Source organism: Gardnerella swidsinskii (assembly GCF_003397705.1).
Classification (GTDB): Bacteria; Actinomycetota; Actinomycetes; order Actinomycetales; family Bifidobacteriaceae; genus Bifidobacterium; species Bifidobacterium swidsinskii.
This window is the reverse complement of record NZ_QJVB01000002.1, coordinates 1-115,343: the sequence shown is the minus strand read 5'-3', so window position 1 is coordinate 115,343 and position 115,343 is coordinate 1. Positions and strand designations below refer to the sequence as shown.

At 39.3% G+C, this 115,343-nt stretch carries 88 protein-coding genes, 5 tRNA genes, 3 pseudogenes, 1 CRISPR repeat array and 2 riboswitches (1 of these 99 running past the window's edge); of the genes and pseudogenes, 43 read left to right on the top strand and 53 right to left on the bottom strand.

Going from position 1 to position 115,343, the window contains the following annotated elements:
- The 12 genes from D0T18_RS02780 to D0T18_RS02725 form a co-directional block, all read left to right on the top strand.
- Positions 1 to 688 carry the 3' portion of a metal ABC transporter permease gene (locus tag D0T18_RS02780; protein ID WP_004108805.1) on the top strand. 206 nt of this gene lie to the left of the window's left edge, so 688 of the gene's 894 nt are visible here — the last part of the coding sequence; its start codon lies beyond the left edge, outside the window; its stop codon occupies positions 686 to 688.
- A 182-nt stretch (positions 689 to 870) separates the two neighbouring features.
- Positions 871 to 2,901 (top strand): threonine--tRNA ligase, encoded by a 2,031-nt coding sequence (gene thrS / locus D0T18_RS02775; RefSeq protein WP_102703141.1) that lies wholly within the window; start codon positions 871 to 873, stop codon positions 2,899 to 2,901.
- Between the two features lie 215 nt (positions 2,902 to 3,116).
- Positions 3,117 to 3,773, top strand: a complete 657-nt coding sequence (locus tag D0T18_RS02770) for a CDP-alcohol phosphatidyltransferase family protein (RefSeq protein ID WP_004108811.1) — start codon at positions 3,117 to 3,119, stop codon at positions 3,771 to 3,773.
- Between the two features lie 62 nt (positions 3,774 to 3,835).
- Positions 3,836 to 4,594 carry a YebC/PmpR family DNA-binding transcriptional regulator gene (locus D0T18_RS02765; protein ID WP_004108813.1) on the top strand — a complete coding sequence of 253 codons (759 nt, stop codon included), beginning with the start codon at positions 3,836 to 3,838 and terminating at the stop codon, positions 4,592 to 4,594.
- A 6-nt stretch (positions 4,595 to 4,600) separates the two neighbouring features.
- A complete protein-coding gene (ruvC, locus tag D0T18_RS02760; RefSeq protein WP_012914216.1) occupies positions 4,601 to 5,182 on the top strand; it encodes a crossover junction endodeoxyribonuclease RuvC in 582 nt (193 codons plus the stop codon).
- An 87-nt stretch (positions 5,183 to 5,269) separates the two neighbouring features.
- Positions 5,270 to 5,899, top strand: a complete 630-nt coding sequence (gene ruvA / locus D0T18_RS02755) for a Holliday junction branch migration protein RuvA (RefSeq protein WP_004108817.1) — start codon at positions 5,270 to 5,272, stop codon at positions 5,897 to 5,899.
- A 94-nt stretch (positions 5,900 to 5,993) separates the two neighbouring features.
- Positions 5,994 to 6,998 carry a Holliday junction branch migration DNA helicase RuvB gene (ruvB, locus tag D0T18_RS02750; RefSeq protein ID WP_217431467.1) on the top strand — a complete coding sequence of 335 codons (1,005 nt, stop codon included), beginning with the start codon at positions 5,994 to 5,996 and terminating at the stop codon, positions 6,996 to 6,998.
- A 59-nt stretch (positions 6,999 to 7,057) separates the two neighbouring features.
- A complete protein-coding gene (gene yajC / locus D0T18_RS02745) occupies positions 7,058 to 7,459 on the top strand; it encodes a preprotein translocase subunit YajC (RefSeq protein WP_116440439.1) in 402 nt (133 codons plus the stop codon).
- 140 nt (positions 7,460 to 7,599) lie between these two features.
- On the top strand, positions 7,600 to 8,181 hold the full coding sequence (locus tag D0T18_RS02740) for an adenine phosphoribosyltransferase (RefSeq protein ID WP_012914213.1): 582 nt from the start codon (positions 7,600 to 7,602) through the stop codon (positions 8,179 to 8,181).
- A gap of 89 nt (positions 8,182 to 8,270) precedes the next feature.
- Positions 8,271 to 9,644, top strand: coding sequence for a cell division protein PerM (locus tag D0T18_RS02735; protein WP_102703138.1), 1,374 nt, complete (start codon positions 8,271 to 8,273; stop codon positions 9,642 to 9,644).
- 33 nt (positions 9,645 to 9,677) lie between these two features.
- Positions 9,678 to 11,348: a bifunctional phosphoribosylaminoimidazolecarboxamide formyltransferase/IMP cyclohydrolase gene (gene purH, locus D0T18_RS02730; RefSeq protein WP_116440438.1), complete on the top strand. Its 1,671-nt coding sequence runs from the start codon at positions 9,678 to 9,680 to the stop codon at positions 11,346 to 11,348.
- Positions 11,349 to 11,489: 141 nt separating this feature from the next.
- Complete coding sequence (locus D0T18_RS02725) at positions 11,490 to 11,807, top strand: hypothetical protein (RefSeq protein ID WP_012914210.1); 318 nt, start codon at positions 11,490 to 11,492, stop codon at positions 11,805 to 11,807.
- An 8-nt stretch (positions 11,808 to 11,815) separates the two neighbouring features.
- Here the strand turns inward: D0T18_RS02725 and D0T18_RS02720 are convergent, their stop codons facing one another.
- The gene (locus D0T18_RS02720; protein WP_004108851.1) at positions 11,816 to 12,787 is read right to left on the bottom strand and encodes an MIP/aquaporin family protein; all 972 of its coding nucleotides are present in this window, start codon (positions 12,785 to 12,787) and stop codon (positions 11,816 to 11,818) included.
- 247 nt (positions 12,788 to 13,034) lie between these two features.
- On the opposite strand from D0T18_RS02720, the gene D0T18_RS02715 reads away from it, so the two are divergent.
- The 4 genes from D0T18_RS02715 (at position 13,035) to D0T18_RS02700 (ending at position 20,064) form a co-directional block, all read left to right on the top strand.
- Positions 13,035 to 13,808 carry a pseudouridine synthase gene (locus tag D0T18_RS02715; RefSeq protein ID WP_064621404.1) on the top strand — a complete coding sequence of 258 codons (774 nt, stop codon included), beginning with the start codon at positions 13,035 to 13,037 and terminating at the stop codon, positions 13,806 to 13,808.
- On the top strand, positions 13,805 to 16,009 hold the full coding sequence (gene der, locus D0T18_RS02710) for a bifunctional cytidylate kinase/GTPase Der (RefSeq protein WP_116440437.1): 2,205 nt from the start codon (positions 13,805 to 13,807) through the stop codon (positions 16,007 to 16,009). Before D0T18_RS02715 ends, der begins: the two co-directional genes overlap by 4 nt.
- Before the next feature lie 50 nt (positions 16,010 to 16,059).
- On the top strand, positions 16,060 to 18,588 hold the full coding sequence (locus tag D0T18_RS02705; RefSeq protein ID WP_116440436.1) for a DEAD/DEAH box helicase: 2,529 nt from the start codon (positions 16,060 to 16,062) through the stop codon (positions 18,586 to 18,588).
- An 87-nt stretch (positions 18,589 to 18,675) separates the two neighbouring features.
- Complete coding sequence (locus tag D0T18_RS02700; protein ID WP_116440435.1) at positions 18,676 to 20,064, top strand: replication-associated recombination protein A; 1,389 nt, start codon at positions 18,676 to 18,678, stop codon at positions 20,062 to 20,064.
- Positions 20,065 to 20,077: 13 nt separating this feature from the next.
- Here the strand turns inward: D0T18_RS02700 and D0T18_RS02695 are convergent, their stop codons facing one another.
- From D0T18_RS02695 to D0T18_RS02685, 3 genes are all read right to left on the bottom strand, one after another.
- Positions 20,078 to 20,383: a YhbY family RNA-binding protein gene (locus D0T18_RS02695; RefSeq protein WP_004108863.1), complete on the bottom strand. Its 306-nt coding sequence runs from the start codon at positions 20,381 to 20,383 to the stop codon at positions 20,078 to 20,080.
- A gap of 190 nt (positions 20,384 to 20,573) precedes the next feature.
- Positions 20,574 to 22,898, bottom strand: coding sequence for an energy-coupling factor transporter ATPase (locus tag D0T18_RS02690; RefSeq protein ID WP_004108869.1), 2,325 nt, complete (start codon positions 22,896 to 22,898; stop codon positions 20,574 to 20,576).
- 47 nt (positions 22,899 to 22,945) lie between these two features.
- Positions 22,946 to 23,515: an ECF transporter S component gene (locus D0T18_RS02685; protein ID WP_004108872.1), complete on the bottom strand. Its 570-nt coding sequence runs from the start codon at positions 23,513 to 23,515 to the stop codon at positions 22,946 to 22,948.
- 6 nt (positions 23,516 to 23,521) lie between these two features.
- A riboswitch (FMN riboswitch) is annotated at positions 23,522 to 23,668 on the bottom strand.
- 72 nt (positions 23,669 to 23,740) lie between these two features.
- Between D0T18_RS02685 and D0T18_RS02680 the strand changes: the two genes are divergently transcribed.
- From D0T18_RS02680 to D0T18_RS02670, 3 genes are all read left to right on the top strand, one after another.
- Complete coding sequence (locus D0T18_RS02680) at positions 23,741 to 24,775, top strand: glycosyltransferase family 2 protein (RefSeq protein WP_116440434.1); 1,035 nt, start codon at positions 23,741 to 23,743, stop codon at positions 24,773 to 24,775.
- Between the two features lie 93 nt (positions 24,776 to 24,868).
- Entirely contained in the window at positions 24,869 to 25,642 is a 774-nt protein-coding gene (gene ppgK / locus D0T18_RS02675; RefSeq protein WP_004108876.1) for a polyphosphate--glucose phosphotransferase, read from the top strand.
- A gap of 93 nt (positions 25,643 to 25,735) precedes the next feature.
- A complete protein-coding gene (locus tag D0T18_RS02670; protein WP_064621655.1) occupies positions 25,736 to 26,923 on the top strand; it encodes a pyridoxal phosphate-dependent aminotransferase in 1,188 nt (395 codons plus the stop codon).
- A gap of 19 nt (positions 26,924 to 26,942) precedes the next feature.
- On the opposite strand, the gene D0T18_RS02665 is transcribed toward D0T18_RS02670, so the two are convergent.
- Both D0T18_RS02665 and D0T18_RS02660 read right to left on the bottom strand, forming a co-directional pair.
- Entirely contained in the window at positions 26,943 to 29,159 is a 2,217-nt protein-coding gene (locus D0T18_RS02665; protein WP_116440433.1) for a beta-carotene 15,15'-monooxygenase, read from the bottom strand.
- Positions 29,160 to 29,210: 51 nt separating this feature from the next.
- Positions 29,211 to 30,812 carry an ABC-F family ATP-binding cassette domain-containing protein gene (locus D0T18_RS02660; protein WP_012914200.1) on the bottom strand — a complete coding sequence of 534 codons (1,602 nt, stop codon included), beginning with the start codon at positions 30,810 to 30,812 and terminating at the stop codon, positions 29,211 to 29,213.
- Positions 30,813 to 31,095: 283 nt separating this feature from the next.
- Here D0T18_RS02660 and uvrA point away from each other — a divergent pair, with 283 nt between their 5' ends.
- The 19 genes from uvrA (at position 31,096) to D0T18_RS02560 (ending at position 51,822) form a co-directional block, all read left to right on the top strand.
- Positions 31,096 to 33,987: an excinuclease ABC subunit UvrA gene (gene uvrA / locus D0T18_RS02655; RefSeq protein ID WP_240318283.1), complete on the top strand. Its 2,892-nt coding sequence runs from the start codon at positions 31,096 to 31,098 to the stop codon at positions 33,985 to 33,987.
- 102 nt (positions 33,988 to 34,089) lie between these two features.
- A complete protein-coding gene (gene uvrC, locus D0T18_RS02650) occupies positions 34,090 to 36,429 on the top strand; it encodes an excinuclease ABC subunit UvrC (protein WP_004108885.1) in 2,340 nt (779 codons plus the stop codon).
- 67 nt (positions 36,430 to 36,496) lie between these two features.
- Positions 36,497 to 37,627 (top strand): GuaB3 family IMP dehydrogenase-related protein, encoded by a 1,131-nt coding sequence (locus D0T18_RS02645; RefSeq protein WP_004108887.1) that lies wholly within the window; start codon positions 36,497 to 36,499, stop codon positions 37,625 to 37,627.
- A gap of 363 nt (positions 37,628 to 37,990) precedes the next feature.
- Positions 37,991 to 38,581 carry a hypothetical protein gene (locus D0T18_RS02640; RefSeq protein ID WP_004108888.1) on the top strand — a complete coding sequence of 197 codons (591 nt, stop codon included), beginning with the start codon at positions 37,991 to 37,993 and terminating at the stop codon, positions 38,579 to 38,581.
- A 287-nt stretch (positions 38,582 to 38,868) separates the two neighbouring features.
- Positions 38,869 to 40,908: an AMP-dependent synthetase/ligase gene (locus D0T18_RS02635; RefSeq protein ID WP_076002885.1), complete on the top strand. Its 2,040-nt coding sequence runs from the start codon at positions 38,869 to 38,871 to the stop codon at positions 40,906 to 40,908.
- 63 nt (positions 40,909 to 40,971) lie between these two features.
- Positions 40,972 to 41,460, top strand: coding sequence for a peptide deformylase (locus D0T18_RS02630; protein WP_004108893.1), 489 nt, complete (start codon positions 40,972 to 40,974; stop codon positions 41,458 to 41,460).
- 309 nt (positions 41,461 to 41,769) lie between these two features.
- The gene (gene rpsB, locus D0T18_RS02620) at positions 41,770 to 42,588 is read left to right on the top strand and encodes a 30S ribosomal protein S2 (RefSeq protein ID WP_032842488.1); all 819 of its coding nucleotides are present in this window, start codon (positions 41,770 to 41,772) and stop codon (positions 42,586 to 42,588) included.
- A 100-nt stretch (positions 42,589 to 42,688) separates the two neighbouring features.
- The gene (gene tsf / locus D0T18_RS02615) at positions 42,689 to 43,540 is read left to right on the top strand and encodes a translation elongation factor Ts (RefSeq protein WP_004106601.1); all 852 of its coding nucleotides are present in this window, start codon (positions 42,689 to 42,691) and stop codon (positions 43,538 to 43,540) included.
- A gap of 174 nt (positions 43,541 to 43,714) precedes the next feature.
- Positions 43,715 to 44,464: a UMP kinase gene (gene pyrH / locus D0T18_RS02610; RefSeq protein WP_004108906.1), complete on the top strand. Its 750-nt coding sequence runs from the start codon at positions 43,715 to 43,717 to the stop codon at positions 44,462 to 44,464.
- Positions 44,465 to 44,483: 19 nt separating this feature from the next.
- Complete coding sequence (frr, locus tag D0T18_RS02605) at positions 44,484 to 45,038, top strand: ribosome recycling factor (protein ID WP_116440431.1); 555 nt, start codon at positions 44,484 to 44,486, stop codon at positions 45,036 to 45,038.
- A 33-nt stretch (positions 45,039 to 45,071) separates the two neighbouring features.
- Positions 45,072 to 46,103 (top strand): phosphatidate cytidylyltransferase, encoded by a 1,032-nt coding sequence (locus D0T18_RS02600; RefSeq protein ID WP_116440430.1) that lies wholly within the window; start codon positions 45,072 to 45,074, stop codon positions 46,101 to 46,103.
- Positions 46,104 to 46,145: 42 nt separating this feature from the next.
- Positions 46,146 to 47,063: a prolipoprotein diacylglyceryl transferase gene (gene lgt, locus D0T18_RS02595; protein ID WP_004108913.1), complete on the top strand. Its 918-nt coding sequence runs from the start codon at positions 46,146 to 46,148 to the stop codon at positions 47,061 to 47,063.
- 79 nt (positions 47,064 to 47,142) lie between these two features.
- Complete coding sequence (gene rpe / locus D0T18_RS02590; protein ID WP_116440429.1) at positions 47,143 to 47,808, top strand: ribulose-phosphate 3-epimerase; 666 nt, start codon at positions 47,143 to 47,145, stop codon at positions 47,806 to 47,808.
- Between the two features lie 123 nt (positions 47,809 to 47,931).
- A complete protein-coding gene (locus D0T18_RS02585; RefSeq protein ID WP_064621630.1) occupies positions 47,932 to 48,540 on the top strand; it encodes a CDP-alcohol phosphatidyltransferase family protein in 609 nt (202 codons plus the stop codon).
- A gap of 15 nt (positions 48,541 to 48,555) precedes the next feature.
- Positions 48,556 to 49,605: a DUF881 domain-containing protein gene (locus tag D0T18_RS02580; RefSeq protein WP_081378935.1), complete on the top strand. Its 1,050-nt coding sequence runs from the start codon at positions 48,556 to 48,558 to the stop codon at positions 49,603 to 49,605.
- A 2-nt stretch (positions 49,606 to 49,607) separates the two neighbouring features.
- A complete protein-coding gene (locus D0T18_RS02575; RefSeq protein ID WP_004106615.1) occupies positions 49,608 to 49,940 on the top strand; it encodes a small basic family protein in 333 nt (110 codons plus the stop codon).
- Positions 49,941 to 49,943: 3 nt separating this feature from the next.
- Complete coding sequence (locus D0T18_RS02570; protein WP_082915458.1) at positions 49,944 to 50,780, top strand: DUF881 domain-containing protein; 837 nt, start codon at positions 49,944 to 49,946, stop codon at positions 50,778 to 50,780.
- A gap of 18 nt (positions 50,781 to 50,798) precedes the next feature.
- Positions 50,799 to 51,239 carry an FHA domain-containing protein gene (locus D0T18_RS02565; RefSeq protein ID WP_004108920.1) on the top strand — a complete coding sequence of 147 codons (441 nt, stop codon included), beginning with the start codon at positions 50,799 to 50,801 and terminating at the stop codon, positions 51,237 to 51,239.
- Positions 51,217 to 51,822: a MerR family transcriptional regulator gene (locus D0T18_RS02560; protein WP_033888435.1), complete on the top strand. Its 606-nt coding sequence runs from the start codon at positions 51,217 to 51,219 to the stop codon at positions 51,820 to 51,822. Before D0T18_RS02565 ends, D0T18_RS02560 begins: the two co-directional genes overlap by 23 nt.
- A gap of 632 nt (positions 51,823 to 52,454) precedes the next feature.
- Here the strand turns inward: D0T18_RS02560 and D0T18_RS02550 are convergent.
- The 12 genes from D0T18_RS02550 to hisS form a co-directional block, all read right to left on the bottom strand.
- Positions 52,455 to 53,189, bottom strand: a complete 735-nt coding sequence (locus D0T18_RS02550; protein WP_116431669.1) for an HAD hydrolase-like protein — start codon at positions 53,187 to 53,189, stop codon at positions 52,455 to 52,457.
- Entirely contained in the window at positions 53,182 to 53,529 is a 348-nt protein-coding gene (locus tag D0T18_RS02545) for an RNA polymerase-binding protein RbpA (RefSeq protein ID WP_004106625.1), read from the bottom strand. Before D0T18_RS02545 ends, D0T18_RS02550 begins: the two co-directional genes overlap by 8 nt.
- Before the next feature lie 109 nt (positions 53,530 to 53,638).
- A complete protein-coding gene (locus tag D0T18_RS02540) occupies positions 53,639 to 56,272 on the bottom strand; it encodes a DEAD/DEAH box helicase (RefSeq protein WP_116440428.1) in 2,634 nt (877 codons plus the stop codon).
- 27 nt (positions 56,273 to 56,299) lie between these two features.
- A complete protein-coding gene (locus D0T18_RS02535) occupies positions 56,300 to 56,641 on the bottom strand; it encodes a hypothetical protein (protein ID WP_102155146.1) in 342 nt (113 codons plus the stop codon).
- A 2-nt stretch (positions 56,642 to 56,643) separates the two neighbouring features.
- Positions 56,644 to 58,563, bottom strand: a complete 1,920-nt coding sequence (locus D0T18_RS02530; RefSeq protein ID WP_004108930.1) for a helix-turn-helix transcriptional regulator — start codon at positions 58,561 to 58,563, stop codon at positions 56,644 to 56,646.
- Positions 58,564 to 58,855: 292 nt separating this feature from the next.
- The gene (locus tag D0T18_RS02525; protein ID WP_064621583.1) at positions 58,856 to 60,295 is read right to left on the bottom strand and encodes a UTP--glucose-1-phosphate uridylyltransferase; all 1,440 of its coding nucleotides are present in this window, start codon (positions 60,293 to 60,295) and stop codon (positions 58,856 to 58,858) included.
- A 209-nt stretch (positions 60,296 to 60,504) separates the two neighbouring features.
- Positions 60,505 to 61,590: an amino acid ABC transporter permease gene (locus tag D0T18_RS02520; RefSeq protein WP_064621584.1), complete on the bottom strand. Its 1,086-nt coding sequence runs from the start codon at positions 61,588 to 61,590 to the stop codon at positions 60,505 to 60,507.
- Between the two features lie 5 nt (positions 61,591 to 61,595).
- On the bottom strand, positions 61,596 to 62,273 hold the full coding sequence (locus tag D0T18_RS02515) for an ABC transporter permease subunit (protein ID WP_004108938.1): 678 nt from the start codon (positions 62,271 to 62,273) through the stop codon (positions 61,596 to 61,598).
- 1 nt (position 62,274) lies between these two features.
- Complete coding sequence (locus D0T18_RS02510; RefSeq protein ID WP_012914190.1) at positions 62,275 to 63,108, bottom strand: glutamate ABC transporter substrate-binding protein; 834 nt, start codon at positions 63,106 to 63,108, stop codon at positions 62,275 to 62,277.
- 70 nt (positions 63,109 to 63,178) lie between these two features.
- Positions 63,179 to 63,991 carry an amino acid ABC transporter ATP-binding protein gene (locus tag D0T18_RS02505; protein WP_012914189.1) on the bottom strand — a complete coding sequence of 271 codons (813 nt, stop codon included), beginning with the start codon at positions 63,989 to 63,991 and terminating at the stop codon, positions 63,179 to 63,181.
- Between the two features lie 146 nt (positions 63,992 to 64,137).
- Entirely contained in the window at positions 64,138 to 65,934 is a 1,797-nt protein-coding gene (gene aspS / locus D0T18_RS02500) for an aspartate--tRNA ligase (RefSeq protein ID WP_116440427.1), read from the bottom strand.
- An 88-nt stretch (positions 65,935 to 66,022) separates the two neighbouring features.
- Positions 66,023 to 67,423 carry a histidine--tRNA ligase gene (gene hisS, locus D0T18_RS02495; RefSeq protein WP_004108947.1) on the bottom strand — a complete coding sequence of 467 codons (1,401 nt, stop codon included), beginning with the start codon at positions 67,421 to 67,423 and terminating at the stop codon, positions 66,023 to 66,025.
- Between the two features lie 96 nt (positions 67,424 to 67,519).
- Here hisS and D0T18_RS02490 point away from each other — a divergent pair, with 96 nt between their 5' ends.
- Positions 67,520 to 68,890, top strand: a complete 1,371-nt coding sequence (locus D0T18_RS02490; protein WP_064621586.1) for a DUF349 domain-containing protein — start codon at positions 67,520 to 67,522, stop codon at positions 68,888 to 68,890.
- A 93-nt stretch (positions 68,891 to 68,983) separates the two neighbouring features.
- On the opposite strand, the gene D0T18_RS02485 is transcribed toward D0T18_RS02490, so the two are convergent.
- The 25 genes from D0T18_RS02485 to D0T18_RS02365 all read right to left on the bottom strand — a co-directional run bounded on the left by D0T18_RS02485 (position 68,984) and on the right by D0T18_RS02365 (position 100,283).
- Positions 68,984 to 70,111, bottom strand: a complete 1,128-nt coding sequence (locus D0T18_RS02485; RefSeq protein ID WP_004108951.1) for an Mrp/NBP35 family ATP-binding protein — start codon at positions 70,109 to 70,111, stop codon at positions 68,984 to 68,986.
- A gap of 3 nt (positions 70,112 to 70,114) precedes the next feature.
- Positions 70,115 to 73,003, bottom strand: coding sequence for an NAD-dependent DNA ligase LigA (gene ligA, locus D0T18_RS02480; protein WP_116440426.1), 2,889 nt, complete (start codon positions 73,001 to 73,003; stop codon positions 70,115 to 70,117).
- A gap of 133 nt (positions 73,004 to 73,136) precedes the next feature.
- Positions 73,137 to 76,580, bottom strand: coding sequence for a tetratricopeptide repeat protein (locus tag D0T18_RS02475; RefSeq protein WP_116440425.1), 3,444 nt, complete (start codon positions 76,578 to 76,580; stop codon positions 73,137 to 73,139).
- A gap of 202 nt (positions 76,581 to 76,782) precedes the next feature.
- A tRNA-Gly gene (locus tag D0T18_RS02470) sits at positions 76,783 to 76,858 on the bottom strand.
- 143 nt (positions 76,859 to 77,001) lie between these two features.
- Positions 77,002 to 77,769, bottom strand: a complete 768-nt coding sequence (locus D0T18_RS02465; RefSeq protein WP_004108959.1) for a thiazole synthase — start codon at positions 77,767 to 77,769, stop codon at positions 77,002 to 77,004.
- On the bottom strand, positions 77,759 to 78,382 hold the full coding sequence (thiF, locus tag D0T18_RS02460) for a sulfur carrier protein ThiS adenylyltransferase ThiF (RefSeq protein ID WP_116440424.1): 624 nt from the start codon (positions 78,380 to 78,382) through the stop codon (positions 77,759 to 77,761). The genes D0T18_RS02465 and thiF overlap by 11 nt, the downstream gene beginning before the upstream one ends.
- Entirely contained in the window at positions 78,383 to 78,580 is a 198-nt protein-coding gene (thiS, locus tag D0T18_RS02455) for a sulfur carrier protein ThiS (RefSeq protein ID WP_004106666.1), read from the bottom strand.
- A 60-nt stretch (positions 78,581 to 78,640) separates the two neighbouring features.
- Positions 78,641 to 80,017 carry an allantoinase AllB gene (allB, locus tag D0T18_RS02450; protein ID WP_116440423.1) on the bottom strand — a complete coding sequence of 459 codons (1,377 nt, stop codon included), beginning with the start codon at positions 80,015 to 80,017 and terminating at the stop codon, positions 78,641 to 78,643.
- Between the two features lies 1 nt (position 80,018).
- On the bottom strand, positions 80,019 to 81,503 hold the full coding sequence (allW, locus tag D0T18_RS02445; protein WP_116440422.1) for an allantoin permease: 1,485 nt from the start codon (positions 81,501 to 81,503) through the stop codon (positions 80,019 to 80,021).
- Between the two features lie 342 nt (positions 81,504 to 81,845).
- Entirely contained in the window at positions 81,846 to 83,087 is a 1,242-nt protein-coding gene (locus tag D0T18_RS02440; RefSeq protein WP_116440421.1) for a hydantoinase/carbamoylase family amidase, read from the bottom strand.
- A gap of 145 nt (positions 83,088 to 83,232) precedes the next feature.
- Positions 83,233 to 83,322, bottom strand: a riboswitch (TPP riboswitch).
- Positions 83,323 to 83,568: 246 nt separating this feature from the next.
- A tRNA-Val gene (locus D0T18_RS02435) sits at positions 83,569 to 83,641 on the bottom strand.
- A 39-nt stretch (positions 83,642 to 83,680) separates the two neighbouring features.
- A tRNA-Val gene (locus D0T18_RS02430) sits at positions 83,681 to 83,752 on the bottom strand.
- Positions 83,753 to 83,782: 30 nt separating this feature from the next.
- Positions 83,783 to 83,853: transfer RNA gene (locus D0T18_RS02425), tRNA-Cys, on the bottom strand.
- Positions 83,854 to 83,881: 28 nt separating this feature from the next.
- A tRNA-Gly gene (locus D0T18_RS02420) sits at positions 83,882 to 83,954 on the bottom strand.
- Positions 83,955 to 84,217: 263 nt separating this feature from the next.
- Positions 84,218 to 84,961, bottom strand: a complete 744-nt coding sequence (locus D0T18_RS02415; protein WP_116440420.1) for a DUF3800 domain-containing protein — start codon at positions 84,959 to 84,961, stop codon at positions 84,218 to 84,220.
- Between the two features lie 400 nt (positions 84,962 to 85,361).
- Positions 85,362 to 85,649, bottom strand: a complete 288-nt coding sequence (locus D0T18_RS06800; protein WP_162861132.1) for a hypothetical protein — start codon at positions 85,647 to 85,649, stop codon at positions 85,362 to 85,364.
- A gap of 146 nt (positions 85,650 to 85,795) precedes the next feature.
- Positions 85,796 to 87,409: direct repeats of the CRISPR family, unit length 28 nt; unit sequence GGATCACCCCCGCGTATGCGGGAAAGAC.
- Positions 87,410 to 87,516: 107 nt separating this feature from the next.
- A complete protein-coding gene (gene cas2e, locus D0T18_RS02405; protein ID WP_116440419.1) occupies positions 87,517 to 88,596 on the bottom strand; it encodes a type I-E CRISPR-associated endoribonuclease Cas2e in 1,080 nt (359 codons plus the stop codon).
- 1 nt (position 88,597) lies between these two features.
- Complete coding sequence (gene cas1e / locus D0T18_RS02400; protein WP_116440418.1) at positions 88,598 to 89,539, bottom strand: type I-E CRISPR-associated endonuclease Cas1e; 942 nt, start codon at positions 89,537 to 89,539, stop codon at positions 88,598 to 88,600.
- Between the two features lie 35 nt (positions 89,540 to 89,574).
- Entirely contained in the window at positions 89,575 to 90,222 is a 648-nt protein-coding gene (cas6e, locus tag D0T18_RS02395; protein ID WP_116440417.1) for a type I-E CRISPR-associated protein Cas6/Cse3/CasE, read from the bottom strand.
- Positions 90,223 to 91,098: a type I-E CRISPR-associated protein Cas5/CasD gene (gene cas5e / locus D0T18_RS02390; protein WP_116440416.1), complete on the bottom strand. Its 876-nt coding sequence runs from the start codon at positions 91,096 to 91,098 to the stop codon at positions 90,223 to 90,225.
- 58 nt (positions 91,099 to 91,156) lie between these two features.
- Entirely contained in the window at positions 91,157 to 92,245 is a 1,089-nt protein-coding gene (gene cas7e, locus D0T18_RS02385) for a type I-E CRISPR-associated protein Cas7/Cse4/CasC (protein WP_116440415.1), read from the bottom strand.
- An 84-nt stretch (positions 92,246 to 92,329) separates the two neighbouring features.
- On the bottom strand, positions 92,330 to 92,941 hold the full coding sequence (gene casB, locus D0T18_RS02380) for a type I-E CRISPR-associated protein Cse2/CasB (RefSeq protein WP_116440414.1): 612 nt from the start codon (positions 92,939 to 92,941) through the stop codon (positions 92,330 to 92,332).
- A 21-nt stretch (positions 92,942 to 92,962) separates the two neighbouring features.
- Positions 92,963 to 94,633: a type I-E CRISPR-associated protein Cse1/CasA gene (gene casA / locus D0T18_RS02375; protein ID WP_116440413.1), complete on the bottom strand. Its 1,671-nt coding sequence runs from the start codon at positions 94,631 to 94,633 to the stop codon at positions 92,963 to 92,965.
- A 3-nt stretch (positions 94,634 to 94,636) separates the two neighbouring features.
- Positions 94,637 to 97,474: a CRISPR-associated helicase Cas3' gene (cas3, locus tag D0T18_RS02370; RefSeq protein ID WP_116440412.1), complete on the bottom strand. Its 2,838-nt coding sequence runs from the start codon at positions 97,472 to 97,474 to the stop codon at positions 94,637 to 94,639.
- 547 nt (positions 97,475 to 98,021) lie between these two features.
- Positions 98,022 to 100,283 carry a KAP family P-loop NTPase fold protein gene (locus D0T18_RS02365; protein ID WP_116440411.1) on the bottom strand — a complete coding sequence of 754 codons (2,262 nt, stop codon included), beginning with the start codon at positions 100,281 to 100,283 and terminating at the stop codon, positions 98,022 to 98,024.
- A 534-nt stretch (positions 100,284 to 100,817) separates the two neighbouring features.
- Between D0T18_RS02365 and D0T18_RS06925 the strand changes: the two genes are divergently transcribed.
- Positions 100,818 to 103,616, top strand: coding sequence for a DNA methyltransferase (locus D0T18_RS06925; RefSeq protein WP_410310442.1), 2,799 nt, complete (start codon positions 100,818 to 100,820; stop codon positions 103,614 to 103,616).
- Positions 103,617 to 103,907: 291 nt separating this feature from the next.
- On the opposite strand, the gene D0T18_RS02350 is transcribed toward D0T18_RS06925, so the two are convergent.
- Positions 103,908 to 104,666, bottom strand: a complete 759-nt coding sequence (locus D0T18_RS02350; RefSeq protein ID WP_116440409.1) for a hypothetical protein — start codon at positions 104,664 to 104,666, stop codon at positions 103,908 to 103,910.
- A gap of 463 nt (positions 104,667 to 105,129) precedes the next feature.
- On the opposite strand from D0T18_RS02350, the gene D0T18_RS02345 reads away from it, so the two are divergent.
- Entirely contained in the window at positions 105,130 to 105,444 is a 315-nt protein-coding gene (locus D0T18_RS02345; protein ID WP_102703100.1) for a type II toxin-antitoxin system RelB/DinJ family antitoxin, read from the top strand.
- Positions 105,441 to 105,772, top strand: a pseudogene (locus D0T18_RS06995) (type II toxin-antitoxin system RelE/ParE family toxin). The gene D0T18_RS02345 and the pseudogene D0T18_RS06995 overlap by 4 nt, the downstream one beginning before the upstream one ends.
- A gap of 265 nt (positions 105,773 to 106,037) precedes the next feature.
- On the opposite strand, the gene D0T18_RS02335 reads toward D0T18_RS06995, so the two are convergent.
- Both D0T18_RS02335 and D0T18_RS02330 read right to left on the bottom strand, forming a co-directional pair.
- Positions 106,038 to 107,375 (bottom strand): ATP-binding protein, encoded by a 1,338-nt coding sequence (locus D0T18_RS02335; protein ID WP_102703099.1) that lies wholly within the window; start codon positions 107,373 to 107,375, stop codon positions 106,038 to 106,040.
- A gap of 172 nt (positions 107,376 to 107,547) precedes the next feature.
- Entirely contained in the window at positions 107,548 to 107,721 is a 174-nt protein-coding gene (locus D0T18_RS02330; RefSeq protein ID WP_240318289.1) for a hypothetical protein, read from the bottom strand.
- Positions 107,722 to 107,964: 243 nt separating this feature from the next.
- On the opposite strand from D0T18_RS02330, the gene D0T18_RS02325 reads away from it, so the two are divergent.
- Positions 107,965 to 108,264, top strand: a complete 300-nt coding sequence (locus tag D0T18_RS02325; RefSeq protein ID WP_116440407.1) for a hypothetical protein — start codon at positions 107,965 to 107,967, stop codon at positions 108,262 to 108,264.
- Positions 108,265 to 108,430: 166 nt separating this feature from the next.
- Here the strand turns inward: D0T18_RS02325 and D0T18_RS02320 are convergent, their stop codons facing one another.
- The 7 genes and pseudogenes from D0T18_RS02320 to D0T18_RS06990 form a co-directional block, all read right to left on the bottom strand.
- Positions 108,431 to 109,150: a hypothetical protein gene (locus D0T18_RS02320; RefSeq protein ID WP_116440406.1), complete on the bottom strand. Its 720-nt coding sequence runs from the start codon at positions 109,148 to 109,150 to the stop codon at positions 108,431 to 108,433.
- Positions 109,151 to 109,406: 256 nt separating this feature from the next.
- Positions 109,407 to 110,807 (bottom strand): hypothetical protein, encoded by a 1,401-nt coding sequence (locus tag D0T18_RS02315; RefSeq protein ID WP_116440405.1) that lies wholly within the window; start codon positions 110,805 to 110,807, stop codon positions 109,407 to 109,409.
- A 197-nt stretch (positions 110,808 to 111,004) separates the two neighbouring features.
- Positions 111,005 to 111,232 (bottom strand): recombinase family protein, encoded by a 228-nt coding sequence (locus D0T18_RS02310; protein ID WP_275895783.1) that lies wholly within the window; start codon positions 111,230 to 111,232, stop codon positions 111,005 to 111,007.
- 407 nt (positions 111,233 to 111,639) lie between these two features.
- A pseudogene (locus D0T18_RS06915) lies at positions 111,640 to 112,598 on the bottom strand (hypothetical protein).
- 9 nt (positions 112,599 to 112,607) lie between these two features.
- Complete coding sequence (locus tag D0T18_RS02300) at positions 112,608 to 113,171, bottom strand: hypothetical protein (RefSeq protein ID WP_116440402.1); 564 nt, start codon at positions 113,169 to 113,171, stop codon at positions 112,608 to 112,610.
- A gap of 596 nt (positions 113,172 to 113,767) precedes the next feature.
- On the bottom strand, positions 113,768 to 114,682 hold the full coding sequence (locus D0T18_RS02295; protein WP_240318274.1) for a Fic family protein: 915 nt from the start codon (positions 114,680 to 114,682) through the stop codon (positions 113,768 to 113,770).
- Between the two features lie 128 nt (positions 114,683 to 114,810).
- A pseudogene (locus D0T18_RS06990) lies at positions 114,811 to 115,008 on the bottom strand (cytidine deaminase); the annotation flags it as partial.
- Positions 115,009 to 115,343: the final 335 nt, after the last annotated feature.

The following is a 115,343-nucleotide window of genomic DNA, read 5'->3' as shown; positions in this document are numbered from 1 at the left end:
GCTTTTTGTCGGTGCTGCTGTTGCGTGCGTTGTACTTTCCTTAGTAATGTATGCACTTTCGCATCTTAAGGGCATTTCTTCGCAAGCTGCAGCTGGTATTACTTTAACTGTTGGCTTTGCTAGTGGATACTTTTTAAATAAGTGGTTTGCTCCATTGCCATTGCGTATTGAGGGATTTTTAACTGGATCATTGCTTAATTGCACTCCTGCAGACGTGATTTCAGCATCTGTTGCTTTCTTGCTTGTTTTGGGATTATGGATTTTTAATTCTGCTAATCTTGTGCATTGCTCGTTTGATCCGATTAATTACCGTGCTGCAGGTGGAAGATCAGGTTTTATACAGGGCATGGTTCTTGCTTTGATTATTATTACTGTTTCCGTTATTATTCCAGCAGTTGGTACAGTTGTTTCAGTATCTCTTATTGCTGCTCCTGCTGCAGCATTAAAGGGAAGAATTGCTTCTATAAATAAATTCGTACTTGCATGCGTAATTACTGCTGTTTCAATTGCTTTAATTGGACTAGCTTTAGCTGTAATACTGAAGCTTTCTGCCGGTGGCACTATTGCTATTTGCGCTGGAGCTTTCTTCTTAATAGTCAAAATTGGCGAAAGCATTTTTATAAAAATTAATGATTTTTCATCAAGATTGCATGCAAGGCGAGAAAAAGTAGCCGAAAACGCTATTTAGCGAAAGAGTTTTAAAAGTCGCTCTATTGTCCTAAAATGTCAACGAATTGCGCGTGAAAAATGCGCGCGATTGACGTCGTTTTTGCGCGTTTTGTTGATTGTTTAATCGCGTAAGTTTATCGACGCCACACAAGTCCAGGTCTGCACATTAGTAACGCAAGACCCCGATAGAAAAGGACAATTATGGCTGAAAATACCATCTCCATCACCGTAAACGAGGAACGCAAGGAGGTGGATGCAAGCTTCACTGGCGCCCAACTTTTCGCGGAAGATAAGAATATTATTGCTGTGCGTTTAAATGGCGAGTTGCGTGATTTGTACACGTCTCTTCATGACGGCGATACCGTGGAATCAGTGGCCCTTGATAGTGAAGATGGCATCGCAATCATGCGTCATTCCGCTACTCACGTGATGGCTCAAGCTGTTCAAGAAATTCGACCAGACGCAAAGTTGGGCGTAGGTCCTGTAATTAAAGACGGCTTCTACTACGATTTCGATGTTGATACTCCATTTACGCCAGACGATTTGAAGCAAATCGAAAAGCATATGCAGCGCATTATTAAAGAGTCTCAAAGCTTCCGTCGTCGCGTTGTAACAGAGGACGAAGCGCGCGAAGAAGAAGCAAATCAACCTTATAAGTTGGAGTTGATTGGGGATAAGGAAGCAGCTCTTGATCCTGCTGCCTCTGGCGAAATCAGCAAGCATGAGCTTAGCATGTACGACAATGTAGATCGCGAAGGAAACAAGGTTTGGAGCGATTTGTGCCGCGGACCTCACCTTCCAAACACGCGTTACATTAAGGCTTTTAAGCTTGAGCGTGTGGCTGCAGCTTACTGGCGTGGCTCGGAGCAGAATCCTATGCTTCAGCGCATTTACGGCACTGCTTGGCCTAGCAAGGAAGAGCTTAAAGCTTACACAACTCGCATGGAAGAAGCTGCTAAGCGCGATCACCGCAAGCTTGGTCAAGAGATGGATTTGTTCTCCTTCCCAGACGAGATTGGCCCAGGCTTAGCCGTATTCCATCCAAAGGGTGCTGCAATTATTAACGCAATGGAAGATTATTCGCGCGAGCAGCACAGAAAGCATCACTACAGCTTCGTACAAACTCCGCACATTACTAAGGGTGGCTTATATGAGACTTCCGGCCACTTGCAGTGGTACAAGGATGGCATGTATCCTCCAATGAAGCTTGACGAAGAGCGCGACGAAAATGGTAACGTAACTCGCCAAGGTGCTGACTACTACTTGAAGCCAATGAATTGCCCAATGCATAACTTGATCTTCAAGTCTCGCCAGCGTTCTTATCGCGAGCTTCCTTTGCGCTTGTTTGAGTTTGGTACCGTGTATCGCTACGAAAAGTCTGGCGTTGTGCATGGTTTAACTCGTGTTCGTGGATTGACTCAGGATGATTCGCACATTTACTGCACTCGCGAGCAGATGCGCGATGAGTTGAAGAGCTTGCTTAACTTTGTGCTTGGTCTTCTTAAAGACTTCGGTTTGAACGACTTCTACTTGGAGCTTTCCACTAAGGATGAGCATAAGTTCGTCGGTTCCGACGAGATTTGGGAAGAAGCAACTAATACTTTGGCAGAGGTTGCTAAAGAGTCTGGTTTGGAACTCGTGGACGATCCAGGTGGAGCTGCATTCTACGGCCCGAAGATTTCCGTGCAAGCTCGAGACGCAATCGGTCGCACTTGGCAGGTTTCTACTATTCAGCTCGACTTCAACTTGCCTGAGCGCTTTAAGTTGGAGTACATTGCGGCTGACGGTAGCCACCAGCGTCCTGTGATGATTCACCGCGCACTCTTTGGCTCTATTGAGCGTTTCTTCGCTATTTTGCTCGAGCATTACGCGGGCGCGTTCCCAGCATGGTTGGCTCCAGTTCAGGTAACTGGCGTTCCTGTTGCAGACGAGTTCGCTCCACACTTGCAAAAATTGATTAGCGATTTGGAAGAGAATATGGTTCGTTGCGAAATGGACAACTCTGACGATCGCTTCGGCAAGAAGATTCGTAACGCTTCTAAGTCTAAGGTGCCATTCACTTTGATTGCTGGAGAAGAGGATGTGAACAACAATGCTGTGAGCTTCCGCTTCCGCGATGGCAGCCAATTGAATGGCGTTCCTGTTTCGCAAGCTAAAGAGTGGATTTTGTCCATCATTAAGCAGCGCGTTCAGGTCAATACTGCAGAAGATTTCGAGCGCTACACTAAGTAGCATAAGCTATTTAAGTTATGTAACTTAAATAACGTTACTTAAGCAGCACAGTTTCGCTTGAAAACTAAATTGCAATAAATAAACGAAATAAGCAAAAGTCCACACTTCTTAAAGTTGTGTGGGCTTTTGTGTGTATTACAGCCGATTGACTAATATGAGATTGTTTATTGAACCCAAGTTTTATTTGCTTGATTACGCTAGGAAGGTTGCATTCAATGTTGGAATCATTACGCAGCGGGTTTAAGCGCACTATTTCTCCAATTGCAAAATTGCTAGTCCGATTAGGCATAAGTGCTAACTGTGTAACAATTGTCGGCACAATAGCTGTAGTTATTATTGCTTTTGTTACTGCTTTTACTAAACAGTTTGTTGTTGGCACTATATTTTTAACTATTTTTGTGCTTGCAGACAGTTTAGATGGTTCTGTTGCTGCTTTGACAACAGGCGGCACAAAATTTGGTGCATTTCTTGACTCAACTCTCGATCGCATTGCAGACTGGTCATTATTTTCCTCTGTATGCATTTGTTTGTATGAAGCTCACGAAAAAGATATGTGCACTTGGATTTCAACTTTGAATGGCAATGCAATAAAGTGTGTAGGATTATTAAGCTGTTTGGTTGCTCTTATGGCAGCTTTCGTAACTTCATACACTCGCGCTCGCGGTCAGTCAATAAATGTAGATCCTAAAAAAGGTTTAATAACTCGTGCAGATAGAGTTGCTGTGATTCTTGTTGCTATGGGGCTTGTTGGTCTTACAAATCAACTTTTTTGGTTAAGTTTTGCTATGATTCTGCTTGCTATTGGCGGTATTATTACAGTTTTCCAGCGTATTTTTGAAGTAAAGCATGGGCTTGATATAAAAGATAAATAAAATTTGTCGCGAAAGCGCAATAAAATCGTTTCGTTTGATTAACTGTACGTTTTAGGAGTATCATGTCAGGTCATTCCAAGTGGGCGACTACAAAGCACAAGAAGGCCGCTATCGACGCAAAGCGTGGCAAGCTTTTTGCCAAGCTTATTAAGAACATTGAAATTGCTGCACGTTTGGGTGGTGGCGATCCTGATGGTAACCCTACGCTGTACGATGCCATCGTTAAAGCTAAGAAGGCTTCCATGCCTGCTGACAATATCAAGCGCGCTGTAAAGCGTGGTTCTGGTGAAGAAGCTGGCGGCGCAAACTATGAAGAGATTGTTTACGAAGGTTACGCTCCTGCAGGTGTTGGATTGATTATTGAATGCCTTACTGATAACCGTAATCGTGCTGCTGCTGATGTGCGTTCAACTCTTACTAAAGGCAACGGTTCTTTGGCAACAAGCGGTTCCGTGAGCTTCAACTTCGAACGTAAAGGTTTGATTGAAGTTCCATCCGAAGGTGTTGACTACGATAAGCTTTTCGAAGTTGCAGCTGAAGCTGGAGCTGAAGATGTTGCTGATGATGGCGATGTTTATTCTGTTTACACCAATTCCAGTGATTTGGTAACTGTGCGTAAGGCTTTGCAGGAAGCTGGTTTCGACTATGATTCTGCAGATATCATTATGCATCCAAATAATGAGGTTGAATTGAGCTTCGAAGATGCTCAAAAGGTTTCTCGCTTAATCGATAATCTCGATGACTTGGACGATGTTCAGAATATTTACAGCAACTGGACCGCTTCAGATGAAGTTATGGCTCAGCTTGAGGAAGCTGAATAGTCTCCTATGATGATTTTGGGCGTTGACCCCGGGCTTACTCGCTGCGGGGTCGGCGTGATTGAAGCCGGCGTCTCGCGTCGGCTTTCTTTTATTCACGTCGATGTGTTGAGGTCTGAGCCTGATCTTTCGCAAGATTTGCGACTTTTAAAGATTTATAATGGATTAGTTGAAAAAATTGAGCGTTTTTCGCCTGATACTGTGTCTATTGAACGTGTTTTTGCGCAAGAAAATCGAAATACTGTTCTTGGCACTGCACAGGTTGCAGGTATTGCAATGCTTGCTGCAGCTCAGCGCAATATTCCTGTTGCTTTACACACTCCTACTGAAGTTAAACTTGCTGTAGCTGGAAACGGAAAAGCTCAAAAACCTCAAGTAGAGCGCATGGTCGCGCGACTACTTGGACTTAATGTTTTGCCTACTCCTGCTGATGCTGCCGACGCTTTAGCTCAAGCTATTTGTCATGCTCTTCGTCCTTCTGGTGCTTTACAAGGTGGCGAGCGCGAGCAGCATCTAACTGCTGCGCAGAAACAGTGGGCTTTAGCTCAAGCTCAGGCGCGTAAATCTTCTTCTGTCGTTCGAGGCATGTAGGATATTAATAGAACAGATGTTCTATTATAATTGTATTTGACTTTATGTGCTTTAAGCTATGAGTTTTTGTTAAGTGGGAGTGAGTTTATGATTGGAATGCTTGTTGGACAAGTTGCGTCAATTGATGCTCGTTCTGCTCTTATTGTTGTTTCTGGAGTTGGCTATGAGACTTATATGCCTTCTCAAGATTTGTCTTCTTTGCATGAAGGCCAGGAAGTTCGCGTTTATACGTCGCTTCAAGTTTCGCAAGATGCTTTAACTCTTTATGGTTTTACAACTCAAGCTGCTAAACGAATGTTTTTGCAAGTGCAAAAAGTTAGTGGAATTGGTCCTAAAGTTGCTCTTTCTATGCTTTCAACTTTGAATGTTGATCGTCTTTTACAAGCTATTTCTGAGGGAGATGTAACTTCTCTTTCTTCTGCTCCTGGTTTAGGGAAAAAGGGTGCGCAGAAGATTATTTTGGAATTGAAGGGTTCTCTTGATTCTTCAATACTGGCAGATAGTTCTAATGATTCTACTCAATCTAATAAGCAGATTGTTGATTCTAGCGTGCAATGCGTAATAGAGGGTCTTGTTTCATTGGGTTGGAGACAAGTTGACGCTCAAAGAGCAGTTGAGCAAGTTTGTGCAGAGAATAATATTTCAATTCCTATATCTGATGCAGATTTGCCTAATGTTTTACGAATGGCATTAGCTTCACTTGATAGGGGTAGGTAATCATGTTTGTAAAGAATCTAGTATTGGGGGAGTTGAAGTGAGTGAAGAGTATACTTCTGCGCTAAATACTGGTGTTGCTGAAGAATCCTTACGCATGGTTTCTTCAACGCCTTTAGGAAATGAGCAACTCAGTGATGAGGAACTTCGTCCTCGCGCATTAGAAGGTTTTATTGGTCAACCAGTTTTAAAAGCGCAATTGCAACTGTTTTTAGATGCTGCTAAAAAGCGTGATGTTGCGCCTGACCATATGTTATTGGCTGGCCCTCCTGGATTGGGAAAAACTACATTAGCAATGATTGTTGCTAATGAATTGCAAGTTCCTATTCGAATTACTTCAGGTCCTGCTATCCAGCATGCTGGAGATTTAGCTTCTATACTAAGCGCGCTTGACGCAGGTGAGGTGTTGTTTATTGACGAAATCCATCGTTTGCCTCGTGCTGCAGAAGAGTTGCTTTATATTGCTATGGAAGATTTTCGCGTTGACGTTATGGTCGGCAAAGGTCCTGGTGCCTCATCAATACCGCTAACTCTTCCTCGTTTTACTGTAGTTGGAGCTACCACTAGGGAAGGAATGTTGCCTTCTCCATTGCGCGCTCGTTTTGGTTTTACTGCTCACCTTGATTTTTATCCTCACGAAGAGCTTGAAAAACTTATTGAGCGATCTGCTAAAGTCTTAGGAATTCGCCTTATAGATCAAGCTGCTAAAGAGCTATCGTTACGCTCTCGTGGCACTCCTCGTATAGCGAATCGCTTGTTGAGACGTGTCAGAGATTGGGCTATTGTGCATGATTTGTCAGAAGTAAATCATGAAGCTGTTGTTGAAGCGTTAGCTTTATACCAGATTGATACACAAGGTCTTGATCGACTTGATATTGCAGTTTTGAAGGCTATGGTTTGTCAGTTTAACGGTGGACCGGTTGGTCTTAATAATCTAGCTGCAATGGTTGGTGAAGAAGCTGAAACTGTTGAAACAGTATGTGAACCATATCTAGTGCGTGAAGGATTCTTAATTCGCACTCCTAAAGGTCGTGTTGCAACTAGTAAAGCTTGGAAACATTTGGGCTTTAAAGAGCCTAGTAATGTCAGTGAGCTAGCCTAAAATAATTAAATTGGACGGCATTTCGACCGTCTTAGGGTTGGATACTTAAGGAGTTTACTTTGCCTCAATTTTTCCAGCAGTATGGCATGCTTATTATTCTCGTTGTAGCAATGGTTTGCATGATGATGTTCCAGACTCGCAATGCTAAGAAGCGTCAAGCTGAAATGCGTTCCTTCCATGAATCTTTGGAACCAGGTACTGAAATTATTACAATCGGCGGCATTATCGGCAAGATTGTAAGCGTAGATACTCAATATGAAGAGATTGTTATCGATTCAGAAGGTAGCTTGATGCGAGTATCTTTCCGCGCTGTGAACAGATTGTATGTGCGTCCAGCATTTATTAGTGATGAAGAAGCAGAAGAAGCTGCACAAGCTGAAGAAGCTAAGCAAGATGATGCAAATAAATCTGTAAGCGAAGATAACGAGCCAGTATCAGAATCTGCAGCTTCTGAAAAGTAATAACTTTTATCTCATAAATTTATAATTTAATACTTAAGTCGTGATGTGTGAGTCAGCACATGTCTCACGCATCACGCGAATATGTGACATTCTTTCCATATTCCAATAACAAGTCTTGTGAAGAAAAGAACGTTAGGATTATGACAGCAACGGATATTACAGTGAAAACGTTGAAAACAGTAAGCAACGATGATGCCGCTTATCTTGCTTCTTTGATTCGTACCGTTCCAGGATTCCCCAATCCTAGTATTATATTCCGTGATTTTCTTCCTATATTTTCAAATGCGCGCTCTTCGCGAATTCTTATTGATTCTTTGATTGATGCCTTGCCTGTGCCAGCTGATTCAATTGATTTGATTGCTGGGCTTGAAGCTCGAGGCTTTCTTTTTGGACCATTATTGGCATCTCGGTTAGGCAAAGGTTTTCTTGCTATTCGTAAAGCTGGTAAGCTACCTCCTCCAGTTATTACTGAGTCATACATGCTTGAGTATGGTCAGGCAAGTATTGAAATTGAAAGCGACGCTATTAAGCCAGGTCAACGTGTGCTTATTGTTGACGATCTTATTGCAACTGGAGGCACTGCAAAAGCTGCTGCAAATATTGTCAAGCGCGCTCAAGGAATAGTTGCAGGTTTTAGTTTTGTTATTGAACTTACTGGTATTAGTGGAATGAGTGAATTATGCGATTATCCTTGCAGCAGTTTAATTACTATGCCAGCTTAAAAGTTTATTATTATCGCTTATTATTAAAGTAATATCCTATTTAAAACAATATATTGGTTTTGCACCTAAAAGAATTGAAAGGAAAAGGCATGGTTGAAAAGCTTAAGTCATCCTTAATAAACATGTCTAAAGGTGTAATAACTCCTGTTATTGTTATTCTTATTTTTTCTCTTACGATAGGTCTTTTCTTATCTCTCACACTTCTTGTGGTTTCTATCGAAGAAGGAACAGGTAATCTTTCTGAATCTGCAATGTCTATGACTTGGGCTGTGTTTATGTTTGCTCAAGGCGTGGGTCTTACTTTTGGAAATTGCATTCTTACGATTATTCCTTTAGGCCTTACTTTTCTACTTATTTCAACGCTTGTATGCTTAATTCGTCGTATTAAAGGTGGGAATATAGCATATTTTACTGGGCTTGTAGTCTGGGCTGCTATTAATGCGATACTTTCTCAAAATACGCATGTTACTTTACTTGATTCTACTTTTATTGTTGCTTGTAAATCTTCTTGTGTTTATTTAATTTCGTTACTTATAGCGGTTTTTCCAAGCAGCTCACTGTTTGTATCTGCTAAGCAGCGTTATAAGCAAATATGTCCTGAGTATATTCAAAAAAATATTCGTATTACTAAGCGAACTGCGGTAATTTTGTTTGGTTTATATGCTTTTGTTGCACTAATAACTGTTGTGGTTTGGGCTTGTACAAATTTTGGTTATGTTAATTCATATTTCAATAAACTAGGCATGCAAAATGGTTCGCGTATTCTTACAACTATTGCTTGCTTAGTTTGGTTGCCTAATGTTGCTATTTGGGCATTATCTTGGATTTGTGGATCTGGATTTAATATTGGATCTGTTGCACAATTTACTTTAACAGTTTCTCAACGTAAATCTTTGCCGCCTATTCCGGTTTTTGGAATATTTCCTGATGCTGTTATTGACGTTGTGCATCGCACTGTTTTTTACTCTATAGTTCCAACTTTATGCTTTATTGTAATGCTTGTAGCTTTATTGCATAAAAGCGGCTGTGGCTTGCGCATAAAAAATATTATTGATAAAACTGAGCGTGAGTCTTTTATGTTGAACGCTATAGAAGCTGCAACTGATAGTGTTGGCGTATCCGCTTTAATTACAATTATGTGGACTGTTGTTTTTTCAATAGCAAATGGTTCATTAGGGGAATGTCGACTTTCTTATATTGGAGTTGACATTATTGAAAGTACTAGAGCTGTTGGTCATCTTACTCTATACGCTTCTGCTGTAGCATTGGTTATTTCAATTTTTAGTATTCTACTTATTTGTGGTGCGAGATATTGCTTAAATCTTATTGCTGCTAGTAAGTCGAATAAACCTGTAAAATTTGCAGAATTAATCGAAAATAAGGCTAGTAATAAAAATAATCAACCTTTGCCTTTGAAAAAAGCCGCTCCTAGGACGGTTTCATCGAAGGCTAAAAGAAAATAATTCCTCACTACTATTTTGGGAAGGAAGGCCGCCGTGCAACAGACACAGAGCAAAGAATCAAACGCAAATGTGCTGATAACCACAGGTGAAAAGCAAATTCGTAGAGTTCTTGTTTCAGTTTTTCATAAAGAAGGACTTGAAATATTAGCTGAAGCATTTAGAAAGGCTGATACTGAAGTAGTTTCAACCGGCTCTACTGCTGCTAAATTGGCGGAACTTGGCGTTCATGTTATTGAAGTTTCTGACATTACTGGTTTCCCAGAAAGTCTTGATGGAAGAGTGAAGACTTTAGATCCGCATATTCACGCTGGAATTCTTGCAGATATGAGTAATGCTGATCATGTAAAGCAACTTGAAAAGCTAAACATAAAGCCGTTTGATGCTGTAGTAGTTAATTTGTATCCGTTCGTAGACACTGTAATGAGCGGTGCTGATAGTGACGCAATTATTGAAAAAATTGATATTGGTGGACCTTCTATGATTCGTGCTGCAGCAAAGAATCATAAGTCTGTTGCCGTTATTACAGATCCTGCAGATTACCAGCTTTTAGCTAATAGAATCGTTTCAGGTGAAGGCTTTAATTTGCAAGAGCGCGAATATTTGGCTGGTAAAGCATTTGCTCATACAGCAGCTTACGATGCTTCTATATTTGAGTGGACAAGTAAAGCATGGCAGAAGCCTGAAACTTTGAACACAAATGATGAAGAAGATAGTCAAAATGCTGTAGCTGTGGAGCTTCCTGCAAACTACACGCGCACTTGGAGTTTAGAGCATACGCTTCGATATGGTGAGAATCCTCATCAGCAAGCAGGATTGTATTTAGATCCTTTGCATAAGGGTGGTTTGGCTCAGGCTGAGCTTCTTGGCGGAAAACCTATGAGCTACAACAATTATGTGGATGCGGATGCTGCTTGGCGTGCGGTTTGGGATTTTGCTCCACAAATTGCAGTTGCTGTTTGCAAGCATAATAATCCTTGCGGCTTGGCAATAGGCGCAACTGCAGCAGAAGCGCACAAAAAAGCTCACGCTTGCGATCCTGTAAGTGCTTACGGCGGTGTGATTGCTGCAAACACTACAGTCACTTTGGAAATGGCAGAAAGCGTGCGCCCAATTTTCACGGAAGTTATTGTGGCTCCAGACTATGAGCCTGAAGCTTTGGAATTGCTTCGCACTAAGAAAAAGAATCTTCGTATTCTAAAGGTTGCAACTCCGCCAGTTTTGGATTTGCAAGTTCATCCTATTGACGGTGGTGCTTTAGTTCAATCTGCAGATAAGATTGATGCAGTTGGTGATAATCCTGAAAACTGGACGCTTGTTTCTGGAGATCCTGCTGATGCTGATACTTTGCGCGATTTGCAATTTGCCTGGCGTTCGCTTCGTTGTGTAAAGTCTAACGCAATTCTACTTGCGCATGATAATGCTACTGTTGGCATTGGTATGGGGCAGGTTAATCGCGTGGATTCGTGCCATTTGGCTGTTGAACGTGCGAATACTTTGGCTGATGGTGCTGAACGTGCTCGTGGAGCTGTTGCGGCTTCGGATGCTTTCTTCCCATTCGCTGACGGTCCGCAAATTTTGATTGAAGCTGGCGTTCGCGCAATCGTGCAGCCTGGTGGCTCTATTCGCGACGAAGAAGTGTTCGAAGCTGCGCGCAAAGCTGGTGTAACGATGTACACTACCGGTACTCGTCACTTCTTCCACTAAAATTGCTTTAGCTAAGATTCATAGACAAATAAATTAATCAATATTATGGATGCAGCGTTTGTGTACTTCAAGCGCTGCATCTTTGTGTTAGTGCCTAAAACAACTCATGTTTTCTTATCGCGGAGCAGGTATGATACAAGTATGACAGATAGTGAGCATCAGACTAGAAGCACTAAAACGGAACATCCGTACGTGTCGGAAAAACGTGAGGGTAAACCTTATGCTGAATGGATTGTAGCAATTATTATTGGACTTTGCGCATTATTGGCATTTATAGGATATGTAAAAGCCGCCACAGTTGTTATTTCTGTGACGGCTGTACTTCTAGGAGTTATGCGCTTAATTATGCGTCAGCGTAGCCCTTGGAAAGTTCGCTCAGTTGGCTTTGATTCTTTCATCAGTATTACGCTCGGCATAGGTTTGCTTATAACATACGCTTCAATTATATTTTTGCTATAATTTTATTCTTAAAGATTGTTCGCAACGTTATTGTCAGATACGTTTTGAACGTATTCATAGCTCATATCTGGTGCTACAGGAGCATCTGCTTTTGTGTCTGCAAAGTTTTGTATTGGTGCAGGATTTGTTTCATTTGATACAGCAGGTTTTTGTGCTGAGTTTGAAAGAAGCTTTGTTAATAGCAAAACTAGGCTAACAAGCGCTGCAGCAAAAATTGGAGCAATCCAGAATACCCACAATTGACTTAGTGGTTTAACTTCCAAATCATGAGAGTTTGCGAATAATGCAATGCCGGTAGAACGAGCAGGATTCAAACCAGCTCCTGTAATTTGATATGTAATGAAAGCGCCAGCTGCGTATGCAATACCGATGTGTGTTGCATAACCGCATTTAGTATTACCTTCATGGTCTGTGCTGCGCAATGCAGTGGCAACAATCAAAATAACAGCAATAACTTCAACTAATAACGCAGATACTATTCCGAAAGACAAGTTTATTTCTTTTAGTTGACGTGCAGAAAGAGATGCCTTTTCGAATCCGTTTACTATTGAAACAAACCAATACTTTTTGTCAAAACCTGAGCCTTGGCCAACTTGTGATGGATTAATGCTTGAATTCTGCTGAGGAATAATAAGAATGAACAATCCTGCAGCTGCAATAGCACCAAGAACTTGGGCAACAATGTAGCATAATCCTGCAGTGTATGAAGTGCGTCCAGTAAGCATCGAAGCAACTGTTACTGCAGGGTTAAGGTGGCCTCCAGAAACTTTAGATGCAATATATGTCGCTGCAGCATAAGCGATACCAGTGCCGGCAGCAATCATTAAAACGTTGATTCCGTACATTACGGTAGTAAGAGAATAAAAAGTGTAAACAACGAACATCGCTAAAGCTGTAGCAATAAATTCAGTACCAATACGAACAATAAGTGGCGCAGCAGTTTTAGTTGTGCTGCACGGTGTATCTGTAGTTTTAATCATAACTTTCCTTAATTTTAGTTGTGCCGCTTTGTTAATGATTGCAACACAATGAAACCTAGGCTATATTATCACGGCTATGCCATACGGTAACATAGGAAGATGTGGTGTTTTTTGATTTATTGCAAATTTAATAAATTGCCACATAAATTTAGTAAGTTAATGAGTAATGAATTGCTTATATTGCGTATTCTTAAGTAAATTCTGGCGCAAGTATGTATGTAATTCTTTAGGTCACGTTGGGAGAACGATGCCAAACGCATATTCCCGCGCCAATCAGGCGCATTCAGATGACAAGAACGCCATTCGACTGCAGAAGCTGCTTGCTGAAGCTGGATTTGGTTCAAGACGCAAGTGTGAAGAGATTATTCTTGACGGGCGTGTTGAAGTAGACGACGAATTGGTTACAACACTTGGTACTCGAGTAGATCCAAAACGTCAAAAAGTGCGCGTTGATGGATCTCGCGTAAAGTTCAACACAAAGCTAGTAACGCTCGCATTGCATAAGCCTAAGCGAGTTCTTAGCGCAATGGACGATCCAAAAGGTCGCTTTACTTTAAGAGATATTGTTGGAGACAAGTACGAGCGAATTTTCCACATGGGACGCTTGGATTACGATTCTGAAGGTCTTATTTTAATGACCAACGATGGCGAGCTAAGCCAGCACGTAATGCACCCAAAGTATGAGGTTGAGAAAACTTATATTGCAACTGTTGAAGGCAAAATCAACGGTATGGTTTGCCGCCGCTTGGTTTCGCAAGGCGTGAATCTTGAAGATGGTTGGATTAAGCTCGACCGCTGCGCAATAATCGACCAGAATCACGACACAACCATGGTAAAAGTTGTGTTGCATTCTGGCAAAAATCGTATTGTTCGCAGGATTTTTGGAGCCGTAGGATACCCTGTAAAGCGTCTTGTTCGTACGCAAATTGGCCCTATTAAATTGGGTGACTTAAAAGCTGGATCGTATCGCGTGCTTTCTCAAACAGAAGTGCGTTCGCTTTCTAAGGAGGTTGGCCTGTGATTTGTGTAGCAATTGATGGACCAGCAGGAGTAGGTAAGTCTTCTACTTCTCGTGCTTTAGCACAATACTACGGTTTTGCGTATTTAGATACGGGTGCAATGTATAGAGCTGCTGCTTGGTGGTGCTTGAAACAAGGTATTGACTTAAGCACGAAGCTTGAATTGGATGAAGAAGGAAATCCTGTAAATCCAGCGGATACTGAACGTTTTAATCAAATCATTGAAGCTGTTGGAGTCTTATTTACTGAAAGTGACGCTGACTTTAGTGTTGATCCTAAGAATCCTGTAGTGACTGTTGAAGGTGAGGATATTAGCGAAGAATTGCGTTCCAGCGAAGTTTCTTCGCATGTGTCTACTGTATCTTCGATTCCTGCAGTTCGCCGTATGCTTATTGCTGCTCAGCGTGCGTATATTGCTTCAGAGTCAGATGAAGATTCTTTCTCAGGCGGAGAGGGAATAGTTGCAGAAGGACGCGATATTACTACTGTTGTTGCTCCTAATGCTCAAGTTCGAGTGCTTCTTACTGCACGCGAAGAAGTGCGTCAAGCTCGCAGAAACAAGCAGAATATTGCGCAAGAAAATTTGCAAAATAATGAATCTAAAAATAATGAATCTGAAGAAGACGATATTCACGCTCGTGACGCTAAAGATGCTAAAGTTACGCATTTTCTTCAAGCAGCAGACGGTGTTACAACGCTAGATAATTCTGATTTGACTTTTGAGCAGACTCTCGATGCTCTTGTTGAAATGGTTGACGCTGCTATCGAGCAAGATGAGTACGACCGCTATGCTGCTAATCTTGAAGGCTACGATCTTGACGATGAAGACCGTGCGCTTCTTCGAGGCGACGAAGTAAGTCAAGACGATGCAAAAGACTCTAAAGCTGTTGGAGTAATCGCCATTATAGGTCGACCAAACGTTGGAAAATCAACGCTTGTCAATCGTATTTTGGGTCATCGTGTAGCTGTTGTAGAAGATACTCCAGGTGTTACGAGAGATCGCGTAAGCTACGACGCTGAGTGGGCTGGAACTAACTTTAAGCTGGTTGACACTGGCGGCTGGGAAGCAGATGTTGAAGGCATTGATTCTTCTATTGCTCAACAAGCGCAAGTAGCAGTGCGTTTAAGCGATGCTGTGATTTTCCTAGTAGATGGTCAAGTTGGTTTAACAGCTACAGACGAGCGTATTGTTTCAATGCTTCGCGCTGCAGGTAAGCCTATTACTCTGGCAGTTAACAAGGTTGACGATGCTAGAAGCGAGTATTTGACTGCAGAGTTTTGGAAGCTCGGAATGGGTGAGCCTTACGGAATTTCTGCAATGCACGGCAGAGGCGTTGGAGATTTGCTTGATGCAGCTCTCAATTCTTTGAAGAAAGCGAATAAAACTTCAGGATTCTTAACTCCAGAAGGACTTCGCAGAGTTGCTTTAGTAGGTCGTCCAAACGTTGGTAAGTCTTCGCTTTTGAATCATTTAGCTCATGAAGAGCGATCTGTTGTAAACGATTTGGCTGGAACTACTCGTGACCCTGTTGATGAGGTTGTGCGAGTTGACGGCGAGGATTGGCTGTTTATTGACACTGCTGGTATTAAGCGCAGGCAGCACAAGCTTACGGGTGCTGAATACTATTCTTCACTTCGTACGCAAGCTGCGATTGAACGCTCGGAACTTGCTTTGATTCTTTTCGATTCTTCCCAGCCTATTGCAGAGCAGGATTTGAAAGTTATGAGCCAGGCTGTGGATGCAGGTCGCGCAATCGTACTTGTGTTTAACAAGTGGGATTTGATGGACGAATTTTCCAGACAGCGCATGGAACGCTTATGGAAAACTGAGTTTGAGCGCGTAACTTGGGCTGAGCGCGTAAATCTTTCTGCAAAGACAGGATGGCATACGAATCGTCTTGCGCGCGCTATGCGAACAGCTTTAGACAGCTGGGATAAGCGTATTCCTACAGGCAAGCTCAACGCTTTCTTAGGTCGTATTCAGTCTGCTCATCCGCATCCTTTGCGAGGTGGAAAGCAAGCGCGAATTTTATTTGCTACGCAAGCTTCTACGCGTCCTCCGCGTTTCGTAATATTCACAACCGGCTTCTTAGAGCACGGATACCGTCGCTTTATTGAGCGATCACTTCGAGAAGAATTTGGATTCGAGGGAACTCCTATTCAAATCTCCGTAAAAGTACGAGATAAGAAGAAGCGCAAATAAAGCGCGATTAAGTCACAAGTAAGTTAGGGTTAAGTAAAGTAGGAGCGTATATGGCTGGTTTGAGCGAGTTAGCTTTCGATTTGCATCATGCTAGCGAAGATGAGATTTTTCAAGTATTTGTTGATTGGGTTAAAGATAACAAACATGTAGATTTGTGGCCGCATCAAGAAGAATCCATCATGGATTTGCTTGCAGGAGACCACGTTATTTTAAACACTCCAACAGGTTCTGGAAAATCTCTAGTAGCACTCGGCATGCATTTCACAGCACTCGCCACCGGCAGACGCTCCTACTATACTGCGCCAATTAAAGCTCTCGTATCCGAAAAATTCTTCGATTTAGTAGCTATTTTTGGGCGTGACAACGTTGGTATGATTACAGGCGACTCGCATATTAATGCGGATGCTCCAATAATCTGCTGCACGGCGGAAATCTTAGCAAATCAAGCTTTACGTGAAGGCGTAAATGCTGAAGTTGATTGCGTTGCAATGGACGAATTCCACTACTATGGTGATCCAGAGCGTGGATGGGCTTGGCAAGTTCCGCTGCTTACACTTCCAAATACGCAATTCTTACTTATGAGTGCAACTCTTGGAGACGTAACGGATATTGCGGAACGCTTAGAAAAATCAACAAAAAGAAACGTAGATATTATTGCAGACGCTCCAAGACCAATCCCGCTCGAATACGAGTACACAGATAAACCGCTTGCAACAACTGTAGAACTCTTATTTAACAAGGGTTTAACGCCAATTTACGTAGTTCATTTTTCGCAAGACGCGGCTCTTGAAACAGCGCAAGCGCTCGCAAGTACGGGAGTTTCAAGCAAAGAGCAGCGAGACAAAATTGCTCAAGCCATTAAAGGTACTAAATTTACTACAGGTTTCGGCAAAATTTTGCAAAGGCTACTGCGCACTGGTGTAGGCGTACATCATGCTGGCATGCTTCCGCGCTACCGTAGGCTTGTCGAACAGCTCGCTCAGCTTGGACTTCTACCAGTTATTTGCGGCACAGACACTCTCGGCGTTGGCATTAATGTGCCAATTCACTCGGTTGTGCTTACAGCTCTTACAAAATTTGATGGGAATCGTAGTCGTAAACTTCGCGCTCGCGAGTTTCATCAAATTGCAGGTCGTGCAGGCAGGATGGGGTTTGATACCGAAGGCTTAGTAGTTGCAGAGGCTCCAGAGTTTGAGATTGAAAACGCGCGAGCTATTGCAAAAGCTGGTAATGACCCTAAAAAGCTTAAAAAAGTTAAGCGTAAGAAGGCTCCAGAAGGCTTTGTAGTTTGGGGTGAGCCAACGTTTACTAAGCTTATTGAAAGCGCGCCTGAAACTTTGAATCCTCATATGGTTGTAACTCACTCAATGATTTTGAACGAAGTTACGCAAGGTGGAGATGCTAGAGCGCGCGTTGAAAAACTTATTGAAGATAGCGCGCAAAAGCCGCAAGATAAAGAAAAATTGCTTGAACGTTGCGACGATATTTTCCAAACTCTGCTCGATACTCAAGTCATTGAATGTAGAGAGCGCGCGGACGGTTCTTGCGATTATGAGCTTGATGTTGCAATGCCAGAGGGTTTTGCTCTAGATCAGCCGCTTTCTCCGTTCTTGCTTGCCGCTTTGGAACTTCTTGACCCAGAATCTGAAAGCTATGCACTTGACGTAATTTCTATGGTTGAAGCAACTCTGGATGATCCTAAGCCTGTGCTTCGTGCTCAAGAGCGCAAAGCTCGCGATGCTGCAATGGCTGGTATGAAAGACGATGGCATTGACTACGAGGAGCGCATGGAACGCTTAGCTGAAGTTAGCTATCCTAAGCCTCTTGAAGATTTGCTAGCTCCTGCTTTTGCGCAATATCGCAAGGACGTGCCGTGGGCAAACGACTACTGGATTAAGCCTAAATCTGTACTTCGAGACATGGTTGAAACAGCATCTGATTTTACTGGCTACATTTCTCGTTATGGCATTGCTAGAAGTGAGGGAACGCTTCTTCGCTACCTTTCGGACGCTTACCGTTCGCTTGCTCGCACTGTGCCAGAAGACATGCTTAACGAAGAATTGCGCGATATTATTTCGTGGCTTCGTCTTGTTGTACGCTCTATTGATTCAAGTCTTGTTGACGAGTGGGAGAGTGCAGGAGGTTCGGACGCTGAAGCTAATGCTGTAACTACAGCTGCGCCTGGAACTTCTGAGTCTGTAGTTGAAGATCGTCGTGGACTTATTGTGTTGATTAGAAACGCAATGTTTCGTCGCGTGCAGCTTATGGATTTGGAAGATGCGGATACTTTAGGAGAGCTTGACAAGGCTTGGGGTTACGGAGTTCACGAGTGGAATGATGTTCTTGACGATTACTACGACGAGCACGAGTATGTTGGAATAGATGCCAAGGCTCGAAGTGGCGACTTGTTTATTTTGGATGATTCACCTGAGAAGAGTGAACATTCGTGGAAAGTTCGGCAGATAATCGACGATTCAGACGGGGATCATAATTGGGCTATTACTGGCGTTGTCGATTTAGATACAACGCAAGATGAAGGTGAAGTTGTGTTCTTCGATTACCAAGTTTCGCACGTGTGATTTTTAAAAATGTGCTAACAGAATGCGAAATGCAAGACGCAAAATGCAATCGAACGTTTGTTCTATATGTAGTGTAAGCTGGTATTTATGGAGCAGGATTTATTTGCAGCAAGCAGCGCGCCGAGTAATGTAACTCGTCCGTTGGCAGTGCGTATGCGCCCGAGCAGTATTGAAGACGTGCTAGGGCAGTCGCATGCTCTAAAAGAAGGTTCGCCTTTGCGTAGGCTTGCAAATCCGCAATCTAAAGGTTCTCTTACCGCTCCAAGTTCTGTTGTGTTGTTTGGTCCTCCGGGAGTCGGTAAGACTACGCTCGCTTATATTGTTGCTCGTCAGTCTGGTCGAGTGTTTGAAGAGCTTTCTGCTGTAACGTCCGGAGTTAAAGACGTTCGTGCGGTACTTGATCGAGCGCATGAGCGTTTAGTGAGTAATGGTCAAGAAACAGTTTTGTTTATTGACGAAGTTCACCGTTTTTCTAAATCTCAACAGGATGCTTTGCTTCCAAGCGTTGAAAATCGTGACGTAACTTTTATTGGTGCTACTACCGAAAACCCAAGCTTTTCAATCATTAAGCCGTTACTTAGCAGATCAGTAGTTGTTAAACTTGCGTCGCTTAGCGTTGAAGATTTGCATACGCTTATTGAACGTGCGCTAACTAGCGAAAACGGTCTTAATAATCAGCTTAAAATCAACGATGACGCTATTGATTCTATTATTCGTTTAAGTGGGGGAGATGCTCGTAAAACTCTCACCATTTTAGAGGCGGCTGCAGGGGCAGTAACAGGAGATGTTGCGTTACAGCACGGCAAAAAGAAGCCTGTAATTACTGCTGATATTGTTTCTAACGTAATGGATACTACTACAGTTCGTTACGACAAAGATGGCGACGATCATTACGATGTGATTTCTGCTTTTATTAAATCGATGCGTGGAAGTGATGTTGACGCTTCTTTGCATTACTTAGCGCGAATGCTTAGAGCTGGGGAAGACCCGCGTTTTATTGCCAGGCGAATTATGATTGCTGCTGCAGAAGAAATTGGTATGGCAGCTCCGCAAATTTTGCAAGTAACTGTTGCTGCAGCTCAAGCTGTTGCTTTAATCGGCATGCCGGAAGCGCGCATTATTCTTTCTGAAGCTGTGATTGCTGTAGCAACTGCTCCTAAATCAAACGCAAGCTATAACGCTATTAATAAGGCTTTGCAAGACGTTGATGCTGGAAATATTGGTCAAGTGCCTCTTCATTTACGCAACGCCCCGACTGCTTTGATGAAAAGTTGGGGAAACCATGACGGGTACAAGTATGCTCACGATTATCCGGGTGCTGTGGCATCGCAACAGTATATGCCAGATGAGCTAGTTGGTCGCGAATACTATCAGCCGTCGAATCGTGGCTACGAGCATGAGCTTACTCAACGCTTATCTCAAATCCGTGCCATTCTTCACAATTCTGAAAATAAAAATAATAAAACTAATTCGTAAATGTTTTATTCATTTATTCACGCACAAGCATAATGTGTTCAACGCTGTCTAATGGGGATACGCGGAACAAAACAAAACGATTGCCGATTACTTGCACGACTTCGGCACCGAGCTTTTGAGCAAGTGCATCAGCAGCTTCTTTGGCGCTTAATCCGGAACCATCTTGCACAGCACACTTCATGAGCTCGTGGTACTGCATGGTTTCGTCTGCTTGCTTCACAGCTGCATCAGTAATATCGTTCTTGCCAACGTATAAAAGTGGGCTAAGCGTATTAGCGAGCGCGCGAAGCTGCTTAATCTGCTTCTTTGTCAATGCCATAAGGAGTCCTTTCAAATGCAAGTTTTATAACGCAAATATTACATAAATTACATAGTGCTTAACGGATTATACAGTATATTGCGAATTGTTGCATGTGATAATACAAATTTATTTATTGCGCATTTATTCCGTAGTTATTCCGTATTTATTGCGCTTGCTGCAAAAGGTGAAATATTTTCAAAATTTTTTATTACAAAGGTAGCATTTTGCACACAATAATCGCGCTTACAACACAAAGAGTAACTACTAATAGCAGTACATCTTTTATACGCATTTTCCATGAGTGCAAGTGAGTTCTTTCAGCTCCAGGCGCGTAGCAGCGTGCATCTAATGCGAGCGCAAGAATGTCAGCATGGCGAATTACTCCTGCAAAACCTGGCACAATTAAAGCTGTTATGGCGTGTACTCGTTGTTTAAAAGAACCATCTCGAATGCTACTTCCTCGAGCGATTTGCGCTAGTGCCACAGAGTGCGCTTCTGCACTAAGTGTTGGTAAGAACCGTAGCGCTAGGCTCATAATAAGTGCTATTTCTTGCGTTGGTATTCCAATATGTCGAAGTGGTGATAGTAATCGTGTGCAAGATTCGTTAAGTGTTGTCTGACTCATTGTTAATACTAGAACTGCTCCAATGATAATAACAAGCGAGAATCGTGTTGCAAAAAGTATTGCATAGTTAATTCCATTGGTTGTAATAGGAATAGTTGCAATATTTGCTAGCACTGTGCCGGTTCGCACTGCGAGAATGTTAAGTAGTCCGGAGAAAACAAATATTGCAATAATCATGTGCAGCGAAGCAATAAGTTTAACGAATGGTATTTTTGCAGCAACAGTTAGAGTAAATGTTACAAAAGCAAGAATAGCTAACTGTATGTAGTTAGTAATACTAAAAGCACTTAGCATAAGAATAAAGCATGATAGAAGCGTCGCGCGTGGGTCAAAAGATTTAAGTAGTGAAGTTGTTTTCGCTTTTGTGGAACTTTCTTTGTTTTTGGTATTTTCAATATTTTTTGCTGTGCTGCATTCTTTATTGCTTGCTTTATTCCTTGTTTTTAATGTTACTAGTCTTGCGCCTAAATTTTCTGCTTCTTGAAGATTATGCGTAATAAGTATTATGGTTACGCCTTGATTATGTAGCATTCCAAGAATTTTTCGGATACGTAACGCAGCTTCAAAATCTAATCCAGCTGTTGGCTCATCCAGTACGAGTACGCGTGGCTTGCAAGCTAAAACGCCAGCTATTGCAACAAGACGCTGCTGACCTCCAGAAAGCGCAAAAGGTGATTTTTCGGCCAAATTCTCAAGGTTCAGTAAGCGTAGTGTTTCATCCACACGTTCTTTAAGAGCACTGTCTTTTAGCCCAAAATTTTTTGGCCCATAAGCGACATCGTTCCGTACTGTATCAGCAAAAAGCTGTTGTTCTGGCAGTTGCATAACGTAGCCAATTGTTTGATGTAGTTTTTGTCGTATTATTCTAGATGTTTTACCTTTAACAGATATGCCATGTACTGTTATATTTCCTGAATTGGCTTCTAACAATCCACACATTGTTTTAGCAAGAGTTGATTTACCGCAGCCGTTTTCGCCCATTATTGCAACTGTTTCGCCGCTTTTAACAGTGAGTGAATAATCGTCAATAACAGCTGGAGAAGTTTTATCATATTGAACAGTTAGTCCGGAAATTTCTACAGCGATATCTGACTTATTTTCTTTGAATCTGCTATCTGTTAAGTTCTTGTTCTCGCTAATTTTAGTTACATGATTATTTGCTGATTCAATATTAGAAAAGTAAGTTTTTAAACCATTAAAGCTTATTTCTTTCAGGTTACCATTTTCTAGTAAAAGTATGCGATTTGCGCGTTTGCATTCCTCAAAATTATGTGTAATTTGAACGATAGTAGTGCCATTTTTGTGCAAATTATCAAATAAAGCATCAACGTCTTTACGTGCGAACGAGTCGAGCATAGAAGTAGGTTCGTCAAGAACAAGCAGTTTAGAATTCATAGCAATAGCACTTGCTAAAGCTACTCGTTGCTGCTGTCCGCCGCTCATAGTGCTAGGGTCAGCATAACGTTTATCTTCCATATGAACAGTTTTTAAAGCTTCACTGATACGCTTATACATTGCTTTTTGAGGGAATTGCAAATTTTCTAGTCCAAAAGCAACATCTTCTTCAGTAATTGTGGTAATAATCTGGTCTTCAGGACTTTGGAAAAGTGCACCAATATATTTTCGTGCATTTTTATATGATTCAGCACAAGCAGTAGTATTTTCAAAAACTTTTTCGCCGCACAATGTAACATAACCGCTATCTGGAGCTGTTAAACCTGCAATAATTTTTGCTAAGGTTGATTTACCAGAACCGTTTAATCCCACAATTGCCACGCGTTCGCCAGGATTAATTGTAAGACTTAAATTATTAAGCGTCCAAGTTTTTCCATCATCGTAGCTAAAGCAAATATTTCGCAACACTACTTGCGAATTGTTTTCAATCATGTGCTTCTTAGCTTCGTTCATGCTATTACTTGTGCTGATATTATGCATAACTATTCCGTTTGGGATAATTATTTATTTTCGTGTAGCAGGTTAGAAATTGGTTTGTAAATAAGCATAGTTACTACTACGTGCAAAGCAAGTTTAATAATATTAAATGGCAGTAATGCTGGAAGAATAAGAGCCGCAACCTGCGAAACAGTTATGTGAGCGTAAAGAGGAGTAATAACAAGATTTCCACCTATTGCAAGAGCAATAGCAACAATCGAGCCTGCCAAAAGTGCAATGATTGCGCCTTTTTTGGTATGCATTTTTTTGTATACGATTGCTGCTGTAACGCTAGCTCCTAAAGATACTAGCACTGCCATAACTGTGCCGAGTGGATTGGTAAATAAGTGTGGTGCAAAGCCGAGTATGCTTACGATTGCTGCAGCTGCAGGACCATACGCGAATCCTGCTACGAGACACACGATTCCAGAAGGATCGTATTTAAGATAGCTGAGGTCTGGAATAAGCGGGAATTCTATGAAACTTACCGCCATTGAAAGTGCCACGAATAGAGCGTATTTTGCTATTTTTTCACTAGACCAGTTAGAATTCTTTGCATAAGTTTGGTGATTATTTGTATTAGAAATGCCCATGATGGCTCTCCGTTTCTTTCATCCGGACTGTAACCGTTGGCTTCGGAATTTAACCGAATCAGCAGCTCGTAAGCCGCTCGCGGGCTTCAAAAACGCATGAAACACGTATTTTGTTACCGCCAGTAAGGATTTTCACCTTCCCTGAAACTAACTATTCTTTTGTATCTCATGCTAAGAACATTGTTGTGATAATTGTGTGGCGAGGGTAGGTGCGAGAATACAAGTATGAGCAATACGAGTACATCAAAAAAAATTAGTACTAATAACGCAACTAGCATTGATAAATTAGCTATTGTTGTTGTCACTTATAAGCGTCAAGAGCTTTTGGAGAATTTATTCCATTCGTTTGAATGTTTAAAAGAATGCCCTTGGCGTATTGTCGTTGTTGACAATGAGTGCAGTGACACAACCGGCGAAATGGTTGCTCGTCTTGAAGCTTCTTTAACTAATCGTTGGGGTAAAGCTCAAAAAGATTGTGAAGGCAATGAACTTCATGTTGTGTATGCTCCGCAAGATGAAAATCTTGGTGGTGCTGGCGGTTTTAGTGCTGGTGTTAAAAAAGCTTATGAACTTGGAGCTAAGTGGTTCTGGGTTATGGATGACGATGTTGAAACAGTGCCTGAATCTATTGAGCGTCTTGCTCCTTGGACTAAGCGTCACGCTGTTGTTCAAGGAAGTCGTTTAGATTACGACGGCGGTAATTTCTACTGGCAGTATGATTTTTTGGTTCCGCTTGGTATTCCAAATCCTATTGCTCCTGCTGCTTTCGGCAGAGCTGGATACAAAGTTATGAATACGATGTGTTTTGAGGGCGGCTTGATTCGTCGAGATATAGTTGAAAAAATCGGCTTCCCGGATTCGCGCTACTTTATTTACTGGGATGATACTACTTACGGGTATCTTGCGAGTAAGGTTACGAACCCTATTGTTGTTCCGGATATTATTCTTCGTCGCACTCGTGATATTCCTAATTGGGATATTGCAGGAGTGCGTCAGCTAAATTCAACATCTGACATGAATCGTTATCATATTATGCGAAATAGAGGCTTTATGGCTCGCTACTTTATGGTTCATGGCGATTTTCGTCCGTTTATGTTTGCGCTTGGAACTGCTTTAACAGCTGCTAAAGAGATTATTCGTTTGATTGCTGTCGATCGTGAGCATATTATTTCGGGTATTGGTAAATTGTTTACCGGCTGGATTGATTCTCGAAAAATTTTGCACGATCAAGACTGGAAACCTATGCCTTCGTTGAAGTAGAAGTTAGTAAACAGTAAGCGTGTCGTATCAAATATACGATAGAATACTGGTAATTGTCCATACAGCACACATTCAGAGGGGAGTGTTAGTGAAATGATTGACACTGCACAAGCATTTGGCGTCGATATTGGTGGATCCGGTATTAAGGCTGCTCCAGTAAATTTGGAAAAGGGAGAGTTCGCAGAACCTCGATACAAAATTCTCACTCCTGCGGTTTCTACGCCTCAAGCAGTTGCAGATATTGTTCGTCAGCAGCTTGAACATTTTGAAGTACCTGCAGATGTTCCTGTTGGAATTGCGTTCCCTGCTCCAATTAAGCCTGGTAAGAAGCTCGATTTTATGGCAAATCTTGACCAGTCTTGGATTGGTGTTGATGTTACTGAAGTCTTTAGTGAGGCGTGTGGTCGTCCTGTAACAGTAGTTAACGATGCTGATGCTGCTGGTTTAGCTGAGCAGCGTTTTGGTGCGGCAAAAGACAAGGATGGCTTGGTTATTGCTACTACTCTTGGCACTGGTATCGGCACGGCTTTGATTTACAACGGTGTGCTTATTCCAAACACTGAGCTTGGTCATATTCAGCTTGAAAAAGGTAAGGGCGATGCTGAAAAGTACGCTGCTTCTTCTGTTCGTGAAAAGTTGGATATGGGCTATAAGAAGTGGGCTAAGCGTTTGACTAAGTACTACGGCTTGATGGAAAAGTATTTCAACCCAGATTTGTTTGTTGTCGGTGGTGGCGTTAGCCGCGTAAGCGAAAAGTTCTTGCCGCATATCGATATTAAAACTCCTATTGTTGTTGCAACATTGCATAATGAGGCTGGAATTATTGGTGCAGCTTACTATGCAATGCAAAAAATGCAGCAAAACTAAAAAATAACTAAATATTATTTATTATCTATTGAGCTGGGTGAGCAGTTTATACTGCAGCCCAGCTTTTGTTATGCCAAGTGTTAGGGTATTTTCGTGCGATTTTCTTCTAGAGTAGATGTGAGTGAGCCAAATCCTATTATTTTAGCTCAGCGAAAAGCTATTTTTAATGGCGTAAAGCTTACTAAATTAAATGATTCCAATCCAACGTCTCACGGCTTAGCTCCTCAATGTTTAAGTGGACGTTACACAGCAGACCCTAGGGGTCCTAAGGAAATTCGCGATATTCTTTCAAACTTCATCAATAAGCGAGATAACCGCACTGAAAAGTCTGTTTCATCAAAGCTTAATCCAGATCAGCTTTATGTGCTTTCTTCAACTTCTCAAGCTTACGCATGGCTTATGATGCTTTTATGTGATGCAGGGGATGCCGTTATGGGACCAACTCCTGGATACCCTCTTATAGAGTCTATTGCTCGCTTGCAATGCGTGAATGCAATACCGTATCCTTTGCACTATGATGGTTCTTGGACTATTGATATTGCGCGTGTTAGAGAACTTTTAGAAGATGTGTCTTTGCGTATTAAAGCTCTTGTGCTTATTAATCCAAATAATCCTACAGGCTCATATGTCAAGCCTGAAGAACGTGAAATACTATTGCAATTATGTCGTGATAATGGTGTTGCGATTATTGCAGACGAAGTATTTTATGAATATTCACTTGAGCCTTTTGCTGGAAATGCTCGTCTTGCTGGAGAATCTTCCACTTTAGTTTTTGCGCTTGATGGATTCTCCAAAATGCTTGCTGCTCCTCACGCAAAAGTTGGTTGGATTGAAGTTTCAGGTCCTAAAGATGATGTTTATGAAGCACAAAAAAGACTTGACGTTATAGCGGATGATTTTTTGCCTATTGGTAATACTGTTTCTGAGCGAATACCAGAATTATTGCAATATGCATCTTCTCAAAGCGCTATTGTACGAAATCGTGTTATTAATAATCTGCATACGCTTCGAGAAACGTTGGCATCCACGCCTAAATGCTGTGTTAGCGCGTTGCGTGCAGAAGGCGGATGGAATATTTTATTGCGTGTACCATCTTGCATTGACGATGATGTATTAGCTTTGAGATTGATGAAAGATTACAATCTAGTTTCTCAACCTGGATATTATTTCGATATGCCAGTTAATGGGTATTTAGCATTGTCATTATTGCCAGAGCCGCAGCAGTTTATTAGCGGATTGCATGCGCTTCTTCGAACTGTAGATGCATTGTTAGAAGAATAGTAATTATATAAATAATTATTTAAAACAATGTCATCCAACTTCTAAACGCGAACCATAAGTTTGGATTAAAACGAAGCGTGCTGTCTTCACGTCCTGTAACAAACCAACTGAGTACAGCGATAGCAATAGAAGCAAATAGCAATACTGCTACAAGTAAGCGTATTGTGTAAGCAATAGTTTTTTTATGTAAAGAATTTTCTGATTGCAAGGTGGATGCATATTCTAAAAGCAAGCTAATTCCAATTGCGGCAGCTATAGCAAAAGACCACGCAAAATCAGCAATATATCTCCATCCGATACCAGCTTTTAAGCTGTCAAAAACAATAAGAACAAGCCCAACTATTATAGCTATTACGCTTGTGCGCCAAGCAATATGCGTGCGGCAGCGTTTTTTCATAATAAATACGCATATTATGCCAACTAATGCCAATGGTGAAAGTGTAAACATTCCGCCAATCATAGGCTCTGCGTATTGCCAACGGTCAAATGCGATAGGCTGAATACCAATCCAAGGAAAAGTTGGAATAAAACGCAAAGGTAGCGCAATATAGCTGAAAATAGACGGCAAAATATTTTGTGACGGCAAACGCATAGTCGTCATGTCAGTAATAGTTATTTGATACTCATTGCCAAAATTTAACGGTGAGCCAAAGCGCAAAAGATTATAAATGCCAAATGGAATTGCAGTAATTACGCATGGCAGTATCCAAGCTGCAAAATATTTAAAAGGCTTATGCCATGAAGAAACTTGTTTCCAGTTGCGCAAAATATTTGGTAAATCTTTTTCTATATGCGAATAAATTGCAGGAAGTGCAAAAAGAACGGCTATAGAAAAAGTAGGTCTACATCCTAGATTTAATGCGATAAAGAAAGAACCTAAAACAATATTTAGCAAAGAGTGTGTTTTATTAAAACCTAGGTAGCACCACAATCCAAGAGATGTGAAGAAAAGTGAGGCTGCCATAGGTACGGAATAAAATGACGTTCTAAACCACAAATACACTGTATTTGAAGTAATGAAGAATAAAGCAAGAACAATGGATGTCGTTCCTAAAGATACTTTTTTTGAAGTCTGCTCAATAATTCGAATAACCAATAGGGAGCCTGCGATAAGAAAACCAATTAAGAATATTATCGTAGCTACTGTTGTTGGAAGCATAGAGCCTTCAGGAGTCCATAGTCTTGAAATAATGCGATAAGGCAAAAATAGCAATATTGCTGGAAGAACTCCAAAGTAGGAGTACCAGTGACCTTTGTAGTATGCGTAATCCCAATACATATGCTGTACTGAGTGGTTTAACAAATTATTTCTAGCCGTAGGGTCGTAAGGATTTTGCAAGTGTTCTAACTCATTAGGAACAGGAAGATTTAAATGCACTTGACCTTTTAACAATGCGTCTGCAGTGTGGGCATATTGATCAAAATCATATGCATAATTACCGTTTGTGTAAAAATGCATAGGAGTTGCGTTTCGTAAATTCCAAAAAATAGTTATTAAACCAACAGCAATAAATGGAAGAAGAGAAGCAGCAAAGCAGCAACGTTGAATAAGACTATGAGTGTTGAGTTTAATTTTCCAAAGCTTGGACCAAGGATTCCAAAGCGTAACAAGAAATGCAAAAATAGCAAGTATTAATACGCGACCCCATGACCACCTAAAAGGCACTCGAACGTTTGCTCTTGAGTCTTCAATATTTAATATTGATCCTATTGGATGTTGCAGCCATACTCTTACAATGCAAGATTTTCCTACTGCTTGTTTTGGAAGTTTAAGCAAAGATGGGTCTAAAGAAGCAGTGTTTGTGCTTTGAGGTTTGCTTAAGTATTTGTTTGCTTCAACTAAAACATTGATGTTTGAAATAAGATTATTATTTTTGCTTTTCTTTTTAATAATTGCAGGCTCTAAGCGAATATAAGGCGAACTTCCGTCGGATGTTACTTCTAAATATGCTTCTGAAGGATCCGTTATAAGAATGCCGCCAGAATCTAAGCGTCTAATTCCAGAACCTATATCGTTGTGCGCAGAAATGCTATCTGTGCTTCCTGTAACACTGCTCCAAAATGGCAGATTTCCAATAGAACATTCAAATAAGGTTATAAGAATTATTACGATGAATGGTATTCGCAAAAAATGTAGCGCACGTTTTATGCAATGATTGTCAATTTGATTGCTTATACGGCTGTTGGCACTATTCGTCGTATTTGGCAAAGTCTTAGACGCGTATGTTGAAATCACTGCTTAACCATTCTATTGTACAATTCAAGTAATTCAGTTCAATTCAATATTTTACTCTTCGGCAACTAAATCGAGATATTCGTCATTCCACAAATCTTCGTCGCCATCAGGCATGAGTAGCACTCGCTCAGGTTGTAAGGCTTGAACTGCACCTTCATCGTGTGTAACAAGAACGATTGCTCCCTCATACTTTGCAATAGCTTTAAGTATTTCATCTCGAGATGCTGGGTCCAAGTTGTTAGTAGGTTCGTCCAGCAGTAGCACATTGGCTTTGGAAGTTACTAGTGTTGCAAGTGCCAGACGTGTTTTTTCGCCACCTGAAAGCACTCTGGCAGGCTTCATTGCGTCGTCGCCAGAAAACAGGAAGCTGCCAAGCATAGAACGTGCTTGTGTGTCATCCAGGTTTGGTGCAACATGCTGAAGGTTTTCCAAAACTGTAGAATCCAAGTCTAATGTATCGTGTTCCTGTGCAAAATAACCGATTTTGCATCCGTGTCCGTATTGAACTTCACCAGTATCTGCTGTTTCTTCTCCTGCCAAAATTCGTAATGTTGTTGTTTTTCCAGCACCGTTATAGCCTAGAATGACAACACGTGAACCTTTGTCTATAGCAAGATTAATTCCAGCGAAAACAATATTAGAACCATACGCTTTGGAAATATCTTTTGCCATAATTGGAGTTTTTCCGCATGCAGCTGGTTCTGGAAAACGAATATCTGCAACTTTTTCTTGTTTTTGAGCTTCACTTGTTTCGCTTAATAAGCGTTCAGCTCTTCGCATCATGTTTTGAGCAGCAACTGCTTTTGTAGCTTTTGCGTGCAAGCGAATGCCTTGTTTCATAAGGCGTTCAGCTTTCTTTTCTGCAACTTCTCGTTCGCGACGACGTCTTTCTTCGTCCACTACGCGCTGATGCAAGTATGCTTTCCAGCCCATTGAGTACATGTCTATTTTTGCAAGTTGAGCATCTAAATGCCATACTTTGTTTACTACTTCGTCTAGTAATTCTGTGGAGTGAGAAATTACTAGGAAACCACCTTCAAATCGTTTAAGATAATTGCGAAGCCATATTATTGAGTCTGCGTCTAAGTGGTTTGTAGGCTCATCGAGAATTAATGTGTCTGCGTCAGAAAACAGAATTCTAGCAAGTTCTATGCGGCGACGTTGACCACCTGAAAGTGTGCCTAAAGCTTGTTGCATAACTTCTTGTGGAAGTCCCAAGCTTGTTGCCATCGATATTGCTTCAGATTGCACTGAATAACCGCCTGCTTTTTCAAAATCTTGCATTGCTTTGTCGTAGCGGTTCATAGCTTTAGTCATTATGTCTGGATCTGGATCTGTCATTTCTTTTTCCGCTTTGCGAATACGCGAAACGATAGAAGCAATATCTCGAGCACTCATAATGCGATCTATAACGCTTTGTTCTGGGTCTGCTGCGTGTGTGTCTTGAGGTAAGTAGCCTAAACCTCCACTAACTCTAACCGAGCCTCCTGCTGGCAGCATGTCTCCTGTAATAACGCGAGTAAGCGTAGTTTTGCCTGCGCCGTTTCTGCCGACTAAACCGATCTTATCTCCCTTTGTGACGTGAAAATCGGTAGGATTTAACAGCGTTCGCGCACCAATCTGAATGGTTAAAGCTTGTGCGTCAATAGGCATAATGTCTGTTCCGTTCCCCAAAATTAGGCTGCTATTATTTATTACTTATAAAAGTCATAAGCAAACTCACTATTATACTGCTTACTGGTAACGAATACAGCAAGTGGTTGATAGTCAAATACTTTACTTTTTCGAACACTTGTTCTATAATTTTCTTGTCAGTGATAAAATTGGGTATTGGTTGGGAATATTCAAGTGATTATGGGGAAGTGTGGAGGTAATTGTGTCAGAACAGGCGAATGAACAAAACGACTCGTTACAAGAATTGCTTGATAATGCTCCTATGTGCGCTAACAACAGTACTTTTATAGCTGATTTATCTAATATTCCTTCTGAATGGAAAATAACTATCCAGGGTGCTAGAGAGCACAATCTAAAAAATGTAAGTTTGTCGATTCCTAGGAATCGTATGGTTGTTTTTACTGGTCTTTCTGGATCTGGTAAGTCCTCGCTTGCGTTTGATACGCTTTTTGCAGAAGGTCAGCGACGCTATGTTGAGTCGCTTAGTGCTTATGCTCGCCAATTTTTAGGGCGTATGGATAAGCCTGATGTTGATTTTATTGAGGGTCTAAGTCCTGCTGTTTCTATTGATCAAAAAACTACGAATCGCAATCCTCGTTCTACTGTTGGAACTATTACAGAAATATATGATTATTTGCGATTATTGTTTGCAAGGATTGGTGTGCCTCACTGTCCTGAATGTGGTCAAATAGTAAGTTCTCAAACTCCTCAGCAAATGACAGATTCATTGCTTGCTATGCCAGAACGTACGAGATTGCAAATTCTTGCTCCAGTAGTTCGTGGTCGTAAAGGAGAATTTAAAGACACGCTTGAGCTTTTACGCTCAGATGGTTATGCTCGTGCGATTATTGACGGGCAAATGCATGAGCTTTCTGAAGATATTACTCTTACTAAACAGAAGAAACATACAATTGAAGTAGTAGTAGACCGTTTAGTTATTAAAGATGGCATTCGTGTTCGATTAACTGATTCGATTGAAACAGCATTAAAACTATCTAAAGGAGTAGTAATTGCTGATTTTGTTGACGAACCAGAAGACTCGCAAACGCGTCGTAAATCATTTTCGGAACATCGTGCATGTCCAAATAATCATCAATTAGAGCTTGATGAGATCGAGCCTAGAACATTTTCATTCAATGCTCCTTATGGTGCTTGCTCTGAATGTTCTGGCATTGGATACAATCTCGAAATTGATCCTGAACTTGTTATCCCGGATCCAGACAAATCTCTTGCGCAAGGAGCTATTGAGCCGTGGGCAATGAATAAGTCAGCTGGAATGTATTATCAGCACATACTTTCAGGACTTGCTAAAGATTTGCATTTTGATATGAATACTCCGTGGAAGGATCTAGCGGAAGACGTTAAACATGACATCATGTATGGTCATGATTTCACAGTTCAAGTTTCCTACACAAATAGGTGGGGGCGTCAGCGTGAATATTCTACTGGCTTTGAAGGTGTAGTTCGTACGCTTATGCGCAAACATGACGAAACTGATTCTGATCAAATGCGTCAATATTATGAGTCGTATATGCGTGAAGTTCCATGCCAAAAATGTAATGGAAAGCGTTTACGTCCAGAAGTTCTTGCAGTTACAGTATCTAATACTTCCATAGCTGAAGTTTGCGATATGCCAGTAGAGCGAAGTCTAGCATGGGTAAATGCTTTGCATTTGGATGGTTCTCAAGCAGTAATTGCAACAGAAATATTAAAAGAGATTCGTGCTCGACTTGGTTTTTTGAACGATGTGGGTTTAAGCTATCTCACTCTTTCAAGAGCTGCAAAAACTTTGTCTGGTGGAGAGGCTCAACGTATTCGTTTAGCTACTCAAATTGGATCAGGTTTAGTTGGTGTTATGTACGTGCTTGATGAGCCGTCTATTGGATTGCATCAAAGAGATAATGAGCGTTTGATTGCAACATTGCATCATCTGCGAAATCTTGGTAATACGCTTATTGTTGTCGAGCATGATGAAGATACTATTCGTCAGTCCGATTGGCTTGTTGATATTGGTCCAGAAGCTGGCGAGCACGGAGGAGAAGTAGTATATTCAGGTCCGTCTGATGGAATTATTAAAGCTCAGCGTTCAATTACTGGAGATTATATTGCTCACAGACGCTCAATAGATGTGCCAAAACAACGTCGTAGTGTAGACGAAAATCGTATGCTTCATATAATTAATGCCCATGAGCATAATTTAAAAAATATTGATATAAGCATACCTTTGGGAGTATTCACATGCATAACGGGTGTATCTGGATCTGGTAAATCAACACTTATAAACTCAATTTTGTATCCTGTTCTTGCAGACAAACTAAATGGTGCTCGAATTGTTCCAGGAAAGCACAAACGTATTGATGGTATTGAGCTTTGTGACAAAGTAGTGCATGTCGATCAGAATCCTATAGGAAGAACTCCTCGTTCTAATCCAGCAACTTACACTGGTGTTTGGGATAAAATACGTTCATTGTTTGCTCAGACTCCAGAAGCAAAAGTTCGTGGCTATGGTCCTGGTCGCTTCTCGTTTAATGTTAAAGGAGGCAGATGTGAAGCATGTCATGGCGACGGTACTTTAAAAATAGAAATGAACTTTTTGCCTGACGTATACGTAGAGTGTGAAGTTTGTCATGGTAAACGTTACAACCGTGAAACTTTGGAAGTTACATATAACGGAAAGTCTGTTGCAGATGTTCTTAATATGCCTATTTGTGAAGCTGCAATATTTTTCAAAGCATATCCTTCTATTTCTCGATATTTAGATACTTTAGTAAAAGTTGGCTTGGGCTATATTCGTCTTGGTCAAAGCGCAACAACACTTTCTGGCGGTGAGTCTCAACGAGTAAAGCTTGCTACAGAGCTGCAGAGAAGATCTACTGGTAAAACAGTTTATATTCTCGATGAACCTACTACTGGACTGCATTTTGAAGATGTTAGGAAACTTCTAGCGGTTTTGCAATCTCTTGTAGATAAAGGCAACAGTGTTATTGTAATTGAACATAATCTTGATGTTGTGAAATCTGCAGATTGGATTATTGATTTAGGTCCAGAAGGAGGAGATAAAGGCGGAACCTTAGTTGCAGAAGGTAGTCCTGAGAGCGTAGCGCGTAATGGCGAGAGTTGGACAGGTAAATTCCTTAAGCAAATGTTACATTAAAAGTTCAAAAAAGTTACCGATCTGTAATTTGCTGAACTGAGAAATTTACTCGACAAATCTTATGAATAGTTGCATAAATCTTGTTTAGGAAAGGAGGTGAAAATGAAAGATAATAATCTTAATAAAAATTCTTATAAAGCATATGATTTGCAAGAAGAAAATAGGATGAGAGATAGTGAAAAATGGCGTAAAACGCAAGCAATAATAGATGAACAGTTTTCGAAAGATTCATCATTTGATGATGAAAGAGTAAATGCATTAGGAGCTCCATTGCTTGGTGATACTCGTGATTTATTCCGTCCAGCTTCTCGTGATATTCCAGCGCAACCTGGAGTATACAAGTGGCGTGATGGCGAGGGGCGAGTTATTTACGTTGGAAAAGCAAAAAATTTACGCAATCGTTTAGCGAATTATTTTCAACCTCTTTACCAACTTCATCCTAGAACTCAATCTATGGTTCTTACAGCTCGCAGTTTGGAATGGACTGTTGTAAGCACTGAATTTGAGGCTCTTACACTTGAATATACTTGGATTAAAGCTTTTAACCCTAGGTTTAATGTAGTTTTTCGTGACGATAAAACATATCCTTATGTTGCAGTTTCGCTAGAGGAAACTTTTCCAAGAGTATGGATTACTAGAAATCGTAGTGCGCGGCATGCTAGATATTTTGGTCCGTATGCAAAAGTGTGGTCTCTTCGTCATAGTTTAGATTCTTTACTTAAAACTTTTCCTATTCGTACATGCTCATCCTCTGTTTTTAGCAAAGCTCATAGGACTGGTAGACCTTGCTTATTTGCTTCGATTGGTAAATGTTCAGCTCCTTGTATAGGAAACATAGATCCTAGCGAACATCGCAAGATGGTAGAACATGTAGTTGGCATACTTACAGGCAGTGTTGGAGAGTCTTATATTTCACAAATTAAGAATGAGATGAAAGAAGCAAGTGAAGAGCTAGAATTTGAGCGTGCAGCTAAATTGCGTGACGAAATTGCTGTTTTGAACACTATTTTGCAACAAAATGCAGTTGTGTTTGACAATGATGTAGAAGCAGATGTTTTTGGATTCTGCGGAGATGAGCTTGAAGCGTCAATTCATGTATTTTTTGTCAGAGCTGGAATGATTCGTGGAGAGAAAAATTGGTCGGTAGAACGAAATGAGCATATTAGTGACAGTGATCTTATAGCTGATTTATTAACTCGCGTATACGCAGAATATGAACAAAATTACACACAAAACCATGAAGATACTATTAGCATTAAGAAAGTTCGCGACGCTGTTAGCTCTACGCAACAAGCTACTGCAACTGATGTAATATTGCGAGCACAAGCTACTAAAACTCGTCGTGAACGTCAAGAGAGAACAGGTCGTGAGGATTTACTTGCTCCTATTTCGCCTGTTCCTCGTGAGATTATAGTTCCAATTAAAATTTCTGATGAACGTAAGCAAGAGCTTGAATTGTGGCTTAGCAATATTCGTGGTTCTCAAGTAAGTATTAGAGTTGCAGAGCGCGGAGAAAAACGTGCTCTTATGGATCGTGCAAACGATAATGCTAGTCAGGAATTGAAACGAATAAAATCTAGTCGTATCAACAGCATAGATATGAGAACAGAAGCTATGAATGAAATAGCAAAAGTGCTTGGAATGAGTAAATCTCCTTTGCGAATTGAATGTTATGATATCTCAAATACAGTTGATGGCAGTTATCAAGTTGCTTCTATGGTTGTTTTTGAAGATGGTGTTGCTCGTCCTAGTGAGTACCGTCATTTTGCGGTTCGAGGTGAACATGGTGATGGTAAAACAGATGATTTAAGTGCTGTTTATGAAACATTATTGCGAAGATTTAAGCATAAAGATGTTTATGTAGAAGATAGGCTTGATACAAATGCATCAGATTCATCAGATATATCTGACTCATCTGATATTAATATTTGCGATGCTAACAGTATTTCTAATAAGCATTTTTCAGCTAATTCATTGACTAGTGCGCGGCATTTTGCTTATAAACCTCAATTAATTATTGTCGATGGAGGAAAAGAACAAGCAAAAGCTGCTAAAAGAGCTATGAAAGATGCTGGCGTAAGTGATATTACTGTTTGTGGTTTAGCTAAGAAGCTTGAAGAAGTGTGGCTTCCTGACGAAGATTATCCAATCATTTTTAAGAGAAGCTCAGAAGGATTGTATTTATTGCAGCGCGCTAGAGATGAGTCTCATCGTTTTGCTATTTCGTATCATCGTAAATTGCGAAGAAAAGGTTCATTGCATTCTACTTTTGATGCAATTCCTGGAATTGGAGCAGTGTATCGCAAGCGTTTGTTTGCATCTTTTGGTTCAATAAAATCTTTGAAAAATGCTTCATTAGAAGATTTGCAAAAAGTACCTGGAATTGGCGAGAATAAAGCAAAAGCTATATACAGTGCTTTGCGTAAAAATAATGATAAGTAGCTTTTGAATTACCATGAGTCTTACTATGAGTCGTAACTCGTCAGCATAAGGCACTAGCCTAAGAAGTATGTCTCAGGAAATTGAAATTGGTTTGGGCAAAAAAGCCCGAGTTGCATATTCGCTTGACGATATTGCTATTGTTCCTTCGCGCCGCTCGCGTGATCCTCAAGCTGTATCTACTTCATGGCAAGTAGATGCTTACACGTTTGATATCCCAATTATTGCTGCTCCGATGGATTCTGTTACTAGCCCGGATACTGCGATTGCAATTGGTCAAATGGGTGGTCTTGGAGTTCTTGATCTAGAAGGTTTATGGACTCGATATGAGAATCCAGAACCTTTGTTAAAAGAAATAGCTGAGTTGCCGTCAAATATTGCAACCCGCCGCATTCAGGAGATTTATACTGAGCCAATCAAACCAGAATTGATTGCAAAGCGTTTGCATACAATCAGAGATGCTGGAGTGACAGTAGCAGGAGCTCTTTCTCCACAACGCACGCAAGAATTATATAACACTGTTCTAGAAGCTGGTGTTGATTTATTCGTGATTCGCGGAACAGCAGTATCTGCGGAACATGTTTCTAAAGATCATGAACCTCTTGATTTAAAGAAGTTTATTTACGATCTCGATGTTCCTGTTATTGTTGGAGGTTGCGCAGATTATACTTCTGCTCTTCATTTGATGAGAACTGGAGCTGCAGGTATTTTAGTTGGATTTGGCGGCGGAGCAGTATCCGCAACCATGAATACTTTAGGTGTGCAAGCACCTATGGCTACTGCTATTGCGGATGTTGCTGAAGCTCGTAGGGATTATATGGATGAATCCGGCGGCCGTTACGTGCAAATTATTGCTGATGGAGGAATGGGTAATTCCGGCAGCTTTATTAAGGCTCTTGCAGTTGGAGCTGACGCAGTTATGCTTGGTACTCCATTAGCTCGCGCAACTGAGGCTCCTGGTCATGGCACTCATTGGGGTGCTGAGGCTCGTCATTCATCACTTCCTCGCGGGATGCGTTCAAATGTTGGCACTGTGGCTCCGTTAGAGAATATTCTTTTTGGCCCAAGTCATGAAGCAGATGGTACTACAAACTTTGTTGGTGCATTGCGCAGAACAATGGCTTCTACAGGTTATGTTGATGTTAAGAGCTTCCAGCGTTGTAGCGTAGTATTTAATCCATTCCATCAAGATATTCGTTAGTGTTAAGTATGATGCTTATTGCATGAAATATAGCGGTTCAGTAATTTGTTCTGAACCGCTATTTTTGTTTTCAAAATGCATATATCTATATGAACATTCTATTGATTCATGTATAAATATGATTTTTAGCTATATTTGCTATTCTTTTAAACCGTAATGTGTATAATTCAACACGCATAAAATCGTTTATTTTCAATGAAAACGACGAATATTTTGTAATTTATCCACATTTTTATTAATTACGCAGTTAGAGAAAAATTACGTTGTAAGCTTTTATCTAAACTCGTTTAGTTTGTAGAAATATAAGCTTAACAAGTTTTAAATAACAACAGTTTTAAATAATTGTTAAAACAGGAGAGAAATATGAAGATAGATTTTGCTGATGCCTATGGCATGGATGATAACGATTACAGTGATGATGAGCTGAAAGATAAGTCCTCAAAGACTAAGAAAAACAATGACGAGGATCCTCCACATGTTTTCTGTAGACCTCGTATTAGCTTGCCTGTATATGAGGGTGAAGTTAGTGTTGGTTTTTCTCGTGAATGCTTGAAATACCATGTTGGAATGTGTTATTTCGACAGTAGAGATGAGCAGGCTTTTGTTAATTTAGCTTTAAAAACTTGTCAAATTGCTTGTATAGCTGCAGATATTTCGAGAGGTAGGCCTATTTCTCCAGCAATGTCGCAGCTTCTAACAAAAAGTTGTATTACTAAATTAACTAACATGTGGAAACTGATGGATGAGTATTTCACTGATAATAACGATTCGGAAACTCGCTCTGCTGTGCGTAGTTTTCCTGCAGTTCCGAGTTTGTTTAATGGAATGTTAGTCAGCCCGAATCATTTTGAAGGTGTTGTGCGCATTTGTGCAGGACCTGTGAAATACTGGGCGTCGTTATCTTTGGAATTGAAAAATAATCGTTGGATTTGCACGTATGCAGATCTAGGATAAAATCGTCGCTTATAGTAGGTAGCTGAAATAAGACATCTATGATAATGCGTTTGAAGACTTATGTACATATATTCAAATAAATATGAGCCCCTTATTGCTTGATTTGCTGATTTTTCAACAATTTTAGCAATAAAGGGGTTCACTTTTGTAAGATTAAACATTCTAACTTGTACGACTTGTAGAATCTAAGTTTTTTCCCAGTGTTTGTTTGTAAATGACAATATTAAGTATTATTTTTTGTACTTCGTGCAGTCGTGTCGATTCTGTTATCAAGTACAATAAATAATATGCTCCGAGAATTTGCTGTAGAAGCCATTCACCCAACTCAAGACGGTGATACCATTTATTCCTTACTCGCCAATCGTGCTATGCGTAGCCCACAAGACTTGGTTGCTCAATGGCAAGACGATGAAACTCGTCGTTGGCATGATGTTACTTCATCTGAAATGCTCGCGAAAGTTCGTGCAGTAGCTCGAGGCTTAATAGCGCTCGGAGTTCAGCATGGCTCCAAAGTTGTTATTTACTCTGCTACATGCTATGAGTGGGGTGTTGTCGATTTTGCTTGTGCATGTATTGGTGCTGTAAGCATTCCTATTTATGAAACAGATTCAGCATTGCAGGCAGCTGACATTATCGATGAAGTTAAGCCAGTTATTGCTTTTGCTGGAGACGATGCGCATGCTCAATGCTTAGAGCGTGTTCGTCAGGATCATAAACATATAACTTTGAAAACCGTATTTAATTTCAAAGCTGGTGGCTTGGAAGCCGTTGTTGATTTTGGTAAATCTACTACTGATGATGAGCTTAATAAAGCTGTTGATGCTGTTAAGGCAGATGATTTAGCTACTATTGTTTACACTTCTGGTTCGACTGGTAGACCTAAAGGCGCAATGCTTTCAAATCGTAATTTTACGCATATTGTTTTTGCTGGTTATGATGTTCTTAACGATATGTTATGCAAGCCAAATCGTTTGCTTTTATTCCTTCCATTGGCGCATTGTTTTGCTCGGTACATTCAATATGTTGCTATTGGTGCTCACGGTGTTATTGGATATGTGCCTAATGCTAAGCATCTTTTGGCTGATTTGCGTAGTTTTAAGCCTACGTATTTACTTGGCGTGCCTAGAGTTTTTGAAAAAGTTTATAATGCTGCGTCACAAAAAGCTGGTGCTGGTATAAAGGGTCGTATCTTTGCTAAAGCTGTAAAACATTTCATTCAATGGTCTCGCGACAATGTTGAAGGTAAAACTCATTCTCTTGCTGCACGCATGAATCATGCGATGTATATGAAAACAGTTGGCTCGTCTATTCGCTCAGCTTTAGGCCCTAATCTTTCATGGTTGGCCTGCGGTGGAGCTCCAATGGATGCTGATTTGGCTCATTTCTTTAATGGTCTTGATGGCATTACTTTTATTCAAGGCTATGGAATGACTGAAACTGCCGCTCCTTGTGTAGTTAATTTTGAGCATGCAAATCAAGTTGGATCTGTAGGTCGACCTGGTCCTGGTATAGCTATCCGTCTTGCTGACGACGATGAAGTGCTTATTAAAGGTCCTAACGTATTTATGGGATATTTCAATAAGCCTGAGCTCACTGCAGAAGTTATTGATGAAGATGGATGGTTGCATTCAGGCGATCTTGGCTCAATAGATGATGAAGGATTCTTGTCTATTACTGGTCGCAAAAAAGATATTATTATTACTGCCGGTGGCAAGAATATAAGTCCTGCTCCTATGGAAGGTATTATTGCTCAATGCCCATTAGTTTCTCATGCTGTAGTAGTGGGCGATGGTAAGCCATTCGTTTCTGCTTTAATTGAGCTTGATCCAGATATGGTTCGTTCTTGGCTAAAGAATAAGGGTATGGATGTTAACCTTACTATGAGTGAGATTGCTACTAACGAAGCAGTGCGTTCAGTAATTCAGCAATTTATTGACCAAGCTAATAGTACTGTTTCTCGCGCTGAGTCTGTTCGTAAGTTTGTTATTTTGCAAGATGAATTTACTCAAGATGCTGGAACCTTGACTCCAAGTATGAAGATTGTTCGTCCGAAGATTCTTGCTCGCTATGCTGATATTATCGAAACGCAATTGTATGCTCCAAAGCCTAATACTCGTCCTTTGCCAGCAACTGTAAAGATTCTCGATAAAACTACTGAGACTGTTAAGCAAGCACAGGAGACTGTTAAGCAAGCTCAGGAAGCTGTAACTCCTCGAGTACGTCAAGCTATCGATCAAGCTGCGAATCATTTGAAGCGTTTTGGTGAAGAATCTTCATCAGATTCCTCTTCGACATCGCATAGTGATCATAATGAACATGTCGAGTAAAAAGCTTACACATTTGTAGTTGTTTTTCGTTATTCCTACTTACATAAAAGAAAGAGTAATCGAGTGTCTATTAGAAAAATTCGTATTGTTCCGGATCCCGTATTGCGAACTCCTTGTGATGAGATTCGTGAAATTACGCCAGCTGTGAAACATTTAGTTGATGATTTATTGGAAACGGTAAATGACCCAGGTAGAGCTGGATTGTCTGCTAATCAGATTGGTGTAAGTTTTAGAGCTTTTTCTTACAATATAAATGGTCGAATCGGCTATATTTTAAATCCCGTAATTGAAGAGCTAAAAGGTGAACAGTACGACGACGAGGGTTGCCTTTCTGTTCCGGGATTATGGTACAAAACTAGGCGTGCAAATTATGCTAGAGCTTGTGGAATTGATTTAGATGGTAAGACTGTAGTGCTTGAAGGTGAAGGTCTTATGGCTAGAATGATTCAGCATGAGTGTGATCATTTAGATGGTCATATTTATTTAGATAGACTTGAAAAGGACGTGCGCCGTCAAGCGTTGCGTGAGTTGCGCAATAATATGCGTAACTAAGTTTTAGTTTTTATGCTTTATGCGTAAATAATTTTTTAAAAATTATCGGCGTTTTTGCTGCTTTTATTGCTACAAGAATGCCGATTTTTAGTATTGAGCATCTGATATAATCGCTCTTTGCGTGTCCATTTTGAGCATGAGTATTGCCGCGTTGTATGATTGCTCGCTTTTTATTGTCTACACGGATTCGCAAATACGCGTCATGTACGCGTCCGTTCGTGTCGGTCGGCTTGGATTTAGACATGTGTTAACCAAGTTGCACGCGAACAGACATGGCCAGGAAATAACCGACAAGAAAGGTATATAGATATGGCACAGATTACCATGAGCGAAATGCTGAAGGCTGGTTTGCACTTCGGTCATCAGACTCGTCGCTGGAACCCAAAGATGAAGCAGTTCATTCTTACCCAGCGCAATGGTATTCATATCATCAATTTGTTCAAGTCTCTCGACATGATCGACAAGGCTTATGACTTCATCAAGCAGACTGTTGCTCACAACGGCACTGTTCTCTTCGTGGGCACTAAGAAGCAGGCTCAGGAAGCTGTACAGAATCAGGCAACTCGCGTAAACATGCCTTATGTTTGCGAGCGTTGGCTTGGCGGTATGTTGACTAATTTCCAGACTGTTTCTACTCGCGTAAAGCGCTTGAAGGAACTTGAGGAAATGGACTTCAGCGATGTTCGTGGATCCGGCTTGACTAAGAAGGAACTTTTGCTTCTCGAGCGCGAGAAGGACAAGCTTTCCAAGCAGCTCGGTGGTATTCGCAACATGAACCGCACTCCATCCGCCATGTTCGTTGTTGATATTAACAAGGAAGCTTTGGCTGTTGAAGAAGCTCATAAGCTTGGTATCCCAGTTGTAGCAATTGTTGATACCAACACTGATCCTGAGGCTGTTGAGTATCCAATTCCTGCCAACGACGATGCTATTCGTGGCATTGAGTTATTGACTAGCTTGATGGCTGATGCTGTAGCTGAAGGTTTGCTTGAGCATGCCGGTAAGGGCGCTAAGTCTGAAGGTAATGATGCTCAGCCAATGGCAGCTTGGGAGAAGGAATTGCTCACCAAGGAAGGCGAAGCTGAAGCTAAGCCTGCCAAGGAAGAAAATACTGAGGCAAACGCCTGATAAGCTAATTTGCAACCAGATTCTTATTTAGAAGCTGCAAAATCCAATTGATTTTGCTTTTTGCAGCTTTTAAGAATCATATTGATACGAGGAGAACAAAATGGCAGCAATTACTGCAGCGTTGATTAAGCAGGTGCGCGAAGAAACTGGCGCCGGCATGATGGACGTTAAAAAGGCTCTTACTGAAGCTGAAGGCGACGTTGCCCGCGCTAAGGAAATCATCCGTGCTAAGGGTATTCAGGCAGCTGGTAAGCGTGAAGGTCGTAAGGCTCAGGAAGGTACCATCGCTTCTAAGGTTGTTAAGTCTGCTGAAGGCGAAACTGGTTACGCAGTTGAGTTGAATTCTGAAACTGACTTTGTGGCAAAGACACCAAAGTTTGTGGAATTCTCAAACACTGTTCTTGACCATGCTGTTGAAGCTAATGCTTCTACTGCTGAAGAAGTACTTGCAGCCCCAGCTGATGGTGCAACTGTTAAGGAATCTGTTGAAGAAGCAGCAGCTTTGTTCGGCGAGCATGTCAAGGTTGGTCAGGTTGCTAAGGTAAGCGGTCCACACGTTGAGATTTACGCTCACAAGAAGTCTGTGGAATTGCCTCCAAGCATCGTTTCCATGATTGCTACTGACGAAGCTGGTGCAAAGGTTGCTCACGAAGCTGCTTTGCAGATTTCCGCTATGGGTGCGCAGTGGCTTCGCCGTGAAGATGTTCCAGAAGAAGTTTTGGAATCTGAGCGTCGCGTTGCAACCGAGAAGTCCTTAGCTGAAGGCAAGCCAGAGAAGATTGTTCCAAAGATTGTTGAAGGACGTATGAACGCCTTCTTCAAGGAAACTGTACTTCTCGAGCAGGCATACGTTAAGGATCCATCCAAGAGCGTTGGTGACTTGTTCAAGGAAGTTGGCGGCACCGCTCTTGCCTTTGCTCGCGTTGAGGTTGGCAAAGGTGCTGCTGAATAAGCACTAATTATATGAGAATTTATTTTTGTTCTTGTATATAGGGTTGCGTGCACAAGTTGTGCGCAACCCATTTTTATATTCATTGTCCAGCTTAACGTGCGTTTTGAGTGTCGTTATTGATAGATAAACTGACAAAGATATACCTCATTCGCCGTTATGACTGGAGGAATCTGTATGGCTATTGCACAAACGGATGAAGGAAAGTCCCGTAGGGTTTTATTAAAGCTTTCTGGAGAAGCATTCGGTGGTGGTGCTGTTGGTATTGATACTCATGTCATTCGTAGGATTGCTGGCGAAATAGTAGCTGCAGTGAATCAAGGCGTTCAGGTTGCTATTGTTGTCGGCGGCGGTAACTTCTTTAGGGGAGCAGAACTGCAGCAAGCAGGTATTGATCGTAGCCGTGGTGATTATATGGGTATGTTGGGCACTGTAATGAACTGCTTGGCTCTTCAGGATTTTCTTGAGCAAGCAGGGCAAGCAACTCGCGTACAAACTGCTATTACAATGGGTCAGGTTGCAGAACCTTATATTCCGTTGAAAGCAATTCGTCACCTTGAAAAGGGTCGTGTGGTTATTTTTGGTGCTGGTGCCGGAATGCCATATTTTTCTACTGATACTGTTTCTATTCAACGTTCATTGGAAATTCATTGCGATGAAGTTCTTATGGGCAAGAATGGTGTGGATGGCGTATATAGTGCTGATCCTCGTAAAGATTCTACTGCTCGTAAGTTCCTAACATTAAACTACAAGCGCGCTATCGTTGATGGTTTAGCTGTTATGGATGCGTCTGCGCTTTCTATGGCTCGCGATAATAATCAAAAAATTCGTGTGTTTGGTCTTGAGGGCGAAGGTAACGTAACTAGTGCTCTTGTTGGAGAATCTATTGGCACATTAGTGTCTAATGCAGAGCCAACATTTGCTTAAATATTATAAAGGAGAACACATGTCAGCAATAATTGATCAAGCCCGTGAACAGATGAATAAGTCTGTTGAAGCTACTAAAGAGAATTTTATGGGTATTCGCACCGGTCGTGCTAATCCTGCTTTGCTAAACGGAATTATGGTTGATTATTATGGTGCTCCAACTCCAATTAAAGCTGTTGCATCTATTGGTGTTCCAGAGCCTAGAACTCTTTCAGTTACGCCTTTTGACGCTTCTCAAGCGAATGCTGTTGAAAAGGCTATTCGCGATTCTGATTTAGGTGTAAGCCCTAATCGTGATGGCAATGTTATTCGTGTTACTATGCCAGAGCTCACGGAAGAGCGTCGCAAGGAATACGTCAAGCTTGCTAAGAATAAAGCAGAAGAAGGCAAAGTTGCAGTTCGCAATATTCGTCGCAAAGCTAAGGAATCTATTGACAAGTCTGTTAAAGAGGGTGAACTTGGCGAAGATGAAGGCGATCGTTTACAAAAAGAGCTTGATAAAGTAACTAAGCAAGTTACTGATTCTTTAGACGTTTTGCTTGAAGGTAAGCAAAAAGAAATTATGGAAGTCTGAGATTTTTGTAGTTTCAAACTGAATGGGTGCCGTATGAGTCAAATAAAACAGCATAATTTTGTCAATGAAGTCAGTAAAGCAAATGCTGAAAAAACTGCATCAGAAGTAGGATTGTCTTCTGACAAAGCAGATACTGCTACACATGGCACCCATGAAACTTTAAGTGATATTAATCGTCGCACAGGCAGGAATATGCCTCAGGCAGTTGCTACCGCCGCAATACTAGTTGTTGCAATTGTTTCTTGCTTAATTATTAGCATTGATGTCTTTATCGTGCTTATGGCCATTTTTATGGTTCTGGCATTGTGGGAATTACATGTTGATTTTGCAACTTTCGGTTTGCGTATTCCTTTCGTGACGTTATCAATATGTTCGCTTGTAACTATTTTTGCAACATACTATGCAAAATGGCATGCTGTTGCTATGGCTAGTGGAATTACTGCATCTTTGCTTCTTACAGTAATTTGTGCGACTCTTAGCAGTACTATTTCAGATAGAACGATGCAAGCTGTAGAAAAAAAGCTCGATGGTTCTAACCGCTCATCATACGAACATACTTTATTTACGAATACGTCTGTTTCGCTATTCGTGGTGTTGTACATTCCACTTTTAGCTTCTTGCATCGTATTAGCTCTTACAAATACAAAATACGCAGTTGCTCACGCTATGCTTTTGGTATTTTTACCTGCATTAAGTGACACTGGCGGATTATTTGCTGGTGCATGGTTGGGCAAACATAAGCTTTCTCCGCGAATCTCTCCTAAGAAGTCTGTAGAAGGCTTAATAGGCTCAATGCTTTTTGCAATTATAGGAGCATATGCAATTATTGCAGGTTTTTATGGTTCCTCTTGGTTCAATTTCTGGTGGATGCCATTAGTCATGGGTATTTCTTCTGGAATTATTGGCACATTCGGTGACTTGTGTGCTTCTATGCTTAAAAGAGATATTGGTATTAAAGACATGGGACATTTGCTAAAAGGTCATGGTGGTGTTCTTGACCGAGTAGATTCTATTTTGCTGTGCGGTCCTGTGCTGCTTGTGCTTTTGCAACTTGCTCATTTCTGAATTTATCTGTCGCAATCGTGGGCTTAGACTAATATCGACGCCATGACAGTCTGTTTTATTCCGTCGCCAAGTATTTCGCAATTTTCTCTTGGCTTTGTAAACATAAAGTTTTACGCTCTTAGTATTCTTGCCGGTATTTTGATGGCAATGTGGATTACTACGCGTCGATGGAAGCGTCTTGGAGGAGATTTTAACCAGATACTTGATCTTGTTTTAGTCAGTCTTCCTGCTGGAATAATTGGCGCGCGTTTGTATCACGTTATTACAACTCCAGAAAAGTTTTTTGGCTCTAATGGTGATTTTTTAGAAATTTTTAGAATTTGGAATGGTGGTCTAGGAATTTGGGGCGGTATATTCTTAGGCGCATTGGCTGCTTGTGTATTATGCAAGTATCGTAAATATCCTATTGGATTACTAGCTGATTGTGCAGCTCCTGCTGTGCTTATTGCTCAAGGTATAGGAAGATTGGGGAATTGGTTTAATCAAGAACTTTACGGAGCTCCTACTAACTTGCCGTGGGGTTTGAAGTTAAATTATGATACTACTCAAGCAATAGGTCATAGTGAAAGATGTTATGATGGGTTAACGTGCCCAGAAGGCACATTATTTCATCCAACATTTTTATATGAGATGATTTGGAATTTCATCGGTGCTGCATTGCTTATTTATTTTGGCAAAGTTATAGCTAAGAAGTTAAAAGCCGGTTCCGTATTCGCACTTTATGTTATGTGGTACACAATTGGACGCGTGTGGATTGAGGCATTGCGAATTGATTTTTCACATGTTTTCTTAGGTGTGCGCATTAATGTTTGGGTTTCTATTATCGTATTCATGTGTGCAACTATTGTTTTTGCTTTGCTGCAAAAGAGTACTAGTACTCGTGAGTCTCTTGTTGAACGACTTATAGATATAACTTCAGACGAAAGAGAACGTGAGTCTCAGAACACTTCTAGTAAGTAAGATTCAAGTATTTGAAAAAGCAATTTTAAAAATCTTGTTTTTATAAAACTAGTCGCTTGCATTTTCTAGAATAGTACACATGAATATACAAATAGCACCTAGCATTCTTTCCGCAGATTTTTGCAATCTTGAGCGTGACCTCGATGCAATATCTAATGCGGATCTTGTTCATGTCGATGTAATGGATCATCACTTTGTACCTAACTTGACTTTGGGTGAACCAATTGTTAAGCGAATTTGTGAGGTTACTAAACTTCCAGTTGACGTACATTTGATGATTGAGGATCCAGATCGTTGGGCTCCAGAATATGCTAGACTTGGAGCTGCTTCTGTGAGTTTTCATATGGGTGCTACTCATGCTCCAGTGAGATTAGCTCATCAGCTTCGCGATATGGGTTGTAAAGCTTGCTTTGCTGTGCGCCCTGCGGAACCAGTTGAACCTATTTTCGATATTCTTGATGAATTCGATATGGTTCTTATTATGACTGTTGAGCCTGGTTTCGGTGGACAGAAGTTCTTAGCTAATCAAATGAATAAGGTTCGCCGTTTACGTGACGAAATTACTCGTCGTGGTCTCAATACTCATATTCAGGTTGATGGAGGAGTTAGCCCTTCAACTGCAGCAATAGTTGCTGAAGCTGGTGCTGATGTGCTTGTTGCAGGTTCTGCAGTTTATGGAGCAGAAAGTCCTAAAGAAGCGATTGAAGCTATTCGCAATACTGCAAAAGCTGCTTGGCGTGAATAAATATTAGATGTATGTTGGGGGCATGAAATATGTCCCCAACATATTAAGTATTGCACAACAAGCGAGTTTTTTTGATGCGAATATATGCTGATTAATTGTGTGATTTCGTATGAGGAAGATATTATGACTAAGTTCGTTATTAATCAGGAATATAGTCCTGAAGCAATGAATCGAGTTTTGACAATACCTAATCTAATCAGTTTTTTGCGCATATGTTCAATTCCCTATATTGCTTGGCTTATTACACAGCAACAGATGACTTTTGCTCTTATTGTTTTAGCAATATCTGCGTTTTCTGATTGTCTTGATGGTTATATTGCTCGTACTTTGAATCAAGTTAGTAAGTTGGGTCAAATTCTTGATCCTATAGCTGATCGTCTATTAATTTTTTGCAGTACGTTAGCTTTAGCTGTTGCAATGATTATCCCTTGGTGGGCACTTTTATTAGTAGTATTGCGTGATGCTATTATGGCTGTACTTGTAATAGTACTTGCGCAAAGAGATTATGGTCCTTTGCCTGTTAACTTTGTAGGTAAAGCTGGCACAGCACTTCTTATGCTTTCAATTGTTTCTTTAATGATTGTTTATGCTGTACCTACTGAGTCTATGCTCGTACTTTATGCTGCTGCACTTGCATGTGGAGTGTGGGGTATTGCTCTATATTGGTATGCTGGTCTGCTTTACTATATGCAAGCTTATTTGTTACTTGCTAAGTCAACAAAAACTAAATAAGGCGTGTACGCACATATGACTAAGCAAGATGAATTTGTTAGTTTAAAAGATAGTATCAAAGATTTAGATGTAAAACATACGTCTCATAAAAGCACTATGCCAATGTCTTTTGCTGCTCCTGATGGGATGTCGCTGACTAGGCGTAGGGCATTATTTTCGCACTCATTTACTGGTATTTCAACGCATCATGTTGTAATGTCTTCCAGTGGTTTTGCTCACAATCATGATCGTAGACGTTATATTGACGATTATGCTTTGCGTCTTATTGATGATTTAACTAATCGTCCAGTTGATCCAATGTTTATGGATGCAAGATTAAGTAAACAACCTGTTAAACCGTTTAATCTGTGGTTCACTAGAGCTATAGTATTTTTATTGTGTGTTTCTATTGGTACTGTTGGGAGCCAGTTTGTTCGCAAATTGCACACTGATCCTAGAAAAGCAATACGTTCTTCATTAGCTAATGAGTTGTCTGGCTATACGTCTCGTTTCGATAAGCTTGTAGAAGAAGTAACGTCATTGAGAAATAACGTAGATCATGAGTCGCAAAAAATTACTACGCCTGAAGAGGATGAAGTTAGTAAATCAGATGATATGGTTAATGGCACTCATGCTGTAGAAGGTTCTGGGATTACTTTGACTATTGCTAATCCTATTTCTGCTTCGAGCGATGTGAATAGCGGTTCTTTACCTCGCGAAAGTAATGGCGCAAGAATGCGATTAGTTACAGATCGTGATATTCAACAATTTGTGTCATTATTGTGGGAAGCAGGTGCTGAAGCTATTTCTGTTAACGGGCATAGACTTGGAGCGCAAACTTCTATTCGTGTTGCTGGTCAAACTATTCTTATTGGAGTTAATCAAACTCAAAGTCCATATGTTATTGAAGTTATTGGCGATTCTGATGATTTAATTAAACAATGTAATGATATGAAACGCATGAAATGGTACGCATCTTTAGTTAATGCAGGCATTAATCCACAGGTTTCACCTTCGAGAGTTATACGACTCAGTGCAGCAAACACAGGCGATATTAGTTTTGCCAATGAGAGAATTAGGAGATAAGCATGGCAGCGATTTTTGGATTAATTTTGGGAGTATTAATTGGAGTTGTTGTTCATCCAGATATTCCGATTGTCATTCAACCTTATTTACCTATTATGGTCGTTGCAGCACTAGATGCGTTGCTTGGTGCTGCACGTGCATATTTTGAAAGAAACTTTTCGGATAAAGTTTTTGTTATTTCATTCTTCTCAAACGTTATAGCAGCTACGTTGCTTGTTTTGCTTGGAAATCAGCTTGGCGTAGGTGCGCAATTACAAACTGCAGTTATCGTTGTTTTAGGAATTCGTATTTTCTCTAACGTTTCTGCAATTCGTCGTTTCATCTTCAGGAGTTAGCATATGGTTTCAATGTTTTCTCATTCTCCACAAGATGATGATATTCTTCATAAAATGCGTCGTCAAAAATCGCATGATCGTGAAAGTGATGAAACTCAAACTGGATCTTTCCCAGCAGTTCATCGTAAAGTAAAATCTTCACTAAGCGGTCACGTTACTCGAGCGCGTATATTTACGGGCTTTTTAATGATGTTGCTCTGCGCTTTATTAGGTTTTGCGTACATGATTCAAGTTAATCGTAGCAACTCACTTTTGTATGAAACAATGAGCGAAGAAGAATTGACTCGTCTTATTACAGAAACTCATTCTCAAATTCAGAGTTTGGAAAGCCGAAAAAGTGAATTAACAGGTCAGCTTAATTCGTTGCGTGAAGCAGTAGATAAACAAGATGAAGCTCGTCGTATTGCTCAGCAGAATGCTCAAGCAAATGGTCTTATTTCTGGACGTCTGCCGGCAGTAGGTAAAGGTATTGTAGTTCACATTACTGCAGGTGAAAAAGAGAATATTGATGCCGCTACGATGTTTCAGCTAATAGAGGAATTGCGAAATGCTGGCGTAGAAGTTATGTCTATTAACGATGTAAGAATAGTTACTTCAAGCTATATTTCGCAAACTAAACATGGTCTTATATGCGACAATATTATAATTGATTCTCCTTATATTGTGAAAGCAATTGGTGACCCTCAGAATTTGCAAAATGCTGTTAATATTGCAGGCGGTGTTGGGTCGCGTTTAAAAATTAAATTTGGTTCTTCTGTAATGGTTTCAGTGCCTGATGAAGTAGAAATTACTTCGACACGCGAACCAAAACAGTACGAATATGCAAAACCAGTCGAGTAACAAGGTAGAATAGCAAGTATGACTGAACCGATTCCTACAGCTGGCGAAACCACTATTATTGGTATGCCAGCTATTCATATTCCAATGAATACAACTTCAGATCGTCCTATGCAGCAGGATGATTTTGATACTATAGCGAAATTACTTCCTGGTACTGCGTTGTTGATTTCAACTAGGGGAGCAGTGTCTGGTTCTCGCTATCTTCTCGATGAAGATTTAGTAACAGTTGGACGTGATTCGCATGCTGATATTTTGTTAGACGATTCTACCGTTTCGCGTGCGCATGCAGTGTTTAAGCGTCATAATGGCGTGTTTAGCATTTCAGATTCTGGAAGCCTAAACGGTACGTATGTAAATCGTGAACGTGTTGATGAATCAGTGCTGCATAATGGCGATGAAATTATGATTGGCAAATTCAGACTGGTATTTTTCGCACATGACGCAGTCACAGTCCGATAATGTGATTAATGCAGTACAGGGGGAGCTTTTTAACTTTTCCTTGTCTGCTGATCACGCTTCAGGATACCGTGGTAGTGTCGCTATGAAGGTTGCCGGTATTACTTACCGGCAACTCGATTATTGGGCTCGTAAAAGCATTATAGAGCCTTCAATTCATGCATCTAGCGGTTCTGGTTCTCGTCGTTTGTATTCTTTTAAAGATATTGCGATTATGGCTGTAGCTAAAAGGCTGCTTGATGCTGGTGTTAATTTAGTTAATGTTACTACGGCTATTATTTTTCTTAATCGATACTCAGAAGAACGTTTGAGAAGTATGACTATTATTTGTGATGGTCAATCTGTTCAAGAGTGCGATGAGAATCAAGATAATATGCGTCGTATGCTTGCTTCTGGTTTAGCAGTATTTGCTATTGCTGTTGGTCGCATTGTTTCTAGAGTGGAAGAGGACTTATCTTCTGAAAATTCTGTTGATGCTACGCAAGTTGAAGAAAAAAGTAGTAAGTCTACTCACAAATCTTATTCAAAACCTACTTCTCATACATCTTCAAACTCATGGAGTCTTGTTCAGGAAACGTGGGGATAATGGCATGTTCGTAGTTGTTATTATCGCTGTTATTTGCTGGTTTGCTTCAGTATCATTGTTTTTATATAGTTTATTTGCTTGCGTGCGTTTTTTAGTAAAATTTCGAAAAAATGCTTATTTGAAATCAAATGGTATTAGCAATAGTAATAAGAGAAGTTCTATTGGTTTAATGCCTTGGAGTATTGTTATTACGCATTGTTGTGGGCTTCCTTGCGCAATGCTTGCATACATGCTTTTGCATATTGTTCGCGATTTTGGATTTGTTTGTGATGATTATTGGTTATTAATGAGATCAACGCTGATTGCGTCATATGCGATTATTATCGCGCTTATTTTTGCTAATATTTTTGCAATGCTATTTTGTGCGTACCGAAGTTGCAAGTCTTAGATTATTTAGCAAGAAGTATCGTAGGGATATTATTTGATAGTAGTGTGAGACTTTGTTGGTTGCGTTTGATTATTATCTCTAATTTGACATAACGTACATTATCGGATAAATATCAAGTAAATTTAGTCAAATAATAAGCTCAATCGGCAGAAACTTTACAACGCTGTAAAGTAACAGCCAAAAAACGACCGAAACTGTACAGCGTTGTAAAGAAAAAGCTGTTACGACAAAAATTCTGATTAGATTAAGCGAAATATTCGCAAATTGCAGTGCTTAATTCGCTTACGCTATCAATAATTCTGTAGGATCCGTGTGCTTCAAGCTCGCCAGGCTCAGCATAGCCCCAAGCGCATCCCAAGCAATCCAAGCCGCAATCTTTTGCTCCATCAGCATCAGTCCAACGGTCGCCAACCATCAAAGCTCTGTCGCCTTTTTCTGGATTATAATCAATCTCATCAAAAACATAACGAATAACTTGAGTTTTGCTAATACGCGACATATCTTTACTCGCGCCATAAATTCCGTCAAGATACTTCGTTAAACCAAAATAATCGCAAATAGGCTTTACTTGATATTCTGGCTTGCAAGATGCGGTTGCTAAATAATATCCAGCTTCACGAAGTTTTGTGAGTTGCTCAAGTATTCCATCGTATACTTTGTTGAGTAGGCATCCTGAAATTTTTTTACCAGGATTATTAGGATCATCAAAAGTTGCTACTTCAGAATAATACTTGCGATACGTAGCAAGTCCCTTTGCTAGCAGCGATTCAGGCACATTATTGCGTTGAAGAGATTCTAAAATTGAAGGACCTATAAAACGGTGCATTTCAGCATCGTCCGGAATAGGCTGTTTCAACTCTTTCAATGCAAGCTTTGCGCAAGTAATAATACCAGCATCTGACTTTGTTAATGTGCCATCAAGATCAAGCAGAATAATGTGACGACTAGTACATCCTGAAGGCACTGAGAATTCACTCATAGTCAGGAATCCAGCCCTCATGATGCATTTTTAGACGCTTGTCTAGTAAAGTTTTTAATTCTTCTTCACTACGACGTTCAAGCAGCATATCCCAATGCGTCCTAGACGGCTTGTTGAAATCATCATCTGGGCGATCATCGTCGCCTTCGCGATGTGCAATCGTGCCGCAGCGGCATTCCCACTCTTCAGGAATTTCTGCGCCTTGAGCAAAAGGAAGAATCGTGCGATGCCCCTTTGGGCACACATACACAACATCATTTCGTGCAGCGAAATCTACATTATCGTCAGATTCCAATGATTTCGCACCAATGCTCATACCGCGTAAACTGCGTTCTGCCATAGTATCTCCTTGTGTAGTACTTTATAAAATTACCGAATTGCACGGACTATATATATAAAAACGATTTATATATACAAAATACATGCGTTTTATTTGTATACGCTCATACTTATACATCTGAGTATGCTACAACTCCACGGTTTAATAGTTTTGCAGCTTCATAAGCGCATGAAGCAAGATTTTTATCTACGCCATCTATAGCTTGTAAATATTCTCCTGTTGCAAAAAGTTGAGTAAGTAAATCAATAAGACGTTTAGTTTGACGCACGAAATCTCCTCCAGTGCTGTCGGTATTGCGCAAAATTTCAGCTAGATCAGCACCATTAGCCCAATCGTACATAATATCTACAGCACCAAATTCAAGCGGTCTTAACGCTGGCAAATGAGCGTCTGCGCATGATGCGCTAGTACGCATAAATAATTCTTTCATTCGCAATACTGTATTAAATATCGCGCCATCCTTGCCGCCTGGATATCGTCTAGGTTCTCCCCCTGCAGGTCCTCTAGATTCATAAACTAATGCAGACAAGCACGATAATAATTCAAGCGGCGAAAGATCATTAAAAATTCCCTCGCAAATAGCTTCAGCAAATACAATGTCTAGTTCGTTATACAACCTTCTTAACAATTGACCGCGCTCAGTAAGGTGCAAAATTTGGTTTTGTGAAGAATCTTCAGATTGTAAATAATCCAAACTGTACAATACGTCACAAATATGGTCAAAAGTTCTAGCAACAGAACCAGTACGAGATTCGTAGCGTTCACGTACTTGATCAAGTTCCTTATGTTCTCTAATCCAATGGTAGCCCCAACGCAAATGTTGTTGAATATCTGCACAACCTGCACACGGATGCGTTCGCTCAGCTTCTCTAAGATTTGCAATAACATCATCCAACGCTTTAAACGCTGCTGTGCGTTCTGCATCTGTGCGGAATAAAGTATGTTTAAGTTTACGGCGTTGATCGTGTTGAGCTTCTTTAAGCTTCATGCGTAATTGTAAGAATTCAGCAAAATCTCCATGTTCGCAGTGGAATGCTTCTTCATAGCCTTTAAGAGCTGTTTCAAGTTCGTTCATGCGATTATGTAAACGTTCAGCAGAAGCATTAGCTTCCCATTGAGCAAAAGAACAATCTAGTGTTGTTCTAGCAGTGTCTGCATCGCTTGAGTTCAGCAAATTAACTGCCATATTAAACGTAGGAACGAAGCTGGAATGTAGCGGGTATACGCGTTTACTAGAAAGTGCTGCAGCTTGTTGAGGGACGAAATCAGCATGATCTACAAGAATTGCGTAACCAATATCGTCAATTCCACGTCTTCCAGCACGACCTGTAAGTTGCGTAAATTCTCCAGGCGTAAGAGGTACATGCCCAGTGCCGTCAAATTTTACTAGCTTTTCTACAACAACGCTTCGAGCTGGCATATTTAAGCCTAAAGCAAGTGTTTCTGTTGCAAAAACAACTTTAATAAGTCCGCGTTCAAATAGTGTTTCAACAATGTGACGGAATAATGCAATCATACCGGCATGATGTGCTGCAAATCCTTGTTCGAGAGCAAAACGAAAACGTTCAAAGCTTAAAGCGTGTAAATCTTCTTTAGAAAGTTGATTTGCAACCATACTGTCGACAATTTTACGTATTTCGTACATTTCTTCATCAGAGGTAAGTATTAATCCTGCGTTTAAACATTGTTGAACAGCTTGATCGCATCCGGAACGAGAGAAGATAAAATAAATTCCTGGCAGCATTCCTAGGTAATCTAATTCGTCAATAACAGCCCAGCGGCGAGGAGTATGTCGTTTCGCGCATTTATCTAACTGTGCAACTCCCCCGTTAACTCTGTGTTTCTTACCTTTTCTGTAACGGTATTTGCTATCGCTGTAAGATTCTTTACGGCGACGAGCTCGGTACTCGAATTCATTAAGTTTCCTAGTCAATGCAGGGTTAACGCGCTTAGTTACGTTTCCATTATTGTCATGGTCGTATAAATCGAGTAACTCAGGCTCAGTTGCAGAATCCTCTTGAATAACAACATGTCTTTCTAAAGGCACAGGTCTGTGTTCGTCGACAACCAAATGAGTTTCTCCACGCACTGATTCTAGCCATGCAGAAAAATCTTCAACATTTGAAACAGTTGCAGACAACCCAATAATTTTCACCGATTTCGGAAGGTGAATAATAACTTCCTCCCACACAGCTCCGCGGAATTTATCTGCAAGATAATGAATTTCGTCAAGAACGACAAAACCTAAGGATTGCAACGTAATCGAATGCTCGTAAAGCATATTTCTTAAAACTTCAGTAGTCATTACAACAATGTCTGCTTCAGGATTTACAGAAGTATCGCCAGTTAATAACCCTACTCTGTCTGAGCCGTACAGTTCGCAGAAATCGTGATATTTTTGATTACTTAAAGCTTTAATAGGTGTTGTGTAAAAAGCTTTTACATTGCGATTTTGCGCAAGAAATACAGCAAAATCCGCAACAACAGTTTTACCAGCTCCAGTAGGAGCAGCAACTAAAACATTATTGCCATTTTCTAGTGCATCAATAGCTTCAAGTTGAAAATCATCAAGTTCAAAAGACAAAGAACGCTCAAATTTAGATGCCATCGAGTGCTCGTGCTTCATTGTATTTTTAAAAGCTGCGAAACGTTGTGAAGGAGATAATACTACATCATTCTCATTGCAGTCAGTTGGATTGCCTGATTTATTTTTGCAGTCTTTTTTCTGTGATAAATGAGACATAAAAAGTATTAGTCGCTTTCTTATATGCTATAGCTGAATGTCTTCTTCGCGAAGAGATTTTTTATCCCAATGCTGCCATATTTTACGGTGATTTTCGCGAATTTTTTGATGACGCTCAATAACTTTTGTGTGCGTTCGCTCATATCGATTCGTTGCATCTTTAATAGGAAGTGTAAATAATGGATCTCGAGGATTTTCATTATCTTCTTTATTTGGTTCATGCAAACGTTCAAATCTAGAAGAAACGTCTTCGGAAATACCAAAGCAGACCTTAGCTATTTTTATTGCGCTTAAAACGACAATAACAACTCCTAGCGCTACCATTATCAGCATAAAAACTGTTATGAGTAGCCAAATCCACCAAGGCATTGTTATTCCTCTGTATTCGCATTATCAGCGTGATTAACGCTTAATTCACGTTGAGCGCGAGCAATAATCATACTGCGCAATGTTTCAGGAGCAACAGCTGTAATATGACGTGCGTGAGCAATGCAAAAAGCAACGAACCATGAATCAGAAGAAACAGTAAGATGGACTTTTACTCCGCTGCCACAAGTTTCCATAGTGGCTCCAGAAAGATTCTTCAAAAAGTTCAATTCTGTTTCATCGGTAATGAAGCAAGTTTCAGTTCCGTTATCAAAGCTCCACTTGCGAAGTTCACTAACTGGCACATCTGGAATTTTAACTTGAGATACAGGCTCTACAACTTCTGCACGTTCAATACGTGCTACGCGAAGAACTTGCCAAATGCGAGGCAATCCATTCGCTTTATTAATTGTCGTATCTTTAGCAACAAATTCACGTTTATCTTCTGGTGTTTGCTGCTCTACATCAGTCCATACTGCAACATAGTAAACGCCTTCATCAACGTAAATCTTCGACGGTGCAACAATCTTGCGACGAATACGTCCTGCCCCGTCAGTGTATTCCATATCTAGTAAAGATCCAGAGTTAATAGCACTGCGAACAATAGAACAATTTCGAGGCTCAATTTCGTAACCTGTTAAACTCAGCCATGGAGTTTGACCAGGAAGAACATGACGGCGAAGACGCTTATACAAGGATTCAGCTTGTGTGCGCTGTTCAATAGGCAAAAGCAAGGAATGCGCCAAATAATTAGCAGACGCAGTAAGCATGCTCAAATATTGCTGTGAAATTCCAGCAAGTCTTTCCAATCCTAAAGAGTTAGTAGCAGAAACAATTCCCTCGTTCTCAAGAAGAGTCCAATCTATATCAAAGAATTGGCTTCCGGCCATTTCCCCATCGTCAGAAACAGTAGTAAGAGTATTTATATCCTTGTGAAGAATTGTAACAAATCGACGAAGTTCATCATCGCTTTTTGGTCTACCAATAAAACGCTCAGCAAGCTCGTCTAATGGGAATTCCTCTCCAAGATGAGCAGACAAGAAAAGCATCAATCGAAGCCTACGATCTACTTCACTTCCAGTTTGGAATGAAGAGCCTTTTTTGGTATGCGATTTATCAGTGTTGCTATTTTGTTCTTCAATATTTTGCGCTTCTTGTATAGCACCTTCTTCATCTTTTTGCTCATTTTCGTCATATTGAGCAAAATTAACTGCTGCGTGCAAACGGCGATGGAAAGCATCAACCGCTTCTTGAGGGCTTACTACGCTAGATCCAGGATGTTCTAGTACAAACATCGCTAAATCGTCAGCATCAGTATAAGCAACGTTTAAATGTTCACCATCGACATCCACAGTTGCGGCAAATCTGCGAGAATCAATAACTTTTACCAATGAATCAGGTAGCATTTGTGTTCCAAGACCAGGTGCGATTGAATCTAATCCTAAGCCAGGAATAGGAGTTTGTGGAACTCTAGGAGCAGTGCGAGAAGTGCGCTGTTGCTCGTGTTGACCTGAATCAAGAGAAGAAATAGACATTGAACGAGCAAGATAATTTGCTGCAGCTAAAACTGGTAATTCAGATTGGTCGAAACGTAAACGTACGCGAGGCTCATCGCCTAATTGCAAACGATAAGACGCAAAGTCTTGACCTTCGGACTTCGAAGAATATTCTGGCTGCCTAGACTCTATTGCAATACCCATAGCAGCAAGCTTTGCGCGATCTCGCTGGAACTGTTTTGCGAATGCTGCTTTAGCTGCTTGATCTGCAAGCTCACCGTATGAATCTGCATATGCCTTTACGCGCTGTGCAATTTGACGCGAAGTCAGCCATTGCGGGAATGCGGAAGACAATACAGCGAGTACATCTAACTCGTGTTTGCCCCATTTGTCGGAAAAACGTCGCCTTCCGTTGCTTCCTTCTACCATTAGTCCTCACGTATCATGTTTGTATCAATTTACTTATGCGCCTTGCATACAAGCGACTACGAAATGCAGCAAAACTTGTGTTGCAATATTGCGCACACCTTTTCTATTTTAATGGTGTTTTGCGGTACGTGTGGACATTTTTTTAAAAAACTTCTAATAATTATATATTTTTTATTCACACGAACATCAACAACGTTGAAAATACGCCATTTTTTCGCGACACGCCATATAATTTTTTATAGATAATTTTATTTACTATCAATAAAAATCGCATATTTGCAAGAAATCTGCTTTAAACCCAAGAGTCTGGTTCAATTCCTTGCGGTCCCACGAATTCTCCATTTGGCACATAACTTGGTTCTCCTGTATCTTCTAAAACAGCGTCAGCAAACATTGAAACTTGGTTTCCAAATGTCCAATCTCCCCTAATAGTTACTGATTTTGCAGCAGCTAAAGCTGGAACAGAATATGGGAATCTTTCGTTGAAATCATTGATGTTTTTGTAATAACGTGGATCCAAATCAATATCAGGAAATATATAGTTACCATCTTCCATTTCATATGAATCAGTAAGATGGAATCTATCTGATCGCATAATAAATAAGTCATTGGTTGTTTTAACAGGCAAGAAACGCATGCGATCAACTTCTACGCAAATTGCGTCATCGAAAAGTGAAGCTATTGCTCCCATTGCTGTTTCCAATTGCACTACCGGAGTGCTGCTTTCGTCAGTTGGGTCAACAGTTTTGTGATTAAAAATAACAGGCAAAGGCAAAATCCCTTTGTGCTCTTTTAACTTTTTTTCTAGAGCATCTACACGAACCCAAATATTATTTGTGTTGAAGTATGGATGTTTTTTAATGCTTTGTGCGCTTCTACGATCCTCAGGATGAACCTGTGTCATTTCTCGTAGCATTAGTCTTCCTGTTTTCGCGTCCCTAACAATGTGACCGCCCTTACGATCTGCTTGAGTTCGCTTCGCAACCTCAATCATGATAGGTGCGCCAGTATTTTCAAAATGTTGAGCAAGAGTGCGCGACGGTCTAGCACCTAAATTGTCAGAATTTGAAATAAACAAATACTCAATTCCATTTTCTTTAAGAGTATGCAATAAATCAGATTCCCACAGAGTTGAAAAAATATCGCCGTGACCTGGAGGACACCATTCAAGAGATCGATCTTCCTTGTGAGAAACCGGTTCTCCAGTTTCCTCTGCTAATTTTGGTTCTTGATGTTGAATAATTTCTACAGGAATATTGTCTTGCACAAACTTGCGATTGCGTTTTAGTACTTGCAAAGTATCATGAGACGTGCGGAAAGAATTCATGAAAATAAGCGGAAGATTAACTCCTAATCGCTGACGAGCTGTAAGAACTTGTCCAATAATAATATCAATAAAGCGCATTTGGCGAGCTTTATGCCTACGAACTGGTAGTAAAGATTTTGCGCAAGACAAGCCCATAGATGTTCCCAAACCGCCATTTAATTTAATAAAAGCAGTTTTTGCGAATGCGTTAACAGCTTTGTCGTGATCAATAGTTTCGTAAATTTCGTGGAAAGTTGGAACGCTTTTAATAGGCTCAACCGTGCTCTCGCGAATAAACTCCGCAGACTTATCCCCTGATTTATCTAAATTCCAAGCATTATATAAGTGTTTAAATTGTTCAATAGCAATTTCGCTCATGCCTTGTTCGCGCATCTTTGCAGCGGACAACTCAAACGCGTCATCCATGTAAAAGCCTCCTCGTATGCATGTGACCTTAATAGTTTAGCGATTTGTGCGTTGCTGCGCAAATATTGCTTTTAACGGTTATTTTGAAATACTATTATGATTCTACCAAAGTTAGAAATTGCAAGATAGAAAATAATAAGCGCAGCCAATAATAAATACCGACTGCGCTTATGAGAAAATTTGCTACTAAACACCACTAAATATGAAATTTAGTTATTTTCTGCATTGTTGTCATCATTTTCTTCCGGTTCATCGCCAGTTTTTAGATGATGCTCGTCGTAGCCTTGCAAGTAACGAGTGTGGCGCCAATGGTGAATAGAAGCGTTCGTACCGCGATGATGTACGTGATACTTACGTGGAGTACCGCCATAAGGAAGCTCTTTAACTTCGCTAGCAACTGCCATTTGGTTCACATTAGAAGGATCCATAATAGCAATTGGAGCAACAGGCTCTGGTTCTGTTGGAGCGGCAGTTCGATTCTTCAAGTGCGATGGCAACCATTGTGCAAACCAAGACAATGCCAAGCAAATAAGGAAATATATTACTGCTGCAACGCTTAATGTTTGCAAAATATTAAAGTACATTGATCCGAGTCTGCGCGATTCCTGAAGCAAATCAGTGTACATAATAATTGAACCAAGTGCAGTATCCTTCAAAACAACTACAAGCTGAGTTACTGCTGCAGGCATCATAGCAATAATTGCCTGAGGCATTTCAATTTGTGTCAATGATTGGTACTCGCTCAATCCTAATGCAAGTGAAGCTTCTCTTTGACCGTTTGGCAAGTTGCCAACACCTGATCTAACAAGTTCTGCAACAACAGAGCCGTTATACATAATCAGTGCCAAAACAACAGCCCAGTATGATGATTCTTTCATACCAGAAAGTGCGAATGCTCTCCACAAGAAAATCATAAGCATCAATACTGGTACTGCGCGGCAAAATTCTACTACTATTGCGGAAATACTACGAATAATAAAATTAGGTAGTAAACGGCAAAGTCCGAAGAATAAGCCAAATACAATAGAACCAACTACTGCAAGTAACGATGCTTTTAGTGTCATCCATAATCCAGGAAGATAAAAATCAACCCAGGCCTCAGATTCGAGTGCAGGATTCCAAAGCGTCCAAGAAAGTTGGTTTTCTCCCTCTGGAGGATTGCTCAAACGAACGAGAATAGCAATAATGCAAATAACAAAAATGCAACCGGCAATAATATTAGCTATGCGAATTTTCTTAAGAGCTTTTGGACCTGGAGTATCGAATAATAATGATTGTTCACGTTGTTTAGCCATTGTTATCACCTTCTCACAGCAAGTTTATTTGACAAATAAGTAGTCAAAATGCCGATAGGAATGATGAGCATAATGTATCCGCAAGCGAAAATTAAGAAGATTGGAACAATCAAATCTGCATGTTTCTCAATCATTTCGCTCATCATTGTTGAAGTCTCAGTGGCAACTGATGCTGCAGCAGCAACTGTAGAATTTTTAAGCAAAGCAATAAATGTATTACCTAATGGTGCTACTGAACCGCAGAAAGTTTGTGGAAGAATTACTTGTGTTGCAGATTGGAAGAAATTTAATCCAAGGGCGCGGCAAGCTTCTGCTTGACCAACAGGTACGGTATTAAGACCAGATCTCAAAGATTCGCAAACAAATGCTGCAGTATAAAGCGACAATCCAGCAACTGCCAGCCAGAAGAAATTCACTTCAAAAATTGAGGAGAATCCTATCTTAAGCTGAGCGTAAACGCCTAAAACCATGAAAACCATAATGATGGTAAGTGGCATGTTTTTAAACAATTCAACATAAACTGTAGCAATCATGCGTAATGATGAAACAGGGCAAATGCGCATAGTAACAAGAATTACGCCAATAATTGATGAAAAAAGTACACTCCATAAAGTTATTTCAATATTAACCAAGAATGCTCCTGGAATATTGTAGGAGGTAAATAGCTGCATAAAATCTTGCATATTACTTCTCTCCTTCTTGAGGAATTGGCGGATTATACTTTGCGTTCGGCTTAAAGCCAGTGCCTCGTAAATTGTCGTCTAGAGCTCTTTTCCATGATCCGTTACGAATCATGTCTTTTAAGGCTGCATTAATTTTCTTAGCTAAGCCTGTATTTCCTTTTTTAATGCCAATTCCGTAATATTCTGCGGTAAATGGCTTGTTTACAAGCTTTAAACGACCTCGAGAAGCGGTTGCTAAACCAGCAAGAATAATGTCGTCGGTAGTTACAGCATCTACAATTCCTGAGAATAATGCAGTTGCACATTCTGCATAACCAGGCTGTTGCATAAGCTGTACTTTTGAAGAGTAACGCTCCTTAATAGCAATTGCAGATGTTGAGCCTGAAACTGAGCATAAACGCTTTCCGTCCAAATCATTTGGACCGCTTACTTTATGCTCATCTTTTCGAATTAGCAAATCCTGACCGGCAATAAAGTAAGGTCCTGCAAACGAAACCATTTTCTTGCGAGCGTCAGTAATGGAATATGTTGCAACAATCATATCTACATCACCGTTTTGAAGCATTGTTTCACGCTGTTTAGATGGTGATTCTTTCCATACGATTTGATCTTCTGAATAGCCGAGCTTTTTGGCAACGTACTTAGCAACATCAACGTCGAATCCAACGTAAGTTCCTGATTTTTTGAAACCCATACCAGGCTGATCGAATTTAATACCAATGCGTATGACTTTTTTACCATCGCTACGATCGCAAGCTGTAAGCGGCATAACGCAGCATATGGTACAAAGCATCGCTAGTATCGCACGAAAAATGCGATTTTGTAATATTTTCATATCTTTTCCCTTCGTAAGAACTGTTTTAAAGTTTCAGAATTTTTACTGAAAGATAAAACAAAAAAGCAGATTAATGCGTAAGAATCTTGGAAAGGAAATCTTTTGCACGATCAGTTTTTGGATGTTCAAAGAATTCTTCAGGAGTGCCTTGTTCAAGAATTTGACCATCTGCCATAAATACAATTCTGTCAGCTGCCTTGCGTGCAAATCCCATTTCGTGGGTAACACAAATCATAGTCATGCCTTCTTTTGCAAGCTCAACCATGACATCAAGAACTTCATTAACCATTTCCGGATCTAGTGCAGATGTAGGCTCGTCAAAAAGCATAACTTTTGGCTGCATAGCAAGAGCTCGAGCAATTGCAACACGCTGCTGCTGGCCGCCGGAAAGTTGTGAAGGCATTTTGTTTGCTTGATTATCAACTCCGACTCGAGTGAGCAATTCCATAGCAAGAGATTCAGCACTTTGCTGATCCATATGGCGCACTTTCATTGGAGCAAGAGTAACATTTTCCAAAATAGTCTTGTTAGCGAAAAGATTAAAGGACTGGAATACCATACCAACTTCTGCTCGCAAAGCTGCAAGTTCTTTTCCTTCTTGAGGAAGTGGCTCACCGTCAATACGTATGTCACCTGAATCAATAGTTTCGAGACGGTTAATTGTGCGACACATTGTCGATTTACCAGAACCAGATGGACCGATAATAACTAGTACTTCGCCTTTGTTAACAGTCAGATTGATGTCTTTAAGCACATGAAGTTTTCCATAATGCTTTTCGACATGACTTAGTTCTACGAGGGGATTTGCCGCTTTTTGCACTGAAATAGTGCGATTAGTCATATCCTCGGCGTTTGGATTTGACTTTGATACTTGCTTATCCATAACAAGAAGTTTAGCTAATCTGTGTTACAGCTATTTATCACTATCGTTACGTTTTGTAACTCTTACGTTACAAAAAAGCCGTTGATTGTGATTATAAAATCAACAATCAACGGCTTATCAATAACATTTTTTACAAGTATTTTTATTTACTCGTCTTCTTCTGGATCATAATCAACACCAGTTTCAGCACGCTGCTTGTCAGAAATTGGAGCAGGAGCACCGGTTAGAGGGTCTCTACCGCCGCCAGCCTTAGGGAATGCGATTACGTCGCGGATTGAGCTTGCACCTGCCAAAATTGCAGCAGTACGATCCCAACCCAAAGCAATACCAGCGTGAGGTGGAGCACCGTACTTGAAAGCTTCAAGCAAGAAGCCGAACTTTTCGTCAGCTTCAGCCTTGTCGATTCCAAGAACGTTAAGAACGCGGTCTTGGATATCGTCGCGGTGAATACGAACGGATCCGCCGCCCATTTCATTACCGTTGCACACAATATCGTAAGAATCGCTCATAGCGTGCTCTGGATCTTTATCAAACTTATCGATCCAATCAGCAGATGGCATTGTAAACGGATGGTGCATAGAAGTCCACTTTGAGTGGCCAACGGCGACGTCGTCATCATCTGGATCATCAGTGCGCTTAAATAGTGGGAAGTCAACAACCCAAGTGAAAGCAAACTCATCTGGGTGAAGCAATCCTGCGCGGTTAGCAAGTTCAACGCGCACTGCGCCGAGCAAAAGCTGCGAAGACTCGCGAGAACCTGCTGCGAAGAACACTGCATCGCCATCTTCTGCTCCAACAGCTTCCTTAAGACCTGCGCGCTCTTCTTCACTAAGATTCTTAGCAACAGGACCCTTTAACTCGCCATCTTCACCAAACACAACGTAAGCCAAACCTTTAGCTCCGCGCTGCTTAGCCCAATCCTGCCAAGCGTCAAATTGGCGACGAGGAGTTGCAGCACCGCCCTTAAAGAGCACAGCGCCAACGTATGAAGCTTGGAACACGCGGAATGGAGTGTTCTTAAAGTAGTCAGTCAACTCAATAAGTGGGTTTCCAAAACGCAAATCAGGCTTATCGGAACCATACTTATCCATTGCTTCCTGCCAAGTAATACGAGGCAAAGGAAGAGTAATCTCGTGACCGGCTTCCTTCCAAATAGCGGCAATAACGCGCTCTGCCATAGCCATAACGTCTTCCTGACTTGCAAAGCTCATTTCCATATCAAGCTGAGTGAACTCAGGCTGACGATCTGCACGGAAGTCTTCGTCGCGATAGCAACGAGCAAGCTGATAGTAGCGCTCGACGCCAGAAACCATGAGCAACTGCTTTAGAAGCTGAGGAGACTGTGGAAGTGCGTACCAAGAGCCTGGAACCAATCGTGCTGGAACAACGAAGTCGCGAGCACCTTCAGGAGTTGACTTAATGAAAGTTGGTGTTTCAACTTCAGTAAAGTTCATGTCTTCCAAAGCATGGCGGGCAGCCTTAGCCATATCAGAGCGAAGCTTCAAATTGCGCTGCATAGATGGGCGACGCAAATCAAGGTAACGATATTTCAAACGAACATCTTCGCTTGGAAGCTTGTTCTCGGACTCGTTTTCCAAAGCTGTTGAAACCTGGAATGGCAAAGCGTCTGACTTTGCGAGAATAGTAACAGTTTCTGCAACAATCTCAATTTTACCGGTTGCTAAATGATCGTTTTCGTTGCCATCTGGGCGCAAGCGAACTTCGCCGGTCACTTGCACAACGAATTCACTACGCAATGGTCGTGCAGTTTCTTCATCGTAAATAACAACTTGCACTAAGCCTGTGTTATCACGGACATCAACAAAGGCAACTCCACCATGATCGCGGCGACGATCAACCCAACCAGCGATGGTTACTTTTTGCCCGACTAATTCTTCAGTCACTTCAACGGCATGATGTGTGCGATACGCCGTCTGGCTCATAAGTCCACTTCCTCTACAATCTAATTGATATTCATTTGTTTCTATTGACATGATTTTGCGCACAATATTCAAGCAAATTTGCAAGACATTATTTAGCGCAAGAAACTGTCTGCCGGGCATAAACAGTATCCGGTTGCCAAGACGTGGCATCCGCGGTTTCCTGTTCGCCAGTAATAATATTTTTTACTTCATCGTGAGATGACTCTGATTCAGTGCTATCAGCAGGGAACCACACATAAGGAATGCCGAGCTTGTCAGCATATTTTATTTGCTTACCAAGCTTTGCTGCGCTAGGAGCAACATCTGCTGCAATGCCTCGATCTCGTAAAGTTTTAGCAATAGCATTGCATGCAGGGCGATCTTCTTCATTCCAAACTGCAACAAGTACTGCAGCAGGAGAAACTCGAGAAACAGTAGCACCTGCAGTGTGAAGCATATAAGAAAGCAGTCGAGACATGCCGATTGAAAGTCCTACGCCTGGATACTTCTTCTTGCCTTGTGAAACTAAATTATCGTAACGACCGCCAGAGCAAATTGAACCAAGAGATTCTGCGTTGTCAAGGAAAGTTTCGTAAACAGAACCAGTATAGTAGTCAAGTCCACGAGCAATCTTCAAATCAGCAACAACAGCACCTGGACGGATACGTGCTGCTTCGTCTACAATCATCGCAAGAGTTTCAACACCTTGAGAAGCTAAAACGTAAGACTCGTTATCATCGCTTCGAGAAATATTATGCTTATCGCATAATTCGTCGAAACGAGACTTCAACTCATCTCCTGTTTCGGCAGTAAGTTCAGCTAATTCTAAGCATGCATCAGCTTGAGAAGCCGTAGCGCCGCATTCTTTTACCAAAAGCTTAGATACTTCTTCAGCACCAATTTTGTCTAGCTTATCGATTTCTCGAAGAACTCCCTCAATATCGCTTAATCCAATACCGCGATAAAAACCTTCAGAAAGCTTTCGATTGTTAGCATGAACAGTTGCCTTAGGAAGACCAAACTTACGTAAACGTTCAAGAGCTTCAACCATAACAAGTGGAAGTTCAACTTCGTAGTGTGAAGGTAATTCGCCATTTCCTACTACATCGATATCAGCTTGTACAAACTCACGGAAACGACCTTCTTGTGGACGCTCCCCTCGCCAAACTTTTTGCATTTGCCAGCGCTTAAATGGGAACGTCAAATCACCAGTATGCTCAACGACGTAACGGCTGAGCGGAACTGTTAAATCGAAATGTAAACCAATGCGTTCTTCTACAGGAGTGTCGGATTCGTGACCAACTTCTTGTAAACGCGACAATAAATAAATTTCTTTACTGGTTTCGCCTTTTTTTAATAAGCTTGAACCCTGTTCTACTGCACGTGTTTCAATTCCAATAAAACCGTTGAGTTCAAACACTTCTCTTAGTGTGTCAATTACTTGCTGTTCAACAGCGCGTTCACTAGGAAGCCATTCAGGGAAACCCGATATTGATGAGCCTTGTACCATGTCCACTATAATAGGTGGTGTTGCGGAAAAATCATGGCTTACCGTCATACTTATTCGTAACAATGTTACCGTGCATCTGCTGTAAGGAGTCGTCCCGTGACCGAACAGACTAAACCTGAAGAAACTACTAAAACTACTACCGCGCCAAAGCCAGTTGCTCCATCTCCAGCAAGCTTCGCGCATAAGACTCGTGTTGTTGCTCAAGCACCAACCATTTCTTATAGTGAAGAGGATATTAAAGCCGCAAAAACCTTTGGCCGTGTTGATGAAAATGGCACTGTTTACGTTACTGAAAACGGTGCTGAGCGTGAGGTTGGTCAATACTCCACTGGCACTCCTGAAGAAGCGTTGACTTTCTATATTCATCGTTATCTTGATTTGAAGATTAAGCTTGATCTTTTCGCTAAGCGCTTGGAAGCTTCCAATGTAAAAGCAAAAGAAATTGACGAAACGCTTAATACTTTGAAAGCTGAATTGGAAAATCCTGCTGCCGTAGGCGATATTGCTGCTTTACGTGCGCGACACGCCGAATTGGCTGCAAAAGGTAATGAAAAGAAGGAAGCAATCTCTAAAGCTCGAAAAGAAGCTCTAGAAAAAGCTTTGAAAGAACGTACAAATATTGTAGAACGTGCAGAATCGTTAGTAGCACAAATGAATGAATCTACAAACTGGCGTGAATTAAACGATAAGTTACGTGCTTTATTTGACGAATGGCAGGAGCATCAGCGTACTACTATTCATTTGAATAAGTCTGATGCCGATGCTTTGTGGCAGCGTTTTTCAAAGGCTCGTTCTGCGTTCTCTCAGGCTCGCAATTCTTGGGTTAAAGAACGTGAGCATGTGCGTAATACTGCTAAGCAGCTTAAGGAAGCTATTATTGCAGAAGCTGAAAGCTTAAAAGATTCAAAAGATTGGCGTGAAACTTCTATGAAGTTCAATGCTTTGATGGATCGTTGGAAGAAAGCTGGCAATGCTGGTCGTCAGCACGATGATGCTTTGTGGGCTAAGTTCCGCGAAGCTGCTGATGCTTTCTATCATGCTCGTCAAAATGACCGTGAAAAGGTTAATGCTGGAGAACACGAAAATCTTGCTAAGAAGGAAGCTTTGCTCGTAAAAGCAGAGGCTTTGTTGCCAGTAGAAAATGAAGAAGCTGCTAAGAAGGCTCGTAAGGCTTTGTCTCAGATTCAGGAAGAATGGGATGCTATTGGTTTCGTTCCTCGTGAAGATATGCGTCGTATTGAGTCTCGCTTGAACGACGTTGATAAAAAGATTAAGGCTGTTGAAGACGCTGCTTGGCGTGAGGCTGATCCTGAAGCTAATGCTCGTAAATCCAGTTTTGCTTTACAGTTGGAAGCGCAACTCGAAGAGCTTAACGCTGCTATTGCTAAGGAAACCGATAATAAGCGTAAAGCTAAGTTGGAAGCTGAAAAGGCTACTAAAGAGCAGTGGCTTAACGCTGTTAAGTAAATTAGTTTTATAACTAATTAAAAGTATGGGGTTGCTTAAAAATCAAGCGACCCCATACTTATTTTTCGGCTGTATTTTAAGATTTATTTGCTTTTAAGAGTTTTTTATTAAAGATTTAGCTAAATGAATAAAAGTATTAGCTAAATTAGAATCTGCCAATTTTCCATCTTCGGTTAGAACAGCAGGTCGCCCTGCTTCACCAGTTTCTCTAAGCGCAGGATCTAAAGGAAGTTGAGCTAAAAGAGGCACATTAGTGTCAAGAGCGTTACAAAGTTGTTCGCTTACTCTCTTTCCTCCTCCTGAACCAAACAATTCTAAGCGCTCGCCGTTATTTTCAAACCAGCTCATGTTCTCAACAACTCCGCGAACTTTTACAGGAATTTGCAAAGCCATAAGACCTGATCTAACTGCCACATCTGATGCACTAGGCTGTGGAGTTGTTACTACAACAAGCTCTACATTTGGTAAGGATTGTGCTACAGCTAATGCCATATCTCCTGTGCCTGGAGCTAAATCAAGAAGTAAAACATCGGGGTTGCCCCACCAAACATCGGAAAGAAACTGTTCTAAAGAACGTTGTAATCGTGGTCCTCTCCACAAAATAGCACGATCGGTTCCAGCAAACATTCCAATAGAAATAAGCTTTACTCCCCAAGCAACTACAGGCATAAGCATTCCGTTTAAATTTGTTGGTTGAGAATTAACTCCAAACATTCGCGGTAAAGAAAAGCCGTAAATATCGGCGTCGATAGCTGCAGTATCGTAACCTAATGCTGCAAAAGTTGCAGCTAAATTAGCAGTTATAGAAGATTTTCCCACTCCGCCTTTCCCAGAAGCTATAGCAAAAATTCTCGTGCGAGTGCCAGCTTTATTAAATGGATTTTCTTTGCGTTCAGCTTTTAAATCTGCAACTAACTTTTCTAATTTAGTTTTACTCATTGCAGTAGCGTTAACGTGCGGTATGAGTATTGCTTGAGGATATTTAGATATAGCTTCTTGAACTCGTCCTGTAATCACTTCTGCAAGAGGGCAATTTGGCACAGTAAGTTCAAGATTTATTTCTACATCATAAGCAAACTTTGTTGCATCAATAGTTTCAGCTTTTTTTATCACATGCACTCCAGTTACCATATTTAATTCGGTAACAGAGCGACCTAATTCTGGATCAATAACGCTACCCAGCAAATCGTAAACTTGTTTTTCGAGTTCACTTGTATTCATGCGTTATGATTCCTCAGCAATGAGATTTGACACAGTATTATTTGCAATTTGTAGTATTTCTTCTAAGTTCCCAGTTTTTAAAAGAGCATTAAACTGTTGTTCGTTAAGCATAGGAATGCCGAGTTCTTGCGCTTTAGTTGCCTTGGATCCTGCATTTTCGCCTAGAATAACGCAATATGTGTTCTTGCTTACTGATCCTGATGCTTTGCCGCCTCTTGAGACTATAGCCTCTTTTGCGCTGTCTCGTGTAAATCCTTGCAAAGATCCTGTAACAACTATTGTTTTACCTACTAATGTTTGAGCGAAAGATGATGTTTCAACTTTCCCTACTACACCTGCTTCTTGCCACGATTTTAATACTTCAAATTGCCAATTAGCAGGGTCTTTAGCTTGCTGGAACCAGTTGTATACTGCTTGCGCAATTTCAGGACCAACTCCATCAATTTGTGTAAGTTCTTCAATAGATGCTTTGGAAATATTGTCTAAAGATCCAAAATTTGCCGCTATAAGACGTGCAGTTGGTGGACCTAGTCTACGAATAGATAAAGCAACCAAAACTCGCCACAGTGCTGCATTTTTGCCTTTTTGAGCTATTTCTTCAAGCATGCTACGAGTAGTTTCAGAAGGTCTTGTATACCATGGCACATTTATTGTTTCTTTAGTGTTGTCGCTAGTTTTAGCATTTCTAGTAATGCGCTTATTTTTCCAAAGTACTACTTTAGCGTCAATTGGAACCTGGAATTTAGGATATTGAGGATCCCATTGTTCGTTTAGTGAAGTAGTTTTTTCGGAAGTTTCTGCTGCTTCGTAATTTGTAGATAACTTTGCTTCGATTGTGCGAGTCCAAAATGCTCTAACTTGATGCCAAAGACCAGATCCGCCTATTTTGCGTGTACGCTTTTTAAAGCTACCGTCTTTACTAACTTCTTTCCACTCTTCAACAAGAGGAATTTCTTTCCAAACCATTACATTTTGTAAATCGTCGGCAGTAATACTAAATAATCCAGCTTCATTTCTAAGTACTGGAGTTTGTGGTTCAGGTAGCGTTAAATCTGGTGAAGGTATATATGGTTGTTGAGTTGCGCCTCGCTGAATTATAATTTTATCCATATCTGGGCAGTAAACTTCTGCAGTTGTAGGCCTGCAATCCTCAGGATTTGTGAGAGCTAGCGCAGCGTTATCGCCCAGATTTTCAATATCAAAAGCTTGTCTGGAAGCCAAGTGAATTATTCGTTCTGTAAGTTGAGCTGGACAGTTTTCTACATTTGGGCAACGAATATCTTTATCTCCCTCTTTTGCAGGAGCTAGCTTAGTTCCACAAGATGGGCAGTATTCTGGCATAACAAACTTTCTAAGTTCATTTTCTCGCCCTTCCCTAGCTTTAAGTACCGGTCCGACTAATTCCGGAATAACATCCCCAGCTTTACGAACTACGACAGTATCGCCAATTAGCACACCTTTATGTTCAACTTCGTAAGCGTTATGAAGAGTTGTACGCGAAATTGTCGATCCTGCTACAGTAACAGGTTCAAGAACAGCTACAGGAGTTACTCTTCCAGTTCTTCCAACCTGGACAATAATATCCTTCAAATAAGTATTAACTTCTTCAGGAGGATACTTGTATGCAATAGCCCATCGTGGAGCTCTAGAAGTAGCTCCTAGTTGATGCTGTAATGCTCTGTCATCAACTTTTACAACTATGCCGTCTAAAGCGTGCAAAATATTTGCTCTATGCTCTCCGTAATAGTCAATCATTTCTTCTATTTCAGAAAAATTTGTGACTTTTCTCGTGTATGGAGAAACAGGTATTCCCCACTGTTGATAGAACTTATATGCGTCAGACTGATTAAATTTTGTTTCACTATTGTTATGGCTTGTATTTTCTTTCCAACGAAGCTCACCTAGTCCGTGTGCAAAAAAGCTTAATCGACGCGTGGCCGTGATACGTGGATCTTTTTGGCGCAAAGAGCCAGCTGCAGCGTTACGAGGGTTTGCAAAAGCAACTCGTCCAGCATTTTCTTGTTCATCATTTAATTTTCTAAAGTCTTCCCATTTCATAAAAACTTCGCCACGAATTTCCACGAACTCAGGAATATCGTCAGTATTGTCAGAATGAAGCTGTGTTGGTATTGCTTCAATCGTTCTTACGTTTAATGTAATATCCTCGCCAGTTACGCCATCGCCTCTAGTAAGACCTTGTTCAAGAGTACCGTTGCGATAAATAAGATTTAAAGCAAGACCATCAATTTTTACTTCGCAAGTCATAGGAAGAGGTTGAGATTCATCCCATTGTAAATCGCGAATTACGCTGTTATACCAATCATGTAATTCTTCAATTGAAAATACGTCATCCAAACTCATCATTCGAGACGGATGTTTTACAGAAGTAAAATCGTTAGAAAAAGTTCCACCTACGCGATGTGTTGGAGATTGAGGAGTATCTAAAGTTGGGAAGGCAGCTTCTAAAGAGCTTAGCGCTCGCATTCTTGCATCGTATGCTGCGTCTGAACTAGTTGGAGAATCTTCTACATAATAAGCAATTTGATCAGATTGTGCCCAAGCTGCCAATTTTGCCCAAAGTTTCGCAGCTTGCTCTATAGTAAGCGTCGCTGGCTGCAAATTTCCAAGAGTCAACGCATCAGTGTCTGTTGGTTTCAAGTTTGCAATCCACTTTTCGGTGTCTATTGTAGAGTTCCACTCATTCGCTTCATACATGTCAGTTTTGTTATCAGTTTTGCTATCAGCCTGAGTAACAGTCCCTGTTTTAACTGTACTTATGCTATTAGTTTCGTTTTTTGGCGCTTCATGAGATATAGTTTGCTCGTCAAAATCGTAAAAAAGCGATAACTGTTCGCTCTCTGTTGACTCTTCGCGAATACTATTTTCACTCATGAATATTCCCTTCAGCTACGTTTTACTAATGCCTATAAACAGTATCTAATAAGACTGTATAAGCACAGTAAAAACTATTCAATGATGTATTGAGTATTAAGCTAATAAATTTTAAAACTGCTTGCTCTATTTCTTAAGCGTTTAAAGATCTTAAGAACTGTGTTTGTACTGTGCTACTTAGATCTTCGTTAGAAGTCATTCGAATATTTGCAACACATAAAGTTCTTGCAATTACAAACATTCCATCGTTCACAGTTAATTTTGCTGCTTTATCAATAATCTCTTCTGCTTCAATATCAGGCCAAGCTGGTACGTCTTCAGAAAGAAGAGCCATCTGTGCTTCATGTATATTGCTCGGTATTAGCTTGCACTGCGATCTCATTCTAGAAAGAAGCTCATCAAGTTCCATTTCTAGCGGCTCAATCTTTCCTGGAGCTAAGTATTGTGCCATTCTATATGAAGATGCAGCAATGAGGAAATTATTCTGCATCCATTCCGCATAAGCGAGCTTATAGTAAGCAAAAGCAGCGTCATCCCTATCGAGAGACACATTCAAAGCGTTAATGCAAGCTGCAATAACAGATGACCAATCCTCTTTTTGCGCAAGTATATCAGCTAATCTTAAATGAGAAAGAGCGTAAGTAGGAGCGTACGAAACCATAATATTTAAATGGCGTAAAGCTTCGTCATGTTGGTTTAATTGCGAAAGTAAATCAGCAAGTTCCATATGCGCGTAGAAAAGACCGTCAGGAATAAGTCTTGTTCGTTCTTCTTTAGTTGCAAATAGATGATTATAAATTACTCTCTCAGCGTAGGAATTAAAGTATCTTGGTACAGCTTCGCTGCTAGTAAACATAGTATCGAATTGTGCTACAGAATTTTCGTACTCTTTTAAAGCCTCGCTAAGGTCCCCATTCATAAACTGTTCGTGAGCTTTTGTACGAATATCTCTTATACGTTTTGCTGTAGTAAATGAAAGATTAGGTAAATCTGTTTCGTCAATTAGCGCTCGCGTTATTGAATCTGCTTGAGCGTTAAGTTCAGGATCGTCAATGCTTTCAATAATACTCATAGCTTCGTGAGCTTTTTGTGCAGTTGTTGGCATAAGTTCTGAAGCAATATGATGGAAGTCGGCAACAGCTTGTTGCAGAAGATCTTCACGTTGTATAGAAAGCCCTTGTGCGTATTGTGTTCCCAGTATGCTTTCCTGATCTGCTGTAAAAATTTTGTCAGAAAATTCAGGTTCTTCTTGTGATCCATGAGGAGAAAAGCGGCTACTGTGAACATCAAAATCTGGTTCGATGGTATTTAATTTTCCATGAGAATCAATGTTTAATTTGGCATTAAATTTTTCGTATGTTTTTATAGGATTATTTAATCCGTTTTGGTGAATAAGTTTTATAAATCTGTCTCTGCTAAACGTAACTGTAGTTAGAGCTCGTATGGATGGTGCTGTAGTAAAAGCTGCAAATGAATTTTCTTCTTTAGACTTATCCATGCTGTTTTCGGACAGTTGATTTTTGTTAGAATCTGCGTTTGTGCCTGTTTCTGAGTTTAATTCTTGGCTGCTTGCGCTCGCATGCATGGATATGACATTATTGTTTGTCTTGTTTGCGTTACTAATATTAGTCTGCTGCATTTCTTGCAATTTAGACGGGTCTCCATGAATGTCACCGTCTTTTGGATCTCCTTTTGGCTTGGATGAATCATTATTTGCAGCGTCACTATTCATAACGTTAAGCGCATTAAGAGTACGATTTACAAGATTGTTCATAGCATTGTTTTGTGCTGTAACCATCTCTTCTAAGCCTATTGAATCTAAGCGTATAGAAACATTTTTTACTTTACCGCTTGCTCCAAAAGCTAGAGTAGACATTATCATTCCAACTTGAAGATTGTAGTTTGTAGCTAGTTTTTCTTTATCGTCGTCATTCAGATTTTTCCAAGATTTATCCTCATTAACGTAAGCTACAGATGGCATAAGTGCAGCTCCAGCTGTAGTAAGGTTTATTGCCACGTTACCATCTTCTAAATTAGATCGGAATTCCGCGTCAAAACGGAACGGCAAATATACGCTTCTAATAAGATTAGAAAGACGCTGCCTATAGGACCATTCACTGTCGTTATCTATCTTATTGAAATACTTATCGTTATTTTTTACCTGCTTTGCTCTTCTCCACATGTGCAAAATAGGTCTTATTTTGTCGTCCATCAGAGGATTGCCAAAAAATTGCATACCTATTGAACCGCTTGCTGCAAAAGCAACATCTTTAATCATTGCCATGTCGATTTGTGATGCCTGCTCTTCTTTTATAGTATTTTCGCAAGTTTTTCCTCCCATAATGGAGTTAATTTGCAGACAATCATAAATTGAATATAAACGGTTAATAGCGCCTTCTATTTTAAGTACTTTGAGTGCAGCATTTGGTTCCAAAGCATCATCCCAAAGTAAGTAGTTTGCTTCTGTTTGCTGAGATTTTTGCATGTGTAGGCGTTCTGCACCATGCACTGCTTCCAGACTGCGTTCTGTTTCTAAAGCTCCAGTTGAGCGCATTAATTTTTCGAAATATTCTTCTAAACCTGAAACTCTTAAATTCTCTTTTTTCGCTATTTTTATGTCTTCTACACTTCTTCGTATTGCTCCTAAAGGTGCTTCGTGTTCTAGTCTGCGAAGTATATTGCTGTAACCAAATCCAGTTAAAGACTTGTGCATGTCTGGAATGAATAATGCTGCAAAGAATGCTATTGTTATTGCATTTCTGTATGTAAGATTGCATCGTAAGTTTTCTGGAAGTTTAGTTCGTAACTCTTCGAGAGTATAAGTTTTTTTAGTTCCGAACCCGTGTGAGATCCACGAACCGATTTTAATTAAACCGTTATCTTCTGAAAGTTGTAAAACTAAGTCTCCGTTTGATACGCAAAATACGTTTTCTTTTCTAATTTTTGAAAAAGTTTTAGAAAAGTGGTTTATTTTTCCGGCAAAAGTTTTAGAGCGTTGTTCTGGTTTTAACGCGCTTTTAGACTTACTGCTTTCTAAAGAAGCGAGAAAATCTTCTACGGTTGCGTCGCCATTTAAATAGGATTCTACGATATTATCCATATCATAGTCTGTATGTTTGGTGTATGTTTCGTCAAACGCTTCCGAAAATGCACATTTTAGAGTAATTTTTGTTTTTTTATATTGTTTTCCATAAAAACGGTGTAAATCTTTCAGTGAAGAATTATTTTTTTCTACAAATGAAAGTTGCGGTCTCATGTCTTGAATATCTTCGTAGCTAAGTTTGCTGCCGAGAAATATTCGCCCTTCTGAATCTGCTACTGCTAGTTGAAGGAATTTTCTTCCGTCTTCTTTAAATAATCCAATTGACGTGTATTCTTTTTTCTTGTTAAGTTGAACCCAGCCTAATTGATTGTTGGTATTTGTTTGTGGAAAATCTTTAATAACGTACTTTTTAGCGCGCGACGAAATATCTATTGGATTGCCTTCTGACCACAGCGAGTTAAGAGATTCTTGTAGTTGCAACATACTATCTTCCTGAGATTCTGAATTTTCAGTAGTTTGCATGTTGTTAGTCATAATCCCCATTCTTTCACTTTGCTTTGTGGCATGTGAGTTTTTGTTTTATATTTTTAGCGCACATAATGTGGCGTTTAATCACATTATTTTAGTATATAAGAAATTATGCATGTTATAAAATGCGCGACATTATTTATCGAAATTATTTCATCAATAGATTGCTAATAAGAGAATACGACGGCTTCGAATATTGAGAAAAAAATGGAGCGGACAACGGGACTCGAACCCGCGGTCTCAACCTTGGCAAGGTTGCGCTTTACCAACTAAGCTATGTCCGCAAACAAGTGAATACCTTATATCATTTTCATAAAAAGTGCAAATTAGGTATGTCGCAAGCCTTACAAGTATTTGCTGCACTTGTAAGGCTTACTTGTTTCAGATTTTTAGTGTTTTAAGTTGAAAACTTATTTTATTTGTTTGCTTACTTGCTTTCGTCATCGCGCTTTGGAGAAGATGGTGTTGCACCCTTTTCAAGCACTCGACCAGGGCCTGCAAGATAAGCTGCGCGGCCTGCTTCAATACCAAGCTTGAATGCTTTAGCCATAAGCACAATATCGTTTGCAGTAGCAACTCCAGTATTTGCCATTACAGCTGCAGCACCCATTTCCATTGCTTCAGCAGCCTGGCTTGGAACGCCAATGCCGGCATCGACAATAACAGGAAGATCGATTTCGTCGATAATAAGCTGAATAAACTTCTTAGTTTCAAGACCCTTGTTAGAGCCAATCAAAGAGCCGAGAGGCATAATTGCGGCAGCTCCAGCGTCGCGCATTGCCTTAGCAAAGTACAAATCTGGATACATGTAAGGAAGAACAGTAAAACCTTCGTCAGCCAAAATCTTTGTTGCTTGCAAAGTAGCTTCATTGTTTGGCAATAAATACTTGCGATCAGGAATAATCTCAAGCTTGATGAAGTTTCCGCAACCCATTTCGCGAGCAATATGTGCAGTGTTAACTGCTTCCTCTACAGTTACGCATCCGCTAGTATTAGGCAAAATGGTAACGCCTTCTGGAATATGCTTTAAAATTCCTGCAGCTTTCTCGCTATAGCGAATTGCTACAGTAATCATTTCAGCTTTAGCACTATTTACTGCGGCATCAATAAGCTCCTCAGAATACTTTCCAGAACCCAAAATGTATCGAGAAGTAAACTTCTTACCGCCCAATTCTAAATAATCTTCATTCTCCATAATTTCCTCCATTTTTTATCCATTTCAACGCTTCTAACGCTTCTAAACTTGCGATAATCGAAACATAAGGCAAATACAAGCCTTCTTCAGGAGAAGACTTAAAATCACCCACTAAGCACACGTTTGAAAGATGCTTAATTTTGATGTTCCTAATATCTCCTAGTCCAGATAAACCAGAAGCAGTAATAACATATTTGTTAGGATGATTCATGAAATAGTCAAGAACCATTGCTTTCGATTCGCGATTGTCGAATGCTTCAATAAACAAGTCGGAGCGCTCAGCAATCTCATCTAACGATTCCGGCGTAACTTTTTGCACAAAAGCTTCTACTTCAACGTACGGCAAAGTTTCATTAAGCCGCGCTTTAGTAGCAGATACTTTGTGTTGTCCAATTTCGTTAATCGTATAATTTTGACGGTTTAAATTCGAATACTCGATACTGTCAAAATCGTAAATGTACAACTTTTTTACGCCGGCTCGCGCAAGCATCAACGCAATATTTGATCCTAAACCGCCGCAGCCAAGTATTGAAACTGATTGTTGAGCAAACAAATCATTATCTTCCTTTAGCTGACGTTTAAGAACTTTTGCGCGAATATCGTCACTTTCCATTCATCCTCCTCCCATAATGCTAAATACTTCAATTTTTGCGTTATCTTTAACTATGAAAGTTTCAAAATCTTTGCGTTTTACTAATTCACCATCAACTTCTATTGCAACAAAAGTACTGTCGTAGCCTTCGCGCTTAAGTAGTTCAAGTAAATTCTCGTTCTCAACATAATCCACAGTATCGTGATTAAGTTTCAGCACACTTACCTCCTTTCTGTAGAATATGCTTTAAGTTTTAAATATTACGTTTAAAGATTCTACCTAATCCTTAGCTGGATGAAGAATAAACTTGCCTTTAAAGTCTTCGCAAACGCCGTTTTCTTTGCTGTAAATTTCTTCACCGCGAAGCAAAGTTCTTACCACCTGGCAGCCAATAGTGCGACCAACGTACGGGCTGAACCTATTGCGATACTCAAGGTCCTCAGCTTTAAGAACATAAGGAGCATTTGGTTTAATGAATGCCAAGTCTGCATCATAACCCAAACGTATGCTTCCTTTTCCTTTCAGATCGAAGCGTTTTGCAGAATTGCTAGAATTCAATGCCACAAATTGAGTTAATGACATTCCGCGCTTTTGCACAGCTTCATCAAAGAACACATCAACATCGTTTTGAACGCTACCAATACCACCCCAAGCTGTGAAAGCATCATCAGTTTGCTTCAAACTCAAAGGAGCTGGCGAATGGTCGGAAACAATGAAGTTAATAGAACCGTCAAAAACCTTTTCCCACAAGCCATTCTGGTTTTCCTTGTCACGAATCGGCGGAGTGCACTTAGCAATATTTCCAATCTCGTCAAGCTCAGAAGTGTCGAAATACAGGTAATGGTTGCAAGTTTCGCAGCTTACGTCAACGCCATTCTTACGAGCGTCAGCAACAGCTTGAGCACCTTCTGGTGAAGAAACATGAACAATATGAATTCTGCATCCAGTTTCTTTAGCAAAAAGACAAGCGCGCTCAATAGCTTCAACTTCAGTGAAAACAGGTCTGGTTGCTACGAACTCAGAAAGCTTTCTAGCTCCCATTTGATGAGCTTTCTTTCCAAGCTGATCTGTAATAGGAGCGTTTTCGCAATGCATAATCAAAATTTTGCCTGTTTTAGCAATCTGCTGCATACCTGTGTAGAGGGAATAATCGTCGCAATTATACAAATCAACTTGCAAATCCCTGTCGCCGGTAGTTCCAAGGAATGCCTTGTAATTAACGACACCCTGCTTATCTTGCTCGCATATTCCACCGTTTAGATTTTGCGGCTCCAAACCACCAGTTTGACCAACATCAACCTTGAGCTTTCCGTCGGCTTCTTCAAGCACTGCCTCAAATGATTTTCCATCAGTAGTAGCAGGAATCTGATTGCAAGGCATTTGCAGCATTGTAGTAATACCGCCTTTTGCACCGGCAGAAGTTGCTGTTACAAAACCTTCCCAATCGTCGCGAACGCCGCCGCCTGGAGCGTTAATATGAACATGAGAATCAACTTTTCCAGGAACAACTATTAAACCAGTTGCATCAATAGTTTTATCGGCTGTAAAGTTGCTTCCAAAAGCGGCAAACTTGCCGTCTTTAATTGCTATATCGGCTTTAGTTGCTTCATTATCGAATACAACCAAACCGTTTGTGATTACTACATCGTAGTTCATATTATTTCCTTTCTTTAGCCATTGTTGGCTGAAAAACTTTTGATAGTAATATTTGACACACGAAACCTACAGCGCATCCCACAATCCATGAGATTTGAGTAAGCGGTGAAAGTAGAGGAATTATCTGCCCGGAAAGAGCAAATAAAAGCCCAAGTATCGTAGAAGTATAAGATATCCAGTTAGTTCCAGAATAAGCAGATTTTGACGAGCTATTTGTATCGTAATAAATTTGATCAAGATCAATATGCGTGCGCTTTACTACGTAATAGTCAGCAAGTAGAACACCTGCAATAGGGCCTAAAAGCATACCAATAAGATTCAAAAAGCCTGTAATATTAGCCATAAACTTCCACGGCATTAACACAGTGCTTACAAGAGCTGCAATAACTACGCCACGCTTATAATTTACAAATCGCGGAGCTAAAGCAGTTAGCTGGTATGCTGCAGGAACAATATTGCCAGTAGCATTTGTGCAAACTGTAGTAAGTAGAAGCAACCCAGTAGCTATTGCAATTGCAGGAAGATTATCCCACTTGTTTATGATAACAAGAACATCTGTAATAGTTTCATGGTAAAAAAGCGATCCGCCCACTAAAATAACTACGCTTGTAAAAGCAAAAAGCGCGTAACTCAGCAAGAAGCTAGCAATTTGACCTTTTAGTTGAGCCATAGTTGACTTTGCGTTTTGCGTAAAATCAGCAATAGAAACGGCAGGAGCAGCCCAAACACCCAGTACAGAATTTACAACCATCATCATGAAAAGCCCAAGACCGTAATTAGTTGGCGCTTGAACAGTAGCATGATATTGCATGATTGCAGATAAACCACCAGCACAGCTAATAGCCCATACGCTCATGCAACCAAAAACAACGTAAATAAGCGGGCTTAATACTACAGTTAGCTTATTAAGAGTCTTTCCTCCACCTAAACCAATCGCCAAATTAAACAACCAAAATATTGCGAAGGAGATAATAATAGGTATGTGCGAACCTACAAATGGTATTTTGCTTCCAAACGTAAGAAACTCAGGGCAAATTTTGCCAACTAGAATCTCTAAAGCTTTCGCGCCTATATATGTTTGAATGCCATACCAGCATATTGCAGCAACTACTCCCCTAAGGAATCCTGGTAGTTGAGCGCCTGCTTTTCCGTATGTTGCGCGCAAATGCATAGAAAACGGTATGCCGTATTTGGATCCTACAACACCGTTAGCAACCATGACAATTGCTGTAAGAATTGCGCCAAGCATGATACCAATCATTACGTAAATTGGAGAGTATCCCATCAAAAGGAACGCTCCAACTGCAGCATAATTAGGAATATTGTGTACAGACTGCATCCACAAAGTGCAAAAATTAAGAGCGCTCATTGTGCGTTTTTCTTGCGGCTTTGGCAGTAAATCTTCGTTAGTGTAGCCGCGCTCGCGGTAACATTCCAAGTTTTTACTAGCTACTGGCTCGTCTTGTAGCAGTTTACTAATTTGCATGCGCACCTCCTTACTTTTCTTGTTTGTAAATTTGATTCTTTTTTGTGTTTTGAGTTTTGCGTTTTTTATTTTGAGTTTTTTGAAAGTAATAATCGCAACTTTGCTCAAAAATAAAAAAGATACGAAAGGATATCGTACCCGTGGTGGTGCGCCCCTTCGTATCAGCCTCTTATTCGTGAATAAGCGTTGTACTCTCATTCGATATTCACTTTTCTTCGCTGCGATTAATTAAGCAGTGAAGTTTGCATCGTATATGCCTTTTACGTCCTTCCTAAATTTCTATTTCTTTTTGGTTTTCGTTTGGTTTTCGTTTGGTTTCCGTTATCTTTTAGTTGGTTTTCGTTAGTCCTCATAAGCCAAACTATGCAGAGCATCTCGTAAAAGCTTTACTCCGTGAACAGCGTCTTGTGGATCTGTGTACTCTTCTGGAGCGTGACTAATACCATCTTTTGAAGGAACGAAAATCATTCCGGATTTTACAAACGGAGCAAAAATTTGCGTATCTTGACCAGCACCTGAATGCATGACTCTGTACGCATAACCTTGCTTATTAGCTTGATCTTTCAAAAGATTAATAATATCGTTGCTAAGTGGTGTAGGATCGTCAGACATCCACTTATCAATCTGCGCTGTAATGCCATAAGACTTGGCAGTTTCGTGAATATCTTCGTCGAGTTCCTGCAAGAATTTATCAAGAAAAGCTTTATCTGTATGACGGCAGTTCATTGAAAAAGTAACTTCTCCAGGAACAATATTTACTTGATTTGGAACTACGCTGATTCTACCGAAAGTAAGTACCAGTGGGTCGCCTGCTTGCTTAGCTTTGTCAAGATTCTTGGCGATTATATGAGACATGCAATCTACTGCATCGTGCCTGTAGGGCATCATTGTTGTGCCAGCGTGATTTTGTACGCCTTTAAGATGAATATCCCAACGATGCTGACCAGCAATGCTAGTGATAATACCTAAATCTTCGTGATTGCTGTAAAGCGTTGGTCCCTGCTCAATATGTAGCTCAATCCAGGCTTCAAGATTTGCGAACTTAGGTTGAGTTGTTTGATAATTGAACCCAGCTTCACGCATTGCTGTTTCGAAAGGAACACCTTCACTGTCGCAAATATTTTCTACATCCTCTTTTTTGGCTAGTCCGAAGAAATTTTTTGAACCCCAGAATACGTACGGGAAACGTGAGCCTTCCTCTTCTGCTAAGCAGATAATGCGAAGACTTTTCTTTGGCTTTCCATATCTAGTAAGTAAATTCTTAATTGCTAAATATGCTGCAACTATTCCAAGTTGGCCGTCAAAACGACCTCCTCTTGAAACTGTGTCAATATGCGATCCACAAGCTATTATGTTTCCTGGCTTTTCGCATCCTTCAACAGTTGCAATTAGGTTTCCAACTTGGTCGAATTCTACAGTCATACCGAGTTTTTCAAATCGTTGACGAAGAGCAAAAAGAGCCTGTTTCCAAGATTTTGTGTAAAGAGGTCGAGTAACCCCTTGTTCTCCTGGTTTTTCTGTGAATCCTGCAAGCCAGCTTATGGCTGATTCTATAGTTTCAGCACTTATGCTGCTATCAATCATGTGCAGTATTCCTCCTCACTTGTGCAAGTTTTCCCAAAAGTGACATTCAGGCGGATATTTTTTGGTTTTTGTTTAGTTGATACTCGTGTAATTGCTACTACTTTGTGGCAACGCAAGATATCACGAAAATCGTGACAGAAAGAAATCACTTACTGTAATTGCTCCCTACGCATGTCTTAACAAAACAGGTTCAAAGGGTGTTTCTCAACTGTTTCCAGTACCCCTGCAATTTTCACTTGTACTCGGATGAGTATAGCACGATATTAAATGAACTCAAAATGAACATTATCATGTGTGTTTCTGTGAAGAAATGATTGTTTGGTTGACTGATTGGTTGACTGATTGGTTGACTGCTATGAGATATTGCTTCCATTTGTGGTTGCGTGTGTGTTCGGCTGCGAAAAATTTTCATATGAAAGTTAGAAAATAAAAAATAGCCAAATAACAAAAAACGCAGTGCCTCTACACTGCGAACATATTGTGGGTGATATAGGAATCGAACCTATGACCCCTTCCGTGTGAAGGAAGTGCGCTAGCCGCTGCGCCAATCACCCAAAATTTTTTAATTATGCGTGAAAGGCAATCCTTTCGAGTGGGCGATACAAGGTTCGAACTTGTGACCCCTTCCGTGTCAGGGAAGTGCGCTACCACTGCGCCAACCGCCCAGGTTGTTTATTAAGCATGAAGCTTAATCGAGGTGGGTACGAGAGTCGAACTCATCTATACGGCTTTGCAGGCCGCTGCCTAACCGCTTGGCTAACCCACCGTAAGGTCGAATAACTCATCGGACCTAGAGCGGACAACGGGACTCGAACCCGCGGTCTCAACCTTGGCAAGGTTGCGCTTTACCAACTAAGCTATGTCCGCAATGCAACTTTACTGACCAACGTCAGCGCCGAAGCACGAGTAACTACTATACCCGAAATATTTACAAATGCAAGCCCTCGCCTATTTTGGCGTGTCGTTTGGTGGTGTTTGCGTGCGTTGGTTGGATGTTTGTTAGTAAATAAGATTATATATGATACAATGGTAGAACAAATGGATTGGGAGTACTCGGTCGGCGAAAGCTCTAGGCGTTATGCCTAGAGCTTTTTGCTTTTCTTACTATCACTCAATCAATAAGGTTCATTTTATGGATAGACTTTTACGCCATAACCTTTAATTTCTCCATCTATAGATTTTCTGATTTTATTTCTCAATATGTCATACGCTCTATTAGATTGCATAGGATGCAAATAATGTATACCAATAGGTCTAGCAACTAAATCAGCCAATTGAAGACCTTGCAAATTAGCAGATTTACTTATGCAATTAAAATCAAACATTCCTTTAATGCCACGAATATTAGAAGAAGCTATAAAGTTATTAAAAGCCTTTTCAAGATTAGAATCCTCTTTATTGCCACGACTCTCAAAAATAATAGGAATTGTTTTCCCAACTTGATTACGTTCCTGCAATTCATAAAAAATGCGCTCAATACCAAAATTCATGCCAACGAAATAAGGATTTTTAGGAGCATCATAATGAGAATATTTATTCTTATCTATCACTGTTGAAACAATCGTAAAATTAGATGATTCAATTATTTGATTTAATCTATTGAAAAATTCATTTCTTACTGAATATTCCATAAGAATATTAAAAACTCCAATTCTTTTTCTAATTTCACGTTCATGAAGTATAGGAATATTTGAACCGAAAAAATCAAACTTTAATTTAAGAATCTCTGGCACAACATGTTCCACATAATGCTTCTTTTCAAAGATACAAAAAGACAAAACAAACACAGGATACTGCTTGTCTATGCTAACAAGACTTTGGTCGCCGCTTTCATCAACAAAAACAATATAATCGCCAAAAGTATTTTTGTTCATGTCCTACTTCCCAACTCTCATATTTTGTATTCCCCAAAATAGTAAATACTGCAAAATATTATACCAGTAATATAAATTGTGCTAATAATTTTTTATTGAAAAAATAAGTATAAATATAGAAGATGTAGCTTATTTTAATCGTTTTTTTATTTATATCTTGTATAAAAATTGTTGCGTTAAGGAAACAGTTTTGATACTTGCGCGTATTACGTATGATAAATCTGCTAAACAATAACAACAATATGAGTCACACTTGCGATAATGAAGATGCTCATATGATAAAATCAAATATAGAGCTGTGGATCCCCCTTACCATTGACCCTTCACGGGGTAGGTTTGGGGGAATGACCAGCTCTTTGGGTTATATGCCAAAAAAGTGTAGTTATAGTTCAAAATTTATTTATTCATCTGGTGAATGGACTTTACGAGGGACTCCTAAATCGTCTGCTATATCGTCATAGTCATCGCCGCATTCATAAGGGTCTAATAAATTGTAAGCTTCTATTAGCAGCTCTTTAGGTGCGCTCTTGTGTAACCATGCGTCTACTAAATAAATATCAATCGCAACTGACGGTTCGCCTGCGCCAATAGCATCATTAGCAAATTCTTTGGAAAATTCACTCATATATGGCTCAGCATAGGGACGAAGTTTTTCAGCCATGTCATAACAAAGTTTCATCATATCCATTAGCTTTTCACACCTCTCTTATCTTCCACATCATTTATGCAGTAACAACACGCTAAGCTCTTTCTTTTTGATAAACGCACTTCCAGGATAGCATCAGCGTATGTGGGAAAGACAAAATTATCGTTAAAAAGCCGACGGATTTTAAGGGATTACCCCCGCGTATGCGGGAAAGACCGGCTGAAGCGGTACGCGCAACTGCTGAGCAGAGGATCACCCCCGCGTATGCGGGAAAGACCGCGCCTTGCTGAAAATAGCGCGTCCGCGTTTGGGATCACCCCCGCGTATGCGGGAAAGACAAAGTATTCACGACGGTGATTATTTTGATAGAAGGATCACCCCCGCGTATGCGGGAAAGACACCACGGTTTGCAATTTCTGCGTCAATGTTTGCGGATCACCCCCGCGTATGCGGGAAAGACTTGACCCTACTACATTCGCAGACACGCAAGTCGGGATCACCCCCGCGTATGCGGGAAAGACCATTTATTTTTACTTGAATGTCAATAAGTTGGTGGATCACCCCCGCGTATGCGGGAAAGACATCCTCTTTTGCGGATTTCTTACAAGGCAATAGGGATCACCCCCGCGTATGCGGGAAAGACAAAGAATGTTTAGATAAGCTGTCAAAACCTCAAGGATCACCCCCGCGTATGCGGGAAAGACGGCAGGGAAAAGCTGAACTCTTTTATAGATCTAGGATCACCCCCGCGTATGCGGGAAAGACGGCAGGGAAAAGCTGAACTCTTTTATAGATCTAGGATCACCCCCGCGTATGCGGGAAAGACCTTACGGAAATGCAGAAAACAAAACAAAGTACAGGATCACCCCCGCGTATGCGGGAAAGACTTATCGTAGCTCGTTCTCGCGCTATCGTTGATGGGATCACCCCCGCGTATGCGGGAAAGACAAGCTGCGACAGCTTACAATCTCTTTGACTTGCGGATCACCCCCGCGTATGCGGGAAAGACTTTAAGCTGGCTTTGAATACTAGTGCTAAAACGGGATCACCCCCGCGTATGCGGGAAAGACTTTTACCAAGCGAAACCACATCTGCTTCATAAGGGATCACCCCCGCGTATGCGGGAAAGACCTGAGTTAAATGCCCAAGCTTATCATGCAACTGGGATCACCCCCGCGTATGCGGGAAAGACGCAAGCTTTGGCAATAACTCTTTCACATCATCGGGATCACCCCCGCGTATGCGGGAAAGACCCTTCCAAAATTTTTATGCTATTATCAGATGAGGGATCACCCCCGCGTATGCGGGAAAGACTTATTAATTTGGCTGCATCTTGGGTTTTGGAGAGGATCACCCCCGCGTATGCGGGAAAGACTATTTCTTGCGCGCGACGTAAGCGCCCTCTTGCGGATCACCCCCGCGTATGCGGGAAAGACCATTTCGTGAGATAGTTTGCAGCGTGTCGTACAGGATCACCCCCGCGTATGCGGGAAAGACAAAATCGTATGCACATTGTCATGTCTTCTCAAAGGATCACCCCCGCGTATGCGGGAAAGACTCCTAACGCAGTTGCTTTACTTACAACGCGTGAGGATCACCCCCGCGTATGCGGGAAAGACATAAACAATTGCAAACAAATATTGACGCGGAAGGGATCACCCCCGCGTATGCGGGAAAGACCTTGGATTAAAGCACATAGTTATGAAGATGATGGGATCACCCCCGCGTATGCGGGAAAGACTGTCTTTAGGTGAGGAATACGCAGACACTACTAGGATCACCCCCGCGTATGCGGGAAAGACACTTAAAGATCCCAATAAAATTACCATTTCTATAACAGAAACAGTCAAATTTCATTTACTTTTCAGATTCAGCCTATCACAGAGCATGGCACAACAGTATTTTATTTTTATGAAATAAATTTTAGCAATCCTTTCAAATTAAAAACAAGATGCGCTGTTAGTCTAGCATCCAGAAGAGCTCTATGTGGAACAGATTCAGCAATGTTGTATTCGTGCAGCACTGTTTTTAATTGGTAGTTTTTTAAAAATTTCTTTTCTTTCTTTACAAAACGAGAAATATCAAAAATTTTGTTAATTGAAAGAGAATGATCAAATCTTTCATCTAATGAAGATAAAGCAGAATTTAAAAATGACATATCAAATTGTACGTTATATCCAAGTACAGGTAATCTTTCGACAAAATCAATAAATTCTTTTAATGCTAAATCTAATCTGACACCATAAGATTCAAGCATGTTGGATGTAATACCAGTTAGCTCAATAATTTCATTAGGAATAAAATTATTTTTGTTAAAATTACTAACGCTATCGCAATTAATATTTATTAATTTCTGGAATTCTTCAATTTTTCCATCAATGAACTTAACGGCTCCAATTTCAATGATTTTATCAACTTTGCTATTTAAACCTGTAGTTTCGCAATCTATTACAACAAAATTTTTATCTATTTTATCTATAAAATCCTTCCAGTAATCGGTACAAGTTATCTCTTCATTATCCGTAGCAAATTTTGCAGTTTGAGAAGCATTATCATAACTTAGATAACTAATATTTTCATTAGCAAGATTATTTTCAATTGTGCTAGAAGGAGTATTAATATTTTTACGCCTTATATTTGAAAATTTCTTTGCATTATGAAAATGTGCTGCATCGCTAAATCCATGTTTAATATCGTTTTCTAGTGTATCAACTGTTGGAATACGTACTAGAGGCAATCCATCTGAATAAACCACTTCACGATGCGAATGGATAGTTTTAAAATCATAGCCAATCTCATTTCTAGAAGAAAAGCTCATTGTTACAGCACCATTGCCAACACTATCTTCTATACGCTTCCATAATTCTTCTCGGACTCGACTATTAAAATTGCCGACGTAAACGCCTGATGCTATTTCTTGCATCCACTTAGTTAAATCACCTCTTAAAGATAGTGGACAGTTCGTCATCGTAATCACAGTTAACGGCATATCAATTCACCTCACTGTAATTTACGCCAGAAGCTACTAGAAGTTCCTTATCGTCCCAAAGATGTATTATATCAACAGTAATTTGGTCGTCAATCGGGATTTCAAGAAGATTTTGTATATCATTAACAATACGAGACATTATATTGCAATTTGCGAAGCAATCGCGCATCTTCAAACGCATTAACTGTTCAATGTCATCGTCGGATTCACACCGAGCAGCAATTTCAAAAGATGCAGGAATAGTTAATTCAGCTTTATATAAGTCTGCAATATCGTATACAAGAGAAAGATCATGTCCAGTATGCACGAAACCTAATCCAGGTGCTAAACCTAAAGCAGATATTATGCTATGCACTAAACCGTAAAGGCATACATTACCTACAGACAATGCTTTATTAACAACAGTGCCACTTTCAAAATCATTGACTTTATAATCGCGACCATTCCATTGGACATTGTATTTGTTAGACATTTCCCTGTATAAATGTCTAACACGAGCGCCCTCTCTCCCTCGCAATTGTTGCATAGTATATGACGATACGTTTTCATTAGGGAAACGCATTTGATACATTTTTCTCGCAACGTTCAATCTTGATCTACTATTAGTAACAAGTTTTGCTTGTTTTTCCAATAATCTTGAGCTTCTTGACAATGCTCTACCATGAGCGTAATTGCGAACACCATGCTCGCCAACCCAAACTATGCTTGCGCCAACATCTCCAAGTAATTCCATAGCTCTGTGAGTAATCTCAGTGCCAGGACCTAAAAGTAAAACGCCAATCATTGCAGCAGGAACTCTTATAGTTCCATTTGCATCAAAGACTGTAACAGCACTATCAAGACGATTAATTTTCGCATGCTCTACGTATATAAAACTCACTCTGTCGCTTATACGTGGAAGCTCTGGTATTTCAGCTTTTTTGGCACCGAATTTCTTTTTCATACTGTTACAGCCTTTAATAAAATAGCGTCATTTATTTAATTGTCTAAAGGAATTACTGTCATCATTCCAAAGCCATATGCTTTCTTTTTACCAATTCCTTCTAGCAGTGTTTTACGCATGATGTCTGCATCACTAATTGTTAAAATACCTTGATAAACAGCTTTACTTAATCGAATAGGTTTTTCTGACTTGGTGAATAAGCTATATCCGCGTTCAACAATAGCGAATTCATTTTCGTTCAACGAAAAACCTAATTTTTGTGCGCGATTAAGCAAAAAATTCATCTGCTGATCATAAGTAACATGTGGTACTACCCTACCTCTAGTAGTGCGAGTTTCAGCAGTATCAGAAATAGAAACAACAGGATTAAGAGTTACTCTAAATTGCATTTTCATACCATTTTTTAAAGACGACAAGAACTTATCATAATTCTTGCTTGAAGCTGTTCCAGCAACTCCATACATCTCTAAACGTTGTAAATTAGGTTCTGAATCACTCACTATAAGTAAGTAATGTTTCCCATTCAAAGAATCTATTCTCCACAATTTTCTGCTTCGCTCATGATTTATCCATTCATCTGGAAAACTTTGTTCAACCCAGTTATGAAAAGCTCCTACAGATTTAAGATCTAGCTGCGATTTAGGTTTTTTATAATCAATTTCAACTCTACTCAAATAAGACATTTAAGCCTCCAATCCAGAAAAAGCATCATGCTCAAAACTAAAAGTTTCAGAATCTTTTAGATGTTCACTATCTGATTTGCTGCTTTCTGAATTCGAATTATTGTGCGAAATCTTCTCAATAGGAATTTCCATTTTTGACTCGTATCGAAATCCAAATTTTCTTTCCTTATTTGAGAAAGAATTAACGTAATCCTTTCGTAGCTTACGAACATACGACTGAATTTTATAAGTACAAGTATTATCTTTAGCTAATTCGCATTCTGCTTTATCTACTAAATCTGAATCAGCATATAAAGATATAAATCCTGCATTACATGATTCATTAGAAGATTGCGAGAGCATAGATAATTTAGAAACTTGTACTTGGTTTTTACCTGCTTTTCTTGCAAGCCACTCATACTTTAATAATGCTTGAATTACTCCGCAATCTTCTACGCCTAAAATAAAATCAGCTGTAGGAGGCAGCGATCTTCTACCCAAACTAGATTGGAAATATGGCGAGCGCAAAGCATCGTTAATGCTATCTATGAGTTTCTCATTGTCAGATCCTATTGCAACAAGAAATATAGCATCTTCTATATAGTAGCGGTTTGTAACATAATTTTTTTCAAAATCACCGTTAGCTTTATATTTTGCAGCAATATGATAATCTCTAAGCAAATTCCCTTGCTGATCAATTCGCACTGCAAAATCTAAATCATTAAGCTTTGCAATATTTTCATCGCAATCTGTACTTCTTCTATATCCAAAAGCTGCAGCAATCATGCCTACTACCGCACTTTTAGATGGATAGTAGTCTGTGTGACGAGTCTCAAAATGAGAATCTGTACCCCATGATTGCAAAGGCCCAGCGAACTTCAGTAATAAACTTTTCATAAGCTTCCTAACTGTTAAACACTAAACATCAACCAATAAGTGTTATTTATTAAGAAATTTACTGAAGCAATTCGGAGACTTTGGAAGAAAAATCATCCAATAATTGCTGCATACTTTGCTCTTCCACTCCTAATTTAATCTCCTCACTTGAAGAATCCATTGTCACATAGAATGATGCAAGTGGTTTATGGACGAATTTTTGAACTTTTTCGTATTCTTGAGATAGCTTTTCTATAGATTTTGAAACATATCCGTCCTTAGATTTTACTGGATCTTCAAATGCACTAACTAAGTTCACTGGCCTATCATCTCTTAAAGTTACTACAAGCATTTGCGGCAAAGTTTGATTCGCAAAAGTATTTGCTTTTCCAGTAGGCATAGCGTTAACGAAAGCTTCAATAAAAAGTCTAAGAGCATTAATTGTAGATTCTTTGTTATCGCTCAACTGATGGCTAAACTCATGTACTGCCACATTTGCATAACGATAAAGCGTTGAAGAATTAAATTCTATTGTTCCAAGCATTCCAGCTCCAGCATTATCCTCAGTAGATAAGTCATCAACAGCAGTATAGTAATCAAATTCAGCACGAACAGCGTGAGTGGAAATTGCGTGAGCAACTTGAGAAGAAGCATCCTCATTAAGCGATGGATCGTCTGCAAGCATGCGACCAAATAAAGCAATATCAATAGGTGGATTATCTTTCAAGATTTCTTGCAGTTGCTTCTTGTCAGTAACTTTATTGATTGCTGCTTGCGCTAGAGAATTTGCTTGAGTCTCTCCTAAGAAGAATAAAGCTTTTGCTGTAGGAACTGTTTCACCCTTATCTGTTTTAGTTTTAACTCCAGCAGTATTTAACGTTTTATCTGCTAAATCTAATGCTTCTTGTTCAGATAATTCTGGTTTTAACGTAATGATTTTATCGGCAACGTATTTAACAATGTTTTTGCTTCGTATTCCAACATTAGAATTACCGCCGTGCTCTTTGAAGTATTCACGCATTGAGTGTTTCCAGCATTGAGAACTTATTCTGTTTCTAGTTACACCGCCATATTGAGCAGTTTTTGGACTGCCTGCATCATCACGATTAATATTGCATGGTGGAACAGTTTGGATTGCTTGAATATCTAAGAATAAATGAGCGTTCATGATTTTGCCTTTCTAATTTTAGTTAATTGTTTAATAATGCTGTTTTTAAAATATGTAATTTTTGAAAGCTAAAAAGTACTGCTACTAGCTAAAGCGATAGTATTCTTGTGCCCAGGAAAGTCTTATTTTTTCTGAATCTTCAAACTGAAGCAAATACAAATCGCGTGCTAATTTAGAATAATCAATCGCTTGTTGATTTTCTTTTGTTCTGCTTTTTAGTAGTCGAACTAGTTGACGAAGGTAATAGTAAAAACTTTCGTAATCGCTTGCAGTAATCATAACACTAAAGCGTCTATCCATCGCTCCACGCACACCTTCGTCACTTCTTAGTGCTCTTAAAGCTGTTCCCATATTGTTATAAGATTTTTCATTTTCTGAATCTTCAGATTTGTTCAAATCCTTATAACTTGATTTTTCTACACTACCTTGTTCATACAATGCGTATATTTGCAAAGTATTTATAACAGATCGCATTTGATAGCTAACTTCACTATATTTATTGATAAAGCTTTCTGGAACATTGCTTAGTATCCATGGCCATATTTCTACAGACTGACTTAATGGCTTACCAATTGTGTGACGCAGTTGAGCAAGCATAGCTCGCCTTGATGCAATATCTGAGCCATTCAAAAATTGATTGATAATTTTTCTAACAGCATTAGATACTTCAACAGATTTGCTTTGATTTTCAGCCATAATAGCCTCCTTTCTATGTCTTTATTTTTTTGATAATTTTTTTAAGCGACTAGTAAAAATGCTGTAAGCCGTAACTATATTTTTTGTAGTTTCTTTCTCACTTTGCACAGCAGGCCTACCTGTAAAATCACGCAATGTAGCATTTTCCAACATGCCTTTTGCTTCATTTATAAGTATGCTATGCAAAGTATTTCTCCATTGAGTACATCGTTCGTTCATTAAATCTTTTGGTTTAATATTTGCTAACCATTGTCTAAACGGCTTATCGACTAAGAAATAAATATGACTAATACACTTATCAGCATATTTAGTTGCATCATCTTTATTTCTATTACGTATTTCACATATGTCTAGAAGAAATTGCCTGTAAATAAATCCTATGGCAGATCTTGTATACTCGACTTCATTGTTAATTCTGCCCACCCATCCGTTGTCAGAATTATCAGTTACTACAACTTCATCAATATGCAGAGTATCGCATATTTCATCTGTAGGAACCCAAGATGTAGCATTACCATCATCTTTCATACTCGCAGCCTGTAATGAAATAGAAGAACCTTCAATATCTTTACTAATTTTGTTTAACCATTCCATAATGCCTGGTTTGTGATTTTTTAGGATCCCATCATCTGATTCTTGCAATGTAAGTAACCCAAATGATCTCCACATAGATTCTTCTACTTTATGCTTCCTTGGAGTGTATTTGTCCTTGTTTTCACGTTCCTTGTTGTACTGCCATACTGTCATCGGCTCAATAAAAGCATTTTGATGATTAATATCAGGAAGTTTCACTATAGAAACCGATATTGGCTTATCAATGCTAATATCAGGATTTATATATATTGCTCTACTCCAGCGAGTGTAAAGTTGAGAAATATTGTCAATAAATGTTTCATAAAACGAATTTTCAATATTTTCCGCTCCTGAATATTCCCAACATGGCTTTTGTTTTTTCTCAGGAGATTGCATTTCGCCAACAAGTACACAGTTGAGCATAAGAGTTTCAAATAGGTTTTCGCCTTCTATGTAAATGCCACCAAGGTCAAAAAGCCATCCTTTAGAAGCTTTATATTTTTCCGTACCAAAAATGGTCTTATCTGCCAATCCAACGTATGACTGTAACACAATAATCCATCTTGCTAATTGTGCTTCAGTAAGTGACGATTTGTTGTTATCAACATTATCTTTTGGAGAAAATACAGCTATTTTATTGTTACTTTCAGAAATCAATCGATTTATATTTTTACCAGATATCTCACTAGGAGATTTGCCACCAAGCTTTTTACTATCGATATCTTGTTTAAGTACTTGCAAAAATGGATACTTGTCATCAAAAAGGTAGAAACGATCATGCCATTGTTCTAAATATTTGAAAACTGCGTCTGGAAACTTTTTTGAATTCCAAACTTCGCGCCAAATATTCATTGTTTCTTTATTGAAATAATATTCATCATCTTCACCTGAATCAAATTCACGAGAATTTCCATGAATGTCGTACCTAGAAAAAACAGTATGAAGCACAGCAAGTAAAACGCGAAGCAATGCAAAGTCCTGTGTTTTCATATCTCCCGCAAGAGCTTTATATTCAGATGCATGATTAAACACATCTGTAATTGATACGAGCTTATTGTGGCCTTTTTTGTCTACAATGACGGAAATCCAAGGCTCATCTAATAAATTAAATCTGCTCACCCTTTATTCCTTTCTGTCTTCTTTTGAACTCTTAATACACACAATACCACTTTTCTCAGAATATGCAACTCTGTATTTCGATAATTCGCAAATATTATTTTCATCGAATAGAAGCACCAAAGAACCTCGCAACCAAGGCTGATTATCCCAGTCTTTGAATTGATTTTGTTTGCGTATTCTTTCCAGTTCGTTAATCGTTTCATCAACACGATTGCTGTTTAGTGTAAACATCCACGGCAATCCTACTGTTTCTTGAGCAAGTTTCATTGCAACTTCCGCATCATCAATATTTTGTGAAATATCTTCACAATCATGGAAAGTTCCATAACCAAACCCAACTTTTTTCACAGCAATAACTTCTATAGATTCACCACTATTGCGAACTTGAGCACATGCAAATTCATCAGATTCATTTGTAATTGGATTCTTCAACAAGCCGACAATAGATCTTTCACCAATTTCTGATTCTGGATTTTCAATTCTATATGTTTTTGCAGCACTTTCATTACTATTTCTTACTGAATCGTGTTCTCTTTTTGCAACAGCATACACATCTTTCAAATCTTCTTGTAACTCTAAAGGATTATCGCCATAAACTATTTGCACTAATCGAGAAATATCTTTAGGCATGTTTATAACATCTGGCAAATAGTATTGGGTTCTCATAAGTAAATATTTGCTGTAAATAGACTCTGAACCTTTATCAAATTCATAACGATCACTGGTTCCCAACACATATAAAATTGGCTCTGTGAAATTTTCTGGGCGTTCTATCGTATGCCTGTGTAATCTACCAGCACGCTGAAGTAATAAATCTATAGGAGCAAGATCAGTAAACAAAACATCAAAATCAATATCAAGCGACTGCTCTAATACTTGCGTACCGATAATTATTGCACGAGCAGGTCTATGAGCATTCTTGCCAATCATATTGCAAATCTGTTGTTCTTTTCTAACTCTATCTGTAGCAATAAATTGCGAATGAATAACTATAACTTCGTAATCACTAAACTCATCAACGCAGGCATTATAAATTTCCTGAGCTCTTTTAACGGTGTTTACTATAATCCCAGCAATACCGCCATTGTTTAGCAAAGATTTAAGCTCATTAACAAGTGATTCATGTAAGTTATCGTCTGTTATTTTTCTTACAGAAATAGATTTATTATCACTAACATCATTTTCAATAAATTTTTGTTTTACACAGTTTTTATCACTGTAAGTGATTAAAGGATAATTATTTGTTTCAAAATCAACATTAGATTTATCACATTCTCTCCAATTAAACCCAAACAACCCACACATATAAGCTTTTATAAGTTCTTTTCTACGCTTAGCAGGTAAAGTAGCAGAAAGTAACACTACAGGAACACCGTATGCTGACATCCAAATAAGAGATTCTTCAAGATACTTATTCATATAAGCGTCATAAGCGTGCACTTCGTCAATAATTACAACTTTTTTACTTAAACCCAAATGACGAAGCATAAGATGTTTTTGCTTTAATGAAGCTAACAAAAATTGGTCTACTGTACCAACCACAAAGTCATCCAACATTGCGGTTTTTCGCCCAGTAAACCAATCATTAAGTATTACTCCATTATTATTTACATCATTATTACTAAATCTACTCTCACAACCATCATTCATATTTTGCATTCCATACGGCAAATGCGCATAATCTGCATTCAGTTCAGCTTTACCATGAACTAAACGTAAACCAATCTCACCCTGAAAATCACTATTCACACTTTTAAGCCAATCCTCAACTCGCCTAAACATTCCATTAGAAGTTGCTTGAGTAGGAAGACCGAAGAATACTCCGCTTCTTCCGGTTAGATTTGCTAATTGCTCAGCAGCAATTAAAGAGGCTTCTGTTTTCCCCGATCCCATTGCAGATTCAAGAATAAAAATTCCAGGCTCTTTAGACTGAGAAATAGCATCATACAACGCTGACTGAATATTATTTGGCAAGAAACCAAAACGATGTTTGTATGTTTGTGAAACATCACTATAGCAATTTAATGATTCCCATACGTCTTTAGAACCATGTTGCAACCACTTTTCCCAACCTTTTCTATATCTTTCTTCCTGATTTTCAATCAAATCTTTTTCTATTGAAATAAGCGGAAAATAGTGTTCATTACTAGTAATCCAATCAGCCATAATTACTAATCCACACAACAAAACTTGTGCTGGCTCACTTATTTCAGGAAGATCATCTACATTAGAAAAATCATTTCTTTCTAAAGCCCAAACCAAAATATCATTCTGCAACTTTTTCCATAATTTACTATTTTCACTCTCAGTTTCACTTTGATAGTAATTGTCAGGATATTTAGACTTATTACTTTTACAAACAGAATCATTATCTAAAGGTTTACCATGATGAGCTCCAACAATTGCACAAATTCCTTCAGGAACTCCAGCATTAGAAAGAATAAATTGACCAGTTATAGTGTGATGACTATTATACCAACCTTCTGGCTTATCAATAAAATAATCAATATTTGTAAAACCAACAGTAGCTAACTTATTTTTTAACGCAATATCTAAATCTTCTGAATTTGAAGACGACTTTCGAAACTGAAAAACGGGAGTAGCTTTACCAATATCATGAACACACCCTAAAAATTGAGATAATTTTTTCGCATCAACTCGTTTACTTAATGATGATTCAATCAATCTTCGCTGACCATCACTAAGCCAGTGATTCCATAATTGACCAATAACATTTCTAGTATCCTCAAGATGTTGAGCAAGAGGAAGCCATTGCATTACTCCATTAGCTTCTCTCTTTTTACCCCATAATGCAGGATTAACAATATGATTACAACTCATACCTACTATCCCCTTAATCCACAATGATTACTAAATAATGGTAAATATACTCTCAATAAGAGCTTTAAGAAAGATTGTGTTGCATATTCGTTACTAAACTAATTAGGGCTTCAAACGTATTGCATGCATTTGAAGCCCCAATAATTGCCTCGCCAATGCGAGAAAGACGATAGAACACGAAACACAGAAGGATCACCCCCGCGCATGCAGGAAAGCCTATCAAAAGCGATTATACATCAACGGCATTGTTATTGTGATTCCTTTAATCTAGATCTTGTACGCATTCGGTTAATCCGTTTGTAGTATAAATTTAAAATTGTTCAAAGTGGTATAACTCTTACAAAAGTAAAGCAGATGTAGATGTTTAATGCGTAAGAAGAGTATCATTCACAAAAATAGATATAACGCAAGTGTATCAAAATTGTTGCGTTAAGGAAACAGTTTTGATACGCGGGTGCGAGCGGTTTTAAATACTTTGCGGTTAGATTATAGCGACAAAAAAATATTGGGCACTAACTGCAGTGCGATTAACGTCCAATATGATTTATTATTTTGTTAAGTTACTTTCAGATTTCCACTTTTCTATGAGTTGCAGAGCTTCTCCCTCAGAAACATGGTTAAAGTCGTTATTATTATTTTCATAATTCAGTACAAACGACGCTAATTTTATTTGCTCTTCTTTAGTAAATTCATCTAAATGATTTTTAACGGAATCTTTAATTCCATTGTAAAGATTTTCTCTAGAAATATAATTTGAGTAACTTTTTAAATTAAAATCCCATCCATAACCATTCGAACCACTGAAGAAATATGCTTTAGTGCATATAAATTTAAGTTTACTCACTTTATCGTTAAATAGTTTTTTAACATAATTTTCAGCTCCTTCTTTATCAAGATCTTCCCACAAATAAAATACTATGTTAAATACTCGCATATTTATCATATTTTCAGATTTTGCAATGAGTTTAATTTTATCAATATAAATTTTTTCGAGAGATTCTAAATGCTTTAAGCTAACTAAATGCAAATCCTTACGCTCGGTTTTATTAAATCTCCCAAATGCCATTTCTTCTCGACTAAGAATATCTGCAATAAGTCCAAGATTAGATTTATTGGAATTTTTAAGAATAGAATAAATTATTTCATAACGTTCATATTCAGAGTCTAATGTTTGAATAAAATAGAGTACAAATTCAGATACTGAATCAGAAATATTATTTATATTATTTATTTCTGTTGCTTTATTTACAAATTCTCCATACAAATTTATAAGCGTAAATACAACGAACTTAAAACGCTCATAATGTTCTTTATCAAACAATGACTCCATGCTTCTTAACAAATAGTCAAGGTTGCCTTGTGAATTAATATTTTTAACAGTACTAATTAAAAGATCTTTGTCATATTTATACAAGCAATCATAAATTTTCTCTCTTGAAACCTTAATTCTACCTATATCGAACATAAAATATAAACTAAATTTTTCAACAGACGCGATGCGATTATATCTTAAAAGTTGCAGATTGCTTGAATGAGAATATTCACCATTGTAATGAATCAATCTAGCAAATGTAGGAAACATTAATATAATAATCTGCATAGATGATTCTGGATTTAAACCCAGCTGTTTAAATTCATTTTTATAGTATTCATAAGTTCTTTCTTCATATTTATTTAAATCGTTATATGATTGTGGCCCATATACATAGATTGCATTATTAATAATCCATTCATATAACTTCGGCTCGAAGATTTCTATTGCAGTAATAGCTAATAAATCAACAAATGATGTTTCTTTCCATAAAGCGGTATATTTGAATTGGAAAGAATTTAGCAACCTATTAGTATCTCTTATATTTTTGATATATGGATTCACGCAATTTTCAAGCACTTTTTCAAAATAATCATTGTTTTCAAATTCTTCTTCGCAATCATTTTTGTATACAATTTTATTGAGTCTACTTTTTAATATTTCAGGCAATAGTGATTTATCAATTTCAGGAACTTCAAAAGAAACTTGAACAATTTTCTTTAAATATTCATCTCCATCAATATTGTGATATTCAGACAAAGCATTGCAAACAATTTCCCTATCCATTGTAAGAACATAAATTATGTTTGGAAAATCGCCTACTTGTTTAACCAATTGGAAAATATCTTTAATTTGAGGAGTAGTCAATCTATCTATATCATCAATAAAAACAATTATTTTGTGGTTAAAATCTTCTAGCGTTTTACACAGTTTTTCTTTAGCTTCATCCAAACTAGGCGTTTTCATTAATTTAGATCCTGCTGCTTTGAATATAGTTTTCAGTATATGAGCGATTGCAGTCCCAGCTACTGGAATAGATGGCAAAGCGTCAATAATATAGGAATATTGACTTATAGCCTTTCCGATTTTTTCTTTATTCTCTTCGCCTTTAGCTACACCTAGTTTATTCTTCAATTCATAGAAAAATAAACTAATCAAATTGTTTTTATCTGAATAATTCCATGGCGAAAATCTTATAATTATTGGATAGTGACATTGATCTTCTTCTGCAGATTTTTGTGAAGTAAAATTTTTTTTGATTCTTTTGTATACTTTTGAATACCATTTTTTCTTCTCTGATTTAGCTACTGGAATCTCAGATATTGCCATATTTATAATAGATGTCTTGCCACTACCCCACTTTCCATACAAACCGATTACAAGACCATCTTTGCTATCATATTCACAAATCGATTTTCCAAATTGTTTAGCAAAATCAGATCTTCCCAACAAATCTTCATCAGCTTTTTCAATAGGTTTATCCGCAACGTAGCTCATATGCTTTCTCCCTACTTTTTCAATTGCAATATTTTTTAGAATCATTTACATTCTAATCATTTATGCAAATTATTCTTTATCTAATCCTTACAATGTTAGGTATTCTAAAAAATTGAGTTATAAGATTATAAACACAAAATTTGAAAATACTATTACATAAAATACAAACTGGCATACAGAGTATTGATGGTTGAAAATCAAAAAAATAAAGGAGCCCACACAACGCCTAAGGTGAGTAAATCAACCGACGGCATGGAGCCGACTTTCAACGCAGGAAGACTCCTATAAAGGATATTAGTAAATATTGCATTATTGCACAACATTGACCTTGTTTGTATATCAAATCTAATTTATAGAGTTGGCACGCAAGTGTATCAAAATTGTTGCGTAATGAAACAGTTTTGATACGCAAATATTGAGTTGTTGTACGTAGATGTTGGCTTATTATACACAGATGTTGAGTTGTTATTATGTACAAATTGAGCAATAAAAACATGTATAATCCCTAGCAGGTTGGATAATAGACGCATGAATATTGCGGATCAACACAAGAAGGCAGCCGAGTTTATTGAGCACTGGCAAGGTCGTGGCGACGAAAAGCAGGAAACACAGAAGTTTTGGCTTGACCTTATGCAAAATGTTTTGGGTGTTCCAGACGCAATAAGCAATACCGAGTTTGAGTATCGTACTGCTAACCGTGGGTACATTGACATGTTGTGCCCTGATTCTCGTTTTCTTGTTGAGCAAAAAAGTAAGAATGTTGATCTTGATAAGCCTGAAGAACGTCAAGGTGATTCTGTTACTCCAGCTGAGCAAGCTGTGAGATATTCCGACAATCTTCCGCCTAGTAAAAAACCTACTTTTATTTGTACCTGTAATTTCAACACTTTTCGTTTTTATGATCTTGAGAAAGATCCTAGAGCACAAAAGTCACCAGTTGAAGAGTTTACGTTAAATAAGCTTGCTGAACATTTAACAGTATTCCGTAATATTTTTAGCGAGAATCGTTCGCGTAACTATATTGAAAAACAGCTTTCTGAAAAAGCCGGATTGTTAGTAGCTAATTTACACAATGAGCTAGCGAAACAGTATGCAGATCCGGATAGCGAAGAAGAACATCATTCTTTAGCATTGCTAACTGTTCGTATAGTGTTTTGCTTATATGCTGAAGATGCAAACTTGTTCACGAATCATATTTTCAGTAATTATATTCATAATGTGCAAGCTAGCGATCTTCGTAGGAAACTTATTGATTTATTTAATACTCTTGATACTAAAGAAAAAGATAGAGATAAGTATCTTGAAAATGAGTTACAACAGTTCCCATACGTAAATGGTGGATTGTTCCGTGAAAATATTGAAATTCCTCAACTCACTGAGCCAATTAAAGACGCTATTCTTCATGCTGGAGATGATTTTGATTGGCATACAATCAGCCCTGTTATTTTTGGCTCTTTGATGGAAGAAACGCTAAGTCACGATCAGCGGCGAAAAGGCGGAATGCATTACACTACTGTGAAGAATATTCACAGGCTTATTGATCCACTATTTTTAGACGACTTAACAAATGAGCTTACTCAAATTGAAATTGATCAAAAAATTTCTGAAAAAGTTCGTAAAAATAAACTCGAGAAGTATCAGAATAAGCTTGCAAGCCTTCAGTTTTTAGACCCCGCTTGCGGTTCAGGCAATTTTTTGACTGAAACATTTCTTTGCTTAAGAAAGCTTGAAAATAGAGCGATTGAGCTTATGCTTGGCGGTCAAGGTTACGTTGATTTAGGAGATAACAATAGCCTTATAAAGGTAAGTATTGATCAGTTCCACGGCATTGAGATTAACGATTTTGCTGTGTGTGTTGCTAAAACTGCATTGTGGATTGCTGAGCAGCAAGCTTTAGACGATACTGAAAGTATTGCAGGATGCGCTTTACCTCATCTTCCTTTGCATGATTCGGGGAATATTGTTAGAGCAAATGCTTTGCAATACGACTGGAATGATTTGCTTTCTGCAGATAGATGTTCGTATGTGATTGGAAATCCGCCGTTTGTGGGGCAATATTTGAAGTCTGTAAACCAGACTGAAGACATGAAAGCTGTGTGGGGAAAAGATTACAACGGTTATCTCGATTACGCTACTGGTTGGTATAGGAAAACAAGCTTATATCTTGCTCATAATCGTTATGCTGCTTTTGCTTTTGTGTCAACTAATAGTATCACTCAAGGTCAGCCTGTGCCAGCATTATTCAAACCGCTGTTTTCTGAAGGTTGGCGTATTCGTTTTGCACATAAGACGTTTGCTTGGAATGCTCAATCTACTGATAATGCAAATGTGCATGTTGTGATTGTTGGTATGGATAAGCAAAGTGACAAGATTTTGCAACCAGTTTTATATAGTTACGAAAAAATTAATGGTGAGCCTACTAAAACCTTAGTTTCTCACATAAATCCATATCTCGTGGGGGGGGGGTATGACATTTTTGTTGAAAAACGTAGCCAGGCTGCAGGCCCTCTTTCCTTTATGCTTAAAAAAGTAGATAGAGGTTCTGAGCCAACGGATGGCGGTAATCTTATTCTTAATACTCGTGAAGAATATGATGAAGCAATGAAAGACCCTATTGCTGCTAAATATGTGCATCCTTTCCGCATGGGTAAAGAACTTATTAATAATATTGAACGCTGGTGTTTGTGGCTTTTAGACGCTGAGCCAAATGAAATGCGTGAATCAAAATTTATTGCTCAACGTATCGAAAAAGTTTGTAGAATGCGTGAAGAAAGCACTGCTGAAGAAACGCGAACTAAAGCTAAGACTGGATGGATATTTGGAAGAATTAATCAACCAGATAAAAATTATCTAGCTATTCCACGCGTATTTACCAATCGTCGCGAATATGCTACTTGCGATTTATATGAGCCAAATATTATTGCTGGAGACAAAGTTTATACATGTATAGACCCAGATGGATTTAATTTTGCAATTATTGAATCATCTATGTTTATGACTTGGCAAAAGGCTGTTGGTGGAAGATTAAAAAGTGACCCTAGCTTCTCCAACACAGTCGTTTGGAATAATCTTCCACTTCCAGAGCTTACAAGTGATATGCGAGCAAAAGTTATTGAAGCAGGTAAAGCAGTACTACAAGCGCGCGCGAATCACCCAGGCCAATCTCTAGCAGATTTGTATGACCCAACATACATGCCAACAGATTTGCGCAAAGCTCACGATGAGCTAGACAAAATAGTAGACGTTGCTTTTGGTTCTGCAAAGCCTTGCACTAATAATGACGAGCGTTTGGAAATTCTCTTCAAATCCTATATTCGCATGACTAAGGAATGAATTTAATATAAGCAAACCTATAAAACAAAAGCTAATCTGGTGAATATTATTGGGGGCATAATCCAAGATCTAAACACCGTTACTAACTCAGTCAACGAACTGAGAAAGTAACGGTAAAACGCAAAACGCCGTTAATATCTCAGCTAACGAACTGAGAAAATAACGGTGTTTAACGATTGCTACATACTACTTTCTGAATCAACCAGCTTAAAGCCGCAGCGCACTAAACTTTTTAGCGATAGTCTTCACTAAGTACGAACAACAGCCTAAAGCACGCAAAATCGTCTGATCCTAATACCCAATTACATCTTTCTCAACTTCGCGTATAACGTCCTCGGATATGTTTTCAACAGCAATACGATAGACCTTATTCATGCGAGGATTATAAATACCCAAGTACTTAATATTCTGAAACTCTGGATGAATAGAATGCAAACCCATACGCCAATACATAAGCAGTTGAAGAGTCTGATCCTTATCCAACTTTTCTTTAGAAACTTTGAGATCCCACAAAGTATCAGCTGTTATAAAATCACCATCGCCAGCACTTACCGTATCGGTGTAACCGCCCTCTAGCGTAAAACCGTCAAGCACCTTCGGGTCATAACACTCAAGAAAATGAAGCGAGCGTTGAACCATAACTCTAATGTTTTGGATTGTGTGCTCATCGGGATTGATTTCATCAAAAGGCCTGTATCCAATAGGATCATATCTAAAGCATACGTCGAATCCAACAAGTTTGACGGCGTTAACTATATCTTCATCGCTAAGTCCTTTAATGTCGGACAGAAGTTTCGATGCATTATCGTGTTCGTTTATAATCATTGCGCCCAGTAAAGAAATTTTAAACGCGTCTATTGCACTCGATCCAGACATTAAACGAGTCATGTAGTCAACTACTATACCAACTAAACTTGGGTGAATGTTCTCTTTATCATATAAGTCTTCTATTCCTTCGCCTAATGATTCTTCAACAAAATCTTTTCGTGGCAAATATCCACCATAAGGTTGTTTAATGCTCTTAATGCGTTGTGTAACTGAAGATCCCATAACTAAACACTCTCCTCTTTAAAAGTGCGTACAGATTATGAAAATAATTTAATAGAAACAACGTACGTATTTAATAGAATCAACGTACGTACGAATTTGTTGAGACAAAAAACTGATATGTAATTCTTTTGTACTACCCCACTGCAATTTTTAACGTGTTAACAAAAGTCTCAAGTAGCGTGATACTTGCGAAACATATAACACAGAAAGCAACAGTTTCAGAGTACAAAAGGAAAAGTTTCATTGCATACAAGAGTTAAGAAACTAGACCTGCCCATTTACTACTTATTACAAGGCTGACCAACCTCATAAATTCCTTATCTCCAAATCTCCAATAAAGTCTATGAGGAACTTGCCAAATGAAGTATTTAACACGAGAACAGGTGATTAAACTTTTGCTTTCATCTGCTTGCGTATGCTTGCAACTATTTTGTAAAATAAGCACAGAAAGGACGCGAACACAATGTCAAATACGAATGCTGTATATGCAAGAATCGATACAAATCTTAAAGAAAACGCTGAAAGCATATTGAACCAGCTTGGCATAACACCGTCTTCTGCGATTCAAATGCTTTACAGCCAGATTGTTTTACAAAAAGGCATGCCATTTGAACTTCGCTTGCCAACTAATAAGCAAGAAAAGCCGATTGCTTTAGGCAGCTTAACAAGAGATGAGTTGGATAAGGAATTGCAAAAGGGCATCGACTCTATTTCGACTGGCAAACAATATAGTGCAGATGAAGTAGATCAGTTCTTTGCAAAGGAATATGGTGCATGAGTACAACTTATAACATCATCTATTCTCCGCAAGCGTTCCTTGATCTTACAGAACTATACGAATACATTCGCTTTACATTACAAGTTCCAAAAACAGCTGAAAAACAAGTCAACCGCATTAAGTATGCTATACGTTCTTTGAGACTATGCCTATGCGATATCCTCCTGTAGCGTGGGAACCCTGGCATTCTGTGGGAATACGCAGAGTTTCAGTCGATAACTACACAGTTTTTTACCAAGTAGACGAAAACCAAATGACTGTAACAGTTATTCGTATCTTCTACTCAGGCAGAAATATTGAAAACATTGTTAACGACTCAAACAATTAATGCGCGATTTGGGATAGAAAAGTACTGGCAACGTATTCACACTTTTTAGTGCACACTATGGATATTGGGTGCACTTTTTAACGATAGGAAAATATCGCAAAAAGGTTTAAGATTGGCTTGATAACTTGATTCTTGAGCATAAAAACAGCCTAGAAGCTCCCCTAGGCTGGTTGCAACGTTTCGTGGGATTTGACACTCTTTTAACTTTTGCACTAGTTTATTTCTATGTCTTCTAATCGTTCCTTTTTTTAATTATCTTTCTTTATCAATCGTTCTCTTTCAGAGCAAGTTCTATAAGCTTATCCGTGTAATCAGCCATAAATAACGGAATATTCAACATATCATCGTCTAGTTTGAGATTATTCAGCGAGAATCGTATACGTAATTTCGTTTGATTAGGGAATAATTCTTTAAACTTTTTCAAACTTCTACTATTAATATTTGCTTCAGATTTAACTTCAATAGGGAAAATATCATTTTCTCGTTGAATAAGAAAATCCACTTCATACGGCGGATTTGTTTGAGACCAGTATCTAGGCATCACTTCAAATTGAGTAAGCAGCGCTTGTAAAACATAATTTTCTGTTAAAGCACCCTTAAACTCAGTAAACAGCCTATTGCCTTCCGAAAACGCAGTAGGAGAAAGTTGCGCTAATCGCCTTAACAAACCAACATCTGCCAAATAAATCTTAAAAGCAGATACATCATCATAAGCAGCAATAGGTAAATTCGGCGCAGTATTTCTATAAATTTTATACACCAATTGTGCCGATACTAGCCATTGCAAAGCGTCTTCATATTCTCTTGCTCGCGCACCATTTTTAACAACTTTATACAAGAATTTTTTATTTTCACGCGCAAGTTGAGACGGAATAGAATTCCAAATCATTGATATTTTAGGAAACTCACCAACACTAGGATGTTTCGCAAAATCTCGTTCATAAGCTGTTATGATCTCAAACAACGTTTCTTGCATTGCGTTTACATCTCGCGCTTTAGTCCACATTAAAACCGATTCAGGCATTCCCCCCGTAACATAATACATTTTTAATTTCTCGTATAGAGGATTAAAAAATGCGTCTGGAATCTGTTCTATTTTATCGATTTGTTCAATATACTTCGCTAGATTTTCATCTCCATTAGCAAGCAAAAACTCCGTGAAATTCATTGGGTTTATTTGCATAAAATTAACTTTTCCAACTGGGAATGAAGATGGTTTTGCAAGCGTTATTCCAAGCAACGATCCAGCGCAAGCAACATGATATTGCGGAGCGTTTTCACAAAAATATTTCATCGAGTTTATTACTTCTGGGCAATCCTGAACCTCATCAAATATAACCAACGTGTTTTCTGCTTCGATTTTTTGACCACTTGCAAGCATAAGATTTTGTAAAATTCGCTCCACGCTTTTAGTGGTTTCAAAGAATTGCTTATATTCTTTGTTTTCGTCGAAGTTAAAATAAGCAATATTTTTGTAGTAAAGCTTACCAAATTCTTTTAATACCCAAGTTTTACCAACTTGACGCACACCTTTTAATATCAATGGTTTACGATACGGCGAGTTCTTCCATGCTAAAAGTTTGCTCATAATCAGCCTTTTCATGATTACTCACCTTTCACTTGACGTTACACTATTAAATATTGCAACCGTATTAGCGCGTTGCTATTTCTACGCGTAGTTGCACTGTTGTTCTGTTATATTTTGCGTTATCTTTTATCGTATATCACATTATTATATATGTTTTGGTGCATTTAATCACATTATTATACGTATTTTAGTGTTTTTTATCACATAATTCTACACATTGAACAGTGCACAACGCAGTGAGCACATCCATCTGTTTTGCACCGAAGATTATGCACCCAAGATTTACTCTATTCTTATCAGAAACCTCGGTAATACCATTTTCTAATTCATCATTCAAATCACCTGAGTTCACATCACTCAAGGTTTTATAAAACAATCTGCCTTAAGAAAATAAACCTCAAAAACCGTTTCTATCAACTTTTATGATTAGATAGATTCTTGTTACGATCTTCAATACAATTGCAAATTAAATCTACAGCTTTAATACTGACAACATTTTAGCAACCCCTCAATATTTTCCCATCCACTCGCTCCTGCTACATACCTACTTGTTGCCTTTGTTTCTACATTGAAGTATGTTATCAGCAATAGGAGGTACAAATTTATGGATAAAAATGAAAATATTAATTTACCTAAGAAGGTCACCATTACTTTAGATCTTGACAAATTATACAATGAACTAAAAGAAAATGGTTGGAAACCTAATAGTACGGCTAAATACTACAAGCATTACATACTTAAACATATTGACAAAGAAGATACTATTCTTGGACCTGACGAAAGCGTGAGATATCTAATTGATCTAATGACCACAATTTCATCCCGTCATTTCTTATCAATGATTGAACCAGGCCCTGGTAAAGACGCTCTTATAAAACGTGTTATACACGAATATGAAAAATAGGGATATACAAATATTATTTTTTCTTATAGCCTATAGCAGCTTTACTTATTTTCTTACGTAAAATTATCAAATACCCCCTATTTTTTCAAACACAAAAGTCTAACTTTTTTGTGGGGTACATCACATTTACATCTGATAACTATTTCTTAGTTCTAAGTAATATTATTTATTCAGCTCCTATGGCATTTAAAAAATCATTAAGCGTTTTTTCAAGTTCTTCGTTTTCTTTTACTAGTTTTATGCATTTTTTAGGAATGTAGCGTAATTTATTGGCTTCATCTCTTAAAATTATGAAATTTTTTTCTTCGCCTTTAGGGCAATTGCCTCTGTATAAAACTCCGTAGTGAGACCCCTTTTTGTAGGTATAGGTATTTCTTACTAGCATGATTTGTTTAATTTCTTTTTCTTTTATTACTCCCTTCAAAGCATCATGTGGGTGAAAATTACCTGTAGTTATATCTACGTTATAATTGTTAGAATGTATTTTAGCTTTTTTATATTTTTCTTTTCTATTTTCCTTACTTATGATATCAAATAAGCGATTATCTCCCAAGAAATCATCTTCTTCATAATTTTTCAAATCTATTTCCGTACTTGTATTTGTATTTAAATCATCTTCTGTAAGTCCAAAAGTATATGGCATTAAAAGAATTTTGTTATATTTAATCCTGTAAATATCCACATCCACATTATCTTTTAGTTTTATTTCCCACCAATATAAATTTTTTAATAATTTTGATATAGATGCTCCTCTAGACACGTTAATTTTATTTTTAATTGTTGCAAATTTACTTAAATACTTATTCAATGTTTTTATCTCAGAATATGCTTCTCTAGCATTATTTATTTCAGCAGTTAACTCGTCTTTCGAACTACCATTACCCATAATAAACTCTCTTTCCTTCTGCGTAAAATCCACATATAAAGCCAGGTGCAAATGGTGTGCATTTTTCTTACATCAATCTTGTACACTCCACGCGTCTCGACATTACGCCTTGGACATTAGGCAAACACACTCCACGTGTGTCGGGTTATAACTATGGATTGAATTTGATATGTTGTGTAGGTGGTTTAGATGCCACAAATTACTGATACTATTTTCCTACATTTAAACTCATCATTTACACAACTTAAACATGTTGCTATTTTATTAACGCATTCACATTATTTATAAATTGATTCATGTTTTCCACAGCAATTTTTATTAATTCAGTTCTTTTATAATAACAATCTTCAAATACATAATATACTTTATTATCAATAACTTCTAATTTTATTCTACCATGTGCTATTGCATTTCTTATCTTATGTAGAATATATATAGTGTTTCCAAACTTTTCATCCCTACTTCTAATCGTACCATCTGATATTTTCTTTTTAACAAACAATGCCATTTGTGAACTATCATATTCAAAGTCATCTACGTTTAAAACAGAATATTTTATCGATTCTAGGTCAGTATCTTCCAACCTCAATGAAAAATTAATAATATATATAATTTTAAAGAACCATCGGAATTCTATCCATGAATCACTGTCTTCTTTTAATTCATCAATACTTTTCAATATTCGATCGATCATCTTAGCTTTTTTTGAATCTATAGCAATTTTATAATCTATGATTCTATCATTCAACTGAATTAGGTGAGTTAAAAAATTTGAAAATTCGGTTTCTATATCATAGATGCTTTTGACAAAATATCCTAGCTCATTCTTTGTAATATCTTTACCTAGATATTTATGTAACATTTCACAATACTTCGTTAATTCTTTTTCTGTAATTTCCGTTTTAGTAATTTCAAAGCAATCCTCATTATTAACTAAAAATTCTTTTAAAGCTTGAAATTCTCCACTCGAAAAGACCTTATTATTCATAGGATGTAGCTGATTATCAAGAGTATATTTTCGCTTTCCTTTATATTTAACTTCCATAAAATATGGAATTTCTTCACTTAATTTAATATAGGTATGTTTGTAGGCAATAGATTTTGTCATTTGATTTAAGTATAGTTTTCCTATTAATTCATGACAAAGTGGTTCTATAACCAATCCCTTGCTTTTTAAAATCCCCTTATCTTTATTGAATGCAAAATAATATGGAATTGGGCCGTTCTCTCCATAACTCATAAAACATCCGTACTGCATATGTGCAAATGAATTTCTTAAAATTTTTCTACTATCCCATAATGACTTAGGTTTATATTTTAATTCTGATTCATTAAATTCATAATAAAACGTGTCATCAACAGTTATTTTAAATCTGTCTTCAATTTCTTTAATCGTTTCTCCATATTTATTCTTAATACTAGCAATATAATTTTTAGAATCAAAAGTATCTTTTAAATAATCTTTTTCTAATTTTTCTTTGTTAAACAACATCACACAAGAATCTAAAAAAATTCGAAATCTGAATAAATCTACTAAATTCATATCTATTTTGTTTGTGCAAATATCCTGCTTAATTTTATCGATATCAAAATTATGTTTATAATAATCCTCATATTTTTTTATTTGTATCACATTATTCAAAAAATAATTAGTCAATATTTGTACCCCCGACCAACTTTTAATTTGTTATATATTATACATGCTCATCACTTATACTATACAAAAAAGAGATACACAGAACTATGTAAAGAAGGCAATCCTACATAGGTCTATGACTCTCTTACTTTTTAATATTGATAACTTGCCCTGTTTTCAGCTTTAACTCTAAACTAGCATCTTTTGCTCGTACTTCATCAACTAGCATCCATCGTATGGATGTTTTCCTTTTCAAAGTAAATAGCAACTTGTTTAGCCTTTAGCTCACGAGCGTATTGTAAGCAATCTAAAGTATTTCTGGCAAAGCGTGAAATAGATTTAGTAATCACTAGATCTATATACCTTGCTTTACACTCTTCAATTATTCGATTAAACTCTCGCCGATTCTTCATGTTAGTCCCAGAAATACCTTCATCTGCATAAATATCTACTAAGTATATAGAATTAATTAGTAACGTTCATATGCTGTCCCTTTCACGGGAATTCTGCAGCAAAAACTAGGACTTTTTTGGACTTCTATTGTAATTACTTTTATAGTTACTTTTGAATAAACCACCCCGGGTGCAAGTGGGTGCACTTTTTAACGTTAACATCCTGTGCACTCGACCCTAGAACGTTGATATCTTCCCTCAAACAGCCAAAATACGTTCAAAAACCGAGCAAAGCCAGCTTAAATCCACCACAGGCTAAACCCTTTAACGATAACTCTCGCTAAGCCCTGCTACACAAAGGCAAATTTGCACCCACCTAATCAGACCTTGACATCAATACAACGCTTTTGACGTGCGTAGAGTTTTTTGCTTAAAAGAGAAGAAAACAGTCTTATAAAATCTTATGCGGCTACTGCGGTTCTTCTCCGTGGGTGCCACTTGATAACGAGAACAATATTGGTAAGCACAATACCAACAACTACGCTTACCCACACTAAGCTCGGTGTAAGCAGCCAAGCGAGAACACCAAAGATTAGCAGTCGAAGCAGCACAACAATAACTAAGAAAGGCCAACTTTTTGTTAGGCATTTCTGTTGATCAGCCTTCAATGCGCCCATCATAACCATAACCGCAGCTGCCGCGCAAGAAAATAGCATATTGCCCAAGAATATGACGAGTAGCGTTCGCCAGCCGAAGATAGTGTTCAGCATCCACCATTGCAGCATCAATGCAAGTAAAAATGTGACAACATCGTATACTGCTTCAATCAGCATATTCGCAACGATTAACGAGGAAAATGTTAAAGACACACCTTTAGGAGTGCCTGTTTTACCCGCGCTCGCATGCTGTAATGCAATCATGTTGCTCACCTCGCGCGCTTTACGCGCTCTTCTTCAAGCATTTGAACGCCAAGCTCAACAGCTTTCTGTGAAGCTTCCTGTAATTGCGCATCCGTCATACCTGACTTCCAAGGCTTTTCAAAAACAAACAGCAACACACTAGTAACCGCTGCGCCAATAATAATGCTAAGCAACGCGATATCGGAAACAAGCAATAAAGCAATACCAGAAGTCACCAGCAGCCTGAGCACAAAATCGATGATTCCGATGAGCAAATCACCAGACCTGTCATCTGGTCTACGATGCCTGTCCCACTGCAGATACGCTGTGCTTAGCAGCGAAAACACCACAACACTCAACGCGAGTATGACCACAGTTTCCCAACCTAGTACGCGGTGCCCTACGAACTGCTGTACAAGCAGCGAAATAATAAGAGTGCAAATACCAGCAACAGTTTCTGTAATCACATGACCCCAAAAAGCATGCTTGAAAAGCACTGGCCTTACATTCATCTCACTCATCATCTAACCCTAGGAAAGGCAATTACGAGTAACTGGCTCGATACCGAGAATACTTTCCAAAAACTTAGCTCCATCAGAACCAAGATGAGCTAGAAGCTCTCCTCGCTTAAATGCTTTCCAGATAGCCGACACAGTTCCATATATTTGCTTCGCTCGCTTCAGCCAACCAAGTGCCTTAGCAATAGGCACACCATATTGAAATACAAATGAAGCTATCGCTAATGCACATCCGACCCAATTAACCATCGGTGCGTAATGTCCAATAGAAACCCTATTCCTACGCATCAGTGACTTAAACGTTAAGCCATGCAATGCTGCATTTAAGCGTGCTTCATAATTTGAAGTTGTACGTGGATTAGCATACTGCAAATCAGCAGGCACTGATTCAAATGCACGGATCAACGCATCCAAGTCTGCATCTGTCATAGTTGTATTAGAAGATAGGCTACCAGCAGCATATGTGAAGTTACCGCGCTCTGTCAATGTGTTAGCGGAAGACACTTCAGCTGAACACAATACTAGTGAGACACTAACAATCGGTACAGATAACATTTTCATTGCTTTACGCATCATTCTCTCTCCTCAAAAATCAGAAAACCCGAATTGATCCGCATTGTTAAGAGGTGCGTCGGATACTGTTATTTGCGTATGCTACACCAACGAGAGTATTTTATTAAATATTGCAAACTAACACAAATTTTTCTTTCTAACAAGATTATTTAGTCTTACACTCACCTTTATGAACACAAACAAATGTCAGAACGAAAACGCTACAACAGGCTGCAGGCACAGTAGAAATCATCAAAACGCTATTGCGATTCAGTGAGATTTGCAAAGAAGCGCTACTGATTCTGTATGGCTCGACTGCTTCATCTTAGTGTCGAGTGTGTAGACAGATTCGTGCTCGTTCGCTGGAATTGGTCAAAGCGTGTTTTTGCTCGGAAACACACCGATTTTTGCCCTTATGCGTTCTCGGAAAAGTTCAAAGGACATGTTCCTGCCTAATAATATGCAAACGCACAGATTTACCAATCGCCTCAAGACTCGCTCTGAGGAAATAAGTCCGAAATCCCATCGTCTCGACATACCTATTCGTGAAACCAAAACTATACATTGAATGTCCGTTTTCCTCTATTCGATATATGGTTTCTGTCTCCAATGGTCGCTTTTTAATCTTCAATGTTCACTTTTTTATATTTCTGGTTCCTGCTGTTTGGCTTATCTGGTATCGTCATTTCTATTTTTCCTGCACTAAGCAAAGGAACAAGATACCTTTCTCTGAAATTCTTGCTATCCGTAAGGCCAAGGTAATCCATCATCTCACGCTTACTTCGCGGTGTACTGCAAAAATCAATTAATCTCAATAACCTTTGTTCCAGATCTTGGGGGGTGACTTGATGGGTATCTTGAGGGACGACTTGTGGGGTATCTTGGGTAATCGGTCCGACCTTGGCAGTTGCAGCCTCAGAAAGAGGAATCACTGTCGTAAAAACATCTGCCTCTGTAAAGACAGGCTCTCCACCAGAATACATCTTCGTGTATTTATAGCTGTTGCGCATACCGCTTCCCAGTTCGTCAGCAAGACCTATCTCACGGAACACTTTTGCTATCGGCGGATTCTTTGCAAATGGCTTGAATGTTTTCAGATTCAAGTTTCCGTGCCCATGCGCAAGGTTCGCATTCTCTGTTGTAATCTTATCCCGTTCAATGACAAGCTTCGGTACATATCCACTGGAAAAATCACGGTGCATGAGCAGGTTGGAAATAATCTCACGCAGGATTTTATCTCTGGCGCTTATCCGCTGGACACCATCCAATGTAAAAACATCATTCAGATGCTTCTTTCCAAATTCCATCAGACGATCATAACTTTCAATCAGGTTTGTGATCACCACATCCCTGTCATCATAACGATCAACATTGAACACTCTGAAAATAGCGTCTGTCTTATGCTGAGGTAACACGGACATGATACGGTTATTCGTACCAAAGAGCAAGACTGCCGCAAGTGTTATACCTTCTTTGTTCGTTTCCGGATCCTCAAGTATAAGCCCGCAGCTTCTGAGCATCTCCTCATCCGTCATGTCAATCCACGGATGGTGCTCAGTATTCACTCTCGTCATTCTCCTTGCTCGATCCATAAGATCATGGCGAAGGCTTGAAACCGGGATGGCAGTGTGGGAGACTTGATCTGTCTATACAAGTGGGACGGTCATTTTGCTTTCGCTTCAGCATATCTATCTTTGCCCCACCAATTTGGCAGGAGCTCCTTCAATGTGACAGTCTTCCGCTGTTCAAAGTCCTCCATAATCTCCATTTTTTCATTTTCTTCATTCAATTGATAAAAGAACTCTCTACACGCTCCACAAGGCATACCGCTTCCCGCGCCATAAGGTGCCTTGTCGCGGAATGGATTGAGAGAACCCCAAGTATAGCTACACTTTTTTGAGTACACACTATTGATAGTGGGTGCACTTTTTAACGATAGGAGGAGGCTATCGTTAAAAGGTTTAGATTGGCTTAATAACTTGATTTTAGCATAAAAACAAAAAAACAGCCTAGAGATGATTCCCCCTAGGCTGACTTTTGTAACATTTCAAACGCTCACAGTCTTTTGGCTTTTACGATGCCCTTTCAACATCAACACTAATCTCTGATTTAAAAGTTACGCTGAACCTGTCCTCGTAAACTTTTATTTTCTTGATGTACTTTCTTACCAGCTTCTCATCATACTCACTAATATCG

What these genes read in the sequence shown, in the direction of transcription:
- cas6e (WP_116440417.1), bottom strand. Translation starts at nt 90,222, where the DNA reads ATGTCTTATTTGAGTAGAGTTGAAATTGATTATAAAAAACCTAAATCG.
- D0T18_RS02350 (WP_116440409.1), bottom strand. Translation starts at nt 104,666, where the DNA reads ATGGGATCTTCAGTTACACAACGCATTAAGAGCATTAAACAACCTTAT.
- D0T18_RS02295 (WP_240318274.1), bottom strand. Translation starts at nt 114,682, where the DNA reads ATGACGGATGAGGAGATGCTCAGAAGCTGCGGGCTTATACTTGAGGAT.
- D0T18_RS02545 (WP_004106625.1), bottom strand. Translation starts at nt 53,529, where the DNA reads ATGGCAGAACGCAGTTTACGCGGTATGAGCATTGGTGCGAAATCATTG.
- tsf (WP_004106601.1), top strand. Translation starts at nt 42,689, where the DNA reads ATGGCAGCAATTACTGCAGCGTTGATTAAGCAGGTGCGCGAAGAAACT.
- hisS (WP_004108947.1), bottom strand. Translation starts at nt 67,423, where the DNA reads ATGGTACAAGGCTCATCAATATCGGGTTTCCCTGAATGGCTTCCTAGT.
- rpsB (WP_032842488.1), top strand. Translation starts at nt 41,770, where the DNA reads ATGGCACAGATTACCATGAGCGAAATGCTGAAGGCTGGTTTGCACTTC.
- allB (WP_116440423.1), bottom strand. Translation starts at nt 80,017, where the DNA reads ATGAACTACGATGTAGTAATCACAAACGGTTTGGTTGTATTCGATAAT.
- D0T18_RS02515 (WP_004108938.1), bottom strand. Translation starts at nt 62,273, where the DNA reads ATGCAAGATTTTATGCAGCTATTTACCTCCTACAATATTCCAGGAGCA.
- D0T18_RS02510 (WP_012914190.1), bottom strand. Translation starts at nt 63,108, where the DNA reads ATGAAAATATTACAAAATCGCATTTTTCGTGCGATACTAGCGATGCTT.
- D0T18_RS02700 (WP_116440435.1), top strand. Translation starts at nt 18,676, where the DNA reads ATGGAGCAGGATTTATTTGCAGCAAGCAGCGCGCCGAGTAATGTAACT.
- D0T18_RS02720 (WP_004108851.1), bottom strand. Translation starts at nt 12,787, where the DNA reads ATGATTAAAACTACAGATACACCGTGCAGCACAACTAAAACTGCTGCG.
- D0T18_RS02645 (WP_004108887.1), top strand. Translation starts at nt 36,497, where the DNA reads ATGTCTCAGGAAATTGAAATTGGTTTGGGCAAAAAAGCCCGAGTTGCA.
- D0T18_RS02765 (WP_004108813.1), top strand. Translation starts at nt 3,836, where the DNA reads ATGTCAGGTCATTCCAAGTGGGCGACTACAAAGCACAAGAAGGCCGCT.
- ligA (WP_116440426.1), bottom strand. Translation starts at nt 73,003, where the DNA reads ATGAGTGAAAATAGTATTCGCGAAGAGTCAACAGAGAGCGAACAGTTA.
- D0T18_RS02560 (WP_033888435.1), top strand. Translation starts at nt 51,217, where the DNA reads ATGACGCAGTCACAGTCCGATAATGTGATTAATGCAGTACAGGGGGAG.
- D0T18_RS02600 (WP_116440430.1), top strand. Translation starts at nt 45,072, where the DNA reads ATGAGTCAAATAAAACAGCATAATTTTGTCAATGAAGTCAGTAAAGCA.
- cas7e (WP_116440415.1), bottom strand. Translation starts at nt 92,245, where the DNA reads ATGAACGCTCATTTATTCTTAGATATTCAAGCAATCCAAACTGTTCCA.
- ruvA (WP_004108817.1), top strand. Translation starts at nt 5,270, where the DNA reads ATGATTGGAATGCTTGTTGGACAAGTTGCGTCAATTGATGCTCGTTCT.
- ruvC (WP_012914216.1), top strand. Translation starts at nt 4,601, where the DNA reads ATGATGATTTTGGGCGTTGACCCCGGGCTTACTCGCTGCGGGGTCGGC.
- uvrA (WP_240318283.1), top strand. Translation starts at nt 31,096, where the DNA reads ATGTGCGCTAACAACAGTACTTTTATAGCTGATTTATCTAATATTCCT.
- D0T18_RS02440 (WP_116440421.1), bottom strand. Translation starts at nt 83,087, where the DNA reads ATGATTGATAGCAGCATAAGTGCTGAAACTATAGAATCAGCCATAAGC.
- lgt (WP_004108913.1), top strand. Translation starts at nt 46,146, where the DNA reads ATGACAGTCTGTTTTATTCCGTCGCCAAGTATTTCGCAATTTTCTCTT.
- D0T18_RS02525 (WP_064621583.1), bottom strand. Translation starts at nt 60,295, where the DNA reads ATGGATGACGCGTTTGAGTTGTCCGCTGCAAAGATGCGCGAACAAGGC.
- D0T18_RS02345 (WP_102703100.1), top strand. Translation starts at nt 105,130, where the DNA reads ATGTCAAATACGAATGCTGTATATGCAAGAATCGATACAAATCTTAAA.
- ppgK (WP_004108876.1), top strand. Translation starts at nt 24,869, where the DNA reads ATGATTGACACTGCACAAGCATTTGGCGTCGATATTGGTGGATCCGGT.
- D0T18_RS02335 (WP_102703099.1), bottom strand. Translation starts at nt 107,375, where the DNA reads ATGAAAAGGCTGATTATGAGCAAACTTTTAGCATGGAAGAACTCGCCG.
- D0T18_RS02690 (WP_004108869.1), bottom strand. Translation starts at nt 22,898, where the DNA reads ATGAACGAAGCTAAGAAGCACATGATTGAAAACAATTCGCAAGTAGTG.
- allW (WP_116440422.1), bottom strand. Translation starts at nt 81,503, where the DNA reads ATGCAAATTAGTAAACTGCTACAAGACGAGCCAGTAGCTAGTAAAAAC.
- frr (WP_116440431.1), top strand. Translation starts at nt 44,484, where the DNA reads ATGTCAGCAATAATTGATCAAGCCCGTGAACAGATGAATAAGTCTGTT.
- cas2e (WP_116440419.1), bottom strand. Translation starts at nt 88,596, where the DNA reads ATGCCGTTAACTGTGATTACGATGACGAACTGTCCACTATCTTTAAGA.
- D0T18_RS02465 (WP_004108959.1), bottom strand. Translation starts at nt 77,769, where the DNA reads ATGGAGAATGAAGATTATTTAGAATTGGGCGGTAAGAAGTTTACTTCT.
- D0T18_RS02485 (WP_004108951.1), bottom strand. Translation starts at nt 70,111, where the DNA reads ATGAATACAAGTGAACTCGAAAAACAAGTTTACGATTTGCTGGGTAGC.
- D0T18_RS02520 (WP_064621584.1), bottom strand. Translation starts at nt 61,590, where the DNA reads ATGGCTAAACAACGTGAACAATCATTATTATTCGATACTCCAGGTCCA.
- D0T18_RS02680 (WP_116440434.1), top strand. Translation starts at nt 23,741, where the DNA reads ATGAGCAATACGAGTACATCAAAAAAAATTAGTACTAATAACGCAACT.
- pyrH (WP_004108906.1), top strand. Translation starts at nt 43,715, where the DNA reads ATGGCTATTGCACAAACGGATGAAGGAAAGTCCCGTAGGGTTTTATTA.
- cas5e (WP_116440416.1), bottom strand. Translation starts at nt 91,098, where the DNA reads ATGAAAAGTTTATTACTGAAGTTCGCTGGGCCTTTGCAATCATGGGGT.
- D0T18_RS02530 (WP_004108930.1), bottom strand. Translation starts at nt 58,563, where the DNA reads ATGGTAGAAGGAAGCAACGGAAGGCGACGTTTTTCCGACAAATGGGGC.
- D0T18_RS02635 (WP_076002885.1), top strand. Translation starts at nt 38,869, where the DNA reads ATGCTCCGAGAATTTGCTGTAGAAGCCATTCACCCAACTCAAGACGGT.
- D0T18_RS02570 (WP_082915458.1), top strand. Translation starts at nt 49,944, where the DNA reads ATGGTTTCAATGTTTTCTCATTCTCCACAAGATGATGATATTCTTCAT.
- D0T18_RS02660 (WP_012914200.1), bottom strand. Translation starts at nt 30,812, where the DNA reads ATGCCTATTGACGCACAAGCTTTAACCATTCAGATTGGTGCGCGAACG.
- D0T18_RS02575 (WP_004106615.1), top strand. Translation starts at nt 49,608, where the DNA reads ATGGCAGCGATTTTTGGATTAATTTTGGGAGTATTAATTGGAGTTGTT.
- cas1e (WP_116440418.1), bottom strand. Translation starts at nt 89,539, where the DNA reads ATGAAAAAGAAATTCGGTGCCAAAAAAGCTGAAATACCAGAGCTTCCA.
- D0T18_RS02535 (WP_102155146.1), bottom strand. Translation starts at nt 56,641, where the DNA reads ATGCCTTGGTGGATTTGGCTACTCATAACAGTTTTTATGCTGATAATG.
- ruvB (WP_217431467.1), top strand. Translation starts at nt 5,994, where the DNA reads ATGGTTTCTTCAACGCCTTTAGGAAATGAGCAACTCAGTGATGAGGAA.
- D0T18_RS02550 (WP_116431669.1), bottom strand. Translation starts at nt 53,189, where the DNA reads ATGAGTGAATTCTCAGTGCCTTCAGGATGTACTAGTCGTCACATTATT.
- rpe (WP_116440429.1), top strand. Translation starts at nt 47,143, where the DNA reads ATGAATATACAAATAGCACCTAGCATTCTTTCCGCAGATTTTTGCAAT.
- casB (WP_116440414.1), bottom strand. Translation starts at nt 92,941, where the DNA reads ATGGCTGAAAATCAAAGCAAATCTGTTGAAGTATCTAATGCTGTTAGA.
- D0T18_RS02585 (WP_064621630.1), top strand. Translation starts at nt 47,932, where the DNA reads ATGACTAAGTTCGTTATTAATCAGGAATATAGTCCTGAAGCAATGAAT.
- D0T18_RS02735 (WP_102703138.1), top strand. Translation starts at nt 8,271, where the DNA reads ATGGTTGAAAAGCTTAAGTCATCCTTAATAAACATGTCTAAAGGTGTA.
- D0T18_RS02705 (WP_116440436.1), top strand. Translation starts at nt 16,060, where the DNA reads ATGGCTGGTTTGAGCGAGTTAGCTTTCGATTTGCATCATGCTAGCGAA.
- D0T18_RS02695 (WP_004108863.1), bottom strand. Translation starts at nt 20,383, where the DNA reads ATGGCATTGACAAAGAAGCAGATTAAGCAGCTTCGCGCGCTCGCTAAT.
- D0T18_RS02640 (WP_004108888.1), top strand. Translation starts at nt 37,991, where the DNA reads ATGAAGATAGATTTTGCTGATGCCTATGGCATGGATGATAACGATTAC.
- D0T18_RS02725 (WP_012914210.1), top strand. Translation starts at nt 11,490, where the DNA reads ATGACAGATAGTGAGCATCAGACTAGAAGCACTAAAACGGAACATCCG.
- D0T18_RS02580 (WP_081378935.1), top strand. Translation starts at nt 48,556, where the DNA reads ATGACTAAGCAAGATGAATTTGTTAGTTTAAAAGATAGTATCAAAGAT.
- D0T18_RS02740 (WP_012914213.1), top strand. Translation starts at nt 7,600, where the DNA reads ATGACAGCAACGGATATTACAGTGAAAACGTTGAAAACAGTAAGCAAC.
- D0T18_RS02565 (WP_004108920.1), top strand. Translation starts at nt 50,799, where the DNA reads ATGACTGAACCGATTCCTACAGCTGGCGAAACCACTATTATTGGTATG.
- D0T18_RS02320 (WP_116440406.1), bottom strand. Translation starts at nt 109,150, where the DNA reads ATGGGTAATGGTAGTTCGAAAGACGAGTTAACTGCTGAAATAAATAAT.
- thrS (WP_102703141.1), top strand. Translation starts at nt 871, where the DNA reads ATGGCTGAAAATACCATCTCCATCACCGTAAACGAGGAACGCAAGGAG.
- D0T18_RS02540 (WP_116440428.1), bottom strand. Translation starts at nt 56,272, where the DNA reads ATGTCTCATTTATCACAGAAAAAAGACTGCAAAAATAAATCAGGCAAT.
- D0T18_RS02365 (WP_116440411.1), bottom strand. Translation starts at nt 100,283, where the DNA reads ATGAGCTACGTTGCGGATAAACCTATTGAAAAAGCTGATGAAGATTTG.
- D0T18_RS06800 (WP_162861132.1), bottom strand. Translation starts at nt 85,649, where the DNA reads ATGGATATGATGAAACTTTGTTATGACATGGCTGAAAAACTTCGTCCC.
- D0T18_RS02770 (WP_004108811.1), top strand. Translation starts at nt 3,117, where the DNA reads ATGTTGGAATCATTACGCAGCGGGTTTAAGCGCACTATTTCTCCAATT.
- aspS (WP_116440427.1), bottom strand. Translation starts at nt 65,934, where the DNA reads ATGAGCCAGACGGCGTATCGCACACATCATGCCGTTGAAGTGACTGAA.
- D0T18_RS02475 (WP_116440425.1), bottom strand. Translation starts at nt 76,580, where the DNA reads ATGACTAACAACATGCAAACTACTGAAAATTCAGAATCTCAGGAAGAT.
- D0T18_RS02325 (WP_116440407.1), top strand. Translation starts at nt 107,965, where the DNA reads ATGGATAAAAATGAAAATATTAATTTACCTAAGAAGGTCACCATTACT.
- D0T18_RS02505 (WP_012914189.1), bottom strand. Translation starts at nt 63,991, where the DNA reads ATGGATAAGCAAGTATCAAAGTCAAATCCAAACGCCGAGGATATGACT.
- cas3 (WP_116440412.1), bottom strand. Translation starts at nt 97,474, where the DNA reads ATGAGTTGTAATCATATTGTTAATCCTGCATTATGGGGTAAAAAGAGA.
- D0T18_RS02300 (WP_116440402.1), bottom strand. Translation starts at nt 113,171, where the DNA reads ATGATGCGTAAAGCAATGAAAATGTTATCTGTACCGATTGTTAGTGTC.
- thiF (WP_116440424.1), bottom strand. Translation starts at nt 78,382, where the DNA reads ATGGAAAGTGACGATATTCGCGCAAAAGTTCTTAAACGTCAGCTAAAG.
- D0T18_RS02715 (WP_064621404.1), top strand. Translation starts at nt 13,035, where the DNA reads ATGCCAAACGCATATTCCCGCGCCAATCAGGCGCATTCAGATGACAAG.
- D0T18_RS02685 (WP_004108872.1), bottom strand. Translation starts at nt 23,515, where the DNA reads ATGGGCATTTCTAATACAAATAATCACCAAACTTATGCAAAGAATTCT.
- D0T18_RS02415 (WP_116440420.1), bottom strand. Translation starts at nt 84,961, where the DNA reads ATGAACAAAAATACTTTTGGCGATTATATTGTTTTTGTTGATGAAAGC.
- uvrC (WP_004108885.1), top strand. Translation starts at nt 34,090, where the DNA reads ATGAAAGATAATAATCTTAATAAAAATTCTTATAAAGCATATGATTTG.